103 protein-coding genes, 4 pseudogenes, 5 riboswitches and 1 other annotated feature (2 of these 113 cut by a window edge) are annotated in these 115,343 nt (G+C 35.4%); of the genes and pseudogenes, 73 read left to right on the top strand and 34 right to left on the bottom strand.

Annotated elements, in window-relative coordinates:
- Together gabD and ACTT1L_RS16000 are read left to right on the top strand one after the other, a co-directional pair.
- Nucleotides 1-301, top strand: partial view of an NADP-dependent succinate-semialdehyde dehydrogenase gene (gene gabD, locus ACTT1L_RS16005; RefSeq protein ID WP_061130637.1) — the 3' portion only. 1,151 nt of this gene lie to the left of the window's left edge; only the last 301 of its 1,452 coding nucleotides appear in the window; the start codon falls outside the window, past its left edge; the stop codon is at nt 299-301.
- A 47-nt stretch (nt 302-348) separates the two neighbouring features.
- A complete protein-coding gene (locus ACTT1L_RS16000; RefSeq protein WP_000263254.1) occupies nt 349-672 on the top strand; it encodes a DMT family transporter in 324 nt (107 codons plus the stop codon).
- A 40-nt stretch (nt 673-712) separates the two neighbouring features.
- Here ACTT1L_RS16000 and ACTT1L_RS15995 read toward each other — a convergent pair whose 3' ends face one another.
- Entirely contained in the window at nt 713-1,942 is a 1,230-nt protein-coding gene (locus tag ACTT1L_RS15995) for an aminopeptidase (protein WP_000007360.1), read from the bottom strand.
- A 116-nt stretch (nt 1,943-2,058) separates the two neighbouring features.
- Complete coding sequence (locus ACTT1L_RS15990) at nt 2,059-3,141, bottom strand: polysaccharide deacetylase family protein (protein WP_086707116.1); 1,083 nt, start codon at nt 3,139-3,141, stop codon at nt 2,059-2,061.
- A gap of 536 nt (nt 3,142-3,677) precedes the next feature.
- Here ACTT1L_RS15990 and ACTT1L_RS15985 point away from each other — a divergent pair.
- Nucleotides 3,678-4,385: a hypothetical protein gene (locus ACTT1L_RS15985; RefSeq protein WP_000875618.1), complete on the top strand. Its 708-nt coding sequence runs from the start codon at nt 3,678-3,680 to the stop codon at nt 4,383-4,385.
- A 52-nt stretch (nt 4,386-4,437) separates the two neighbouring features.
- Here the strand turns inward: ACTT1L_RS15985 and ACTT1L_RS15980 are convergent, their stop codons facing one another.
- The gene (locus ACTT1L_RS15980) at nt 4,438-5,634 is read right to left on the bottom strand and encodes a NupC/NupG family nucleoside CNT transporter (RefSeq protein WP_001200498.1); all 1,197 of its coding nucleotides are present in this window, start codon (nt 5,632-5,634) and stop codon (nt 4,438-4,440) included.
- A 200-nt stretch (nt 5,635-5,834) separates the two neighbouring features.
- A riboswitch (purine riboswitch) is annotated at nt 5,835-5,936 on the bottom strand.
- 121 nt (nt 5,937-6,057) lie between these two features.
- On the opposite strand from ACTT1L_RS15980, the gene rlmD reads away from it, so the two are divergent.
- The 5 genes and pseudogenes from rlmD (at nt 6,058) to ACTT1L_RS15955 (ending at nt 12,250) form a co-directional block, all read left to right on the top strand.
- Entirely contained in the window at nt 6,058-7,434 is a 1,377-nt protein-coding gene (gene rlmD, locus ACTT1L_RS15975; RefSeq protein WP_000105042.1) for a 23S rRNA (uracil(1939)-C(5))-methyltransferase RlmD, read from the top strand.
- Nucleotides 7,435-7,530: 96 nt separating this feature from the next.
- Nucleotides 7,531-8,519 (top strand): annotated as a pseudogene (locus ACTT1L_RS15970) (tRNA dihydrouridine synthase).
- Nucleotides 8,520-8,832: 313 nt separating this feature from the next.
- Entirely contained in the window at nt 8,833-10,851 is a 2,019-nt protein-coding gene (locus ACTT1L_RS15965; protein ID WP_000947567.1) for a GAF domain-containing sensor histidine kinase, read from the top strand.
- Between the two features lie 77 nt (nt 10,852-10,928).
- On the top strand, nt 10,929-11,447 hold the full coding sequence (locus tag ACTT1L_RS15960; RefSeq protein WP_001251709.1) for a DUF1456 family protein: 519 nt from the start codon (nt 10,929-10,931) through the stop codon (nt 11,445-11,447).
- A 95-nt stretch (nt 11,448-11,542) separates the two neighbouring features.
- Entirely contained in the window at nt 11,543-12,250 is a 708-nt protein-coding gene (locus ACTT1L_RS15955) for a M48 family metallopeptidase (RefSeq protein WP_061130632.1), read from the top strand.
- Between the two features lie 304 nt (nt 12,251-12,554).
- On the opposite strand, the gene ACTT1L_RS15950 is transcribed toward ACTT1L_RS15955, so the two are convergent.
- Nucleotides 12,555-13,250: a hypothetical protein gene (locus tag ACTT1L_RS15950; RefSeq protein WP_061130631.1), complete on the bottom strand. Its 696-nt coding sequence runs from the start codon at nt 13,248-13,250 to the stop codon at nt 12,555-12,557.
- Nucleotides 13,251-13,264: 14 nt separating this feature from the next.
- Entirely contained in the window at nt 13,265-14,374 is a 1,110-nt protein-coding gene (locus ACTT1L_RS15945; protein ID WP_061130630.1) for a mandelate racemase/muconate lactonizing enzyme family protein, read from the bottom strand.
- Nucleotides 14,375-14,466: 92 nt separating this feature from the next.
- Between ACTT1L_RS15945 and ACTT1L_RS15940 the strand changes: the two genes are divergently transcribed.
- Nucleotides 14,467-15,738 (top strand): transcriptional regulator, encoded by a 1,272-nt coding sequence (locus tag ACTT1L_RS15940; protein ID WP_076873983.1) that lies wholly within the window; start codon nt 14,467-14,469, stop codon nt 15,736-15,738.
- Here ACTT1L_RS15940 and nhaC read toward each other — a convergent pair.
- Complete coding sequence (gene nhaC, locus ACTT1L_RS15935; protein ID WP_000711545.1) at nt 15,727-17,148, bottom strand: Na+/H+ antiporter NhaC; 1,422 nt, start codon at nt 17,146-17,148, stop codon at nt 15,727-15,729. The two genes, ACTT1L_RS15940 and nhaC, sit on opposite strands and share 12 nt — an antisense overlap.
- Nucleotides 17,149-17,441: 293 nt before the next feature.
- On the opposite strand from nhaC, the gene ACTT1L_RS15930 reads away from it, so the two are divergent.
- The 3 genes from ACTT1L_RS15930 to ACTT1L_RS15920 all read left to right on the top strand — a co-directional run bounded on the left by ACTT1L_RS15930 (nt 17,442) and on the right by ACTT1L_RS15920 (nt 20,129).
- Nucleotides 17,442-18,557, top strand: coding sequence for a M20 peptidase aminoacylase family protein (locus ACTT1L_RS15930; RefSeq protein WP_000853529.1), 1,116 nt, complete (start codon nt 17,442-17,444; stop codon nt 18,555-18,557).
- A gap of 213 nt (nt 18,558-18,770) precedes the next feature.
- Nucleotides 18,771-19,379, top strand: a complete 609-nt coding sequence (locus ACTT1L_RS15925) for an SAM-dependent methyltransferase (protein ID WP_061130627.1) — start codon at nt 18,771-18,773, stop codon at nt 19,377-19,379.
- A gap of 3 nt (nt 19,380-19,382) precedes the next feature.
- Complete coding sequence (locus ACTT1L_RS15920; protein ID WP_014893355.1) at nt 19,383-20,129, top strand: hypothetical protein; 747 nt, start codon at nt 19,383-19,385, stop codon at nt 20,127-20,129.
- Between the two features lie 51 nt (nt 20,130-20,180).
- Here ACTT1L_RS15920 and ahpF read toward each other — a convergent pair whose 3' ends face one another.
- Together ahpF and ahpC are read right to left on the bottom strand one after the other, a co-directional pair.
- Nucleotides 20,181-21,707 carry an alkyl hydroperoxide reductase subunit F gene (ahpF, locus tag ACTT1L_RS15915; RefSeq protein ID WP_000599492.1) on the bottom strand — a complete coding sequence of 509 codons (1,527 nt, stop codon included), beginning with the start codon at nt 21,705-21,707 and terminating at the stop codon, nt 20,181-20,183.
- A 14-nt stretch (nt 21,708-21,721) separates the two neighbouring features.
- On the bottom strand, nt 21,722-22,285 hold the full coding sequence (gene ahpC, locus ACTT1L_RS15910; RefSeq protein WP_000924422.1) for an alkyl hydroperoxide reductase subunit C: 564 nt from the start codon (nt 22,283-22,285) through the stop codon (nt 21,722-21,724).
- A 588-nt stretch (nt 22,286-22,873) separates the two neighbouring features.
- Between ahpC and mtnK the strand changes: the two genes are divergently transcribed.
- From mtnK to ACTT1L_RS15895, 3 genes are read left to right on the top strand one after another with little or no spacing between them, the layout of a single operon-like run.
- Nucleotides 22,874-24,103, top strand: coding sequence for an S-methyl-5-thioribose kinase (gene mtnK / locus ACTT1L_RS15905; protein WP_061130625.1), 1,230 nt, complete (start codon nt 22,874-22,876; stop codon nt 24,101-24,103).
- Between the two features lie 12 nt (nt 24,104-24,115).
- On the top strand, nt 24,116-25,159 hold the full coding sequence (gene mtnA / locus ACTT1L_RS15900; RefSeq protein WP_000392482.1) for an S-methyl-5-thioribose-1-phosphate isomerase: 1,044 nt from the start codon (nt 24,116-24,118) through the stop codon (nt 25,157-25,159).
- A gap of 52 nt (nt 25,160-25,211) precedes the next feature.
- The gene (locus ACTT1L_RS15895) at nt 25,212-25,853 is read left to right on the top strand and encodes an L-fuculose-phosphate aldolase (RefSeq protein ID WP_000926545.1); all 642 of its coding nucleotides are present in this window, start codon (nt 25,212-25,214) and stop codon (nt 25,851-25,853) included.
- 39 nt (nt 25,854-25,892) lie between these two features.
- Here the strand turns inward: ACTT1L_RS15895 and ACTT1L_RS15890 are convergent, their stop codons facing one another.
- Genes ACTT1L_RS15890 through ACTT1L_RS15880 form a run of 3 tightly spaced genes read right to left on the bottom strand, consistent with a single transcriptional unit; the run spans nt 25,893 to nt 28,903 of the window.
- Nucleotides 25,893-26,900, bottom strand: coding sequence for a FecCD family ABC transporter permease (locus tag ACTT1L_RS15890; protein ID WP_000613088.1), 1,008 nt, complete (start codon nt 26,898-26,900; stop codon nt 25,893-25,895).
- Nucleotides 26,897-27,937 (bottom strand): FecCD family ABC transporter permease, encoded by a 1,041-nt coding sequence (locus tag ACTT1L_RS15885; RefSeq protein ID WP_000823048.1) that lies wholly within the window; start codon nt 27,935-27,937, stop codon nt 26,897-26,899. The genes ACTT1L_RS15890 and ACTT1L_RS15885 overlap by 4 nt, the downstream gene beginning before the upstream one ends.
- A gap of 48 nt (nt 27,938-27,985) precedes the next feature.
- A complete protein-coding gene (locus ACTT1L_RS15880) occupies nt 27,986-28,903 on the bottom strand; it encodes an iron-hydroxamate ABC transporter substrate-binding protein (protein ID WP_000732578.1) in 918 nt (305 codons plus the stop codon).
- A gap of 331 nt (nt 28,904-29,234) precedes the next feature.
- Between ACTT1L_RS15880 and ACTT1L_RS15875 the strand changes: the two genes are divergently transcribed.
- Nucleotides 29,235-30,284, top strand: coding sequence for an NAD(P)/FAD-dependent oxidoreductase (locus ACTT1L_RS15875; protein ID WP_442821995.1), 1,050 nt, complete (start codon nt 29,235-29,237; stop codon nt 30,282-30,284).
- Nucleotides 30,285-30,479: 195 nt separating this feature from the next.
- On the opposite strand, the gene ACTT1L_RS15870 is transcribed toward ACTT1L_RS15875, so the two are convergent.
- Nucleotides 30,480-30,848: a hypothetical protein gene (locus ACTT1L_RS15870; RefSeq protein WP_000235473.1), complete on the bottom strand. Its 369-nt coding sequence runs from the start codon at nt 30,846-30,848 to the stop codon at nt 30,480-30,482.
- 181 nt (nt 30,849-31,029) lie between these two features.
- On the opposite strand from ACTT1L_RS15870, the gene ACTT1L_RS15865 reads away from it, so the two are divergent.
- The 6 genes from ACTT1L_RS15865 (at nt 31,030) to ACTT1L_RS15840 (ending at nt 35,631) form a co-directional block, all read left to right on the top strand.
- Nucleotides 31,030-31,269 carry a helix-turn-helix domain-containing protein gene (locus tag ACTT1L_RS15865; RefSeq protein ID WP_442821994.1) on the top strand — a complete coding sequence of 80 codons (240 nt, stop codon included), beginning with the start codon at nt 31,030-31,032 and terminating at the stop codon, nt 31,267-31,269.
- Nucleotides 31,270-31,505: 236 nt separating this feature from the next.
- Nucleotides 31,506-32,021, top strand: coding sequence for a hypothetical protein (locus ACTT1L_RS15860; RefSeq protein WP_000051521.1), 516 nt, complete (start codon nt 31,506-31,508; stop codon nt 32,019-32,021).
- Nucleotides 32,022-32,041: 20 nt separating this feature from the next.
- Entirely contained in the window at nt 32,042-32,491 is a 450-nt protein-coding gene (locus ACTT1L_RS15855; RefSeq protein ID WP_000432501.1) for a spore coat protein, read from the top strand.
- 162 nt (nt 32,492-32,653) lie between these two features.
- Nucleotides 32,654-33,322 (top strand): hypothetical protein, encoded by a 669-nt coding sequence (locus ACTT1L_RS15850; protein ID WP_001004282.1) that lies wholly within the window; start codon nt 32,654-32,656, stop codon nt 33,320-33,322.
- 237 nt (nt 33,323-33,559) lie between these two features.
- The gene (locus ACTT1L_RS15845; protein WP_000434741.1) at nt 33,560-34,825 is read left to right on the top strand and encodes a hypothetical protein; all 1,266 of its coding nucleotides are present in this window, start codon (nt 33,560-33,562) and stop codon (nt 34,823-34,825) included.
- A 425-nt stretch (nt 34,826-35,250) separates the two neighbouring features.
- Entirely contained in the window at nt 35,251-35,631 is a 381-nt protein-coding gene (locus ACTT1L_RS15840; protein WP_000424100.1) for a hypothetical protein, read from the top strand.
- 27 nt (nt 35,632-35,658) lie between these two features.
- Here the strand turns inward: ACTT1L_RS15840 and ACTT1L_RS15835 are convergent, their stop codons facing one another.
- A complete protein-coding gene (locus ACTT1L_RS15835) occupies nt 35,659-36,291 on the bottom strand; it encodes a cyclase family protein (RefSeq protein WP_000862960.1) in 633 nt (210 codons plus the stop codon).
- Nucleotides 36,292-36,377: 86 nt separating this feature from the next.
- Nucleotides 36,378-36,490, bottom strand: a riboswitch (SAM riboswitch).
- 149 nt (nt 36,491-36,639) lie between these two features.
- Here ACTT1L_RS15835 and ACTT1L_RS15830 point away from each other — a divergent pair.
- Nucleotides 36,640-37,749 carry a PRK06851 family protein gene (locus ACTT1L_RS15830; RefSeq protein WP_000147495.1) on the top strand — a complete coding sequence of 370 codons (1,110 nt, stop codon included), beginning with the start codon at nt 36,640-36,642 and terminating at the stop codon, nt 37,747-37,749.
- A gap of 121 nt (nt 37,750-37,870) precedes the next feature.
- Nucleotides 37,871-38,653: a nucleotidyltransferase domain-containing protein gene (locus tag ACTT1L_RS15825; protein WP_001208934.1), complete on the top strand. Its 783-nt coding sequence runs from the start codon at nt 37,871-37,873 to the stop codon at nt 38,651-38,653.
- Between the two features lie 13 nt (nt 38,654-38,666).
- Here the strand turns inward: ACTT1L_RS15825 and ACTT1L_RS15820 are convergent, their stop codons facing one another.
- Complete coding sequence (locus ACTT1L_RS15820; protein WP_001183074.1) at nt 38,667-39,968, bottom strand: MFS transporter; 1,302 nt, start codon at nt 39,966-39,968, stop codon at nt 38,667-38,669.
- A gap of 143 nt (nt 39,969-40,111) precedes the next feature.
- Nucleotides 40,112-41,638, bottom strand: coding sequence for an FAD-dependent oxidoreductase (locus tag ACTT1L_RS15815; protein ID WP_048557310.1), 1,527 nt, complete (start codon nt 41,636-41,638; stop codon nt 40,112-40,114).
- Between the two features lie 581 nt (nt 41,639-42,219).
- On the opposite strand from ACTT1L_RS15815, the gene ACTT1L_RS15810 reads away from it, so the two are divergent.
- On the top strand, nt 42,220-43,305 hold the full coding sequence (locus tag ACTT1L_RS15810; protein ID WP_000661225.1) for a fatty acid desaturase family protein: 1,086 nt from the start codon (nt 42,220-42,222) through the stop codon (nt 43,303-43,305).
- 51 nt (nt 43,306-43,356) lie between these two features.
- Here ACTT1L_RS15810 and ACTT1L_RS15805 read toward each other — a convergent pair whose 3' ends face one another.
- The 3 genes from ACTT1L_RS15805 to ACTT1L_RS15795 form a co-directional block, all read right to left on the bottom strand.
- Nucleotides 43,357-44,049, bottom strand: a complete 693-nt coding sequence (locus ACTT1L_RS15805) for an amino acid ABC transporter permease (RefSeq protein ID WP_319609011.1) — start codon at nt 44,047-44,049, stop codon at nt 43,357-43,359.
- Nucleotides 44,050-44,140: 91 nt separating this feature from the next.
- Nucleotides 44,141-44,935: an ABC transporter substrate-binding protein gene (locus tag ACTT1L_RS15800; RefSeq protein WP_000823738.1), complete on the bottom strand. Its 795-nt coding sequence runs from the start codon at nt 44,933-44,935 to the stop codon at nt 44,141-44,143.
- A 121-nt stretch (nt 44,936-45,056) separates the two neighbouring features.
- Nucleotides 45,057-45,779 carry an amino acid ABC transporter ATP-binding protein gene (locus tag ACTT1L_RS15795; RefSeq protein WP_000616944.1) on the bottom strand — a complete coding sequence of 241 codons (723 nt, stop codon included), beginning with the start codon at nt 45,777-45,779 and terminating at the stop codon, nt 45,057-45,059.
- Nucleotides 45,780-45,989: 210 nt separating this feature from the next.
- Between ACTT1L_RS15795 and ACTT1L_RS15790 the strand changes: the two are divergent.
- From ACTT1L_RS15790 to ACTT1L_RS15750, 9 genes and pseudogenes are all read left to right on the top strand, one after another.
- Nucleotides 45,990-46,340, top strand: a pseudogene (locus tag ACTT1L_RS15790) (HAMP domain-containing protein); the annotation flags it as partial.
- Nucleotides 46,332-47,282 (top strand): methyl-accepting chemotaxis protein, encoded by a 951-nt coding sequence (locus ACTT1L_RS15785; RefSeq protein ID WP_404978333.1) that lies wholly within the window; start codon nt 46,332-46,334, stop codon nt 47,280-47,282. The pseudogene ACTT1L_RS15790 and the gene ACTT1L_RS15785, both read left to right, overlap by 9 nt.
- 153 nt (nt 47,283-47,435) lie before the next feature.
- Nucleotides 47,436-47,885 carry an arginine repressor gene (gene argR / locus ACTT1L_RS15780; RefSeq protein WP_000711840.1) on the top strand — a complete coding sequence of 150 codons (450 nt, stop codon included), beginning with the start codon at nt 47,436-47,438 and terminating at the stop codon, nt 47,883-47,885.
- Between the two features lie 268 nt (nt 47,886-48,153).
- On the top strand, nt 48,154-49,386 hold the full coding sequence (gene arcA, locus ACTT1L_RS15775; protein WP_000682336.1) for an arginine deiminase: 1,233 nt from the start codon (nt 48,154-48,156) through the stop codon (nt 49,384-49,386).
- Between the two features lie 30 nt (nt 49,387-49,416).
- Nucleotides 49,417-50,415, top strand: a complete 999-nt coding sequence (gene argF / locus ACTT1L_RS15770; RefSeq protein WP_002163765.1) for an ornithine carbamoyltransferase — start codon at nt 49,417-49,419, stop codon at nt 50,413-50,415.
- 99 nt (nt 50,416-50,514) lie between these two features.
- Nucleotides 50,515-51,930, top strand: a complete 1,416-nt coding sequence (gene arcD, locus ACTT1L_RS15765) for an arginine-ornithine antiporter (RefSeq protein WP_000503407.1) — start codon at nt 50,515-50,517, stop codon at nt 51,928-51,930.
- 37 nt (nt 51,931-51,967) lie between these two features.
- A complete protein-coding gene (gene arcC, locus ACTT1L_RS15760) occupies nt 51,968-52,930 on the top strand; it encodes a carbamate kinase (protein WP_086707098.1) in 963 nt (320 codons plus the stop codon).
- A gap of 202 nt (nt 52,931-53,132) precedes the next feature.
- Complete coding sequence (locus tag ACTT1L_RS15755; RefSeq protein ID WP_001081912.1) at nt 53,133-53,822, top strand: Crp/Fnr family transcriptional regulator; 690 nt, start codon at nt 53,133-53,135, stop codon at nt 53,820-53,822.
- A 155-nt stretch (nt 53,823-53,977) separates the two neighbouring features.
- Entirely contained in the window at nt 53,978-54,661 is a 684-nt protein-coding gene (locus tag ACTT1L_RS15750) for an ABC transporter permease (protein WP_071743002.1), read from the top strand.
- A gap of 122 nt (nt 54,662-54,783) precedes the next feature.
- On the opposite strand, the gene ACTT1L_RS15745 is transcribed toward ACTT1L_RS15750, so the two are convergent.
- Nucleotides 54,784-56,118 (bottom strand): FAD-binding oxidoreductase, encoded by a 1,335-nt coding sequence (locus ACTT1L_RS15745; protein ID WP_076874491.1) that lies wholly within the window; start codon nt 56,116-56,118, stop codon nt 54,784-54,786.
- A gap of 243 nt (nt 56,119-56,361) precedes the next feature.
- On the opposite strand from ACTT1L_RS15745, the gene ACTT1L_RS15740 reads away from it, so the two are divergent.
- The 4 genes from ACTT1L_RS15740 (at nt 56,362) to ACTT1L_RS15725 (ending at nt 63,797) form a co-directional block, all read left to right on the top strand.
- Complete coding sequence (locus ACTT1L_RS15740) at nt 56,362-58,026, top strand: glycoside hydrolase family 13 protein (RefSeq protein WP_074542705.1); 1,665 nt, start codon at nt 56,362-56,364, stop codon at nt 58,024-58,026.
- 205 nt (nt 58,027-58,231) lie between these two features.
- Nucleotides 58,232-59,869 (top strand): PTS transporter subunit IIBC, encoded by a 1,638-nt coding sequence (locus ACTT1L_RS15735; protein WP_000705536.1) that lies wholly within the window; start codon nt 58,232-58,234, stop codon nt 59,867-59,869.
- 4 nt (nt 59,870-59,873) lie between these two features.
- Nucleotides 59,874-60,665: an endonuclease/exonuclease/phosphatase family protein gene (locus ACTT1L_RS15730; RefSeq protein ID WP_098671902.1), complete on the top strand. Its 792-nt coding sequence runs from the start codon at nt 59,874-59,876 to the stop codon at nt 60,663-60,665.
- A 306-nt stretch (nt 60,666-60,971) separates the two neighbouring features.
- Nucleotides 60,972-63,797 (top strand): YhgE/Pip domain-containing protein, encoded by a 2,826-nt coding sequence (locus ACTT1L_RS15725; protein WP_074542704.1) that lies wholly within the window; start codon nt 60,972-60,974, stop codon nt 63,795-63,797.
- 40 nt (nt 63,798-63,837) lie between these two features.
- Here the strand turns inward: ACTT1L_RS15725 and topB are convergent, their stop codons facing one another.
- Nucleotides 63,838-66,027, bottom strand: a complete 2,190-nt coding sequence (topB, locus tag ACTT1L_RS15720; protein ID WP_074542703.1) for a DNA topoisomerase III — start codon at nt 66,025-66,027, stop codon at nt 63,838-63,840.
- A 268-nt stretch (nt 66,028-66,295) separates the two neighbouring features.
- A riboswitch (TPP riboswitch) is annotated at nt 66,296-66,405 on the top strand.
- A 72-nt stretch (nt 66,406-66,477) separates the two neighbouring features.
- Here topB and thiM point away from each other — a divergent pair.
- Together thiM and thiE are read left to right on the top strand one after the other, a co-directional pair.
- Nucleotides 66,478-67,284, top strand: coding sequence for a hydroxyethylthiazole kinase (thiM, locus tag ACTT1L_RS15715; RefSeq protein ID WP_074542702.1), 807 nt, complete (start codon nt 66,478-66,480; stop codon nt 67,282-67,284).
- 16 nt (nt 67,285-67,300) lie between these two features.
- Nucleotides 67,301-67,960 (top strand): thiamine phosphate synthase, encoded by a 660-nt coding sequence (thiE, locus tag ACTT1L_RS15710; RefSeq protein ID WP_000086993.1) that lies wholly within the window; start codon nt 67,301-67,303, stop codon nt 67,958-67,960.
- 115 nt (nt 67,961-68,075) lie between these two features.
- Here the strand turns inward: thiE and ACTT1L_RS15705 are convergent, their stop codons facing one another.
- Nucleotides 68,076-69,389 (bottom strand): anaerobic C4-dicarboxylate transporter family protein, encoded by a 1,314-nt coding sequence (locus ACTT1L_RS15705; protein ID WP_442821993.1) that lies wholly within the window; start codon nt 69,387-69,389, stop codon nt 68,076-68,078.
- Nucleotides 69,390-69,672: 283 nt separating this feature from the next.
- Nucleotides 69,673-69,757: riboswitch (cyclic di-GMP riboswitch) on the top strand.
- 141 nt (nt 69,758-69,898) lie between these two features.
- On the opposite strand from ACTT1L_RS15705, the gene ACTT1L_RS15700 reads away from it, so the two are divergent.
- The 7 genes and pseudogenes from ACTT1L_RS15700 (at nt 69,899) to ACTT1L_RS15670 (ending at nt 77,398) form a co-directional block, all read left to right on the top strand.
- Nucleotides 69,899-71,638: a methyl-accepting chemotaxis protein gene (locus ACTT1L_RS15700; RefSeq protein ID WP_442821992.1), complete on the top strand. Its 1,740-nt coding sequence runs from the start codon at nt 69,899-69,901 to the stop codon at nt 71,636-71,638.
- A 61-nt stretch (nt 71,639-71,699) separates the two neighbouring features.
- Nucleotides 71,700-71,801: riboswitch (TPP riboswitch) on the top strand.
- Nucleotides 71,802-71,901: 100 nt separating this feature from the next.
- On the top strand, nt 71,902-72,222 hold the full coding sequence (locus tag ACTT1L_RS15695; RefSeq protein ID WP_000082897.1) for an MTH1187 family thiamine-binding protein: 321 nt from the start codon (nt 71,902-71,904) through the stop codon (nt 72,220-72,222).
- Complete coding sequence (locus ACTT1L_RS15690) at nt 72,194-72,967, top strand: ABC transporter permease (RefSeq protein WP_001057151.1); 774 nt, start codon at nt 72,194-72,196, stop codon at nt 72,965-72,967. The genes ACTT1L_RS15695 and ACTT1L_RS15690 overlap by 29 nt, the downstream gene beginning before the upstream one ends.
- Complete coding sequence (locus ACTT1L_RS15685) at nt 72,964-73,962, top strand: ABC transporter substrate-binding protein (RefSeq protein WP_000715551.1); 999 nt, start codon at nt 72,964-72,966, stop codon at nt 73,960-73,962. The genes ACTT1L_RS15690 and ACTT1L_RS15685 overlap by 4 nt, the downstream gene beginning before the upstream one ends.
- Complete coding sequence (locus ACTT1L_RS15680) at nt 73,959-74,708, top strand: ABC transporter ATP-binding protein (RefSeq protein WP_000016058.1); 750 nt, start codon at nt 73,959-73,961, stop codon at nt 74,706-74,708. Before ACTT1L_RS15685 ends, ACTT1L_RS15680 begins: the two co-directional genes overlap by 4 nt.
- A 66-nt stretch (nt 74,709-74,774) precedes the next feature.
- A pseudogene (locus tag ACTT1L_RS15675) lies at nt 74,775-75,548 on the top strand (hypothetical protein).
- A 305-nt stretch (nt 75,549-75,853) separates the two neighbouring features.
- Nucleotides 75,854-77,398, top strand: a complete 1,545-nt coding sequence (locus ACTT1L_RS15670; protein WP_220779475.1) for an ABC-F family ATP-binding cassette domain-containing protein — start codon at nt 75,854-75,856, stop codon at nt 77,396-77,398.
- A gap of 459 nt (nt 77,399-77,857) precedes the next feature.
- Here the strand turns inward: ACTT1L_RS15670 and ACTT1L_RS15665 are convergent, their stop codons facing one another.
- Nucleotides 77,858-79,882 carry a glycosyl hydrolase family 18 protein gene (locus ACTT1L_RS15665; RefSeq protein ID WP_069297353.1) on the bottom strand — a complete coding sequence of 675 codons (2,025 nt, stop codon included), beginning with the start codon at nt 79,880-79,882 and terminating at the stop codon, nt 77,858-77,860.
- A 354-nt stretch (nt 79,883-80,236) separates the two neighbouring features.
- On the opposite strand from ACTT1L_RS15665, the gene ACTT1L_RS15660 reads away from it, so the two are divergent.
- The 8 genes from ACTT1L_RS15660 to ACTT1L_RS15625 all read left to right on the top strand — a co-directional run bounded on the left by ACTT1L_RS15660 (nt 80,237) and on the right by ACTT1L_RS15625 (nt 84,141).
- Complete coding sequence (locus ACTT1L_RS15660) at nt 80,237-80,608, top strand: J-domain-containing protein (RefSeq protein WP_000382354.1); 372 nt, start codon at nt 80,237-80,239, stop codon at nt 80,606-80,608.
- A 10-nt stretch (nt 80,609-80,618) separates the two neighbouring features.
- Complete coding sequence (locus tag ACTT1L_RS15655; protein ID WP_000787596.1) at nt 80,619-80,933, top strand: thioredoxin family protein; 315 nt, start codon at nt 80,619-80,621, stop codon at nt 80,931-80,933.
- Nucleotides 80,934-80,946: 13 nt separating this feature from the next.
- On the top strand, nt 80,947-81,198 hold the full coding sequence (locus ACTT1L_RS15650) for a hypothetical protein (protein ID WP_000394355.1): 252 nt from the start codon (nt 80,947-80,949) through the stop codon (nt 81,196-81,198).
- Between the two features lie 126 nt (nt 81,199-81,324).
- Entirely contained in the window at nt 81,325-81,468 is a 144-nt protein-coding gene (locus ACTT1L_RS15645; protein ID WP_000817978.1) for a hypothetical protein, read from the top strand.
- A gap of 80 nt (nt 81,469-81,548) precedes the next feature.
- Complete coding sequence (locus ACTT1L_RS15640) at nt 81,549-82,130, top strand: TetR/AcrR family transcriptional regulator (protein WP_001254445.1); 582 nt, start codon at nt 81,549-81,551, stop codon at nt 82,128-82,130.
- Between the two features lie 65 nt (nt 82,131-82,195).
- On the top strand, nt 82,196-83,428 hold the full coding sequence (locus ACTT1L_RS15635; RefSeq protein ID WP_046199038.1) for an MFS transporter: 1,233 nt from the start codon (nt 82,196-82,198) through the stop codon (nt 83,426-83,428).
- 56 nt (nt 83,429-83,484) lie between these two features.
- Complete coding sequence (locus tag ACTT1L_RS15630) at nt 83,485-83,736, top strand: helix-turn-helix transcriptional regulator (protein ID WP_001996603.1); 252 nt, start codon at nt 83,485-83,487, stop codon at nt 83,734-83,736.
- Nucleotides 83,737-83,748: 12 nt separating this feature from the next.
- Nucleotides 83,749-84,141 (top strand): hypothetical protein, encoded by a 393-nt coding sequence (locus ACTT1L_RS15625; RefSeq protein WP_220779476.1) that lies wholly within the window; start codon nt 83,749-83,751, stop codon nt 84,139-84,141.
- Between the two features lie 36 nt (nt 84,142-84,177).
- Here the strand turns inward: ACTT1L_RS15625 and ACTT1L_RS15620 are convergent.
- Nucleotides 84,178-85,460, bottom strand: a pseudogene (locus ACTT1L_RS15620) (MFS transporter).
- 108 nt (nt 85,461-85,568) lie between these two features.
- Nucleotides 85,569-86,882, bottom strand: coding sequence for an alkaline phosphatase family protein (locus tag ACTT1L_RS15615; protein ID WP_000356448.1), 1,314 nt, complete (start codon nt 86,880-86,882; stop codon nt 85,569-85,571).
- Between the two features lie 153 nt (nt 86,883-87,035).
- Between ACTT1L_RS15615 and ACTT1L_RS15610 the strand changes: the two genes are divergently transcribed.
- Both ACTT1L_RS15610 and proS read left to right on the top strand, forming a co-directional pair.
- Nucleotides 87,036-87,329, top strand: coding sequence for a YesK-like family protein (locus ACTT1L_RS15610; RefSeq protein WP_000383851.1), 294 nt, complete (start codon nt 87,036-87,038; stop codon nt 87,327-87,329).
- A gap of 93 nt (nt 87,330-87,422) precedes the next feature.
- Nucleotides 87,423-87,628: a binding site (T-box leader), on the top strand.
- A gap of 47 nt (nt 87,629-87,675) precedes the next feature.
- Nucleotides 87,676-89,106: a proline--tRNA ligase gene (gene proS / locus ACTT1L_RS15605; RefSeq protein WP_001040964.1), complete on the top strand. Its 1,431-nt coding sequence runs from the start codon at nt 87,676-87,678 to the stop codon at nt 89,104-89,106.
- A gap of 117 nt (nt 89,107-89,223) precedes the next feature.
- Here proS and ACTT1L_RS15600 read toward each other — a convergent pair whose 3' ends face one another.
- The gene (locus ACTT1L_RS15600) at nt 89,224-90,291 is read right to left on the bottom strand and encodes an LPXTG cell wall anchor domain-containing protein (protein WP_442821991.1); all 1,068 of its coding nucleotides are present in this window, start codon (nt 90,289-90,291) and stop codon (nt 89,224-89,226) included.
- Nucleotides 90,292-90,493: 202 nt separating this feature from the next.
- Here ACTT1L_RS15600 and ACTT1L_RS15595 point away from each other — a divergent pair, with 202 nt between their 5' ends.
- The 7 genes from ACTT1L_RS15595 (at nt 90,494) to ACTT1L_RS15565 (ending at nt 97,067) form a co-directional block, all read left to right on the top strand.
- Nucleotides 90,494-91,372, top strand: coding sequence for an ROK family protein (locus tag ACTT1L_RS15595; protein ID WP_000666104.1), 879 nt, complete (start codon nt 90,494-90,496; stop codon nt 91,370-91,372).
- 128 nt (nt 91,373-91,500) lie between these two features.
- Nucleotides 91,501-92,097: a TerD family protein gene (locus ACTT1L_RS15590; RefSeq protein ID WP_001121580.1), complete on the top strand. Its 597-nt coding sequence runs from the start codon at nt 91,501-91,503 to the stop codon at nt 92,095-92,097.
- Between the two features lie 23 nt (nt 92,098-92,120).
- On the top strand, nt 92,121-92,705 hold the full coding sequence (locus ACTT1L_RS15585; protein ID WP_000146722.1) for a TerD family protein: 585 nt from the start codon (nt 92,121-92,123) through the stop codon (nt 92,703-92,705).
- A 79-nt stretch (nt 92,706-92,784) separates the two neighbouring features.
- The gene (locus ACTT1L_RS15580; RefSeq protein ID WP_001007531.1) at nt 92,785-93,363 is read left to right on the top strand and encodes a TerD family protein; all 579 of its coding nucleotides are present in this window, start codon (nt 92,785-92,787) and stop codon (nt 93,361-93,363) included.
- Between the two features lie 72 nt (nt 93,364-93,435).
- Nucleotides 93,436-94,227, top strand: a complete 792-nt coding sequence (locus ACTT1L_RS15575; RefSeq protein WP_000025699.1) for a TerC family protein — start codon at nt 93,436-93,438, stop codon at nt 94,225-94,227.
- A 107-nt stretch (nt 94,228-94,334) separates the two neighbouring features.
- On the top strand, nt 94,335-95,966 hold the full coding sequence (locus ACTT1L_RS15570; RefSeq protein ID WP_000492873.1) for a YceG family protein: 1,632 nt from the start codon (nt 94,335-94,337) through the stop codon (nt 95,964-95,966).
- An 18-nt stretch (nt 95,967-95,984) separates the two neighbouring features.
- Nucleotides 95,985-97,067: a toxic anion resistance protein gene (locus ACTT1L_RS15565; RefSeq protein ID WP_001064413.1), complete on the top strand. Its 1,083-nt coding sequence runs from the start codon at nt 95,985-95,987 to the stop codon at nt 97,065-97,067.
- 60 nt (nt 97,068-97,127) lie between these two features.
- Here ACTT1L_RS15565 and ACTT1L_RS15560 read toward each other — a convergent pair whose 3' ends face one another.
- Together ACTT1L_RS15560 and ACTT1L_RS15555 are read right to left on the bottom strand one after the other, a co-directional pair.
- Nucleotides 97,128-99,794: a cation-translocating P-type ATPase gene (locus ACTT1L_RS15560; RefSeq protein WP_071742186.1), complete on the bottom strand. Its 2,667-nt coding sequence runs from the start codon at nt 99,792-99,794 to the stop codon at nt 97,128-97,130.
- A 190-nt stretch (nt 99,795-99,984) separates the two neighbouring features.
- A complete protein-coding gene (locus tag ACTT1L_RS15555) occupies nt 99,985-100,209 on the bottom strand; it encodes a DUF1128 domain-containing protein (RefSeq protein WP_000366197.1) in 225 nt (74 codons plus the stop codon).
- A gap of 174 nt (nt 100,210-100,383) precedes the next feature.
- Between ACTT1L_RS15555 and ACTT1L_RS15550 the strand changes: the two genes are divergently transcribed.
- The 3 genes from ACTT1L_RS15550 to ACTT1L_RS15540 are packed head-to-tail and all read left to right on the top strand — an operon-like array spanning nt 100,384 to nt 102,293.
- Entirely contained in the window at nt 100,384-100,848 is a 465-nt protein-coding gene (locus ACTT1L_RS15550) for a low molecular weight protein-tyrosine-phosphatase (protein WP_442821990.1), read from the top strand.
- Nucleotides 100,849-100,901: 53 nt separating this feature from the next.
- A complete protein-coding gene (locus tag ACTT1L_RS15545; protein ID WP_001085393.1) occupies nt 100,902-101,417 on the top strand; it encodes a DUF4075 domain-containing protein in 516 nt (171 codons plus the stop codon).
- A gap of 6 nt (nt 101,418-101,423) precedes the next feature.
- Entirely contained in the window at nt 101,424-102,293 is an 870-nt protein-coding gene (locus ACTT1L_RS15540) for a YihY/virulence factor BrkB family protein (RefSeq protein ID WP_001226530.1), read from the top strand.
- Nucleotides 102,294-102,477: 184 nt separating this feature from the next.
- Here ACTT1L_RS15540 and ACTT1L_RS15535 read toward each other — a convergent pair whose 3' ends face one another.
- Nucleotides 102,478-104,403 carry a heavy metal translocating P-type ATPase gene (locus ACTT1L_RS15535; protein ID WP_048557769.1) on the bottom strand — a complete coding sequence of 642 codons (1,926 nt, stop codon included), beginning with the start codon at nt 104,401-104,403 and terminating at the stop codon, nt 102,478-102,480.
- 270 nt (nt 104,404-104,673) lie between these two features.
- On the opposite strand from ACTT1L_RS15535, the gene ACTT1L_RS15530 reads away from it, so the two are divergent.
- Together ACTT1L_RS15530 and ACTT1L_RS15525 are read left to right on the top strand one after the other, a co-directional pair.
- Nucleotides 104,674-105,624: a DMT family transporter gene (locus ACTT1L_RS15530; RefSeq protein WP_061131246.1), complete on the top strand. Its 951-nt coding sequence runs from the start codon at nt 104,674-104,676 to the stop codon at nt 105,622-105,624.
- A 119-nt stretch (nt 105,625-105,743) separates the two neighbouring features.
- Nucleotides 105,744-106,424, top strand: coding sequence for a lysoplasmalogenase (locus ACTT1L_RS15525; RefSeq protein WP_071742187.1), 681 nt, complete (start codon nt 105,744-105,746; stop codon nt 106,422-106,424).
- A 53-nt stretch (nt 106,425-106,477) separates the two neighbouring features.
- Here the strand turns inward: ACTT1L_RS15525 and ACTT1L_RS15520 are convergent, their stop codons facing one another.
- Entirely contained in the window at nt 106,478-106,762 is a 285-nt protein-coding gene (locus ACTT1L_RS15520) for a hypothetical protein (RefSeq protein WP_071742188.1), read from the bottom strand.
- Between the two features lie 182 nt (nt 106,763-106,944).
- Here ACTT1L_RS15520 and lepB point away from each other — a divergent pair, with 182 nt between their 5' ends.
- Nucleotides 106,945-107,481, top strand: a complete 537-nt coding sequence (gene lepB / locus ACTT1L_RS15515) for a signal peptidase I (RefSeq protein ID WP_071742189.1) — start codon at nt 106,945-106,947, stop codon at nt 107,479-107,481.
- Between the two features lie 143 nt (nt 107,482-107,624).
- Here lepB and ACTT1L_RS15510 read toward each other — a convergent pair whose 3' ends face one another.
- Complete coding sequence (locus ACTT1L_RS15510) at nt 107,625-110,387, bottom strand: tetratricopeptide repeat protein (RefSeq protein ID WP_071742190.1); 2,763 nt, start codon at nt 110,385-110,387, stop codon at nt 107,625-107,627.
- Between the two features lie 462 nt (nt 110,388-110,849).
- Here ACTT1L_RS15510 and ACTT1L_RS15505 point away from each other — a divergent pair, with 462 nt between their 5' ends.
- On the top strand, nt 110,850-111,446 hold the full coding sequence (locus tag ACTT1L_RS15505; RefSeq protein WP_000434860.1) for a DedA family protein: 597 nt from the start codon (nt 110,850-110,852) through the stop codon (nt 111,444-111,446).
- Between the two features lie 8 nt (nt 111,447-111,454).
- Here ACTT1L_RS15505 and ACTT1L_RS15500 read toward each other — a convergent pair whose 3' ends face one another.
- The 3 genes from ACTT1L_RS15500 to ACTT1L_RS15490 form a co-directional block, all read right to left on the bottom strand.
- Nucleotides 111,455-111,883, bottom strand: coding sequence for an EamA family transporter (locus ACTT1L_RS15500; RefSeq protein WP_076856227.1), 429 nt, complete (start codon nt 111,881-111,883; stop codon nt 111,455-111,457).
- 145 nt (nt 111,884-112,028) lie between these two features.
- Nucleotides 112,029-112,175: a BH0509 family protein gene (locus tag ACTT1L_RS15495; protein WP_000817786.1), complete on the bottom strand. Its 147-nt coding sequence runs from the start codon at nt 112,173-112,175 to the stop codon at nt 112,029-112,031.
- 154 nt (nt 112,176-112,329) lie between these two features.
- Nucleotides 112,330-112,746 (bottom strand): pyridoxamine 5'-phosphate oxidase family protein, encoded by a 417-nt coding sequence (locus ACTT1L_RS15490; RefSeq protein WP_000550219.1) that lies wholly within the window; start codon nt 112,744-112,746, stop codon nt 112,330-112,332.
- 178 nt (nt 112,747-112,924) lie between these two features.
- On the opposite strand from ACTT1L_RS15490, the gene cax reads away from it, so the two are divergent.
- Both cax and ACTT1L_RS15480 read left to right on the top strand, forming a co-directional pair.
- Nucleotides 112,925-113,980: a calcium/proton exchanger gene (gene cax / locus ACTT1L_RS15485; protein ID WP_000482144.1), complete on the top strand. Its 1,056-nt coding sequence runs from the start codon at nt 112,925-112,927 to the stop codon at nt 113,978-113,980.
- A gap of 81 nt (nt 113,981-114,061) precedes the next feature.
- Nucleotides 114,062-114,859 (top strand): YfkD famly protein, encoded by a 798-nt coding sequence (locus ACTT1L_RS15480; protein WP_001992424.1) that lies wholly within the window; start codon nt 114,062-114,064, stop codon nt 114,857-114,859.
- 34 nt (nt 114,860-114,893) lie between these two features.
- Here the strand turns inward: ACTT1L_RS15480 and yfkAB are convergent, their stop codons facing one another.
- A protein-coding gene (gene yfkAB, locus ACTT1L_RS15475) for a radical SAM/CxCxxxxC motif protein YfkAB (protein ID WP_071742192.1) crosses the window boundary here: on the bottom strand, nt 114,894-115,343 show its final stretch. It continues 678 nt past the right edge of the window; the window shows 450 of its 1,128 coding nt (coding positions 679-1,128); its start codon lies beyond the right edge, outside the window; it ends in the stop codon at nt 114,894-114,896.

The raw sequence follows: 115,343 nt of genomic DNA, 5'->3' as shown, positions 1-115,343 counted from the left end.
GAATGAAGAAACATTTGGGCCAGTTGCACCTGTTGCGAAATTTAAAACGGTTGAAGAAGTAATTGAACGTGCAAACAATACGCCATACGGTTTAGCAGCGTACATTTTCACGAAAGACATTAGCCAAGCATTCCAAATTAGTGAAGCACTAGAGTATGGTATTATCGGTTTAAATGATGGCCTCCCATCAGTTGCACAAGCGCCGTTCGGTGGCTTTAAAGAGAGTGGCATTGGTCGTGAAGGAGGTCATTTCGGTATCGAGGAATATTTAGAAATTAAATATATTTCATTAGGACTATAAGTAGTATACTAGAATCTCTATAAGGTAACAGAGAAGGAGATTCTAGTATGGTATATTGGTTATTATTACTTGTAACAATTATTTTTGAAGTAGCTGGAACAATTGCGATGAAGTTATCAAACGGTTTAACAAAGCTCATTCCAAGTGTACTTATTTTTGTATTTTACGGAATTTGTTTCAGCGTGTTCGCCATCGTTGTAAAAAAGATTCATTTAAGTATTGCTTATGCAATTTGGTCTGGTGTTGGGACGTTACTTATTACGATTATTAGTGTGTACTTTTTTAAAGAGCACATTAGCCTATTCCAAGCATTTTGTATTCTTTTCATCGTGTTAGGAGTAATTGGGCTTAAGGTTTCATCTGCATCATAAAAGGCTATCTTCCAGTGTGGAAGATAGCCTTTTGCTTTTATTAAAACGCCCAATTACCTTTACGGAAGATTGGTTCATGTCTGCCATCAGCTGTAATGCCGTCGATATCAAGCTCAGCTGATCCAATCATGAAATCTTCGTGTGTAATACTAGCGTTTGCGCCATTTTCAGCAAGTTCTTCTTTAGACATCGTTTTTCCGCCAACTAAGTTAAATGCATAAGCATTTCCGATTGCAAGGTGGCAAGATGCGTTTTCATCAAATAGCGTGTTGTAGAATAAAATATTTGTGTTTGAAATTGGTGAATCATGAGGTACTAAAGCTACTTCTCCTAAGAAGTGAGAACCTTCATCTGTTTCTACTAAATGTTTTAAAGCTTCTTCTCCAACTTCAGCTTTATAATCTACGATACGTCCGTTTTCAAATGTTAACGTGAAGTTATCGATAATGTTACCTGCAAATGCTAACGGTTTTGTACTAGATACTTGGCCATTTACACCTGTTTTAAGTGGCATTGTAAACACTTCTTCAGTTGGAATGTTCGCCATAAATGGTACGTTCTTTTCATTTAAGCTACCAGCACCAGCCCATACATGTTTTTCTGGAAGTTCGATCGTTAAATCTGTTCCAGGACCTGTATAGTGAAGAGCTTTATAATGCTTTTCGTTTAAGTAATCAACTTTTGTATGTAATGTTTTATCGTGTTCTTTCCATGCTTCCACAGGATTTTCTAAATCAGCACGAGTAGCTTTGAAAATAGCATCCCATAGTTTTGCTTCTTGTTCTTCTGGTGCAACGTCAGGGAATACTTTCGCAGCCCATTCTTTCGTAGGAACAGAAATGACACACCAGCTTACTTTATCAGCTTGTACGTAATCACGGTATACTTTCATTGCTTCACCAGCTACTTTATGAGCTGTTGCGATACGCGTTGGTTCTACACCTTTTAATAAATCAGGGTTTTCTGCATAAATAGACATAAATGCAGCGCCTTCTTTTGCTAATTCTTCACGAGCGTGTGCTTTCCAAGATGGGAACTCAGCGAATGCTTCTTCAGGAGCTAGATCGAACTTTAAGCGTGTTAACGTCTCATCATTCCAATCCACATATACGTGTTTTGCACCAGATTTATATGCTTTTTCTGTAACGAGGCGTACAAATTGTACAGCTTCAAGAGGTGCGCTAATTGATAATGTTTGTCCTGGTTGAATATTAACACCAACATTGACTGCAAGGGCAGCATATTTCTCTAACGTTTGTTCAAATGACATATGTATAATCTCCTTTAATTTGAAAGATTTCTTACTATATATAATACAAGAAAATTCAAAAAATATATATAAATATAGCGTAAAAAGAGAGCTCAAAATATATTGAGCCCTCATCGTTATTTAATCGAAGAAGCAAACTGTTCTACGGTCGTCGTATGGTGTATGCGAACACGCTTCATTTTTAACAATTCATCGGGTTCACCTTTTGTAATGAATTTTCCGGGTTTTGTTGTCGTCGCAAATTGATAATATTTCTTCGTTTCTGCAACGACTTTATCATCTACATGACCGAATGGATAAGCCACTGCGATAACGGGCTTACCTGTTATTTTTTCTAACTTTTCTTTTGATCCTTTTAATTCCTCTTCATAGTTTGTAATTTTCGGTAAGTCTGCATGCGTCGCTGTATGAGATTGCACTGAGAAAATGCCGGAATCGACCATTTCTTTTATTTCAGAAGTAGACAGTGATCCTTTTACATCAACGTTATCAACAATCATATATTCTGTTGCCGCCGGTTTAAATGTATCGTCTTTTAGCTTTTGTAAAACATGGAATGCATTCATATTATTTTTCATACCGTCATCAAATGTAACAAAGATAGGTTTATTTACTTTATTAATATCACCCCAACGTTCAAAAGTTAGTAATGTATAGCCGTTGTCTTTTAAATATTTCATTTGGGCTTCAAAGTTAGCAGGTGAGACGAATAAATCTTTAATGCCTTGTCCGTGATAATCATCGATTGCATGATACATAAGAACGGGAACCTTTTGTTCGAAAGTAATAGCAGCTTTTGTGAGTGGGATGCTTTTCCCATCTTCTTTTATGCCTATTGCTTCAATTTGGAACTCACCACGTTTTCCTTCAAATTCTTTTATATCAAAAGGAAGTGTAAACTGTTTCTCTTTTTCTTTAGAAGAAAAAGATTTAGCAATTTCCTTCCCATCAGCTGTTCGCCAAATTTTATATTGTACTTCAGTTAAAGTATCTTTTATATCTGTCATATGAATAGTAGTATTTGTAGATTCGTGTGTAATGGGCTGATAAGAAATTTTACCTTGTTCTTGCACAGTTTCTGTTTGTTTCTTAACTTCTTGAACCCTTTTCTCTTTTTTAGGTTCCTGGTTTACATTGCTAGTATTACAACCTGCTAGAATGGCAGATGTGCATAAAGCGATTGCTGCATATTTTCTCATAAAATCACCTTCTATTGTGTATTATGTTACATATTTATATTTAAAACCCCCACCACTGTAAGAGAGGTGGGGACATACCCTTGTTCATCATATCATTTGAAGAAAATGAGGGGAATATGAATTTTAGGAGGCTATTAAGGTAATAGATTAGTGACTTTGAATAGAGGTATTTTTTTGTTTCTTATTAGAATTAATAATAATATAACCTACTACAAAGATAAGAGGAATAATGAAGACATAGATAGGCATTCCCCATACATAATAGCTTTTTAGGGTTAAGACTAGTAAATGTAATAAATCGGCAAGTGCGTGAATTTTCATAAGGTCCTCCAATTAGTTTTTTTACAAATTATAACATTCGAAGTTTATTATTTGTATAATTTGGAAAGTAATTTAAGCTAATTTTAAAGTAATAAGACTTATGAATATGCAATTTTGTATATTGTTAATGAATTTTATTGAAATATAAGAATTTTAGACTATAATAAGAACGCTATAAAATTAAGTAAGAATGATGTACGGAGTGGAGAACAGAAATGAAATATAAAAAAATAGTATATATCCTTTTCATATCGCTATTTATAGTCGGTTGTCAAAGTGAAGTAAGTAAAGCAAACAGTGTGGAAGAGTATATTCCAGCGCATCTTATGAACGCGGAAGTTACGGCGGATATTATGACGCTAGAGATGGATCCAGATACTTTTAAAAAGGTAGGGAATATTGGTCAAAGAATGAGAGAGCATCTAGTGAATAATATGGAATGGTATTTAAAATACGTAGAAGAGCATGCAGAGAAAAAAAGTTTTCCATATCATCCTAATTTCGGTGTTACAAAAGAAGAGTATGAGTTTGTACTGAATGCAATTGATCAAAGTAAATTGGTTAATACAAAGGATGGAAAGCTGAAATTCAAGAAAAAAAGTGATCATGAAGTAGAGATTTTCTCAAATGAAAGTATAAAGCTTCTTAAATATATAGTTATTGATATGGAGAAGAATACAGTAAAAACATCTCTAGGCGAATGTGAATATTTTGGAGAAATATTGGCATCGCCAGAACAGAAGTTAACTGGTCCTTGGCACGGAAAACAATGGATGTTAAAAAAAGATGACTTAATATATATTTTTTCTTTAGGGAAAATGGAGACAAGAAATAAATCCATTATTGATATTTCGGTGAAAGGTAAATATAAGGGAGAAATTATTAATAAGGAAGAGGCATTAGAGTTTTCTTCAGTTTCTTAAATGATGATAATAAAAAATCACCTTGCTGTCTAAGCGAAGGTGATTTTTTTTATTAAATAAACAATCCAGCGATTGTCGCAGATAAAATAGAAGCAAGTGTTGATGCAAATAGCATTTTCCAACCAAATTTAGAAACAACGCTTCCTTGTTTTTCAGAAAGGGCACGGATTGTACCAACGATTGCACCAATTTGGCTAATACTTGCGAAGCTAATTAAGAATACTGTAACGATTCCAACTGTACGTGGAGATAATGTTGCTGCAACACCTTTTAAATCAAGTATTGCTACAAACTCGTTTAATACAATCTTCGTACCCATAATACCACCAGCTGGGATAATATCTTGAGTTGGAATACCCATTAAGAACGCGAATGGAGCAAGTATATAACCGAAGATTTGTTGTAACGTAACAGCATATCCCATTGCACCTGAAGCGGCACTAATTACGTAGTTTACAACTTCCATCACACCGATGAAGGCGATCATTAATGCGGCAACGATACCAGCTACTTTTAAACCGTCAAGTGCACCGTTAATCATTGCACCGATAAAGCTGTCTCCGAATAAAGTACGATCAAATTTCTGAACTACTTCGTCTTCTTTTTTCGTATCAACAGGTGTTAATAACGAACAAACGATTAAGCTTGAGAATAAGTTTAACGGAAGAGCTGCTAGTACATATTTCGCATCTAACATCATTACGTATGATGCTGTAACAGAGGCAGAAACTGAACTCATTGCAGAACAACAAATGATAAACATACGGTTTTTATTGAAATGTTGTAAATCATTTTTAATAACGATTAACGCTTCACTTGAACCAAAGAATACAGAGTTTACTGCGTGGAATGATTCAACGCGTGGTAAACCAGTGATTTTTGAAATGGCACCGCCGACAACGCGAACGATGAATGGTAAAACCCCTAAGTAACTAAAGATAGAAAGTAGTGCTGAGAAAAATACGATAATTAATAGTACGTTTAAGAAAAAGACAAAATCTCTTTGAATCCCATTAAAGAGAAAATCGACACCTGTCGTACCAAGTTTAATTAGTTTGTTGAAAACTTTACCAATGAAAATAATGATTTGTTGACCAATCTTTGTGCCAAACATAAACCAACCGATTAAAATTTGAAAACCAATCATAATAGCAATTGCACGGAAGTTGATTTTACTTTTGTTGTTGGACAAAGCAAAACATAAACCTAAAACGACAAGAATACCGATAATGCTCATTACATATTGCATGTAGTTGCCCCTTTCAGAAGTTCGTATAAAGTTTGTACATAAAACGCTCGTTATATTACTAAAAATAAAACAAGGAGGTTTTATGTCATACGTAAGATGTCTGACCTTTTAGAAAAATAAAAATAAAAAAGACCCATATGGATTCACTTTCATCTATGAGAGAAAGCTAATCAATATGAGTCCTTTTTGCACATGGGCTAATATTCATTAGTTTTCCCCATAGTCCAGCAATTTAAGGTTGCCGGGTAGAAACTCTCGATCCATATTATCGAGTATATATGAGGTAACATCGTCCGTATTAAATTAGTAGTAGCGTAACATTAACGGAGAACTATCGTCAATAGCTTTTTTTCTTCCAATAGAAATAGACCATATAAGTATGATAAAATGTAACGCAGTGTTATGAAAAAGAGAGGTCGGAAAATGAGTACAAAAATGACGCCACCAGTTGAAAAAAACGAGTTTATAGATGTAGTATTTGAAGATTTAACACATGATGGTGCCGGTGTTGCGAAAGTAAAAGGCTATCCTATTTTCGTTAAAAACGGATTACCAGGTGAAGAAGCACAAATTAAAATTATTAAAGTAAAGAAAAACTTCGCATTCGGTCGTTTAATGAAGCTTCATACAGAGAGCCCATATCGTAAAGATGCAGAATGCCCAGTGTACAATCAGTGCGGCGGTTGTCAGCTTCAGCATTTAACATATGAAGGACAATTACAAGCGAAAGAAAAACAAGTACGCGACGTTATGCAGCGCATCGGCGGATTAGGTGATGTTCCTGTTCATCCTGTACTTGGCATGAAAACCCCGTGGGTATACCGTAATAAAGCACAAGTGCCAATTGGAGAACGTGAAGGCGGACTTGTAGCTGGTTTCTATCGTCAAGGAACGCATGACATCATTAATATGGAATCATGTTTAATTCAGGCGGAAGAAAACGATACATTAATCCAAGAAGTAAAACGTATTTGTGAAAAGCACGGTATTTCAGCGTACAACGAAGAGCGTAACAAAGGAACACTTCGCCACGTAATGGCTCGTTACGGACAAGTAACAGGGGAAATTATGCTTGTCTTCATTACTCGTACAGCAGAATTGCCAAACAAGAAAGCAATCATTGAAGAAATTGCTGCGAAATTCCCTGAAGTAAAATCGATTGTTCAAAACGTAAACACGAAACGTACAAACGTAATCTTCGGAGACAAAACGACTGTACTGTACGGATCAGAATATATTTATGACTTTATTGGCGATATTAAATTTGCGATTTCAGCACGTTCATTCTATCAAGTAAACCCAGAACAAACGAAAGTGCTGTACGATAAAACGTTAGAATACGCAAAATTAGATGGTAACGAAACAGTAATTGATGCCTATTGCGGAATTGGATCAATCTCCTTATTCCTAGCACAAAAAGCGAAAAAAGTGTACGGCGTTGAAATCGTCCCGGAAGCGATCGAAGACGCAAAGCGTAACGCAGCACTAAACAACATGACAAACGCTGAATTTGGTGTAGGAGAAGCAGAAGTAGTTATTCCAAAATGGTATAAAGAAGGCGTAATCGCTGACACAATGGTCGTAGATCCACCGCGTAAAGGTTGTGATGAGGCACTACTTAACACAATCATCGACATGAAACCAAAACGCGTTGTATACGTATCATGTAACCCAGCAACATTAGCACGTGACTTAAAAGTACTAGAAGAAGGCGGATATAAAACGCAGGAAGTACAACCTGTTGATATGTTCCCGCATACGACTCATGTAGAGTGTGTAGCTTGGCTTAAGTTGGTATAATAGGAAAGCAGTTGATATAGGAAAATCTATACCATCTGCTTTTTGGTTTATTGAGAGTTTGAAATTGTATTCATAGTGAGAGGATTTGAATTTGAAATGATAGATAATTTTTGGCGTGATTTACCACGACCATTTTTCGTACTTGCACCAATGGAAGATGTGACAGACGTTGTTTTCCGTCACGTAGTAAGTGAAGCTGGTCGTCCAGATGTATTCTTCACAGAGTTCACAAACTCAGATAGCTATTGTCATCCAGAAGGTATGAAAAGCGTACGTGGTCGTTTAATTTTTACAGAAGATGAACAGCCAATGGTGGCACATATTTGGGGAGATAATCCTGAATATTTCCGTCAAATGAGTATTGGTATGGCAGAGTTAGGATTTAAAGGTATTGATATTAATATGGGTTGCCCTGTGCCAAACGTAGCATCAAGAGGAAAAGGTAGTGGCCTTATCTTGCGTCCAGACGTTGCGGCAGAACTTATTCAAGCTGCAAAAGCGGGCGGATTACCTGTCAGCGTAAAAACAAGACTTGGCTTTAAAGAGTTAAGCGAGTGGGAAGATTGGTTAACGCACATTTTCAAACAAGATATTGCAAACCTTTCTATTCACTTACGTACAAGAGAAGAGATGAGCCAAGTAGATGCACACTGGGAGCTAATTCCGGAGATTAAAAAATTACGTGATCGTATTGCACCAAATACGCTCCTAACGATAAACGGAGACATTCCTGACCGTAAAACTGGGCTGAACTTGCTGAAAAATACGGCATTGATGGCGTAATGATTGGACGAGGAATCTTTAAAAATCCATTTGCTTTCGAAAAAGAACCAAGAGAGCATAGCAGTAAAGAACATCTAGATCTTTTAAGACTACAACTTGATCTTCAAGATCAATATGCAGAAGTATTACCAAGATCCATAACAGGATTACATCGCTTCTTCAAAATTTATGTAAAAGGCTTCCCTGGGGCTGCTGAACTACGAAATCAATTGATGAGCACGAAGTCAACGGATGAAGTACGTGCATTGCTTGATAAGTTTGAGGAGAGTGTTAGTGAGACACAGGGTAGTGAAACGGTGTAACCTTTGAAAGTTAGAGGGATGGAGTGTAGTAATTTTATTAGTGTAAGGTGAACCGTATCAGAAGTAAGTGAGGTATTCTATATAAACAAGGGTAAGAAAAGAATAAAGGAGAAAATGGTAGGTTGATTTTGATTTTCACTGATATTAGCATGTTTATTTTATCCCGCTATTTGCGGGCAGTAAAACTCCCACCTCAAAATTCTGCTAGTGCAAAGGGGTTAGGTTGGATTCAGGCTGATAATAAGTGGGGGATGAATCACCCCTCACTTATTAAAGTTGCACTTTATTACGCCTATAATTGGAGGCTATGCAAATGTTAAGTGATCAAACGAGATATTCTAGGCTCGCGAATATAACCAAAATAATAAATACAAAATTAGAACTACGTGAAGTATTGCAGCGTGTAACAATGGCGATATCAGAGGAGATTGTTAGGTGTGACGCTGTTGGAATTTATTTACCTGAAGAAGATGGAACATTTAGAGGGTTTGCAGGAAAACCAGAGACCATAAATGGCGTAATGCTCGATACTCAAGTAATTGACCCTGAAGTAGACTTACTGGCAAAAGAAGTTATTGAAACTAAAAAAACCATCTATATTCCTGATACCTCAAAGGATCATCGACCGGATCCGAGACCAGTCGATGCGTTCAAAATTAAGTCTTTATTAGCTCTGCCTATCTCATTTGGGCAAGAGTTATTTGGTCTTGTTTTTTTATTTGATTATGGAGTTCCAATGAACTTAACAGATTCAGAAATTCAAAGTGTTGAAGCTTATGTAAACATGGCGGCGGTCGCCATTCAAAACGCAAAAAATTTAACCCAAAAAGAAAATCTTATTGCCGAGAAGCAGCTGTTACTAAATGTTACCCGTGATTTATCAATGTGTTCCTCAATACAGGAGAGTTTTGATAAATGCTTTTTTTACTTAGGACAGATTTTAGAGAGTAAAAACATGGCTGCCCACCTTTTAGATCCGCTAGACAAAACAACGATTAAGACAACGAAGTTAAGCTCGGGCTGTGATTGGATAGAAGCAGATTGGATGGAGAAAAGCTATGAAGCCAAGATTCAAGAGGTTATTCGAACAAAACATATAGATAGTAAGGGTTTACTGATGATGCCATTGGTTTCAATGGGAGAAGTATTAGGGGTAATCGTCGTTGGCAAAGAGGAAAAAACTCATAATTACGATGATTCCCGAATTCAACTGGCAAAATCTATCGTTGATGCTACAGCCCCTACGTTTTCAAACTTGTTATATATGGATCAACTTGAAAGCATGGTGGAAGAACGAACGAGAGAACTGGCTGCTGCTAATGAAAAAGTCACAAGTGTGATTGAAAGTATTACGGATGGATTCTTGACTTTGAATAATAAATGGGAATTTACTTATGTAAATAAACATCAACATTTCCCACAAAGAAAAACAGCAAAAGACGTATTAGGTAAGAATATATGGGAGGTCTTCCCAAGTAGCGTAGATACAGTTATATATAAGGAGCTTCATCGTGTAATGTCAGAGCGAACTACAGTTCATTTTGAATTTTTTTCTACCTCTGATGAATATTGGCATGAAGTTATTGCATATCCGTATGATGATGGTATTTGTTGTATTTGTAAAAACATAACAGAAAAAAAACAATATGAGCAGGAATTGAAAAGGTTATCCAACATAGAGTTAATAGGGCAAATGGCAGCAGGTATCAGCCACGAGATTAGAAATCCAATGACAACAATACGAGGATTTTTGCAGTTATTAAAAGAAGAGAATAACTATGAGAAACATAATAACTACTTTAATTTAATGGTTGAAGAACTTGACCGTGCCAATTCTATTATTACTGAATTTCTCTCAATAGGTAATACAAAGAAATCAGATTTGCAGATGTTAGATTTAAACTCAATTATCCACGATATTATTCCTTTAATAAAGATAGATACGCATAATCAAAATAAATATATTCAAGTCGATACAAATGACGTTCCAGCATTACTTTTAAATCGTAATGAGATACGGCAATTATTAATGAACCTATACCGTAATGGCTTAGAAGCGATGAGTACAGGGAAAACTCTAACCATTAGCACCTATAAGGAAGGGCAAAATTGTGTGGTGCTTGCAGTGCGGGATGAAGGGAAAGGTATCAGCCCTGAAGTATTAGAGAAACTGGGGACTCCATTTTACACAACCAAAGATAATGGAACTGGATTGGGATTAGGCGTATGTTATGCCATTGCTACCCGTCATAATGCAAAAATAGAAATTCAAACAGGATCGGAAGGCACTACCTTTTTTGTTAAATTTAATTATGAAAATAATAAAAAATAATCTTATTTAGATTAGTTACGGTAAACTGTATTACAAATAAAAAGTTAAAAATAATCAACATTTCAGGAGGAAACCCAATGGCAATGAGCAATAACGATATATTAAAAAGAGTAAGATATGCTTTAGATATAAAAGATATAGATATGGTAGAAATTTTTAAACTTGGCGGAATGGAAGTAACGAAAGAAGACGTAGTTGATATGCTTACAAAAATAAAGAGAGCGCCTCAGCACGAACCTGAAAACCCTGATGTGGAAGAAGATGAGTACGTAAAAACATGCGATATGATGATGTTAGAGGCATTTTTAAATGGATTTATTACTTTAAAAAGAGGTAAGCAAGATCCGAAACCAGGGCAACCGGCACCTGTACAAAGCAAAGAAAGTGCGAATAACCTTCTTCTAAAGAAAATGAAAATAGCACTATCTTTAACGAGTGAGGATGTACTTGATATATTAGATAGCGTAGGCGTTACGGTGACTAAGGGAGAACTAGGCGCTCTATTAAGAAAAAAAGGCCATAAAAATTACAAAGAGTGCGGCGATAGATACGCAAGGAATTTCATTAAAGGATTAGCTGTAAAGTATAGAGGATAATGATTCCGTTAAAGCGGTAAATGATATAATAGGTAGAGTAGGACGTTTGTATCCTACTCCTTTTTATTTGTAAAAATAATATGCTAGGTGATGAAATGGTACATACATATTTAGGCGAAACAATTAATTTTCATATAACTTATAAAAAGAAAAAATCGGTGCGTTTTTTGGTGGATTCTTACGGGAATGTTGAGGTGCAAGCTCCAAAAGGGACACCTTTTGAATATTTAATCCAGTTGCTAGAAGAGAAGTGGGATTGGATTCAGACAACACGTAAGGAAATGGCGGAGCGAGCGCGTGGACCACAGGAAAAGGATTATGATCAAGGAGAAGGCTTTTTGTATTTAGGAAGTACGTATCCGATACAAATTTCTCAAGATACAAATATTACGCAAGACAATGCAGTGTTTGAAGGAGATAAGCTACATATTTATGTGAAAGATCTTAAAGATGAGAAAATACAGCAAGCTTTAAAACGATTTTACTATAAGCAGTGTAAGTCATTAGTAGAGAAGAGTATTAAAGCACATCAAAGTAACTTTAAAACAAAACCGCGTTCTATTCGTATTACAGATAGTAGTCGTACGTGGGGCACTTGCGATTCAAATTTACAGCTAACATTCAATTGGAAGCTAGCGATGGCACCACAGCGAGTAATTGATTATGTAGTTGTTCATGAAATGTGCCATATGGTTCATTTAAATCATGATCGCTCTTTTTGGCGCCTTGTCGGGAAGATCATGCCTGATTATAAGGAAATGGAGAATTGGTTAGCGTTATCTAGTTGGAAGATGACGGTTTAGTGGTGCACTTATTGTCAATCTTTGTCGGTAAGTCGATATATTTTGGAAATCGCTGATATATTTGGAGTTGCGCCGATATATTTTGGAAATCGCTGATATATTTGGAGTTGCGCCGATATATTTTGGAAATCGCTGATATATTTGGAGTTGCGCCGATATATTTTGGAAATCGCTGATATATTTGGAGTTGCGCCGATATATTTTGGAAATCGCTGATATATTTGAAGTTGCAATCGATATGTTCAAGGAAGAGAAAGCAAAAGGAGATGTCACAGCAGACATCTCCTTTTTTCTAGCGTAGCAATTATCGCCCAAACTTCACAACAAAATCTCCATCCACCTTCTCCATCTCATACCCGCGATACCCCTCCGAAAGCAACGCCTGTTGTCCACCAGCATTGTTCATTGGAATGCTCTTAATATCCGTCCAATCTCGTTCTTTAACTCCGCGCAATTCCTTCACAAAAACATACCGCATACTACCACCATACTTCTCCTTCAGCGCAGCAATCTCCATCCCTTGCGCAAACTTATCCTTCAAACTTGGAATGTTAAAAGGGGCAACGGTGCAGCAAACGTAGTCGTATTTGCTATCTTCTTTTTGTAATTCATCCATGATGACTGTCGCTAATATTTTTTGCATACCATTTCCACGCCAGTTCGGATGAACGTTTGAGATTTCTTGATAGATGACGCGGTGCAGTTCCCTTTCTGGTATGCCAATATCGAGTCCTAAATGTTCATCGTCGATAGGAGGGACGAGTAGGGCGCGAAATGCGATGAGTTCGTTTTCGATAAAAGCACCGATCATCATGCCGTTTCCTTCTAGAATGTATTGAAATTCTTCTTGGGAGAGTGGTTGTAGACGACTTTTATCTTCTAGTGCTTCAACTACAACGTTTTGTAGTAATAAAATTTGTTCGATGTGCTCTAGTGATAGTAATGTAACGTGAAATAGCTCGTTATTTTGTTTTAATCTGCCCTCGTATAGAACTGTCATGCGTTAGCCCTCCTTTAGCGTACACTGTCTTGAAAGACGGTGAGTTCTCGTAGTGTATCTTCATTTATTTCGATACCTAGTCCTGGCTGTTCGTTTAAGCGAATAAATGGTACGTCGTAATGTAAGTTTCCGATGTCCTTCGTGAATTTTAATGGACCTGTAAGTTCAACGCTCGTAATAATTTTTTTCGAGAAAGCGACATGGAATCCCGCGGAAGAGGCAACGGATGATTCGACCATGGATCCAACTTGGCATTCAATACCTGCCATTTCAGCTTGATGAGCAAGTTTTACAGCTGGATATATGCCGCCGCATTTCATTAGTTTTATGTTTACTTTATCAGCAGCGTCTAATTTAATAATTTGGCGCATTTCACGAGAGCTCTTTAATCCTTCATCAATCATAAGTGGAAGATCTGTTTTCGAACGAATGTGAGCCATTGCGTCAATATCGTCTGCGATGACAGGCTGTTCAATCCAGTCGATGTTTACATGACTTAATGAACGAAGTGCTGTTAATGTGTTTGCACTATTTTTCCACCCCTGGTTTACATCAACACGAATTGCGATGTTATTTCCTACACGCTCACGTACTGCTTCAATTCGTTTTACATCTTCTTTTACATTTGTACCGACTTTCATTTTGAAAGATTGGTAACCTTTTTGAATCATGGAAGCAGCTTCTTCAGCCATTTCTTCTGGATCTGCGATACTTAATACGTGAGTGATAGGAAATTCTTCATGGTATCGTCCACCAATTAATTGATATACAGGTTGATTTAATTTTTTACCCATTATATCAAAACAAGCAATATCAATCGCAGCTTTTGCAGTAGGAACACCGTAAATTGTATTGTCCATCATATCGTGTATTTTCTCGATATTCATTGGATTTTTCCCGATAAGAGCAGGTGCTAGTGTATGCTTTAAAGTATGGAAAGTACTTTCCCAAGATTCGCCTGTAACGTGATCATCAGCGACGCCTTCACCGTAACCGATAATGCCTTCGTCTGTTTCCATTTTGACAATAATAGAAGGCATATCAGAATAAGAACCGTAACTAATAACAAACGGATCGCGAAGCGGTAAACGAATTGCATAAAGATGAATAGCTGTAATTTTCATTAGGTAGAGACCCCTTCCTGTTTACAATGGTTTTGTACATTTGATATAGTTGACGTTAAATAGTCGTTAATTAATGATAAGGAGTTAGAGAAATGATGATAAAAATTGCAGTTGTCGGTTCAAAAGAGTTTATGGAGACACTTTTACCTATTGCTCATAAACTAGAAGAAATAGAAATTGATCCATATGTTTACCTTTATCCGGCAGAATCTTCTGAACTATTAAAGCGTTTAAAGCCTTGTGATTTCATCTTTTTCTCAGGTGCTTTACCTTATTATATGGCAAAAGAAATAAGAGAACAATTACGAATTCCAAGTACGTACTTACAGCAAGACGAGACGACTGTCGCATCTTCCATTCTTTCTGTCATGTATCACCAAGGGGTTCAACCACATAACATTTCAATTGATTTAGTAGACCGTTCATTCATTATAAATGTGTTCCATGATATTGGCATAAAAGAAAGTCCACAAGTGTTTGATTATGAAAATATGCTGTGGAGTAAAGATGAAATAAATAGAGTTATTGATTTTCATGTAGCTAAATATCAATCTGGAGAGGCTCATTTAGCTTTAACTAGCATTCATGCTGTCTATGATGAACTTCAAAAAATAGGTATTCCTTCAGAACGTATGATAGATCCGAAGCAATCTATTATACATGGGCTAAAAGATGCAAAAATAAAAGCTGAGTTAGCAAGAAGCCATTCAGCTACTGTTGGTGCTTGTATTATTTCTTCTTTAGAATTACGAGATGGTTTGCTTGAGCAATTAGATGTTATTTCAAAAGAACTACGTGGTTCATTTAAAACAATTGATGAAATGACGTTCATTTTATATACGACTCGTGGTGATATTGAATCCATTATAAAAACAAATACGATGAATAATTTATTTGCGAGTATAGAAGGAACGATAGCTATTGGATTTGGTTACGGAAAAACTGTGAAAGAAGCGGAGCAAAATGCTAAAATCGCCCAAGGTTTCGCGAAGAATAATCCAATAGACCACTGTTTTTATATACTAACAAGTGATAAAGAACTATTTGGTCCGTTCCCGAAAGAACAGAGAGTACAAAGTTTGAAAAATGATAATCCGGAACTAATGAAAATAGCGAAGGAAACGAAACTTAGCCCAGCAAATTTATCAAAAATTATTCAATTTAGTCAATCACATCCGTCATTAAAGTTTACAGCAGCAGATCTTTCTGAATACTTACAAGTGACTCGGCGATCAACAGAAAGGTTATTAAAGAAACTAGTTGATTATGGGTATGTTCATATTTGCGGCGAGGAAATGCCTTATCAACAAGGGCGTCCTCGCGCAATATATGAACTGAATTTACCGTTATCTTTAAGCTTCTAATTGAGTGTTTTGTTTTTTTAGTAGTTCTGCTTTTTCAATGTCAGATAGTTTCGTAATTGTGAGACCAGTTATACCGTAAATGATCGAGATAATAGGTACGATGAAATTCAATATAGCATAAGGAGCATATTCAAATGCACCTACGCCAAGTGTTGCGAGTATAAATACGCCGCATGTATTCCAAGGTACGAAAACAGAAGTTAATGTTCCGCCATCTTCTAATGCTCTGGATAAATTTTTAGAATGTAGTCCTTTTTCTGTGTATGCATTCGCGTACATTCTTGAAGGAACAACAATCGAAATATATTGTTCAGAGCAAGTAAGATTTGTTGCAAAGCAAGATGCGATAGTTGAAGCGATAAGTCCTTTTGCTGATGTCGCTAATTTTAAAATTTGATTTACAATGGAGCGAAGAATACCTGTATGTTCTAATACTCCTCCGAAAGTCATAGCGACAATTGTCATAGAGACGGTATTCATCATAGAGCTTAAACCACCACGATTAAATAGCTCGTCTACTAGCTTGTTGCCAGTGTCTATGACAAATCCACTTTGGAGTGCAGCGACAGCTGATGAGACAGAACCACCTTGAATAAAGACTTGTGATAAAAATCCTAAAATAATACCTACGAGAATAGCTGGTATAGCAGGAACTTTTTTAGCGACCAATACCATAACAACTACAGGTATGATTAATAGGAAAGGTGAGATAACAAAGTTTTGTTGCAATACTTGTAATGTTTGCTCGATGCTTTTTGCATCGATATTGTTAGCACCGAAGCTTCTTCCTAAGAAAGCGTAAACGATAAGAGTAATAATTAAACCTGGAATTGTAGTAAATAACATATGACGAATATGTGTGAATAAATCTGTATTTGTTAATCCTGCGGCTAAGTTTGTTGTGTCTGAAAGCGGTGACATTTTATCGCCGAAATAAGAACCGGAAATGATAGCACCGGCAACCATCGGAGCTGGGATTCCCATACTTAGGCCAATGCCCATTCCTGCAACACCAATTGTTCCCATTGTAGACCAAGAGCTACCAATAGCTAATGCAACAATAGAACAAATAATTGTAATTGAAACTAAAAATAGTGATGGTGTTAATAGATTTAAACCGTAATAAATCATTGTTGCGACGATTCCACCACCAATCCAAGCACCGATCGTTAAACCTACTAGAATAATGATAACGATAGCGGGTAATGCGAGGCGAATTCCTTTATACATTGCTTCTTCAATGTCGTTCCATTTGTAACCGTAACGCCAAGCGACGATGGAAGCAACGGTTGTACCGATAATAAGTGGGACGTGAGGGCTTTGTTTTAATACAACAATTGTAACCATCATAACTGCAACTGTAATGATAATAGGGATCATGGCTACACCAAAAGGTATTTCTTTTTTCATAAATGTCCTCCTTGTTATGTATGTTTGTTTGTATTTTTAGAATTGTCGTAAAATAGACGTTTATTAGGTTATGATAACTAAAAATATATGTAAGCGTCAACATAAAAGACAGAAAATAAGTAATATTCTAGTTGTTTGTTTAGTTTGTAATATAGATGTAGAGTAAGCTTTTTTAGTGTTTAAAAATAAACAATTGACTTTTTTCTCAAAATTCAATATGTTCATAAAAACATCTGTTTTTCATAAGTATAATTAACCTGAATGGTTTGGAATTTGGGAAGGAGAATGTAGCTTTGAAAACATTAGAACTACAAGAGCGTTTAACTGAAATTTTTCAGCATTTACATGAAAACCCTGAAGTGAGTTGGAAAGAGTATGAAACGACAGCGTATATTACTAACTTTTTAAAAGAAGAAGGAATTTCATATAAAATATTTGATGATTGCCCAGGGGTGATTGCTGAAATTGGAAGCGGAAATCCTGTTATTGCGATTCGCGCTGATATGGATGCACTTTGGCAAGAAGTGAATGGAGAATTTAAAGCGAATCATTCGTGTGGTCACGATGCTCATATGACGATTGTAATGGGACTTATTTTACAATTAAAGAATATGAGATGGAAAAGTGGTACAGTTAGATTTATTTTTCAGCCAGCAGAAGAGAAAGGGAATGGCGCTTTAAAAATGGTAGAGAAAGGTGCTGTGGATGATGCGGATTTCCTATTCGGTGTTCATTTGCGCCCGATTGAAGAACTATCTTTGAAACAAGCTGCCCCATCAATTCGTCACGGAGCAGCAGGATTTTTAGAGGGTACGATTCATGGAGAAGATGCACATGGAGCACGCCCACATCAAGGGATAAATGCGATTGATGTTATTTCCATGATTAATATCGGTTTGAAAAACATATGGCTACCACCGCAAAGTTCCTATTCAGTAAAGATGACGAGGTGCCAAGCTGGTGGTGATAATTTAAATATTATTCCGGGTAACGGGCATTTTAGCTTAGATGTCAGAGCGGAGAGTAATACATTATTAGAAGAATTGAAGAAAAAAATAGAGCATGTCATAGAATCAGCTGCATCGATGGGATCGAAAACTTCATATGAGTGGATTGATCTCGCGCCAGGAGCTGAAGTTTCAGAAGAAGCTGAGCGATTTATGCGTAAAGGCATTCTTGAAGTGTATGGGGAAGATAAATGTACGGGACCACTTTATACGACAGGAAGCGATGATTTCCATTACTACACAGTGAAGAGACCACATTTAAAAGCTGTCATGCTTGGATTAGGAGCAGACCTACAACCTGGATTACACCATCCGTATATGAAGTTCGATCATAGTTGCATTATGGATGGGGTAGAAATATTAAAACAAACTGTATTGAAAGTGTTAGAAGACAGGGGCTAGGGAGCTCCTGTTTTTTGTAGAAATTTGTCGTTAAGTCGATATCCTTTGTCGAAACGTCGATATATTGAAAAAATCGTTGATATATTTGAAATTACGATAGATATATTGAGAAAATCGTCGATATAATTTCACGTACCTATTAATTTGATGAAAAATGAGCATCCAGTACATGGTGTATAATAATAAGTACCATTTCTTAATAGGAGAAAACGAATGAACGAACAATATTACGATGCAGTTTTACATATAAAAACAGTCGGTGAGCAAAAAGGATTTAACAAGTCTATGCATTATCATCGTTATGAACCGACGCCGTATAGCGGATTAGATGAGTTATTGAATCAATATGAAATACGAAGTAGCGACCGAATTGTAGACTTTGGATGCGGAAAAGGACGATTAAACTTTTATATGCATCATAAATGTGGTGCTTCAGCAGTTGGAATTGAAATGAATGAAGAGTTTTATAAAGAAGCGATGGATAATCGAGATCGTTATGCACGAAAGGTAAGAAACAGTAAAGATAAAATTGGGTTTGAATGCTGTTTAGCGCAGGAATATGAGATTGATCCACGTGATAACCGATTTTATTTCTTCAACCCATTTTCTGTACAAGTATTTATGAACGTAGTAAATAACATTTTACTTTCTGTAGAAGAAACGGGGAGAGAAGTGGATATTATTTTATATTATCCTTCTGAGGACTATATTTTCTTCTTAGAAAATCAGACTGCGTTTGAGTTGAAGAGGGAAGTAAGATTGCCTGGGGCTTATGAGAAGAATGGGAATGAGAGGTTTTTAGTGTATAGATTGGAGTGTTAATGTATGGGTGCTTGGGGAGTAGCAATATTATCAGACGATATTGCTGAAGATATTAAGTTACTATATAAGGATTTGTTAGCAAATGAATATTCAAATGAGGAAGCAAGTAGGATTGTAATTGAGGAGTACAAGAATGAATTAGATGATGAAGAAACTATTGCCTTTTGGTTAGTATTTGCTTCCATACAATGGAGGTTAGGGAGACTTCAAGAGAATGTTAAGCAGGAGGCATTGCAAATAATAGAGAGTGGTACAGATTTAGCTCGCTGGGAAGAAGAACCTAAATTACAGAAGAAACGTGAAGTAGTTTTAAATAAATTAAGAGAACAGTTAAATTCTCCGCAGCCAGAAGCGAAAAAAGTACCGAAGAGATTTATAGCTAATACTTCTTTAAAAGCAGGTGATGCTGTTAGTTATGAATTAGTATCGGGGAATTATATTATCCTTAAAGTCATTGAGATTGTTGAGGAATGGCATGGAGATCGATATCCTCTGTTCGAAATGTGTGATTGGGAAGGAAAAGAGGTTCCTTCAAAAGAAGAAATAGACCAATTAGAATTGAAAATAAAGATTTATGAGGGTGGAAAACAGGAAGTTGTAAAAATTGCTATTTATCCGGCCGGAAAAAGAGACAGCACATTAAAAAGAATCAAAGTAGTGGCAGAGGATGTAAAAGTAGTATTGGATATAGGGTCGCCGTATACAATACTATGTTGGAAGGATTTTGACGACTACGTAGATACATTGTAATAAAAAAGACGCATTACCTAATTGGTAATGCGTCTTTTACTCACGTCTATATTAGTTACGGATTAAGTAATCAAATGCACCTAAAGCTGCGTTTGCACCTGAACCCATAGAGATGATGATTTGTTTGTACGGATTATTTGTACAGTCACCTGCAGCAAACACTCCTGGTACGTTTGTAGCGCCGTGCTTGTCTGTTACGATTTCACCGCGAACGCGTTCAACTGTTTCGCCTAACCAGTCTGTGTTTGGAACAAGACCGATTTGTACGAATACACCTTGTAATTCAACGTGATGAACTTCTTCAGTTTCACGATCGATGTAAGAAATACCGTTTACTTTATCAGTACCAGTAATTTCTTTTGTTTGAACGTTTTTCAGAACAGTTACGTTTGGTAAGCTGTTAAGACGTTCTTGTAATACAGCATCAGCTTTTAATTCTGGCATGAATTCAAGAACAGTTACGTGCTTAACAATACCTGCTAAGTCGATAGCTGCTTCAATACCAGAGTTACCTCCACCGATAACTGCTACGTCTTTTCCAGTGAATAATGGACCGTCACAGTGTGGGCAGTATGCTACACCTTTATTTTTGAACTCAGCTTCACCTGGTACGCCAACATTACGCCAGCGAGCACCTGTTGAAACGATTACGCTCTTACTTTTCAGAATAGCGCCGTTTTCAAGTTCCACTTCAATAAGTTCTTTTTTCTCTAAACGTTTCGCACGTTGTAGATTCATTACATCGATGTCGTATTCTTTAACGTGCTCTTCAAGACTTGCTACTAGCTTAGGACCTTCAGTGCGTTTTACGCTGATGAAGTTCTCAATACCCATAGTATCCATTACTTGACCGCCGAAGCGCTCAGCAACGATACCAGTGCGGATGCCTTTACGTGCTGCATAAATTGCTGCACTTGCACCAGCAGGGCCGCCACCAACAACAAGAACATCGTATGGATCTTTATCAGAAAGCTCTGATGCATCTGGACCGTTACCCATTTTAGCTAAAATTTCTTCAAGTGTCATACGACCGCTGCCGAAAGATTCGCCGTTTAGGAAAACTGTTGGTACTGCCATGATGTCTTTGCTTTCTACTTCCTCTTTGAATGCAGCGCCATCAATCATAGTATGTGTAATACCAGAGTTAAGAACGCTCATTACGTTAAGAGCTTGTACAACATCAGGACAGTTATGACAACTTAGGCTGATATAAGATTCAAAATGATATTCGCCTTGAATGTTTTTAATTTGATCGATTAATTTTTGTTCAACTTTTGGAGCGCGTCCACTTACTTGTAGTAAAGCTAACACTAATGAAGTAAATTCGTGTCCTAATGGAATACCAGCGAATACGACACCAGTGTCTTCACCAGGGCGGTTTACGCTAAAGCTTGGTGTTCTCTCTAATTCAACTTTTTCTACTGTAATCTTAGATGACATAGTAGCTAATTCGTCTACTAGAGCTAACATATCTTTAGATACGTCATCGTCTCCTGCGCTTACTTTAAGTAAAATATCGTTCTCCATTAATTGAAGATATTGGGATAGTTGTGTTTTTATATCTGCATCTAGTATCATTTTGATCGAACTCCTTAGATTTTGCCTACAAGGTCAAGGCTTGGTTTAAGTGTAGCAGAACCCTCTTGCCATTTAGCTGGGCAAACTTCACCTGGGTTGTTACGTACGTATTGAGCTGCTTTAATTTTGTTAACAAGAATGCTTGCGTCACGGCCGATACCGTCAGCATTGATTTCCATAGATTGGATAACGCCGTCTGGATCGATGATGAATGTACCGCGAGCAGCAAGACCTTCTTCTTCCATTAAAACGTTGAAGTTTGTAGTGATTGTGCGAGTTGGGTCACCAATCATGATGTACTCGATTTTACCGATAGTTTCTGAGCTATCATGCCATGCTTTGTGAGTGAAGTGAGTGTCTGTAGATACAGAGTATACTTCAACGCCTAACTCTTTAAGAGTTGCATATTGGTTTTGTAAGTCTTCAAGTTCAGTTGGGCAAACGAATGTGAAGTCAGCTGGGTAGAAACAAACTACACTCCATTTTCCTTTTAAACTTTCGTCAGTAACTTGGATAAATTCTCCATTATGGTAAGCATTAGCTTTAAACGGTTTTACTTCTGTGCCGATTAATAACATATTAAAATTCCTCCTAAATGTTGGTTTTGAGCATCAAAAAATAGTGTGCTCATAAAATATATTTTTTAATTAACTATAATAATTCTAATTCGATATTAATTATCATATAGAAGTGGTTATTTTGTCAAGCGAATAAACGAACTTTATATCAATTTAATTAATATTTATTCTCAATTAAGGATAACAGGGAATGGAAAGGTAATTTTAAGTTTATAAATTTTCAATGAGTGCTTGAATGAGTAGTGTGTATGTTAGAGATATGATGTAAGTATAAATTCTTAGGAAGGAAATATTTCTTAGAAGTTGTCTTTTTGAAAAGGAACTGCGTATTTCTATTTTACAAAGAATTGTGTGATAAATAAAATAAAATGAACTAGAATCTTTTTGAACAATTTTTGTCCTCTCAAATATATAATTAGGAAGCATATTGCAATGATATAGAAACATTGACTCAAGATATTAACAAGATATAATAAAACCTAGATATACATTTCAAAAAGAAGAACATATATTATAGGATGAAAGATTTAATCCTATTATTTTTTATAGCTTTTAGAAAACGCTTACAATTAGTGTGGAGGGGAAACCATGTCTAAGTTCACGAAGTATTTTTTAATGGAAGCTAGCGATGTGATTGTATATGTGAAAGAGAAATTATGTAAGTTTGAACATGCAAAGGGGTTACAGTGTAAAGAAATAGGCGATGGTAATTTAAATTATGTATTCCGCGTTTGGGATGAACAGAAGAACATTTCTGTCATTGTAAAGCAAGCTGGGGATACAGCACGTATTTCAGATGAGTTTAAGTTGTCGACGAATCGTATTCGTATAGAATCGGATGTTTTGCAGTTAGAGGAAGAGTTAGCACCTGGACTTGTTCCGAAGGTGTATTTGTTTGATAGTGTGATGAATTGTTGCGTAATGGAAGACTTATCGGATCACACAATATTACGTACAGCACTTATACATCATGAAATATTTCCGAGGCTTGCGGATGATTTAACTACCTTTATGGTAAATACACTCTTATTAACATCGGATGTTGTAATGAATCATAAAGAGAAGAAGGAGCTTGTGAAGAATTATATAAATCCTGAGTTATGTGAGATTACAGAAGAACTCGTATACGCTGAGCCATTTACAAATCATAATAAGCGTAATGAGTTATTTCCGTTAAATGATGGATGGATTAGAGAACATATTTATAGTGATAAAGAGCTCCGTATAGAAGTAGCTAAACTTAAGTTTTCTTTTATGACGAATGCACAGGCGCTTATTCACGGTGATTTGCATACTGGTTCTGTTTTTGTAAAAAATGATTCCACAAAGGTAATCGATCCTGAGTTTGCCTTTTATGGACCAATGGGATATGACGTTGGGAATGTAATGGCGAATTTAATGTTTGCTTGGGTAAATGCAGATGCAACGATGTCAGCTGGAGCTGAGAAAGATACGTATATGGATTGGTTACAATCGACAATAATAGAGGTAATTGATTTATTTAAGAAGAAGTTTTTAGACGCTTGGGATATTCATGTGACAGAGATTATGGCGAAGGAAGAAGGCTTTAACGAAATCTATTTACAATCTGTATTAGAGGATACGGCTGCGGTGACGGGACTTGAGTTAATTCGTCGTATTGTTGGGCTAGCGAAAGTAAAAGACATTACTTGTATTGAGAATGAGGAAGCACGTGCTAGAGCAGAACGCATTTGTCTTCAAGTAGCAAAGAAATTTATTTTACGAGCGAATCAATATAAAACAGGTACAAGCTTTGTAGAAACGTTAAAAGAACAGTCAATGCACTACGCGAAGTAAGGGGAGAAGATGATGGAAGAGCAATTAATACCAATCCAGTGGAAAGATGATGCTTTAGTTTTATTAGATCAAACATTATTACCGAATGAGGTTGTCTATGAATCTTTTAAAACAGCTGAAGGTGTGTGGGATGCCATTCAAGTAATGAAAGTAAGAGGTGCGCCAGCGATTGGTGTTTCAGCAGCTTACGGGGTGTATTTAGGAGCCAAGGAAGTTACTCAAAATACGGTGGAAGAATTGATAGAGGAAGTAAAAAAGGTATGTGCATACTTAGCAACATCAAGACCGACAGCAGTAAACTTATTTTGGGCACTTGAAAGAATGGAGGCAGTCGCGACAGAGAACGCACACTTATCAATCGCCCAGTTGAAAGATAGATTACTAGAAGAGGCAAAAGAGATTCATAGAGAAGATGAAGAAATTAACCGTCACATTGGAGAACATGCACTAACATTATTCCATGATGGAATGGGAGTATTAACACATTGTAATGCAGGTGCGTTAGCGACGACTAAGTATGGTACTGCGACAGCTCCAATGTACTTAGCGAAAGAAAAAGGATGGGACTTGAAAATCTATTCAGATGAGACACGTCCTAGATTACAAGGTTCAACGTTAACAGCATTAGAATTGCAGCGAGCGGGAATTGACGTCACTGTCATTACAGATAATATGGCAGCTATGGTTATGTCACAAGGGAAGATTGATGCGGTAATCGTTGGATGCGACCGTGTGGCAGCAAATGGTGATATAGCAAATAAAATTGGGACATTAGGCGTATCTATTTTAGCGAAATACTACAACATTCCGTTTTATGTAGCAGCACCAACACCGACAATCGACTTAAAAACACCGACAGGAAAAGAAATTCCGATCGAGGAAAGGGATGCTTCTGAAGTGATTAATCGCTTTGGGCAATATTCTGCTCCGAAAGAAAGTAAAGTATATAATCCAGCATTTGACGTCACGCCACATGAAAATGTAACAGCGATTATTACGGAAAAAGGGATTGTAAAAGCACCGTTTACGGAAAACTTAAAAAAGCTATTTCAATAAGTAGATAGATACAAAGTCAGTCATCATAAGCTTCATACTTAGGGGGATGTATATGTTATTACAAAAAGAGAGAGAAGAAATTGTAGCGTATGGAAAGAAAATGATTTCTAGCGGTTTAACAAAGGGGACAGGCGGTAATATTAGTATTTTCAATCGGGAGCAAGGTCTTGTTGCCATTAGCCCAAGTGGTTTAGATTATTATGAAACGAAGCCTGAAGATGTAGTTATATTAAACTTAGATGGCGATGTAGTAGAGGGAGAAAGAAAACCATCAAGCGAACTTGATATGCATCTTATTTATTATAGAAAGCGTGAAGATATAAATGCGCTTGTGCATACACATTCTCCTTATGCAAAGACGATTGCATCATTAGGATGGGAACTGCCCGCAGTATCGTATTTAATTGCTTTCGCAGGCCCAAATGTTCGTTGTGCACCGTATGAAACATTTGGTACGAAGCAATTAGCAGAGGCTGCTTTTGAAGGGATGATTGATCGCCGTGCCGTTTTACTTGCGAACCACGGTTTAATTGCAGGTGCAAATCATATAAAAATGGCATTTACCGTTGCGGAAGAAATTGAGTTTTGTGCGCAAATTTATTATCAAACGAAAAGCATTGGGGAACCGAAGCTATTGCCAGAAGACGAGATGGAGAATTTGGCGAAGAAGTTTGAAGGGTATGGACAGCAGTAGAATAAAAACACCCTCAAGAAAAGATCTTGAGGGTGTTTTTTACGCCTTCTTAAGCAACAAATACATAAAGTAAGGAGCACCAATTAAAGCGACAACAATACCTGCTGGGATACCGTTAGGTTCAACGATATTTCGTCCGATTGTGTCTGCTAATAGTAATAGCCATCCGCCGATTAAAAGGGCGATAGGCATGAAGATTTGATGCCTTGGACCTACTAAAGATTTTGCAATGTGAGGAGCCATTAGTCCAATAAAGCTAATTCCTCCTGTTACGGAAACAGCTGCAGCTGCAAGCGCAACGGCCGCCACTAATAAGTATCTGCGTTCTTTTTCAATTTCAATTCCAACGCCAATTGCGACTGGTTCGTTTAATGCTAGAATGTTTAATCGGTTTGCTTTATAGAAAACGAACGGAATGAATACGATTAACCATGGGAGCATTGCTAAAACGAAGATCCAGTCATCTCCCCAAATATTTCCGGCAATCCATTTGGCGATAAAGTCCACTTTCATACGATCTGCGGATGAAATAAGGACGATCATCATTCCAGATAGTGCAAATGCAAAACCGATACCGGTTAATGTTAATCGCACCGGCTGAAGTCCAGTTGATTTACTATATGAAAATACGTAGATTAGAACAGCTGTCAGAAACGCTCCGATAAATCCAACGATAGGTAGTAAGTAAAGAAATGAACCTACATCTATTGGAAAGTATAAAAAGAAAATAGCAACAGCAACACCGGCCCCAGAGTTGATTCCGAGAATACCAGGTTCAGCTAAATCATTTCGGGTAATTCCTTGCAGAATAGCTCCTGATAAAGCGAGAGCCATACCAGCTAATAATGTAATGATAATTCTAGGTAGCCTTAAAGAGTATAAAACGAACTCCTCTTTAAAAGTTCCTTGTCCCATTAACGTTGGGAGTAGTCGATCATAAGATAAAGATGCTGAACCGAGCCCCATTCCAATTACAATAGTTGTAATGGTTAGTATAAGTAAAGCGAGTATGATAAGACGTTGTTTTCTTAGAATAGATGGTATCATGAGAACATTTTTCCTCCTTTACGTACAATGAATAGGAAGAATGGTAATCCTACAATTGCGACAATAGCAGCAACTGGTGTTTCGTACGGAGCGTTAATGGTACGTCCGATTGTATCTGCAAGTAGCATAAAGGAAGCCCCAGCAATTGCTGACATCGGTATAACAAATCGGTAATCTGGACCGACAATTGGGCGTACCATGTGAGGTACCATTAAACCGATAAATGCCATATTTCCGACAAGTGCTACAGACGCACCTGCAAGTAAGATAATAATGATAAATAGAATGGTTTTAATAACAATAATTTTTTGACCGAGTCCAATAGCCACTTCTTCACTGAAACTAAGAACTGTCAATTTTTTTGCTAGTAAGATAGCGATAAAGATACTAATTGAAATGACTGGAATAATAACTTTCAATTGGCTCCAAGTAGTTCCAATTACGCCTCCAGCAGTCCAAAGTGATACATCTTGTGAAATTTTGAAGTAAATGCCGACTCCTTCTGAAATTGCGAGTAGAAATGCTGAAACGGCAGCACCAGCTAATACAATTCGAAGAGGGGAGAGACCGCCTTTTTTCACCATACCAATTCCAAATACCATAATTGCACCAACTGCAGCACCGATAAAGCAAGCTAATGTTAAGTAAAGATAGCTGATGGAAGGATTGAAAGCAAGTGTTAGTGCAAGCGCAGCATTTGCTCCACCAGATAGCCCGAGTAATCCAGGATCTGCAAGTGGATTTCTTGTTAATCCTTGCATAATTGCTCCAGAAACAGCAAGTCCAGCTCCTACAAAAATAGCGGCAACTTCACGGGGCAAACGTATTTCGCGAATGATAGATATTTTATCCCCTTTAGCGGAGGAAGTGAGTGCTGACCATACGTCTTTTATTGAAGTATCTGCAGCACCTAATACCATTGCTACCATAAAAATAAGAAAGAATGCAATTATGCTTAAAATTAATTTGTATGTAAAAGCTATAGAACGTGTATTGTCATGTTCTTTTGTCATTCGTTTCACATCTTTTCTTTTCATAGAATAAAGGAAGAGGAATTCTTAAAATAAGAATTCCTCATGTTTGTATTATTTACCAAGAAAGCTCTTCTTGAAGAAGTCTAGTTGGAAATCTAATGTAAGTGGATCGTTGAAATAGAATTCCATCATGTTTGCTTCGTATACACGATTATTTTTTACTGCTGGGATGTTTTTATATGATTCTGTCTCTTGGAATGAGTTATCAGTATCTTTGTTTTTACTTACGATTAAGTAATCACCAGCAAACTCAGGTAATACCTCAGTAGATAATGCGTAGTAACCTTCTTTTAATGCTTTTTCTTTTACTTTTTCAGGCATTTTTAATTTCATTTCTTGGTACAGAATTTCTGTTCCGCGGCCCCAGTTCTCGCCGTATACATAAAGCTGTTTGTTGAAGTTTTCTACAACAGAAACTGTAGCATCTTCACCGATTTTTGCTTTAATTTCTTTACCAGCTTCTTGTGCACGTTTCTTGAAGTCATCAACCCAAGTTTTTGCTTCTTTTTCTTTGTTTAATAACTTACCAATTTCTAAATGCTGTGTTAAGTAATCAACTTTTCCGTAAGTGTATGTTACAGTAGGAGCGATTTTCTTTAACTTATCAACATTTTTAATATTTGATAAACCGATGATTAAATCTGGATTTAGTTCAGCGATTTTTTCAACATTTTCATCTGATACTTCAGCAACGTCTTTAAGTTTGCTATCAAAACGTGGGTTTTGTTTAGACCATGAATCTACCCCAACAAGATTTACACCTAATGACATTACGTTACCAGCGAATGATGATAAAACAACAACGCGTTTTGGATTTGCAGGAACTTCTACTTTACCATTTTCAGATTGGTATGTAATGGTTTCTGATTTACTACCTTTTGCATCGTTCTTTTTGTCTGTAGAGCCATTGCTACAAGCGCTCATAACAAGGACGAAAAGAACTGTTAGTGAAATAAATAACTTTTTCATCGTCTGTCTCCTTTAAATAGATGATATGTGTATACAATAATTTGTTTAACTGCAATCTTTTTGAAAGAGTAGTGGTAATACAAAATGTTTATTAAAAATTTTGAATGTGAGATGTCACAATATAGTATTAACCATACTAATAAAAGAAGATGTAATCTCAAATTTTCTAATTATTAACAAATTGATAATGATTATCACTATTGATTCATTAAATAATATAATTTTATCTAGTTGTATTGTCAATAGTAATTTTAATTGTAAATTTTGCGGAAACAGGTTATATTTTATTGAGAATGATAATCAATGATTAGTAGCTGAGGAGTGAGCACGAATGAATCGAGAAGAATTGTTTGATATAACTGTGATAGGCGGAGGACCTGCAGGGCTTTATTCAGCTTTTTATAGTGGACTCAGAGAAATGAAAACGAAAATAATAGAATTTCAACCACAGCTAGGTGGAAAAATACATGTTTATCCAGAGAAGATGATTTGGGATGTAGGAGGACTATTACCAGTTACAGGTGATAAATTAATTGAGCAACTTGTACAACAAGGGTTAACATTTCAGCCGGAAGTTGTATTAAATACAAAAGTAGAATCGATTATTCGTAATAAAGATGGCACTTTTACGTTAAAAGCAAACGATGGAAAAGAACACTTTTCAAAAACAGTTATTGTGGCAACTGGAAGTGGTATATTGAAACCACAAAAGTTATCAATTGAAGGTGCTGAGCGATTTGAAGTATCGAATTTAAATTATACAGTGAAGTCTTTAAAGCGTTTCAAAGATAAAACGATCATTATTTCCGGCGGAGGAAATTCTGCCGTTGATTGGGCAAATGAATTAGAACCAATCGCGAAAAAAGTATATGTAACATATAGAAAAGAAGAATTATCTGGTCATGAAGCACAAGTGAAGCAACTGCTGAACAGCTCAGCTGAGTGTTTCTTTCATACATCGATTACAAAATTAATTGCTGGTGATAGTCATGAAGCGATTGAATATGTAGAATTAACGAATCATGAGACAGGTGAAGTTTCTCATTTACCTATTGATGAAGTTATTATTAATCATGGATATGAACGTGACATTACATTATTAGAAAATAGTGAGTTAGACGTTGCGATTATAGATAATTTTTATATTGCAGGGAATGCAAATAGTGAGTCTTCAGTAGACGGATTATATGCTGCTGGGGATATTTTAAAGCATGAAGGAAAATTACACTTAATTGCGGGAGCATTCCAAGATGCTGGAAATGCTGTGAATAAAGCGAAACAATTTATTCAGCCAGATGCAAGTGAGTATGGAATGGTTTCTTCGCATAATGAGGTATTTAAGAAGAGAAATCGAGAATTGATTAAGCAGATGATGAAATAGTAAAGGAACAAGTATACCCCCATTTACTTCTCTATTCGAATGACGAGAGAAGTAAATGGGGGTTTTCCTGTTTACTATATTTTCAATCATTATAATGACACCGGTTTCATCAGTTCATGTGACATGAACGTTTTATTTATAAATCTCCCTAGAAAATAGTGAATCTATGTTTTGCTGACGCAGAACTGTATTACATTATGCTGTTCCTTTAGCTCGTTCGTTAGGAAATGGCATGTTTAATATAGAAGCAATGTACTGTTTTCCATGCATTCGAGCTAATGATTCTAATATTTGGCGAACACGTTTTGTAAGATGACCTTGTTTTTTTATTTCCTCACAATATGCGTCATAGAAAACGTATTTAGCCCAAAGGAAATCATCTTGTTGGAATAAGAAATGATTTTTGTACCATTCTCCAATTGTATGGTAACAATTGTTTTCCTGTATTGCTACGCTTTGAGAAAGAATACGATCAGATAAAGATGCAGTTAAATGAGAAATTGTGTTTTCTGTTTCAATTTGTAATGTTTTTTCTAACATTGTAATGATGTGACGAGTAGCCATATGTTAACTCTCCTTTGTGTAAATGGGTAATACCATTCTATATTTAAAAAATTCTTACTATACACTATTATACAATATATGGAATGCATCTACCTGCTTTTTAGGTTGCATTTACAAAATCTTTTTTATTTGTTTACAAAAATAAAGTAAGATACAGTATATAGGAAAAAATAATAAAGGAATGAACGAGTTGTATATAACAGTAGAAGAAGCTGCGGAGTATTTGAATTTACCAAAGTCGTATATTGAAGAGTTAATTCAGCAAAAGAAAATTCGTGCACTATTTGATGGAGAGCAATATTTATTAAATAAAGAACAATTCAATACACATTTAGAACAAATGGAGAAATATAAGCAATTAATGGAAGAAATATTGAACGAACCAATTCCAGAAGATATGGATGTTAAAGACGAAGATTAAACTATGGGAAATCCCTTATGAAGATATGCAGAAATGTATCTTCATAAGGGATTTTTTTGTTTAAAGATATTAAAAGCATAAGGAGTTCTTAGCCTTTCCTCAAATTTTGATAGGTAGTAGTCTACCATGTTAAAAGCATATTTTTTTCTAGCTAGGACAAACATAGAGAACGTAACCTGTACAGATACATATACTATCAGTGCAAAAGCTTATAAATTAATGGAAGGGGTTTTCTCGTGAGTTTATTTCATTGTGATTTTTTGAAAGACTTAATTGGATCTTTTGTGAGAGTAAACAGGGGTGGTCCAGAATCTCAAAAAGGAACAATAATATCAGTATGTCCGGACTACTTCGTATTGCAGAATGAAAAAGGTGAACTTTATTACTATCAACTTAAACATCTAAAGAGTATCACAAAAAATGCGAAAGAATGTGGATCAAGTGATTGCGAGTGGGAAGATTGCGCCTGTGCAGAAGACTTTGAAGAACTGCTTGAAAGTTTCAAATATTGCTGGGTGAAAATTAATCGCGGTGGTCCAGAGAAAGTGGAAGGCATTTTACAAGATGTTTCTTGTGACTTCGTAACATTAATCGTAAAAGAAGAAATTATCTTAATTGCAATAAAGCATATTAAAAGTGTTAACTATAATGCTTTAGCTTGTGGAGAGAGCGATGAGAGCGACGATAGTAAGGAAAGTAGCAATAATTCAGGTCGTGCTCGTGCACAAAGACAATCAAGTAGAGGAAGATAATAAGAAAGGGGGATACGAAATTGGAGAATGTATTATGTTGTGACCAAATTAAATGTTTAGTTGGTGAGACTGTCAAAGTAAACCTTCGCGGACCAGAAAGTCGAGTTGGTGAGCTTGTATCGTTAGGCAAAGATTATCTAACGTTACAATTACCACATGGTGAATTAGTATATTATCACTTGAAGCATGTGAAGAGTCTAGTTAAGAAAGTAAAAGAAAGTAAATGTGGTGATTGCTATAGTTCATGTTTCTGCTCTGATGAGGATACTTTTCTAGATATATTAAAAGACTTGAAGTATAAGTGGGTAAAAATTAATCGTGGTGGTCCAGAATGTGTGGAAGGTTTGTTAAGTGAGGTACACCATGGCTGCATTACACTAGTAAACTGCGATGAAGTGATTTATGTAGTTAAGTCTCATATTAAGAGTGTGAGTCAAGTAGTTAAATGTAAAAAGAATGAAGATGAATAATGTTTAATAAATAAGAGGGGCATTATGAGGGAAAGAGAAGAACAATTTCTTATTTCAATAGTATGAAAAGGAATTACTTACTATTAAAACAGAACTTTGCCCTGATTATTTTTTTAGAAATGAAAGACAGGAAAGAAGAAATTCATAGGAAGGAGGATATAGATGAATGAGTTAAACAAAAGTATTGGAGAAAATATATATGTTAAATTAATTGGTGAAAAAAGGTTTAAAGGTGTATTAATAGACGTAGGAAATGATATCGTTGTTCTTTACAATGGACAAGACTACGTATATATATCTTTATACCATGTACAATATTATAAATTTTTACGATCACATGATGAAGAAATCTTAAAACCAGATGTGGATTCTGTAATTAAGAGAGAGTCACCTTCAATTTCTTTGAGGAAAGTATTAAGTACTTCCAAAGGGATTTTTACGGAAATTTATGTAGCAGGAAATGCTCCAATACATGGGTATGTTACAAGTGTAATGAACGATTATATTGTTTTTTATAGTCCAGTTTATAAAACTGTATATATATCTTTAAAACACTTGAAATGGTTAATTCCGTATAAAGAAAATCAAGTGCCTTACGCCCTCAATAAAAATGAACTCCCCGTGAATCCCTTAAATATTACGTTAGCTCGAACGTTTGAAGAACAACTTATTAAAATGTCTGGAAAAATTATGGTGTTCGATTTAGGTGAGGAATATAATAAAATCGGAAAGATGGCGAAGATTGATGAAGGGCATATTGAAATATTAAAAGCGCGTGATGCGAAAATGTATGTAAATATTCAACATGTAAAATCTGTCCATTGTCCGTAAGTTAATTGAAAGGGCTGGCTTTTTCTTTTATATGCAGAAGAAAAGGTCGAGCCTATTTGTTTAGCTTGATCTGAATATGAGGGGAAAAATGAATTGAATATAAATATGTTAGTATGACTGTTGAAGAGGAAATTTTGTACTAAATTATAAAGAATATGTACGAGCTATCTTTTGATGTATTCAATTTATTTTTTTGAGGGAGAACTGCTTAACTAATATATTAAAGGGGTTTTGTTGGTGGAGCAGTTTCCAAATTCGTTATCGATTACATTACTTGGTAGTGCTGGTGGAGCAGCAAAAGCAGTTTTAGCGATTTTAAATCAAGCGATAGTAAATGAAAAAGACCCGATTTATGAAGTGATAAAGAATGTTACATTTTATTTGGTTGATATAAAACAAAAAGATAGGACGTATTATGACGAGTTGTTTCCAAATTTGGAAGATCAATTGTTTTTATCCGAAATAGATCTCCAAGATGTAGTGACATTTAAAAAACATTTAAAAGAAAGTAGTACGAGCGTTGTGATTGATGTTTCAGGGGCAGATACGATCAGAGTATTAAGCTGTTGTAATGAACTTGGAATTTGTTATATTAATTCAGCTTTGGAAAACGAGGCAGTAGATCAGGACGATAGTTTAATCGGCTTTCAGCTTACGGAAAGATATACGAGATTTGAGAAGGAAAAAGATAAATTTAAAAATACAAAAGCAATTATAGGCTCAGGTATGAATCCAGGTGTCGTTCAATGGATGGTTGTTGAACTTATGAAGGAACGCCCGAATGAAAAGCCAAGAGCATGCTATATAGTAGAACATGATACGTCATTTTTGAATGATACAGCACTTATAAAGCCTCATACACTGTATGCTTCATGGGCAGTAGAGCGATTTCTAGATGAAGCGATATGGAGTTATCCGATGTATATGAGTCATCATCGTCCTCTTTACTTTTATGAAGATGTATATGCTTCAGAGTATAAAGTAAAGTTGGGAGAGAAAGAATTTTATGGTTGTTTGATGCCGCATGAGGAAGTTTTAATTTTAGGGAAAAACTTTAACATGGAAGTAGGGTTTCTTTACCGAATTAACGAGTATACAACAAATATAATTAGACAGAACTTAGATAAGGTAGAAGATCTATGGAATTGGAATCGTAAAGTATTTAATCCAGCCGAAGAAGAGATTGCGGGCGAGGATCTAGTCGGTGTATTACTCGTTTATGAAAATAGCGAGACCTATATGTATAACGTGATGAATAGCAGTCAAGTTTTTCATAAATATAAAACGAATGCGACATACTTCCAAGTAGGATGTGGCATTTATGCTGGCTTGTGTAGTTTACTGTTCGATAACTTTAAACAAGGTGCCTATTATGTAGAGGAATTATTATTAAATACAGAAAGTAAGTACGGAGAATATTTGAATTTATATATGAATGATTTTGTAGTTGGTGGAAATGACTTTACGGATGGATTGCTACATGATCGAGTAAGGTGGATATAAATTGTGATGAAAAGGAAGGGGAAATCTCCTTCCTTTTCTCGTTATAAGGTTACAGATTGCTCTGAAAGTAATTTCCTTATCATTTAATGAGATAATATGTAGAGTTTTTGTATTGATCATGAGGAGTAGCAAGGAAGTATTGCGATTCAAAGTAGCGGAGAGCTAGGAATGAAGGTGGAGATTTTTTTACCGATAGCATAATGCGCTAGAAGAAAATATTTTTCAGAAAAGTGTTCTTGTTGCGTAAATATAAACATTTTATAAAATGTTTCGAGAAGGGTTTTTTTTATAAAATACTTCGTTTATAATGGAGGAAAATATCGACATGAGATTTGTTATTCATGTAACGGTTCGGTAGTGTTAGAAAAAGAAGGGGTGCACGCGCATCCTTTTTTCTATGCAGATATTATGAAAGAGGTGGTATGATGGAATTAACATTAAATTCGACTGTATGCTTACACGCGATTCAATTTCGAAAAGAGCAAAAGAATTATATTGTAAAAGATACAATTACAGGAGAAAAATATGAAATGCCGCCACTTTGGATTGATGCATTGGCAATGATGCGTGACGGTTTTTTATTAGGGGAAATTGAGGAGAAATTAAAAGAAGAGTATCCGGAAGAAGAAATAAATATGTTAGCATTTACGAGGCAACTGTTAGAGCTAGAACTTGTCGGAATGGTCGATGGGGAAGAAATAGCTTGTACAAAGAAGAAAGAGAAAGATTATTTAGCTTGGTTACGTCCTCGCGTTGAGCAATTCTTTCTTAGTTTAAATAAAAGAAATAGAAGCAAAGGTCAATGATGATCTTTGCTTTTTTGTATAGTTTGTTTAAAAAATTACAGCGAATGCTCTTGCGAAAGCACCGTCGCTATTTTTAATTTTTAAAGGTGCCGCTGAGAAAAAGAAACGTTTCGCATTAATGGCATCTAAGTTTGTTAAGTTTTCGATTAAATAAATATTATTCCCAAGTAGTATGTGATGGATTGGCGATGTTTCTGTCGTTACCTCGTCAGGAGAAATGAAATCTAAACCGACAGATTTTACTTTTAATTGAACTAATTCTTCAGCTAATTCTTCGGAAAGATAAAAGGCTTCTTGTTCATACGCTTCTGTATTCCATTTATTAGATAGGTTGGAATGGAAAATGACAATATCACCTTCTTTTATGTCAGCATTGTGTAATACTTCTTTAGGTAGTTTTCGTTCTTGTACATGAGTTACGTCGATAAGAACAGCTTCACCTACAAATTGGTCTAGGGGCAATTGATCAATAGTCGTTGCGCCTGAAATGAAATGAGCAGGAGCATCACAATGTGTACCAACATGAACGACAGAATGAAAATCTGTAACTTGATAACCTGTTTCTTCAACGCTTGTAATGGCTTCTAAATTGATTTTTGGTGTTCCAGGAAATTGAGACATATTGTTTTCAAATGTTTGGGATAGGTCAATTACTTTCACTTTAAATACCTCCAAGTATATATTTTGAAATATAAAAAACTCACCTTTCATAATCAAGAAAGATGAGTTTTGCACACAATAGTTACGTTTTATCTTTCAAAATGCAATGCATTTTGCAGGAATTAGCACCTATTCAGTTTGTATAAACTGAGGTTGCTGGGCTTCAAAGGGCCGGTCCCTCTGCCTCTCTTGATAAAGGTATATTCAATTCAAAGTTCGGAATTTTCGTGATAATAAAATTGTAATTCATTTCCTTTTTCTGTGCAACACAAAATAGGTATTCACCCAAATAAAGTTGCTCGCATATTGTAGCTTATGTAAATAGAATGCTGCGAAGGAGTGAGTGCAGTGACAGGGAATGTATTGAATTATTATGCTGGTGGAAATACAGCTAGAGGATTTCATAATTTATATGAAGAGAATTTAAAAGGACTAAACAGATTATTTATTTTAAAGGGTGGACCTGGAACGGGAAAATCTTCTTTAATTAAGGTAATAGGTCGTGAATGGGTTGAAAAGGGATATGATATTGAATTTTTACACTGTTCTTCTGATAATAAATCGGTTGATGGTGTCATTATCCCGAAGTTAAAAGTAGGAATTGTTGATGGAACATCACCGCATGTTATTGAGCCAAAAATGCCAGGAGTTGTCGAGGAGTATATTAATTTAGGAATTGCTTGGGATTCAGATAAGTTAAGAAAGCAGAAAGTGGAAATTGAACGATTTGTTTCAGAAGCAAGCAAAGCTTTTCAAGCTGCTTACGCTCGTTTTAACGAGGCATTAGTTATACATGATGAGTGGGAGAAAATATATATTAGTAATATTGATTTTAATAAAGCGAACGAACTAACCGAGCAGCTCATTCAGAAATTATTTACAGATAAAGTTGGGAAACAATCGCTTGTGAAACATCGGTTTTTAGGAGCAGCTACACCGAAAGGAGCAGTTGATTTTGTTCCTAATTTAACAGAAGGATTACCACATCGTTATTTTATAAAAGGACGCCCAGGTTCTGGGAAATCAACAATGCTCAAAAAATTAGCTAAGGCAGCAGAAGAAAAAGGATTTGAAGTTGAAGTATATCATTGTGGGTTTGATCCAAATAGTCTTGATATGGTGATCGTAAGAGAATTAGGGTTTGCGATTTTCGATAGCACCGCACCACATGAATATTTTCCGAGCCGCGAAGGTGATGAAATTATAGATATGTATGCCCTTATTGTAACACCAGGGACGGATGAGAAGTATGCGGAGGAAATTCGTGACGTCTCTATTCAATATAAAGCAAAAATGAATGAGGCGATGTCTTTTTTAGCGAAAGCGAAATCAGTTCGTGATAAATTAGAACGAATTTATATTGCTGCTATGGACTTTTCAAAAGTAGATGCATACAAAGAGGAGATCCAAAAAGAGTTTGAACGAATTGCGGTTAGTGTAACTGAAAAGAACAAGTAAAAAATAACGAATTTTGACAGGCTGTCGGGAATTTTCTGACAGCTATTTTAGTATGTAGTAAACTTAGTAATATATTTGTCGAATTTCCAAGGAAATAATCAAAAAATGGAGAGGGTATGAAATGAGAGAGAATATTAAGTTGGAGTTAGAACGAATTGAGAAAGAAAATGATGTGAAAATTTTATTCGCTGTGGAGTCAGGGAGTCGTGCATGGGGATTTCCATCAAAAGATAGTGATTATGATGTTAGATTCGTTTATATGCACCCGGTAGAATGGTATTTATCCATTCATGATAAACGAGATGTAATTGAGTATCCGATTAGTGATGATTTAGATATAAGCGGATGGGATATTAAAAAAGCGTTACAACTATTTGCAAAGTCAAACCCAGCTTTACTCGAATGGATTCGATCACCCATTTTTTATTCGAAAAACTCTAATTTTCCAGAACAGCTTCAGCAAATGAGTGAAAAAAACTTCGATCCGAAAGCAACGATATATCATTACTTACATATGGCTTCAAAAAATTATCGTGAATTTTTGCAAGGTGAGAATGTAAAATTAAAAAAGTACTTTTATGTATTGCGTCCTATTTTGGCTTGTAAGTGGCTAGAGGAGAAAACAACTTTGCCTCCTGTAGAATTCGATCGATTAATTACAGAATTATCATTGGAGCGTAGCGTATTAGATGAAATTGAACAGTTGTTAATAAAGAAAAAGGCAGGTACTGAATTAGATGTTGGATTAAAAATTGATGTGTTGAATCAATTTTTAGAAGAACAAATTCATTACTATCAGCAATATGTAAAAGGAATTGAAAAGGGATCAGGGATCGATATTGAGAGTTTAAATACATTGTTTCGAGATATGTTGTTTGCGGTATACGAAAAAGAGCACAAGTAAGTTTGTGCTCTTTTTATTTTGTAGGAATAAAGAAAACAGATATAGCTGCAAGAAGACCTGCAAATGAGAATAAGTAAAAATTCCATACTAAGTCATATTGCATTGTCATAATAATACCGACAAGAATAGGACCAGTAATTGCGCCAACTCGGCCAAGTCCAAGTCCCCAGCCTAAGGAAGTAGCTCGGATATGGGATGGGAAGTATTGTGTCACATATGCATTTAATATTTGAGTAATACCGACCGATCCAATTCCAGCAAGACCAATTAAAAGATAAATGATTGTAACAGATGGTTTAATTGTTAATAGTCCAATACATACAGCTGCCATAAGATAGGAAATGCTAATAACAATTTTGGCTCCTATACGATCTGCGATTGCTCCAGCAAATAATGCACCGATAGCGGCGGTAATATTTAGCATAAGTAGAAATGATAAACTAGATCCAAGAGGATATCCTGCCTGTCGCATCATCTGAGGTAACCAAGTATTTAAACCGTATATTAAAAACATCCCCATTATATAAGTGATCCAAAAAAGCAGCGTTGCTTTTATGTATTCTTTTGAGAATAAAGTAAGAAATCCATTTTTCTTTCGTATATTAGATGGGGGTTGATGAGTTTTCTCTTTTGCATGGAATTCAATTTGAAAACGATTAAGAATTTTATCCACTTCTTCTTGGCGGTTACGTGATAACAAAAATTGAATGGATTCAGGTAAATAACGAATAATGAAAGGAATGAGGAGTAGTGGAATCATTCCGATGCCAAACATAATTCTCCATCCGAAGTCTTCTAACATAAACATGGACAAAATAGCGCCTAACACGATACCTAAAGGATAGCCAGTAAACATAAGAGCATAAATAAAAGATTGTCGCTTTTTGGGTGAATATTCAACAGTAAGTGCGGAAGCTGTTGGAATGACACCGCCTAGTCCAATTCCTCCGATAAATCGCCATAGTCCAAATAATTCAGGAGAAGGAGCAAGTGCAGCTAGGCCCATTGTAGTAGAAAAAAGTGCTAAACAGCATATAAGTGTCCATTTTCGTCCAATTAGATCTGTAATAGTTCCAACTAGAATAGCGCCAATAAACATTCCAAACAAAGCATAGCTGGCAATTGTACCAGCATGAGCTGGTGATAGTGCCCAGCTGTTGTCTTCCAGTAGCTTAGGCAGAACGGCCCCGTAAATACCTAAATCATAGCCGTCAGCTAGAATGGCTAGCCAACAAATAAAAACAACAAGCTTTGTAATAGAGTTCGAAAAAATAGTTTTTGTAGGTTCTAGATGAGGTGGAGCTGAAGGTTGCATAATGTTCACCCCTTTTGATTTGTAGATGAATATATTATTTCATTTGATGTTAATATTTCCCTTCTTATGTCGGAATTTATATGAAAAAGTTTTATAGCAAATAAAGAAGTTCAACAGTCATTCTGTTGAACTTCTTTCTTTATTTACTCATTATCAACTCGTTTTAACGGTTGATCTGCCGGACCTTCAATAACATCTCCTTCAATTGAAAAACGGGAACCGTGGCAAGGGCAGTCCCAAGTACAATCACCATTATTCCATTCCACTTCGCAGCCGAGATGTGTACAAGTTGTATCGACAATATGTAATTTTCCATCTTTGTCCTTATAAGCACCTGCTCGTTTCCCGTTAACATGTACGACAGATCCTTCACCAACTTCGAGATCTTCTGGCTTACGTAATGCAGTTTCAATCTTTCCTTCAATTAAATGTTTCGCAACATCAATGTTTTGGGAGAAGAACGTTTTTATATCTGGATTTGCATGAAAGCGTGAAGGTGCATATAGTTCTTTATATGGACTGTCTACTTTTAGAATGGAATCCTTCAGTAAATGAGCAGCAGCAGTTCCAGTTGTCATCCCCCATTTACGATATCCAGTTGCAACAAATATATTTGGATTGCTCTCGTTAATATGTCCGATATAAGGGACCTTATCTAGCGTGATTAAATCTTGTGCTGACCATCTATAAGGAACCTCATCTACCCCAAACGTTGCTTCTGCAAAAGAATACAGTGCTTCATAATGAAGCATCGTGTTTATTCCTTGGCCTGTTTTATGACTTTCTCCGCCAATTAAAATTAATTTTTCCCCATTGCTTGTTGTGTAGCGTAAGGAGCGTTTTGGATCATCAATACTTAAATACATGCCACCTGGATAATCTGTTTTTGTTTTAATAGCAAGAGCATAAGAGCGTTCTGCGTACATTCGCGTAAAGAAAAAGCTATTCGCATCATAAAAAGGAAAGTGTGAACAAGAGACAACATATTCACAAGTAATGCGATGTCCGTTCTTTGTAATGACTTGTGGAGAATCTCCTTTTTCTACATCCATGGCAGTCGTTTGTTCATAAACTTTTCCACCCATCTCCACAAACTTTTCTAAAAGCGTTTTCAAATAAAGAAGGGGATGAAACTGGGCTTGATTTTTCATGACAAGTGCAGATTGTACTGGAATTGGAATCGATAGAGATTGAACATAGTCACAAGGTATATTTAATTTTTGATAAGCTTCATATTCTTTCGATAAATTTCTTAATCCCTTATCAGTAGTTGTATATAAATATGAATCTTCATTTGAGAAATTACAGTCGATTTTATATGTTTGCAAAGTTTCATTAATAAATTGTAGGGCATGATTATTTGATTCATAGTAAAGCCCGGCCTTTTCCATACCGAAATGGTTTATTAATTCATCATAAATAAGATCATGTTGCGCTGTTATCTTCGCTGTTGTATGTCCAGTCGTCCCGTTTAAAATAAGGCCAGAATCAATTAATACAACATCGATGCCTTCTTTTGCAAGTAAATAGGCAGTAGTAATACCTGTAATACCAGCACCTATAATAGCGACTTTTGTCTTTATATTTTCAGATAAAGGGGGAAAAGCAGGGAGTTGAGTAGATTCAATCCAATAAGATGATGGGAATTGTGGAAATGTATCGCTTGTCATTAAGGAAACCTCCTGATTTAGAACAATTTTCCTTTTAATATTTCCATATGAGATGAAATTCATGTGTGCTGTTTTAGAGGAAGGCTATTTTTATTTAAAAGAAAGATAAAATTATTTCAGTATAATTATTAGGTCTTGTTGGTATGAAGAGGTAGAAGTTGTGTAAAGCTTAAATTTAAGTGAGTGTATTTGTTGTTTACACAGAGAGTTCTTGAATAAGATAGAGTCTATAGCATGTCAAGGTACGTATATGTATAATAGATGAAACCTTATAAAATATGTGTTTTTTCTTTATTGAAATAAAGTATAATTATAAAAATATAATCAACTTTTATTACTAGGTCATAAAAGTTATTGACAATGTAGAAATTCTATTGATATGATTCATCATGTGGAAAGGTTGATAGAGAGTAAAAAGATAAATGTTTTTCATTGATAATAAAAGCGAAAAATAAGTGACGATAGAGTGAGTATATTTTCCTTATACTAGATGCTTTTTAATCACCTAGTAAAATCAATCTGGAAGCAAGAATTGATATATGTAAGTTGCGCAAGGCGCGGCATAAGAAAGGGGCAAAAGGATGAAGGAGCTTCATACGTTTGGGTGGTATGCAGCACGTGTATCACCACATTTGCCGAAAAAAGCATTTAAACCAGTTCCTACTCGTTTATTTGGCGGACTGGCTTATTTACTTGTGGCATTGGCGGGGTTAATATCGATTGGTGTATTTGAATTGAATGTGTGGGCTAATCTAGGAATTGCGATCGTTCTTGGATTATGTTTTGCTTCACTTGGGTTTTTAGGGCATGAAATTTTACATGGAACCGTTGTAAGAAAGGCATGGCTTCGTGATTTCTTAGGAGCGATTGCATTTATGCCATTATCAACAGGTCCTAAACTTTGGCGAAAGTGGCATAATGCAACGCATCACGTTCATACACAACATGAAGAGAATGATCCAGATGCATGGCCTACACTTGAGAAGCTTAAAAAGAGTAAGTTTTTGAGCTGGGTATATCGCATGCCTCTTCATGTACGTTCATTCTTTAGTTTTCTGTCACTAACAATTCAATTTACATTGCATTCGACTCGAATGTTCTTTCATTTTATAAAAGAGTTTAAGTCATCCAATCAAAAATCTGTATGGCTTCAACTTCTTTTGCCTTGGACTGTTTGGATTAGTTTATTGTTTATTATGGGACCTGGAAAATGGTTATTTGCATATGTGATTCCATTGTTAATTGCTAACTTTATTGTAATGGCATATATCGCAACAAATCACCGCTTAAATCCAATTGTTCCAGTAAATGATCCGTTAGCAAACTGTTTATCAGTAACAGTGCCGCGTTGGGTAGACGTTTTACATTTCAATTTCTCATATCATACAGAACATCATTTGTTCCCTGCTATGAGCTCTAAATACTACCCGTTAGTAAAAGAGAAAATTAAAGAAATGTGGCCGGAACGCTATCATGAGATGCCGATGACAAAAGCTTTGGCAGCGCTATGGAATACACCACGTGTGTATTATCAAGGAAGTGAATTAGTGGATCCGCATAGAGAGCATTTCTATGGTTCTTTAGGAAATGGGCTAGATCCTCATAATATTTCATATCGTGAGGAACATATAGAGGAAGAAGAGAGTATTAAAAAAGTAAATCAATAAAAATAGATATATGTTGCAGTGAAAAAGCAAGCCATCTCAGGCTTGCTTTTTTTATAAAGAAACTTCCTTTTTGTTCTTTGTATGGAATTGGACGGAGTTAGTTTCTTTTCGCTGTAATCGTTTTTCTAAAAGATTAACAAGGTAAGTGAATAGGAGAACGAGCACGAGATAATATAAACCAACGATTATATATGTATCTAATTGTTGGAAGTTCCCTGCAGCGATTGATAAACCTGACCCCCATAATTCGGACAATCCTACGTAAGCAACAAGTGAAGAATCTTTTAATCCAATAATAAATTGATTTCCTAAAGGAGGAATAGATTGACGAAATGCTTGCGGTAATACAATACGGCGCATTGCTAAAGGATACGGCATACCTAGAGAGCGAGCAGCTTCCATTTGCCCACGATCGACAGATTGGATAGAGCCTCGGAAAATTTCAGTAATATATGCACCGTTGTGGATTGCTAAAGCAATGGCTCCTGCCCAAAAAGGAGTAAAAACAACAACGGATGTAATCCCAAAATAGAGAATGGCGATTTGAACAATTAAAGGTGTACCACGAATAATGGCGATATATACGTGAGCAATACTATTTAAAACTTTATTGTTAGAGGTTCGAAAGAAAGCGAATAGTAATCCAATTAGTGAACCGAGTAATAGGGATGTTAGTGTTAATTGTAATGTGACAATAGTAGCTTTTAAGAGTGTGGGATAGGTAGAGATAAAAATTTCAAACATGCGTTTCACCTCATATTGTATAGATTTTAGTAGAGAATGAAATGCCCCACACAAAGTGGGGCATGATTTATGGAAACTTTGAAGGGCTAAATTACTTCGTTTTTTCCTCTTCACCAAGAATATTACGCCCAAACCATTTTTTACTGATCTTTTCATACGTACCATCTTTAATAATTTCATCTAAAGCTTTATTTACTTTCTCGACCATTTCTTTATCATCTTTACGAATAGCAATTCCCATTTCATCAAGGTTTAGTGGTTTTCCAGCTTCTTTTATATTTGATTTACCTTCTTTAATCATGCGTAAACCAACCATTTGATCTGTAATTACTGCGTCGATACGTCCAGGCTCTAAGTCCATAAGTGCAGTAATATCGCTATCGTATTCTGTAATTTGATCTGTATATTTTGCAACGAGGTCTTTAAAGGTACTAGCTTTTACAACACCAATTTTCTTACCCTTTAAATCTTCTGGAGAAGAGATAGATGTATTCTTTTTAGCTACAAAAATTTGGGCACCAGAACGATAATAAGGATTTGAGAAATTAACAGCTTTTAAGCGTTCTTCTGTAATTGCCATACTGCCCAGTATTACATCATACTTTTTCGCTTTGAGACCTTGGATTAGCGTTTCCCATGGATTTGTAATAGGGGTTGGTTTCATATTCATTTTTTTCGCAAGTGCTTCACCTAGTTCTACATCAAAACCGACAAGTTTTCCGTCATTTTCTTTATAGTTAAAAGGTTTATATAAGCCACTCATCGCATAACGAAATTCTTTTTCACCATTTGAAGAAGTAGTAGCACTTTCCTTACTACAGGCTCCTAGTATAAAGGATGTGCATAATGTAATACTCGCAACAATGGTTAATAGTTTTCTTTTCATAAAACCCCTCCTATATATTGATCATACGGATGGTTTTAAGTATGTTATTGAAATATTTTATTTAGATGATTAGTTGTGCACCGTATGAATGTATTTCTTTTCGTTTGAAACAGAAGTTATATTATAAAACGTTACGTAAAAATTGTTTCGCTCGTTCATGTGATGGAGCTGAAAAGAATTGTGCTGGCGGAGCATCTTCTACAATTTTTCCATCATCCATAAAAATGACGCGATCAGCTACATCTCTTGCGAAATTCATTTCATGAGTAACAATAACCATGGTCATTCCTTCTTCAGCAAGTTCTTTCATAACTTGCAATACTTCTCCAACAAGTTCAGGGTCTAAAGCTGAGGTAGGTTCATCAAATAGCATAATTTTAGGATTCATAGCAAGAGCTCGTGCAATAGCAATACGCTGTTTTTGACCACCTGATAGGAGATGGGGCGTTACATCTGCTTTATCTTGTAGGCCGACTTTTTGCAGAAGCTGATTTCCGATTTCTTTTGCATTTGCTGCTTCTAATTTTTTTACATGAATAGGTGCTTCTATGATGTTTTCTAGTGAGGTCATATGAGGAAAGAGGTTAAAGTGCTGAAAAACCATACCGACATTTTCGCGGACTTTGTTTAAATTTGAATGCTTTGGATCAATTCGTTCACCTTGTAAGTGAATTTCACCTTCATCGTACATTTCTAAAAAGTTAAGACAGCGAAGTAATGTACTTTTACCGGAACCACTGGCACCAATTAAAACGACAACTTCTTTTTCTTGTACTTCTAAATCAATTCCTTTTAAAACGTCAAGTGAGCCAAATGATTTTACTAGATTTCGAACCTGAATCATACAAAACCCCCAGTCAAAAATATATTTTACAAATGTTGCCCCTTATTTCTGTTATTAGTCACAAATTGTCAGAATCCTTTATTTTTTTCGTGAATTTGATATTAAAGGAAATAATAATTTTTTGAAATCTCTATATCCTTCTATAATGAAAATATGGATAATAATATATAGGTAGTACTTATATTACTTATACAAAGGGGGAAAGAAGAGATGGAAAAAGAAAGGAAGACATTTTCCTTTGGCTTACGTACACAACTTATGCTATTCACTACAGTTTTAGCTTTAATTACATATTCAACAAGTATATTTTTTATTTATGTGATATATGATTATTTTCAAAGTTATGTAAGTCAAACTGCATATAATATTATCGTTATGTTATTAGGGGTAGTATGGTCTGGAATTTTAGCATATGGAGCAGCCATATTTTTAATTAAACCGCTTCGAAAGTTAGAGGAGGCGGCGAGAAAAGCGGCTGAAGGAGACATTCGTGAAGATGTTCCGTTACCGAAGACTGATGATGAAATTAAATCTTTAAGTGTTGCATTTAATATGATGCTAGGGAACTTAAGGGGCATGGTAAAAAATATTGATACAACATTTTCGTATACAAACAATCAAGTACAGCAAATTAGAAAACAAACAGGCGAAGCAACGAAACAAGCACAAGGTGTTTCTGAAACACTTGCAGAGATTTCTTCTGGCGCTGAGCAATCAGCGGCATCCATTCAGGCAATTGTTTCTGCTGTTGATACAACAACTTCTATTGCAAGTGAAGTAGAAGAGAAAGCGAAACAGTCTGATGAGTTGTCTTCAGAAATGGTTCAAGCTTTAGGGCATAGTACGCGTGTCTTTACGTCTTTAATTCAAGGTATTCAAACATTGGCGAAAGAAAATGAAGATTCAATGCAAAATGTACAGAAGTTAGAGGAAAGAATGAAACAAGTAGAACATATTGTATCTGTTGTGAGTGAGATTGCTAGCCAAACTAATTTATTAGCACTAAACGCTTCTATTGAGGCTGCTCGTGCAGGAGAGCATGGAAGAGGCTTTGCGGTTGTTGCGGAAGAAGTACGAAAACTTGCTGATGAAAGTGATCATTCTGCAAGAAACATATCGCAGTTATTACGAAATATGCAAGAGGAAGTACAACAAGTTGCAATGAAAATGACAGAACAAGTGAAAATAGCTAAAGAAGAGGCGAAACGTGGGGAGGCTACGGAATTAATTTTAAAAGAAATGTCATCAAGTGTTATGGAAGTAGCGGATGCAACGAAGCAAATTAGTGGTTATATGAATGAACAAGTGAACCACATTCATCAAACAGGAGCACAAACAAAGGCCGTAGCAGCAATTGCTGAAGAAACGTCAGCTGGTTCACAAGAAGTAGCACGTGTGACGTTGCAACAATCTAAAAATATGATAGCAATCGATCAATTATTAAAGGATCTAGAGAAACAAGCAACAGAATTGAAACAAACAATTAAACGATTTTCAATGTAAAAGAGAAGAACAGAATACTGTTCTTCTCTTTTTTTAGCTAGATTTAATATCTATAGTTAAAAGATAGAAACTATGAACGTTTCCGCAACATTCTTTTCTGTCCCTTTCGGATGAAATTTATAGCGAGCTATAATATTAAAAGGGGTGTCTTTTATGAAAAAAGAAAAAAGACAACGATTAATTAAACAATTTGTAAAAGAGTATGAAATAGAGAAGCAAGAAAGATTAGTAGAATTGTTAGCAAAAAAAGATGTATTAGTAACACAAGCTACGGTTTCTCGAGATATTCGTGAGTTAAACTTAACGAAGGTACCTTCTCAAGAAGGATTGATGATATATAAAATTTTCTCAGAAGAGCATTTACAAACTGATATAAAATTAAAGAAAAAATTACGAGAGGTTGTTGTGAAAATTGATTGTGTAGATCAATTAATGGTTATTAAAACATTACCTGGAAATGCACATGTTATTGGTGTTTTGTTTGATGAGTTAGATTGGAAAGAAAAAATAGGATGTATATGTGGAAATGATACATGCCTTATAATTTCTCAGTCGAAATCAGATAGGGAGATTTTAGAAGAAAGATTAAATTTAATTCTTTAGATGCAAAATCCTGTTTTTAATTTTTATTAAAAACAGGATTTTTGTGTAAATACGGAAGTTAAATATTCAACATATATGCGTAATATATGTATTTTTTATTAAAAAATCGGGATGGATTATTATAAAAATACAAATTAATATGACTTTAAAAAAATAACTTGTTTAATATTTCACAATGATAATGTGGATGATTTCACAAAGGTGAAAGCGTGTAGCATTTATTATGTACTTGTAAGACATCAAACATATTTAAAAGGAGGTACAACAAATGAAGCATCCGATACATGTTACTTCAGAAATTGGGGAATTACAAACGGTTTTATTAAAACGACCGGGTAAAGAAGTGGAAAACTTAACACCAGATTATTTACAGCAATTATTATTTGACGATATTCCATACTTACCAATTATTCAAAAAGAGCATGATTATTTTGCACAAACGTTACGCAATCGGGGTGTTGAAGTTCTTTATTTAGAAAAACTAGCCGCTGAGGCGTTAGTAGATAAAAAACTTCGAGAAGAATTTGTTGATCGTATTTTAAAAGAAGGACAGGCCGACGTAAATGTTGCACATCAAACTTTAAAAGAATATTTACTTTCCTTTTCAAATGAAGAATTAATTCAAAAAATTATGGGCGGTGTACGGAAAAACGAAATTGAAACAAGTAAGAAGACACATTTATATGAATTAATGGAAGATCACTATCCGTTTTACTTAGATCCAATGCCTAATTTATATTTTACTCGTGATCCAGCAGCTAGCGTGGGCGATGGCTTAACGATAAATAAGATGAGAGAACCAGCGCGTAGACGTGAATCATTATTCATGGAGTACATCATTAAATATCATCCAAGATTTGAAAAACATAATGTACCAATCTGGTTAGATCGTGATTATAAATTTCCAATTGAAGGTGGCGACGAGCTAATTTTAAATGAAGAAACAATTGCGATTGGAGTATCTGCTCGTACTTCAGCTAAAGCAATTGAACGTTTAGCAAAAAATCTCTTTAGCCGACAAAATAAAATTAAGAAAGTGTTAGCAATAGAAATTCCAAAATGCCGAGCATTTATGCATTTAGATACAGTATTTACAATGGTTGATTATGACAAGTTTACAATTCACCCAGCTATTCAAGGGCCAAAAGGGAATATGAATATTTATATTTTAGAAAAAGGATTAGATGAGGAAACTCTTAAAATTACACATCGTACTTCTTTAATGGAAGCATTAAAAGAGGTATTAGGCTTAAGTGAATTAGTTCTTATTCCATGTGGAGGAGGAGATGTAATTGCTTCTGCTCGTGAACAATGGAATGATGGCTCGAACACATTAGCAATCGCGCCAGGTGTAGTTGTTACATATGATCGCAACTATGTATCCAATACGTTATTACGGGAACACGGTATAGAAGTGATTGAGGTGCTAAGTTCAGAATTATCTCGTGGTCGTGGGGGTCCACGTTGCATGAGTATGCCAATTGTTCGTAAAGATATTTAGTATAAATAACGGAGAGAGTAGGGATGAAGTATGTTAATGACTAGACCAAATTTAAAAGGAAGAAGCTTTCTAGCAGAAAAAGATTTTACACAAGAAGAATTGTTATATTTTCTAGATTTGGCAGCAGAATTAAAAGAGAAAAAGAAAAATGGTATCCCGCATCATTATTTAGAAGGTAAAAATGTAGCGCTCTTATTTGAAAAAACTTCTACTCGTACGCGTTGTGCATTTACAGTAGCATGTACAGATTTAGGGGCAAATCCTGAATATTTAGGGAAAGGTGATATTCAGCTTGGGAAAAAAGAATCTGTAGAGGATACAGCAAAAGTGTTAGGGCGTATGTTTGACGGAATTGAGTTTCGTGGATTTAATCATGAAACTGTAGAATCTTTAGCACAAAATTCTGGTGTGCCGGTTTGGAATGGATTAACAGATATGTGGCATCCAACACAAACACTAGCAGATTTATTAACAATTAGAGAACATGTAGGGAAACTGAAAAATGTGAAGCTCGTTTACGTTGGAGATGGACGAAATAATGTTGCTAATAGCTTACTAGTTGGTGGCGCAATCGTTGGAATGGATGTACGTATTTGTACACCGGAAACTTTATGGCCTGCACAAGAAGTAATAGATTTGGCAAAAAAATATAATGAACAGGTAATGATAACAAGTAATGTGGAAGAAGCAGTTGCGAATGCAGATGTAATTTATACAGATGTATGGGTGTCTATGGGGGAAGAAGAAAAATTTGCTGAACGTGTCAAGTTATTGAAACCTTATCAAGTAAATATGAAAATGATTAAAGAAACAGGGAATGAAAACGTGATTTTCTTACATTGTTTACCTGCATTTCATGATGTCGAAACGATGTATGGCGAAGAAGTTTATGAGAAATATGGGTTGAAAGAAATGGAGGTAACTGACGAAGTATTCCGCAGTAAACATTCAAAAGTATTTGATCAAGCTGAAAATAGAATGCATACAATTAAAGCGGTTATGGCAGCTACTTTAGGAAACATGGAGTAAAGAAGAAAGGGAGTCTTCCTTTCTTCTTTCTCCTCCTTTAGACACTATCATTCACTATTGCTTTTGTATTGTTATTGCAATTAAAGAGAGGTGAGTGGAATGGGTGAAGATAAGAAACTAGGGTTGTTTACATTAACGGCTCTTGTAGTGGGGTCTATGATTGGCGGTGGAGCCTTTAATTTAGCGAGTGATATGGCAAAAGGTGCTGGTGCTGGAGCCATTATTATTGGCTGGGTTATAACAGGAATTGGGATGATTGCACTTGGATTATCTTTTCAAAATCTAACTGTAAAACGGCCAGATTTAGATGGTGGTATTTTTAGCTATGCAAAAGCAGGGTTTGGTAATTTTATGGGGTTTAATAGTGCGTGGGGATACTGGCTATCTGCTTGGCTTGGGAATGTAGCTTACGGCACATTATTGTTTTCTTCATTAGGATATTTCTTCCCGATCTTTGAAGGCGGGCAAAACGTAGCGTCCATTGTTGGTGCAAGCGTATTATTATGGTGTGTTCACATGTTAATTTTACGTGGAGTTCAATCAGCAGCACTTGTGAATTTAGTAACTACAATCGCAAAATTAGTACCTGTATTTGTATTTATTGTCATAGGAATCTTCGCGTTTCATATTGATATGTTTTTAGATGGATTTTGGGGGCAAACTGGTTCTTTTTCATGGGGAGCAGTTGGCAGCCAAGTTAAAAGTACAATGCTTGTAACTTTATGGGTATTTATTGGGGTAGAAGGTGCTGTTGTTTTATCCAGTCGAGCAAAAAATAGAAGTGATGTAGGGAAAGCAACGGTTATTGGCTTAATTGGTACACTCATCATTTACATTTTAATCACATTATTGTCTCTTGGACTTATGCAACAAGCAGATATTGCTGGTTTGAAAAATCCGGCTATGGCTTATTTATTTGAAAGTGTTGTTGGAAAATGGGGTGCTATCTTTATTAATTTAGGTTTAGTCATCTCTGTATTAGGTGCTTGGTTAGGGTGGACTTTGCTCGCTTCTGAAATTCCATATTTAGCGGCTAAAGATGGAGTATTTCCAAAATGGTTCGCAAAAGAAAATAAAAATAAGGCTCCAGTAAATTCATTATGGATAACAAATGGTTTAATTCAAATGTTCTTGTTAACATTCGTCGTTTCTGATCAGGCGTATAACTTTGCATTCTCTTTAGCATCTTCAGCTATTTTAATTCCATATGCGTTTTCAGCATTTTATCAACTGAAGCATAGCTTAAATTCTGAGGAAGTAGATCGAAATAAAAATATAGTAATTGGCTTGATAGCAAGTATTTATGGCGTTTGGTTAGTTTATGCAGCTGGTTTAGAGTATCTATTATTAACAATGACTTTATATGCGCCAGGTATTTTTATTTTTTACAATGTTCAAAAGCAAAAGAGTTCGAAGCAAATATTTACTCGAGTGGAATTAGCATCATCCGTAGCAATTGGTGCTTTAGCATTTTTTGCGATTTATGGATTAATTACAGGCAGCATTACTTTATAGAGCTCTGTGAAAACGAAATGAACTGGAGGGCTGAAATATGGCACGAAGAAAAATTGTAGTTGCACTAGGGGGAAATGCGATACAGTCTGGAAAAGCTACTGCGGGGGCGCAGCAAGAAGCGTTGGAAAAAACGGCGGAACAACTTGTGAAAATAATGGAAAATGATGTAGATATAGTAATTGCACATGGAAATGGCCCACAAGTGGGGAATATTTTATTGCAGCAAAAAGCTGCAGAAACGGAAAAGACACCTGCAATGCCATTAGATACTTGTGGGGCAATGAGCCAAGGAATGATTGGATATTGGATGGAAAATGCGATTGAAAAGGCATTGAAAAAACGGAATATAAAAAAAGATGTAGCAACGGTTATAACACGCGTTGTTGTGGATAAAAAAGATGAGGCATTTAAAAATCCAACTAAACCAATTGGTCCTTTTTATACAGAAGAAGAGGCCAGAAGATTAATGGACGAAACAAAAGCAGTGTTTAAAGAAGATGCGGGTAGAGGGTGGAGACGTGTTGTTCCATCACCGAAGCCTGTAAGTATTCATGAACATAAAGTGATTAATTCTTTGGTCGAAGATGGAAATATAGTGATAGCTGTTGGCGGTGGTGGAATTCCAGTAATTGATTCTGAAGAAGGGCTAAAAGGAACTGAAGCGGTTATCGATAAAGATTTCGCTGCGCAAAAATTAGCAGAATTAGTAGATGCCGATACGCTTGTTATTTTAACTGCAGTTGATCATGTGTATGTAAATTATGATCAACCGAATCAAAAAAAATTAGCGAATGTCACAGTGAATCAATTAGAAGAATACATTGAGGAACAGCAATTTGCTGCGGGAAGCATGCTTCCAAAAATTGAAGCTGCTATTAATTTTGTTAATACAAATCCAAAAAGAAAAACAATTATTACGTCTTTAGAAAAAGTATATGAAGCACTAGAAGAAAAAGCCGGTACTATTATTTCAAAACAAAATGTATGCATGTATGTTTAAATCATTATGTACGCTACTTATTATTGAAAAAAGAATGAAGTTAGTAACTTCATTCTTTTTTATTGATTCATATTTTTTATACGTATTGTTCATAAAGTTTTCATGATGAAATCTGAATATATAAGTTAGTTATGATAAAATTCAAATTGAATACGCTTTCTTGATTTTTCGCTCCAACATACAGCAAGAGAGAGGGAATTTTATGAATAGACGGAACGTAGTTAAGGATTTAAAGCAGTTCGAATTATTTGCTCATTTAACAGAAAAGAAATTGAAAGGTTTGACGGAGTTTGTCTATTGGCGAACTTATAAAAAGGGTCAATTTTTATTTTTAGAAGGGGATTCAAGAGAAAGAATTTACTTCATGTTAGATGGATTTGTAAAGTTAGAGCGGGTAAATCAAAGTGGGAATTTATTATATGATGACTATGTAAAGAGGTATTCTATTTTTCCTTATGGCGGTATGTTTACAGACAGAGGATATAACTATACGGCAGAAGCGATGACAGATGTAGAGGTCTATTATATTCCGACAGTAATTTTCGAAGATATGGTGAAATCTAGTAGGACACAATTAATGTATGTTGTTCAGCAATTATCATCGATATTAAAGCTAAACGAAAATCGAGTACAAAATATTACAATTCCTAATGCACAAGATCGGGTCATTCAAACATTAAATTATTTAATGCAGGATTTAGGAGAACAGAGTGGCGAAACGATTGTAATTTCCTGCCCACTTACAACCATTGAAATATCGAAAATATCTGGTACGTCTCGAGAGACGGTTAGTAGCGTATTAAAACAATTAAAAAATGATAGTATTGTTACAATTTTAGATAAAAAAATTACAATACATAATCCAACATATTTTGAGGAAATCTCTATGTGAAAATTGCATATTGATTTTTAATTCATACTGTATATTAATAAGGTTATTTATATATTTATAAGTAACTTTTTTACGTTTTCCTCTATGAAAAGATAGTATAGTATGGTAATAATAGCTAAAATCGATAATAAAAAACAAAGTGAAGGGGAGAAAGAATGCTTCGTATTGAGTATGATCGATTAGTAGCTATTTGTTACAGTATAGGGGTTTTGTTATTATTAAAAATTCCAAATGATAATGAATTAATTGGGGAAAAACTATTCAATGTCTATAAGGTTCCGATACATACGTATGTTTATATGGATTATAAAGTCTCAAATATATTGATTGTTTCTTTCATACTACATGTAATTGCATTTATATTATTTTTAAAATGGCTAGGAAAAAAGGAGTCTAGTACATTTAGAAAAATGAATAAGATAAAAGTAGTAGGCATTAGTATTTTGATTGTAATGATGCCGTTTATTTTAAATAACATCCTCCAGACATTAAATAAAACATGGTACTACGCAGGAAAAACAGGGGTAGAAGCAATAGAATATAAAAAAGAAGATAGCCAGTGTAGAATGGAGAAAAATGGAGAGGATATCGAACGAAAGTGTATTGTTACTTTAAAAAATTATCGTAATCATTCACAAGCATTAAAAGTTGTTTTATATGATAATGTAAACGAGAATTCAAAAAGTTATCTAGTACCGAAACCAGTCTATTTACAAAAACATGAGACAAAGCAATTCGAATTTCAAATTCCTGTTGCTTATAATAGCGGTGTTGAAAAAGATAAAGTACCAAATATTAAATTACATTTATTGCATGAAAATGATGCGAAATACAATTAATCTGTAATTGAAAGTTTATGAGTAGGGGCAATAATTTGAAACGATATAGAAAATCAACTTGAATCATCCAACATGCTGCAGGGTAACGGCATATTGGATGATTTTTTATTTTCTACCTTTTTTTACGTATGAAAGGGTGGAATACTTTGTTGAAAACGAAAAACATTGCAAGGATCATATATGGTTTTCACTTTACGTAATCTTTGAAAGTTAGGGCCATAATAACTAGTTTGCCAATTTTTAATGTCGATATCGGGCCAATTGACATAGTCACCTAGTGTATAAGGATCTAAGCTTTCTCGTAAATCTTTAACCCAGCGTATATTTCGATTTTCTTCATCATCACATTTCCAAGAGGTAATGTATTCTTGCGCAATAATTGCTTTGCGATGGAAATAAGCTGTTTCAGTAGGCGGAATATTTTTAACAGCACCTACGAGCGATTGGTGCCAAATACTCGCATCTTTATTTGGTGCATTTGAAAGAAAATACTGCATGATTTGAATTCCTTTAAGAGGAATAGGTTTATATACGTAGGAACCGGAGCGCTTGAAGTTTTCAGGGATGTTACCACTGTTAAAAAATTCAACAGCCTTTATATAAGGAACTTCATCTATAAAGAGAGAGGGGGTACCAGTTTCAAGAAGAGGAGATAATAAGGAATGGAGTTCAGAGGGAGAGCCAACAAACTCACCTTGTGCTTCAATTTTGTTTTGTTGTTTTGTGAATAATTCAATTGATGAAGTAAGACGTTCGTCTACATAAGGCGCCCAGTTTTGCCAAGCTTGAAAGGCAGCAATAAAATCTTCCCATTCCCATGTAATGGAGAAGATTAATACATTTTTTATAGGGTGTACGCGAAAAGTCAAAGAAGTAATAATTCCGAAGTTTCCACCACCGCCACCGCGGCATGCCCAAAACAAGTTATGGTTTTCATGTTCGCTTGCACGAATGATTTTTGCTCCAAATTTACCACATGCTTGTACCATTTCAACTTCTATTAATTGATCACATGTTAATCCAAATAAGCGTGAAAGCATACCGATGCCACCGCCAAGTGCTAATCCAACAATTCCAACGCTTGCGCTTGTACCAGCCGGTATTGTCACACCATAATTCCAAAGCTCTTTATAAACAGTGCCAAGGTTTGCACCAGCTTCAATTGTTGCTGTTAATTTATCTGTATGAACAGTAATACGATGCATTTCACTCACGTCAATAATAAGTCCTCTATTTAAAAGAGAAAAATTTTCATAGCTATGACGTCCGCTTCTTAAGCGAAATGGTACATGACGCTCGCGTGCCCATTTTAAGGCGTTACACACATCATTTTTATTTTGACAAAACACAATAATACAAGGGAGTTTTGGAATACTTAAATTTAAGTTCATTCGGGCTACGTCATAGTCAGGGTCTGAAGGAACAACGATACGACCTGTTAATTTTGTTTGTTTCAATTTATCACTCCTTTCTAAAATAAGCGGGGCTTTTTATTAATATATGAAAAGTATATGTAACGTGCGTGGACAAGGAGATGAGAAGAATGAGATTTGCCTTTGTGAGAAATAAATAAAGCATAAGAATCAAGAAACTACATAGAGTTCAATGAAAACAGTTGCAAACTATTCATATTTTGTTATGATAGTGTTACGAAAACGTTTGCATAAAATTCCGATGGGATGCAAAAGGAGAGAATGACTATGAATAAGACATGGTGGAAAGAAGCGGTTGCTTATCAAATTTATCCACGTAGCTTTATGGATTCAAATGGCGATGGTATTGGAGATTTACAAGGTATTATTGCGAAACTGGATTATTTAAAAGATTTAGGAATAGATGTAATTTGGATTTGTCCAATGTATAAGTCACCTAATGATGATAATGGTTATGACATTAGTGATTATCAAGATATTATGGATGAGTTTGGGACGATGGAAGACTTTGATGCTTTACTAGATGAAGTTCATAAACGTGATATGAAGCTTATTATTGATTTAGTTATTAATCATACAAGTGATGAACATCCATGGTTTATTGAGTCTCGTTCATCTAAAGACAATCCGAAGCGTGATTGGTATATTTGGCATGATGGTAAAGATGGTGCAGAACCAAACAACTGGGAAAGTATTTTTAATGGTTCGGCATGGGAGTATGATGAAGTAACAGGACAATATTATTTACACTTATTCTCGCGTAAACAACCAGATTTAAACTGGGAGAATAAAGAAGTTCGAGAAGTGCTATACGATACAGTTAATTGGTGGCTTGATAAAGGAATTGATGGTTTCCGAGTAGATGCAATCAGCCATATTAAAAAAGAAGACGGCTTTAAAGATATGCCAAATCCAAAAGGACTAAAGTATGTTCCATCTTTTGATAAACATATGAATGTGGATGGTATTCAACCTTTATTAGAAGAATTAAAAGAAAATACGTTTTCTAAGTACGATATTATGACTGTTGGTGAAGCGAATGGCGTTAAGATTGAAGATGCTGAGCTTTGGGTTGGAGAAGAGCAAGGTAAGTTCAATATGGTATTCCAATTCGAACATTTAAGTTTATGGGATGCAGAAAAGAAGAAAGATCTTGATGTTGTAGGGCTGAAAAAGGTATTAACGAAATGGCAAAAAGGGTTAGAAAATAAAGGATGGAATGCTTTATATATTGAGAATCACGATAAGCCGCGTATCGTTTCAACTTGGGGAGATGATAAACAATATTGGCGTGAAAGTGCAACGGCTCTAGGAGCAATGTATTTCTTTATGCACGGTACACCGTTTATTTATCAGGGACAAGAAATTGGGATGACAAATGTCCAATTACCAAATGTTGAAGATTACGATGATGTTGCAACTAAAAATTTATATCGTGAGAAAATTGCAGAGGGCGTATCCCATCAAGATATGATGGAAATTATATGGGCTTCTTGCCGCGATAATTCACGTACACCTATGCAGTGGAACGATGAGATGAATGCTGGCTTCACAACAGGTGCACCTTGGTTTAGTATGAATCAAAACTACAAAGAGATTAATGTTGAAAAGCAGAAAAATGAAGAAAACTCTATTTTCAATTTCTATAAGAAAATGATTGCCTTGAAAAAAGAGCACGATGTACTGAATTACGGTACGTACGATTTACTTTTAGAAGATGATCCGCAAATTTATGCATATACTCGTACATTAAACGATGAAAAAATCATTGTAATTAGTAATATCTCAAAAGAGGAAGCTGTGTATAATGAGGATTTATTCGCACTAGAACGCAAACGTTTGCTTTTAAATAACTATGAAGTTGCGGAACATGAACAAGTAACTTCAATCACGTTAAAGCCTTATGAAACAAGGGTTTATCGCATTTCATAATAAAAAAGGATGCTCTTAGAGCATCTTTTTTTATGAAAAATAATAAATTTCTATTGCAAAGTGAAAACGCTTTTATTAAAATAGATTTATGAAAACGGTTGCGTAAAGATAAAAATGAAGTAACATAAGGAATCGTTTTCATAAAGGAAACAGAAATTATAATTTAAATCATTATGTTGTTATAAATAAAGGGGAGGAAGAACAGATGAAAATTACGTCTTTTGATTTTTGGCAAAAGTTCGGGAAAGCGTTATTAGTTGTTGTAGCTGTAATGCCAGCAGCTGGTTTAATGATTTCTATCGGTAAGTTAATTGGAATGTCTGCTGGGGATATTAACGCAGTTCATACAATCGCTCGCGTAATGGAAGACATCGGTTGGGCAATTATTACTAATCTACACATCTTATTCGCAGTAGCAATTGGGGGATCTTGGGCGAAAGATCGTGCAGGTGGTGCATTTGCAGCGCTATTAGCATTCGTCTTAACGAATAGAATTACAGGAGCTATATTTGGCGTAAACGCTGAAATGTTAGCGGATTCAAAAGCCAAAGTTTCTTCAGTATTAGCGGGAGATTTAATTGTAAAAGATTACTTTACTTCTGTACTTGGTGCACCAGCATTAAACATGGGAGTTTTCGTAGGGATTATCACAGGTTTCTTAGGAGCTACTTTATATAACAAATATTATAACTATAACAAACTGCCACAAGCATTAGCATTCTTTAACGGAAAACGATTCGTACCATTCGTTGTAATTGTTTGGTCTACAGTAACTGCAATTGTATTATCACTTTTATGGCCATTCATCCAAAGTGGATTAAATGAATTTGGTCGCTGGATTGCAGCTTCAAAAGATAGTGCACCAATTGTTGCACCATTTGTATATGGAACGTTAGAGCGTTTACTATTACCATTCGGTTTACATCATATGTTAACAATTCCGATGAACTATACAGAGCTGGGCGGAACATATACGATGTTAACTGGCTCAAAAATTGGACAAGTTGTAGCAGGACAAGATCCATTATGGCTTGCATGGATTACAGATTTAAATAACTTATTAGCAAATGGAGATACAAAAGCATATAACGATCTATTAAATAATGTTGTACCGGCTCGTTTCAAAGCTGGACAAGTTATCGGTTCAACAGCAGCATTAATGGGTATTGCTTTCGCGATGTTTCGTAATGTTGATAAAGAAAAACGTTCAAAATATAAACCAATGTTCTTATCAGCAGCATTAGCAGTATTTTTAACAGGTGTAACAGAACCAATTGAATTCATGTTCATGTTTATTGCTCCAGTATTATATGTTGTATATGCAATTACAACAGGACTTGCATTCGCATTAGCAGATTTAATTAACTTACGTGTTCATGCATTCGGATTTATTGAGTTAATTACTCGTACACCGATGATGGTTAATGCAGGACTAACTAGAGATTTAATCAATTTCGTTATCGTTTCATTAGTATTCTTCGGTCTGAACTTTACATTATTCAATTTCTTAATTAAAAAGTTCAACTTACCAACACCAGGACGTGCAGGTAACTATATTGATAACGAAGATGAGGCATCAGAAGGAACAGGAAATGTACAAGATGGTTCATTAGCAACAAAAGTTATTGATCTATTAGGTGGAAAAGAAAATATTGCTGACGTAGATGCTTGTATGACACGTTTACGTGTAACAGTAAAAGATTTAGATGTTGTTGCACCAGAAGCGCAGTGGAAACAAAATGGTGCTTTAGGACTAATCGTAAAAGATAAAGGTGTACAAGCGGTATATGGCCCGAAAGCTGACGTATTAAAGTCAGACATTCAAGATATGTTAGGTGCGTAATAATATGAAATTGCTAACTTTAAACTGTCACTCTTGGCAAGAAGAAAATCAAATAGAAAAGATAAAATATCTTGCTAAAGTCATTCAAGAAGAAGAGTACGATGTTATCGCATTGCAAGAAGTAAGTCAGTCGATAGGAGCTAAAAATGTATGCGGTAACAAGAAAGAAGATAATTTTGGACTTTTACTATTAGAAGAGTTAAAAGCGTTACATGTAAAAGATTACAATATTACTTGGGATTTCTCTCATATTGGTTATGATGTGTATGAAGAAGGATTAGCGATTATAACGAAGCATAATGTTGTAAAAGAAGATACGTTCTTTATTTCAGAAAATAAGGATACAACGTATTGGAAAACACGCAAAATTGTAAGTGCAACAATTGCTTATAATGGTAAGAACATCACGTTTTACTCTTGCCACCTCGGTTGGTGGAATGATGAAGAAGAATCATTTAAAGATCAAGTGAATCGTTTGATGGAGCATGTAGATAGTAATGAACTTTCCTTCTTAATGGGTGATTTTAATAATAACGCTCGTTTGCAAGGGGAGGGTTATGAATATATGATGCAAAAAGGTTTGCATGACACATATGAACTAGCAATAGAGAAGGATGAAGGAACAACTGTCCAAGGTGAGATTGCTGGTTGGGATGAAAATAAACATAATCTACGAATCGATCTAATATTGTGTAACCGAAGTGAAAAAGTTCGTTCTTCAAAAGTTATTTTTAATGGTACAAACCGAAATATAATTTCAGATCATTTCGGTGTAGAAGTGCAAGTAGATATATAATAGAAGAAATCCTCACAGATAATAAAAAGCTGTGAGGATTTTTTTGAGGAATACAAGTATTTCCAAGAGAAAATACTTGTATTTTTTATGACATTTCCTATATATTTGTTATTATTGAATGTAAAACCGATTTGGTCATTTTGTATTCATACTTTGACTTACTTCGTTATATAATGTAGTAAGTTAAAGTTAATGGGAAAAAATAGTTCGTTTTCGGTTAATCCACGATGTAGAAAGTGATATAATTGCAAAATGTATGTATCATTTTCTAAAGAAGGAAAAATATATAATTAGGTGATAACTTCTATGAAACAAATTTGGCGTATTTATAAGACAGATTTACGGAATGTAGCAAAACATTGGGCTGCAATTGTTATTGTTGTAGGGTTAATGATTTTACCATCGTTATATGCATGGTTTAACATTAAAGCTTCTTGGGATCCATATGGAAATACAAAAGAAGTTCCCATTGCAGTTTCTAACGAAGATGCAGGCTCTAATTTAAGAGGAAAAGATATCAATATCGGGAACGAGATTGTAGATTCTCTGAAGAAAAACAAAAATCTTGGCTGGAAATTTGTAGATGAAAAACAAGCAATTTACGGAGTGGAACGCGGGGATTACTATGCAAGCATTACAATCCCAAAAGACTTCTCTGAAAAGATTGCAACTGTTCTGGATGAAAATCCACAGAAACCAGAACTTGATTACTATGTAAATGAAAAGGTAAATGCGATTGCACCGAAAATTACAGCAAAAGGTGCATCAGGTATTACAGAAGAAATTAGTAAAAACTTTGTTAAAACAGCGAATGGTGAGATTTTTAAAATCTTCAATGACCTTGGAATCGATTTAGAAACAAACTTACCAAGTATCGAGAAAGTAAAAGATCTTGTATTTAAGTTAGAAGCGCAGTTCCCAGAAATGAATACACTTATGGATAAGGCGTTAGATGATGCGACTCGAGCAGAAGATGTTGTGAAAGTAGCGCAGAAAGAATTGCCGGTTGTAGAGAGTGTTATTAATGATGGGCAAGAAGCATTAGGGAACTTAGATAAGTTCTTTGCAAACAATGATCAAACATTGCAAAATGCACCTGGGACGATACGAAATCATTTAACAGCGGCTAAAAATGTAATGGATAAAGCTAATGCTTTTACGGATTTTTTAATGCATCCAGGAATAGATTTTTCTGGTATGAAAGGATTGCCTGAGTTTCCAGCGCGTCCGGATCTTTCAAAGTTGAACGATGAAGGTTATAAAAATATTGCAAGAAATATTAATCAAACAGTGAATAATGTTTTAAACTCGGCACGTGCAGGAACAACATACGGTAAAAGTGTTGTAAACGGATTGCAAAATGGTCAATTCGATCCAGAAAAGGCAAAACAAGATCTTAATGCGGTTTCTGAAAATCTTCAAGGTCGTACAGATAGTATTGCATATCTTATTAATGTATTTACTGAGCTACAAAAATCAGCGACGACTGATTTTGGTCAAAGCTTTTTCCAAGGCCGTGTGGATCGCTTAACTAAGCTGAAAAGCGGTATGGAAAATGCAAACAACGGTATTAAAGATATTGTAAATGTTATCGGTACAGGACAAGAAGTAAAGAAAGATGTAACAGATGTAGCGAATCAAAAATTAGATGCAGCAAATGGATTAATTGATCAAGCAGAAAAAGATTACAATGAAACATTTGTAGCAGATTATAAAAAAGCAGTTAGCACAGTCGATCAAGTTAGAGCTGATGCAAATGAAGCATATGATAGCGTGAAAAATGAATATGATAAGTTCAAAAATGGTGTTGAAGATGCTAAAGCAAACATATCAAATAAAGGTGTAACTGATTTAGAATGGGCAAAAGTATCTTTAAACGATTTAAATGGTCAATTACAAGCTACTAATAATCTGATTGGTGATGCGATTCCGGTTCTAGAAAGCACAAATAAGGTATTAGCAGATGTAAATAGCGGAAAAAACCTTAATGGTGGAATTGCAAAATTGAACAAAATACAAAATTCTGTTCAAAAAGGTATAGATGCAACGAATAAAGCAACTACACTAATTAACAATGGACAGAAGCCTACAAAAGAGGTTGTAGAAAGTATTAATGAAGCGACTAAAAATGCTTCAGCTCAATTAGGCGATTTCTTAGCAACGTATGATTCAGAAATCGTTCCAAACTTTAACACAGCAATTGAACGTACGAAACGTATGTCTAAAAATACATCTCAAATTTTAAAAGAAGCAGACAAAAAGCTTCCAGATGTAAAAAAACTACTAGAAGATTCATCAAAAGGCTTAGTAGATGGTAAAAAGAAATTAGCAGACATTAAAGCTGAAATGCCAGAAACGGAGAAAAAGATTAAAGAATTAGCAAATAAAATTCGTGATTTTGAATCTGAAGAGGATTTAAAAGACATCATACGCTTATTGAAAAATGATGTTGAAAAGCAAAGTGACTACTTTGCGAATCCAGTAAATTTAAAAGAGAATAAATTATTTGCGATGCCGAACTACGGTTCAGCAATGTCACCGTTCTATACAGTGCTTGCATTATGGGTAGGCGCATTATTAATGGTTTCATTATTAACAGTAGAAGTACATGAAGAGGGCGCGAATTATAAGAGCCATGAAATTTACTTCGGACGTTTATTAACATTCTTAACGATAGGTCTTTCACAAGCGTTTATCGTATCGATGGGAGATATATTCTTACTCGGTACGTACGTAGTCGATAAGTTCTGGTTTGTATTATTTAGTTTATTTATTGGTGGAGTATTTGTTTGTATCGTGTACTCACTCGTTTCTATTTTCGGAAACGTTGGGAAATCGATGGCGATTATTTTACTTGTACTACAAGTAGCAGGGTCGGGCGGAACATTCCCAATTCAAATGACACCGAAATTCTTCCAAGCAATTTATCCGTTCTTACCGTTCACATATGCAATTAGTGCAATTCGTGAAACAGTAGGCGGAATGCTATGGGATATTGTAACGCGAGATTTACTTGTGTTAAGTGCTTTCGTAGTAGTTATGATTGTTGCTGCGTTATTACTGAAAACACCAATTAACAAATCAAGTGAAAAATTTGTTGAGAATGCAAAAGGAAGTAAAATCATTCACTAACAAAAAAGGTTCCTACCGATAGAGGTAGGAACCTTTTTGTTTAATCGAATTTTAATTTCTTTAATGCTTCTGCAAATGGGTTATTTAATGGTTCTTCTTCTTTTTTCTGTTGTTTCATATATTTTTGAACGTCACGTTTATCAGCTTTGTTTCCAGATTCTTTTTTACGTCTTTCTTGGAATGTGGATAATTTTTCGCGATAGCCACATTTACATGCAAAGATTTGCCCTGCACCTTCACCACGTAATTCTAACTTCTTCTTACACTGAGGGCAACGAGCGTTTGTTGTACGAGATACATTTTTACGATGACCACATTCACGGTCTTGGCAAACGAGCATTTTTCCTTTTTTGCCGTTTACCTCTAGCATTGGTTTACCGCAATCTGGACAAGACTTCGTTGAAATGTTGTCATGTTTATATTTTTTATCACTCGATTTAATTTCAGAAACAATTTCTTTCGTATAGTTCTTCATTTCGGAAATGAATACTTCTTTTTTCAGTTTCCCCTTTGCAATTGCCTCTAGCTTTTGTTCCCACTCACCAGTTAGTGTAGGTGATTTTAATTCTTCTGGTACTAAATCAAGTAACTGACGGCCTTTTGAAGTAATGTGAATATCTTTACCGCGTTTTTCAATTAAGAATGAATTGAATAGCTTGTCAATAATATCAGCACGCGTTGCTACAGTACCTAATCCACCAGTTGATTTTAACGTATCAGCAAGTTGTTTATTTTGCGTATCCATATATTTTGTAGGATTTTCCATTGCTGAAAGTAAAGTTGCTTCGTTAAAACGTGCAGGTGCTTTTGTTTGACCTGATGTTTGCATAATCAACTTTATAGTTAATGTATCGCCTTTTTCGATGCGAGGTAAAAGTTGTTCTTTTACGTCATCAGTTACATCATCATCTTCAAAGCGATTTTCATATACTTCCTTCCAACCGGCATGTAAAATTGTTTTTCCGCGTGCAATGAACGTTTCATTGCCGACTTTTGTGCGTAACGTTAGTTGTTCGTATTCGAATGCCGGGAATAAAACAGCTAAGAAACGTTTTACAACTAAATCATAAATTTTACGTTCTTTATCTGTGAAGGCGGAGAAGTTAACGTATCCTTCTGTCGGAATAATTGCGTGATGATCACTTACTTTACTATCATCAACAAATGATTTATTAGCCTTGATAGGCTTTTGTAATACTTTATGTGCTAAAGGACGATATTCCCCAACGCCGCACGCCTTTAGACGTTCTGGAAGTGTTCCAACGATATCAGATGAAATGTAACGCGAATCTGTACGAGGATATGTTAGCACTTTATGCTGCTCATACAATTTCTGCATAATATTCAATGTTTCTTTCGCAGAGTAACCGAACTTTTTATTGGCATCACGTTGCAATTCAGTTAAATCGTAAAGACCAGGAGAGAATGACTTCTTCTGTTTTTTATCAATTTCTAAAACAGTAGCATTATGCTTATCTAAACCTTTTACAATACCATCAATTTTTTCTTTATTGAAGCTGCGGCTATTGCCGTTTGCATCTTGCCAAGTTAGTTTTAACTGATTGGTCGTTTGAGCCTCGATGCCGTAGTAAGTTTGAGCTTTGAAGTTCTTTATTTCATCTTCACGATTAGCAATCATTGCGACAGTAGGTGTTTGCACACGGCCGCAATTCAGTTGGGCATTAAAGCGAGTCGTTAAAGCTCGAGTTGCGTTAAGACCGATATACCAGTCAGCTTCTGAACGTGCAACTGCTGAAGCGTATAAATTGTCATATGCTTTACCTGGTTTTAAATTTGCAAAACCATCTTTAATTGCTTTATCAGTAACAGATGAAATCCATAGACGTTTAATTGGTTTGTTAATTCGAACTTTATCAATAATCCAACGAGCGACTAATTCTCCTTCACGCCCAGCGTCTGTCGCTACAATAATTTCATTTACATCTTTTCTAAGAAGCTGACTTTTTACAGCATTAAATTGTTTCCCTGTTTGTTTAATAACAGTTAATTTCAAACGCTCAGGTAGCATAGGTAAATCTTCTAAATTCCACTTTTTATATTTCACATCGTAGCTTTCTGGATCTGCTAATGTAACGAGATGACCTAAAGCCCAAGTTACAATATATTTACTACCTTCAAGGTAGCCGTTTCCCTTTTTATCGCACTTCAGTACACGTGCAATATCTCGTGCAACGGAAGGCTTTTCAGCGATTACAACGCTTTTTGACATATTTAAAACATCCTTTCAAATTTCCATACGTTAACTATAGCATACATCTTCTTGAGATTCAGTTTCGCTCCAGATTTGAACGTTTTTTAATGGGATAACATCTGTTTGAAAGTGAATGATCGTGACAGAACATAATATGCACCATGATGAGACTGTGAGAAATAGATAGTTATTATGCGTATTGTTTTATTAGTTGCTTCTATATTAAATAGAAAAGTAAAGAACTTGTTATTTTACTAGAATAAGAGTAGACTTTGAAGTAGAAGAATACTAAACACATGGGAGTTTGTGGATACAAACTGAGAGTATGACTAGTCCGTCATTGACCATTTGAACCTGTTGGATAATGCCAGCGTAGGGAGAGTGTAAAAGCACATGTTCAGGCACTTTGCGTACGCGCAAAGTGCCTTTTTGTGTATCTCCCATCACTATAGTTAGGAGATGAGAAGGATGAATAGGAAAGAAATTAGTAAAGTAGTGGATTTGGTGAGAGAATCTAATCCGCTCGTTCATAATATTACAAATGTTGTTGTAACAAATTTTACCGCTAACGGTTTGTTAGCGGTAGGGGCATCGCCTGTAATGGCGTATGCAAAAGAAGAAGTGGCAGAAATGGCTAGCATTGCTGGAGCGTTAGTATTAAATATGGGAACACTTCGTCCGGAAGAAGTAGAAGCGATGTTACTTGCCGGTAAATCAGCAAATGTGAACAATGTACCAGTACTGTTTGATCCAGTTGGTGCAGGAGCAACATCGTATCGAACAGAAGTTGCGAGACATATTCCGGCTGAAATTGAATTAGCGATTATTCGCGGAAATGCAGCTGAAATAGCGAACGTTATTAATGAGAGATGGGAAATTAAAGGGGTAGACGCTGGTGCTGGAAATGGTAATGTCGTAAGTATTGCAAAGCAGGCAGCGGATGAATTGAATACAGTTACGGTAATTACTGGGAAAGAAGATGTTGTTACAGATGGGCAGCGAACGATTGTTATTCGAAATGGCCATCCTATTTTAACGAAAGTTACGGGAACTGGTTGTTTACTAACTTCTGTAATAGGAGCATTTGTAGCGATAGAAAAGGATTATGTAAAGGCAGCGGTAGCGGCATTAACGTTTTATGGGGTAGCGGCAGAACTGGCAGCCGCTAAGACAGTGGAAAAAGGACCTGGTAGTTTTCAAATTGAATTTTTGAATCAGTTAGCGAATACGACTTCAGGTGATATAGAGAAGTATGGGAAAATTGAGGTTATATAGTAAGGAGGGAAAATAAATGTCACGTATTTCAAAGTCAGAAATGTCTAGGTTGTTATCCGTATATTTTATTATGGGAAGTAACAATTGTACGAAGGATCCACTACAAATATTGAAAGATGCACTTGAAGGCGGTATAACAATTTTTCAATTTCGTGAAAAGGGAGAAGGGGCTTTAACAGGAGAAGAACGTATTTGTTTCGCAAAAGAATTACAAGCAATTTGTAAGGAGTATGGTGTACCATTCATCGTAAATGATGATGTGGAACTAGCTCTCGAGTTAGATGCGGATGGTGTGCATGTAGGGCAAGATGATGAAGGAATTACCTCTGTACGTGAAAAAATGGGTGATAAAATTATCGGTGTATCTACACATACAATTGAAGAAGCACGCTGGGCAATTGAAAATGGGGCTGACTATTTAGGTGTAGGACCTATTTTTCCAACGAGTACGAAAAAAGATACGAAAGCAGTGCAAGGAACGAAAGGTTTAGCTCATTTTAGAGAACAAGGAATTACAATACCGATTGTCGGAATTGGAGGCATTTCAATTGAAAATACCGCTTCGGTTATAGAAGCAGGTGCGGACGGTGTTTCAGTTATTTCAGCGATTAGTTTAGCTGAATCTGCGTATGAAAGTACGAAGAAATTAGTAGAGGAAGTAAGTAGGAGTTTGTAGGAAAAGGGAACTTCACAAAAATAGTAAAGAACAGAATGGACAGTTAAAAATATTTAAACAAACGTTTGATTAAAAAAGCACAAACCCTGTAAATTTGTAGGTTTGTGCTTTTTCTTTAAAACATAATTGATATTAAGAGCATTCCAATTCCGATAGAAGTGAATGTTGCGATTAGGCCTGGAATCATAAAGCTATGATTTAAAACATATTTACCAATGCCAGTTGTACCAGTACGATCAAAGTTAATGGCAGCAACAATTGTTCCGTAGTTTGGAATGAAGAAATATCCATTTACTGCAGGGAACATCGCGATCAGTAGTGCTGGTGGAATACCGAGTGATAATCCAAGAGGCATTAAAGCACGTACTGTTGCGGCTTGGCTATATAGTAAAATAGATAGAATGAATAATGCGATGGCAAATAGCCATGGCGCACTTGTTACTAGATGCTGAATTGATCCTTGAATCATATTTAAGTTTCCGTTAAAGAAAGTATCTCCCATCCAAGCGATACCGAAAATAGCAACAACTGCTGTTGCCCCCGCTTTAAAGACGTTACCAGACACGATGCTTTCTACATTTGGTTTACAGAGAATAATAATAAGAGCTGCGATCGTTAACATAACCATTTCAATTGTGTTTGGCATGGAAAGACGGGCTAACTTCCCATCAACTATCCATCCTGGACGAAGTGCTTCAAATGAACCGAGAAGTACGACAAGGAAAGTTCCTACTAAGAAAAGGATAACTGATAATTTAGCGCCTTTTACATCAACAAATTCTTTTTTCTCTTCAATCTTAGGAATCATTCCTTCTTTTAATCGTTTTAAGTATTCAGGGTCTTCATTTAATTCTTTCCCCATTTTGCTAGCAACAAATGCAGCTATCATACAAGCGATAAAAGTAGAAGGGATACTTACTTTTAAAATATCTAATAAGGTGATTTTATAGTCAGCTAACATTGCTAAAAGTGCAACTGTTGCAGCTGATATAGGACTAGCTGTAATTGCTTGTTGGGAAGCAATTACGGCAATTGACATTGGTCGTTCCGGTCTAATTCCAGATTCGCGAGAGACTTCTGCGATAACAGGAAGTACAGAATAAGCAACGTGACCAGTTCCTGCACAAAGTGTAAATAGATAAGTAACAATTGGAGCAAAGAATGTAATGCGTTTTGGATTTTTTCGTAATGCTTTCTCGGCCAGATGAACAAGGTAGTCCATTCCTCCAGCGGCTTGGAGTGCACCAGCAGCTGTAATTACTGCTAAAATCATAAGCATGACATCAATAGGAGGAGCTGTAGGTTGTAAGTGGAAGACGAAAACAAGTATTGCCATACCAACGCCACCCATTACTCCTAGACCAACTCCGCCTAGACGTGCGCCAATAAAAATGCAGAGTAGTAACGTAAGAAATTGTAGCCAAAACATGATAAACTACCTCCGAAATTCATTAGTTAAGATATATTCGAATAATTTAATTTAAAAGAAAATTAAAATAAATATTCAAAACAATCCTTGTGTTATATACATTTTTTATTATATAACACAAGAAATGTAACATTCACGTACTTTGTTAAATTATTTTGAAAAAATAATACAGCCAAATTTTACATTTGTATCTCTAAATAGGTGGACATTTTAATTTTTATGTTGTAATCTTTGATAGAGAATAATGTAATTCTCATAGAACTCCCATATCGTTCAACTCGTTCAGCGAGAAAGGCAAACTGATGGAAACATTAGGACGCAAAACTACAGGAGCTAAGGCCGAAAGGCTACGCTAGCCAGTTACCGGACGGATAGGGTTGGTCTTGACCAATGCTTTTTCATTGGTCTTTTTTTATTTGCAAACAAATGAGAAACCTTATCAGTTGTTGATAAGGTTTCTATTTTAATAGTTTTCCTTTATATTAAGTTAATTAAGAAAGGTGATGTGAATGAAAAAATATTGGCACAAGCTATCATTTCTTCAAAAGAATGTATTGTTAACTGTGTTAGTTATTTTGACGCTTGTTGGTACTATGGGTGCGTTAAGTTTTAACATGTTTCAAAATAGCATGATGTCTATATTTGAAAGGCATTCTTTTGAAACAGGAGATACGGTATTACATAAATTAGACGAAGAAATAGTGAGAGATGTTACAAAAGACCCAGTGGCACAAAGAGAAAAGAGAGAGAAGTTAACAGAGAAATTAGATGAAGCAACGGAAGAATTGAATAGTGTTGGACAAACGTATATTGTTGGAGCAAAAAAAAATGAAAAAGGTGAGTTACTAATCGTCGACTTGTCTACAGACTTAGCAAATGTTGTTGAAGTAAGGCCGGGAGAATATTATAAACAACCAGATCTTTGGATGAAAGCATACGATAAGGTAATGAGCACGAAAAAAGCAAACATGACAGTAGTATATGAAGATCTATTAGGATCATGGGTAACGATATTAGAGCCAATTAAAGATGGAGACGGAAATATTGTGGCAATTGTTGCAGCCGATGTAGATGCTTCTATTGTTCCTATTACAAAGGAAAAATTCATTATACAAGGTTTAATGTTTATTTGTATTTCTGTTTTAATTGCAACTGTTATTCAATTCTTAATCGTACGTAACGCACTTGCTCCATTGCGGGATTTACGTGAAGGATTACGCAGAGTTGGTGAAGGTGATTTAAGTATTAAATTAGAGGAAAGACCAGATGATATTGGTATTATTAATGCGTATTTTAATAATACCATCGAGAAGTTTAAAGGAATTATAGATAAAGTGAAGCAGACAGCAGAACAGGTTTCCTCATCTTCACAAGAATTGTCAGTGAGTACGAAAGAAAATAGCATGGCAGTCCAAGGAATCGTAAGTTCTATAGTTGAGTTAAGGGTTGGCGTTCAATTGCAAGAAACGTCAGTACCAAAGTATTTAGATATTGTATATGAAATGGAAGATAGGATGGAAGAGATAACTAATATTGCAAAACAAATGACGAAAGAGTCTGAAGGTACAAAGCATCATTCAGAAAAAGGAAATGGTATTATTGAACAGACGATGAATCAAATGAACATAATACAAAATGCAGTACAAGATTTATCTTCTATCATTTATTCTTTGGAAGTAAGATCAAAAGAAATTAGTGATATTGTAACTGTAATTACAAGTATTTCAAATCAAGCGAATTCGCTAGCTTTACATGCTACTATTGAAGCTTCACGTGCTGAGGAAACTGGAGAGGGATTTGCCGTTGTTGCTGATGAAGTGCGTAAATTAGCAGAGCAGACGGAAGCATCAGCAAAAGATATAGCAAAATTAATAGGAGAAACACAAGCAGGAACGGAAGAAGCTGTTGTTTTAATGCAAAAAACCTCAAAAGAAGTAGAGTCTGGAATGAAACTTGTTGAAAGTAGTGGTGCTTTCTTTGAAAAAATTTCGAAATCAGCACAAACTGTTACCAATCAAGTTGGAGTTGTTTCTAGCAATTCAAATAATATATTGCAAAATAGCCAAAATATTGTTCGTGTTGTAAATGAACTATCACTTATTGCAAATAAGTATGCGAATAGTAGTAGTAATGTTGAAGAAATCATGAAAGAACAGGAAATGTCTGTACAGGATATTGCTGAATTAGCCAGTTCTTTAAGCTGGCTCTCACAGGAGTTACAAGAGTTAATTGGGGAATTCAAAAGTTAAATGAAATGATTATACATGCTTTTGTTTGTTCAATAAAATAAATCATGCTACAATGAAAACGAATTAAGGACCGGGGAGCCAATTGGCTGAGAGGATGTGAGCAAACATCGACCCTCAACCTGATCTGGATAATGCCAGCGTAGGGAGTTACTTAAAGTGATGTAGCATATGTTATTCTATAATAACTTGCATACAAGGCTTTCCTACGCAGTAGGAAAGCCTTTTCTTGTTTTAAAATTTAATTTCATAAGGGGGATTTTATTATGTCACAACAAGTTACAATTTCGTTTTCAGTAGTACCACAAGCAAAGAACAAAGATGTGTATTCTGTTGTTGATAAAGCGATTGAGGTTGTACAACAATCGGGAGTTCGTTATGAAGTAGGGGCAATGGAAACGACGCTGGAAGGAGAATTAGATGTACTTCTTGATATCATTAAACGTGCACAACAAGCTTGTGTGGACGCTGGAGCAGAAGAAGTGATTACTTCTATTAAAATCCATTATCGTCCAAGCACTGGTGTAACGATAGATGAAAAAGTTTGGAAGTACCGTGATGAATATGCAAAACCAGAAGCAATCTAAAATAATTACAGCAATTTGGCTTATCCTTCTCATTGCGATATGGGAAGGATCTGTTTCATTATTTAAAATTGAACCGTGGATTTTACCGAAGCCTTCTGCCATTGTTCAAGAATTAATTGGAATGAAAGATTTACTATTACCGAATACGATGCAGACGCTGCAAGAGGTTATAATGGGACTGTTCTTTGCGATTTTAATTGGGACAAGCATTGCAATTCTTATGGACGTTATCCCTTTATTTCGTATTTTAATAAATCCGTTGCTTGTTATTTCGCAAACGATTCCAATCGTTGTACTTGCACCGTTATTTATTATTTGGTTTGGATATGGAATGCTACCGAAAGTAATGGTAGTCATACTCGTTTGTTTCTTCCCGATTGCGCTTAGCATTTTAGAAGGTTTTCAAACGGTAGATAAAAATATGTTGAAGTTGTTGCAAACGATGAAGGCAACGAAATGGCAAGTTTACCAGAAAGTAAAGTTTCCAGCAGTGCTTCCATACTTTTTCTCCGGTTTAAAAATTGCAGTTACATATAGCGTAATGGGAGCGATTATTGGAGAATGGCTCGGTGCCAGTGAAGGATTAGGAGTTATGCTTACAAGGGCTACGAAATCCTTTTTAACAGCCCGAGTATTTGGTGTTGCAGCAATTATTGTTATGGTGACATTATGTCTGTATTTTATCGTGGAGTTTATGGCAAGAATAACAGCACCATGGATATATAGAAAGGACGGCAGAAAATGAAAAAAGGTTTAAAAGTTATGTTGGCTGCCTTATTAGCAGTAGGTGTAGCTGGATGTAATCCGGCGAAGAAAGAAGAAAGTGCAAGTAAAGATCAAAAAGTAAAAGTCGTATTAGATTGGTTTCCGAATACGAATCATACTGGCTTATATGTAGCACAAGCGAAAGATTATTATAAAAAACAAGGCTTAGATGTAGAAATCATTCAGCCTGGTGATAATGTGACGGCGGAGCAAATGATAGCTTCAGGAAAAGCTGACTTCGCAATAAGCGCACAAGAAAATGTAACGTTGGCTCGTGTGGAAGGTATTCCTGTTGTATCTGTAGGTGCGATTATTCAGCATAACACTTCAGCTTTTGCATCGCTTAAGAAAGATAATATGACGTCACCGAAAGATTTTGAAGGGAAACGTTACGGTGGCTGGGGAGGACCAGCGGAAGAAGCGACATTAAAGACAATTATGGATAAGCACCAAGCCGATTTTAATAAAGTTGAAAAAATTATTTTAGGACAAACAGATTTCTTTAAATCAATTGGTCGTGATGCAGATTTTGAATGGATTTATTACGGATGGGATGGAATTGAAGCGAAGCGCCAAGGAAAAGAGTTAAATACGATTATGGTGAAAGACTTAGATCCAGCACTTGATTTCTATAGTCCTGTTATGATTACGAGTGAAAAACATACGAAGCAAGATAAAGACTTTGTGAAAAAGTTTATGAGTGCAACGACAGAGGGTTATAATTTTGCAATTAAAGAACCGAAAGAAGCTGCCGATATTTTAATTAAAGCTGTTCCAGATGTAAATAAAGATTTAGTACAAGAAAGTCAAAAATGGCTAAGTACGAAGTATCAAGATGATGCAAAAGCGTGGGGAGTACAGAAGGAAGAAGTTTGGACGAATTACATGAATTTCTTATATGATAACAAAGTTATTAAGAAGAAAATTGATGTGAAAGATGCCTTTACAAATGAGTTCCTTCCAAGTGAAAAATGAGTGGATTACAAATAAAAGATATTGTGAAATCTTTCGATGGCAAGAATGTATTAGCAAATATTAGTGCTTCTATACGAGAGGGAGAATTTGTTTCTTTTGTAGGACCGAGTGGTTGTGGGAAGAGCACACTATTAAATATGATCGCAAATATTGAAAATCCAACAAGTGGAAGTGTAACGTATAACGATAAGCAAATGCAAGAGCAAGATGTTGTAAGTTATATGCCGCAACAGGATTTATTACTACCGTGGCGGTCAGCTTTGCAAAATATCGTTCTTCCGTTAGAAATTGAAGGAAAGCCGAAAAAACAAAGGCTGACAGAAGGAATGGAAGCATTAAAGCAGTTTGAACTAGATGAATATGCAGACCATTATCCAGATGAATTGTCTGGTGGTATGCGTCAAAGAATTAGTTTTCTGCGCACATATTTATGTGAAAAGCCAATTATGTTACTTGATGAGCCTTTTGGTAAATTAGATGCTTTTACAAAAATGGAAGTACATAGCTGGCTTTTAAACTCTTGGCACCAAGAGAAGCAAACAATCGTTATGGTTACACACGACTTAGATGAGGCAATCTTGCTTTCGGATCGCGTATTTATTTTATCTCAAAGACCAGCATCAATAGTTGGTGAGGTACAAGTGAAATTACCTAGGCCGAGAACGATGGATATGTTAACATCACTTGAGTTAAAGAAAGATAAGGAAGAAATTTTGAGAGTATTAGCTCCTTATATGAAAAAATAGAAAAAGCCTTTTAACAGTTTTTGGTATGATTACTGTTAAGAGGCTTTTTTATATAGGGGGAGAAAGATGAAAACTATAGAGAAAATAGTAGATGAATTAACGGCAGATAATCTTGAAGAAAGAAAAGCTTTATTAAAAAATCATATTTTATTAATGAAGTATGGTATGGAACATCATGAATTAAAAGAAGAAGAAATGACAGAAATTTTAAAGTGGGTTCAAGGTCGAGATCAATTGAAAAAAGATGTTCCGGAGTTACGTGATTTACATTTAATTAAAAAGTTTCAAGCGGTATTAGATGAATTTATTCATTCCATAATTTCAAATGGTTATGTAGAAGACGCGGTAGAAATTCTAGAGAGTGTATTAAAAAGTATGGGGGCAGTCGCTCATATTGTAAAAATTATGTTTGTCGGCAAAATGAAAGTTAATAGAAATTCCTTGGAAATGGTAGAGGTGTTAAAACGAGAGTGTTACACCTTAATGGAACAGCGTGCTGTTGTCGGTTTACATGCTCAAATTTTTCACGTTTTAGGTTTTGTTCATTCAATTCAGTTTGATTTAGAAGAAAGATCACAGGAACACGGACGAGTTGTGATAGGTCTTTTAACAGATTTTAAAACGGGTGAATTGAAGTCTGTACAACAATTTCAAGCTGAAGACCATATTTCAGAAGTGAAAAGTATGGTGAGTAAAGGATAGGGAATAGAATTACAGAGAAGAATTTATATGTGGAAATCGTTAACGCTCATCTTTACAAGTCCATATGCATTAGAAAAGATGTATAAAGAAATTTATGTAGAAAACGATAACATGGGGAAGGAACAAAAAGAAAAGTAGAGAATAGAATATAACAGAGTAGTTTATACTCTTAATATAACAAATGTTAAAGGAGTGAAAGGATAAAATGACTTTATCAACTGTTCTTCAAATGGTTTTAGCTTGATATGGGAGAAGTCTGCCCATTTTTATCGATTAAGCTAAATTGAAGACAGCAGGTAAAGAACCTTAATCCTTTCTTACGATAATATGTAATGGGTAAGGTGTATTCACCTTACCCATTTTTTATATGCACAATTAAATAAGGCTTTATACTGTTGCTCTCTCTATTTAGCTTATGAATCATAAGTAAAGGAGAGAAAATAATGAGTATATTAACGGTAGAAAATTTAAGTCATTCGTATGGTGAGAAAACCATTTTATATAATGCATGTTTTCGAATCTTGAAGGGTGAGCATGTTGGGGTAGTAGGGCAAAATGGAATTGGAAAATCAACATTGCTAAGGATTTTAACAGGAGAACTTATACATGATGATGGGAACATTGAATGGTTTCCACATGTGAAGGTAGGTTTCTTGCAGCAGCATATGGATTTACAAGAAGGGATGACAATTGAGGGATACTTGCAAAGTGCATTTGCTGATTTGTATGCGATTGAATACGAAATGTTAAAAATTGCTGAAGAAATGAATGGAGCAGGAGAAGTAGAAAAACTGTTAGTAAAGTATGGAGAATTACAAACTATATTGGAAAGCTCTAATTTCTATCACATTCATACAGAAGTTGAAGAAGTAGCAATCGGTTTAGGTTTATTTGAAATAGGTTTGAAAAAGGATGTATCGAAGTTAAGTGGGGGACAGCGAACAAAGTTATTACTTGGGAAGCTTCTTTTAGAAAAAGCTGATGTTTTATTACTAGATGAGCCAACAAATTATTTAGATACAGCTCATATAGAATGGTTGCAATCATATTTGAGACTATATGAAAAAGCTTATGTAATCATTTCGCATGATGAATTATTTTTGAACAGTATTACAAATGTTATTTTTCATCTAGAAGGAGGAAAAGTGAAGCGATACGTAGGAAACTATGAAAAGTTTGTGCAAAGTTACCAAGTGCAAAAGAAACAATTACAATCGGCGTATGCGAAACAACAAAAAGAAATCTCTCAGTTAGAAATATTTATTCAAAAAAATAAAATTCGAAAAGCGAAACAGGCTAAAAGTCGAGAGAAAGTATTAGAGAAAATGCAAAGGATTGAAAAGATTCATTCTGTAACTCGATCCCGTTTTGATTTCAGTGTTTATGAGGAGCCGGTGAGTCGTATATTGCAAGCTGAGAAACTAAGGATAGGTTATAGTGATCCTTTATGTCCAGAGTTGAATTTACAAGTGAAAAAAGGAGAAAAGATAGCGATTATTGGTCATAATGGAATTGGAAAAACGACGATGTTAAAAACATTATTAGGTCAAATTAAGCCGCTAAGCGGTTCAATTTCTGTTGGAGAACGAGTAAATCCTGCGTACTTTGCCCAGGAAGAGTTTGCTTCAGAAACAACACCCTTAGAGAAAGTTTGGGCAGAGCGACCAGATATGACAAAGAAAGAAGTGCGCCAAGCATTAGCAAAGTGTGGATTGCGAGAAGAACATGTATTAAAGCCTATTCGTTTATTAAGCGGCGGAGAACAAACGAAAGTACGTTTATGTGAACTGATCGTAACGAAAAGTAATGTTTTAATTTTAGATGAACCAACTAATCATTTGGATATAGAAACAAAGAAGGCGTTGCAGGAAGCGCTACAACGATATAAAGGAACCGTTTTACTTGTATCACATGAGCTTTCTTTCTATGAAGCATGGATAACAAAAGTGTGGAATATAGAAGAATGGAACGCTGAACAATATGAATAAAGAAAAGGCATTAGCTTGTATAAGCTAATGCCTTTTCTTTGTGATTAACATGATTTTCGAGAACTCTTACATGAGAATTGTATGAAGAAGCACTCTTATGGTGCGCTTATAAGCGTGCTTTTTCTTTTGTTATGTTTATATTTATAATAATACTAGATGCCTTTCCCTAATAGGCGACTATCCTTCTTTATGTATATATAGATAGTTTGAAATGGAATGAAAATAATTCCTATATGTAAAGGATAATGTGATTAGTATAGGAAGACAATAGAGCTTAAAGGAAATTCATGTAAAATTCAGGTGAACTTCACACGAACTTCATATTGTAAACTAAATATAGTTATAATAGGTTATTATAATGTTAATTTGTGATTTTTCATAAAATTAAAAGTTTGAATTTAGGAGAGAGGAATCAAACCTAAATTCAAACTTTAGTGAAATAATTATTGGAAGTTACGTTTAGTTTTCGCTAATGGATGGATTTACAAGTTCAGCAGGAGTGCCTGTTCCTGCTCCTCCGATTGTAATCGATCCACCAGGAGGAATTTCACCATTCCATCCTGCATTCGTAATTACGTAATGATTATTTATTTTACTACTAATTTTAGAATCCCAAACTTGTGTTAAATTGCCGTTATAATCAAATTCTAATTTCCAGTTTTTAATAGAGGTCGTTCCACTATTTTTAATTACAATCGAGAAGTTGTAACCACTTCCCCAATTTGAAGTGACTGAAAAGGTAGCATTGCTATTTCCACCAGGAGGTGTTGTGTTAGCATCATCTGTTTTAACTGTAATAGCGGTAGGCTGTGACTTATTTCCGGCAGCATCTTTGGCAATTACTGAAAATGTGTATTCTGTATTAGATTTTAAGTTTTTAATTGTAATGCTATTTGTTGTTGTACTCCACTTCTCTTCTCCAGCAGTAATTTCATATTCCGTAACTCCTACGTTATCAGTAGATGCCGTCCAGTTTAATTGAACTGAGTTTGAATTTTTATTTGTTACAGCAATATTTTTTACGTTTGTTGGTGGCTCAATATCTTTTTGAGTAATAGGTCCACCTAGTAATTCTTTTACTAACGTATCAAGTAATTTTGGTCCACTACAACTATATTTTGGACTGGTGCGACAGTCACCACTAAGCTCCCAAAACATTGCACCACTTAAACCTTTTGTCTTTATATAGTCTGTTTTATATTTCATAGATTCGTTGTCATCATAGCTAATAAATGTACCTGTAGTTGCATTATATAAATAAGGTACTTTCGCCACATCGTTCCATCCGCGAACAAAGCCATTTTTATTAACATAATTAGCTGCTAAATCACCATAATCGTACACACCTGTATCGCCGGTAGAATAGTCATCCCAAGTACCTTTAGAAGCGAGCTTTCCATCACTACCTGGTTTACAAGGTTGGTATTGTCCGTTATTTTCTTTTCCACAACTTTTCCACCCGCGTCCGTAAAATGGTACACCTAATACGAGTTTATCTGCTGGAACCCCTTCATTTGTATAAATGTTTATCGCACCATCTACGTAAAAATTCGTATCCGCTGCTGGGTCATTTGGATCTTTGTATAGAGCTGCATTATGGTTAGAAGTAGCTTCCCATCCACCGTGGAAATCATATGTCATAATATTAATCCAATCCAGTATTTGAGAGATTTTCTTTAGCTCTGTATGATCAGCGTAACGTTGGCTTGCACCTGATGCAATTGTTAGTAAATATTGTTTACCATCTTCTGCACCAGCTTTCGTTAATGCATTTCGAACTTCTTGAAGGAGTAGGGTGAAGTTTTGCTTATCTTCAGGACGATAACTACCACCAGGAATCGTTTCTACGCCCGGATATTCCCAATCTAAATCAACGCCGTCAAATCCATATTCGCGTAGGAAATCGACTGTAGATTCAGCGAATACTTTTCTTGTTTTTTCATCAGCGGCCATATCAGAAAAGCGGTTAGACCAAGTCCAGCCACCAACGGAAATAATTGTTTTTAAGTGAGGATACTTAGCTTTTAATCGTTTCAGTTCGCCGAAATTTCCGCAGCGTGCGTATTTATCACAATCTTCCCAAGTTGTACCTGAGCCAGGATAAGATTTTGTGACATCGGCCCATGGTTCACCGAGTACGAGAGTACCATTAGGGACTTCTTTATTTTGCAGTGGTACACCAGATTCTTTACAGTTCCACGTTTGTTTATTTGGATTATCGGGGTGAGTAGAAGGGTTTCCATGTTTTCCATTCCAGCAAATATCAGCGAAAGCATAGTTTAAATGAGTTAGCTTTGATGCATCAATATCTGCAACTTGATAATTACGTCCGTAAATGCCCCATGAAGGAAAATACCCAACAATTTTTTGACCTTGCTTTTGTGAATCTGCTAATGCGACATTGGGAGTAATAAAGTTTGTGAGAAAAAGAGGTAAGAAGAGTAGTAGGGATAGTAATAGCAGTGTGAATTTTTTTGATTTCATAGCCATTTCTCCTTTCAAAATAAAAGATATATTTAAAGGCATGCGCCAATAAATCAAAATGAATCTAGATAAAAATGATCAGACATCACGAAGTCTATACAAGGAGCTGAAGCTGATTAAATCGTAGCAAATGTAAGATTTGGTGTAAACGCTTTATTGAATTCGAAAAGACTTTCTCAATATGAAATGGCTCTAATACAGATTACACATGAAAATAAAATATCGATTAGAGAGGAAAGGGCTTCTTGGAGTTAAATTTGAGAAAAAATTGTATGAGGTCAATTTGTAATAGCGTAGCAAGATAATGAAATTTCATGTAAAATAATAGTAAAAATATGTAAGGGAGGGAGTAATGTGGATGTGTTTTTGAATATTGCCGAAGAAAAAATTCGACAAGCAATACGGAATGGAGACCTTGATCATATTCCGGGAAAAGGAAAACCACTACAATTAGAAGACCTTTCAATGGTACCTCCAGAACTTAGAATGAGTTATAAAATTTTAAAAAACGCGGGCATGATTCCACCAGAAATGGAACTGCAAAAAGATATATTAAAAATAGAGGATTTAATTGCTTGCTGTTATGATGAAGAAGAGAGAAAAAAATTAAAAGAAGAGTTAACGGCAAAAACGCTACGTTTTCAGCAAGTAATGGAAAAAAGAAAGATTAAAGATAGTTCAGCATTTCGTATGTATCAAGATAAAGTATTTCATAAACTACGTTAAGAGGGATAAGATGAAAAACTTTGAAACAATAGAAGAATTAGTAACATATATTGAAGAACAACAATTAGTACTTCTGTTTATTAAAACGGAAAATTGTGGTGTTTGTGATGTCATGTTAAGGAAAGTAAATTACGTATTAGAGAATTATGATTACGTAGAGAAAATAGAGATATTACTGCAAGACATGCAAGAGGTTGCAGGGCGATATGCAGTATTTACTGGACCGACAATTTTATTATTTCATAATGGAAAAGAGATTCTTCGTGAATCGCGCTTCATTTCGCTTGAAAATCTAGAGAGAACCATTCAATTATTCGAGGAATAAGGGAGGCTTTTATATGGAATTTATTATTTTCATACTATTATTTGTTGTAGTTGTAACAATCTTAACAGCAGTTCGATCAAACAAAAAGAAGGTAAATCTTACAAAACAAAATAACATTCATAACTCATCTAACAACTCATCACCATTATTTTTCTTTGCGGGATCTGATAATGATAGCTCGCATGGAGGTTCACATGATTGTGGAGGGTCTTCTGGTGGAGATAGTGGAGGCAGCTGCGATGGTGGCGGAGGTGGCGGTGATTGATGAAAATGCGCCTTATATAGGCGTATTTCTTTTTAAACAAACGTTTAATTAGTTGGCTTACATATGCATAAAAACAGTTAAACAAACGTTTGTTTAAATATTTTTAATATACTAAGGGGAATGGAAATGAAAAGGGAGCCGAAAGTGAAAAACAAGGGGAAAGTAATGTTATTTTTATTAGCTGCGGGAGGCGTATTTCTTGTTAAATTAGGAGTTAAAATTGGAATTATACACATGATTCGAACGTGGTTTGAGAGTATGTTTTCTTAAATAAGGAATATAGCCTCTTGTAATAGAGGTTTTTAATTTGTTATTATTAGACTGAACGGTCGGTTTAAAGAGGTGTGAATATGAGAAGAAGTGCAGAAGAGATAAAGAAAGAAATTGCATATAAAGCAGAAAGTCTGTTTTCACAGAAGGGCTATGCAGCTACATCTATGGAAGAGATTTGTGAAATTACAGAACGAAGTAAAGGAAGTATTTATTATCACTTTAAAAGTAAAGAAGAATTATTTTTATTTGTGGTAAAACAGCATACGTATGATTGGCTTGAAAAATGGAATGAAAAAGAGAAGTCGTATAGTACGAATACTGAAAAATTATATGGTCTCGCGGAATATCATGTAGAGGACATACAGCAACCAATTTCAAATGCAATAGAGGAATTCTCTATGAGCCAAGTTGTAAGTAAAGAGATTTTGGATGAACTATTAGCTTTAACTAGAGAATCATATGTTATGTTTGAGAAACTAATTGAAGCAGGCATACAGTCTGGAGAGTTTCGTGAAGATAATACGCGCGATCTTATGTATATTGTGAATGGATTATTATCAGGGCTTGGAGTACTTTACTACGAGTTAGATTATAAAGAGTTGAAACGTATTTATAAAAAGGCAATAGATGTATTGTTAAAAGGAATGGCAGCTGAATAATAAGTCAGTTGCTTTTCTATAAAATAAATTAGACCGAACGGTCGGTTTATGAAAGGGGAATGAAAATGAACGCTTTATTTAAAAACCGAGCATTTATGCTCGTTATGGCGTCTGATATTTTACAACAATTTGCAATTTGGATCAGAAATATGGCCCTTCTATATTTCATAATGGAGCGAACGAATAATGATCCAGTTTCCGTTTCATTGTTATCGGTTATGGAATATGCACCTATTTTTATTTTCTCGTTTATCGGTGGTGCGCTAGCTGATCGCTGGAATCCGAAAAGAACAATGGTCGCTGGAGATGTATTAAGTGTAATGTCTATTATAGGAATTGTCCTGTTGTTAAAACTGGATTATTGGCAGGCTATATTTTTTGCAACACTCATTTCAGCGATTGTAGGCCAGTTCTCTCAGCCATCATCTTCGCGTATATTTAAGCGCTACGTAAAGGAAGAACAGGTAGCGAATGCGATTGCATTTAACCAAACATTACAGTCATTATTTATGATTTTTGGACCAGTGGTAGGATCACTTGTGTATACACAACTTGGTTTATTTACGTCACTATATAGCTTAATCATTTTATTTTTGTTATCTGCTATCGCTCTTTCATTTTTACCGAAATGGGTTGAACAAGAGCAAGTGGCGAGAGATTCATTAAAAAATGATATAAAAGAAGGGTGGAAATACGTTCTTCATACGAAAAATTTACGTATGATTACAATTACTTTCACCATTATAGGCTTAGCTGTTGGATTAACAACGCCATTAGAAGTGTTTCTTGTAATAGAACGCCTTGGAATGGAAAAGGAAGCAGTTCAATATTTAGCTGCAGCTGATGGAATAGGTATGTTAATTGGTGGTATTGTTGCTGCGATTTTCGCTTCAAAAGTGAACCCGAAAAAAATGTTCGTATTCGGTATGGGCATATTAGCGATGTCATTTTTAGTAGAAGGGCTATCTACATCATTTTGGATTACTAGTTTCATGAGATTTGGAACAGGTATTTGTTTAGCCTGTGTTAATATCGTTGTCGGTACGCTTATGATTCAACTTGTATCAGAAAATATGGTTGGAAGAGTAAATGGGACGATTTTACCGCTGTTTATGGGAGCTATGCTAATTGGTACTGCTTTAGCTGGAGGATTAAAGGAAATGACATCACTAGTTATTGTGTTTTGTATAGCAATGGCACTTATTTTATTAGCAATAGGGCCAGTTCTACGCATGCAAATAAAGAAAGAAGATGTCACTAATAAAGAGGAACTAACAAATTCGTTAGCGTCGAAATAACTATTGTAAGGGAGCAGAAGTGCTCACTTTTTCTTTGGCGAACTTTTGACAACTATATGAGCCAATTATATACTGATGATGTAAAAACGATTTTACAGGTTAGGAGAAATGGTGTGAAAAATCAAATCTATGAATTACGCACTGAAAATAATATTTCACAAGGCGCATTAGCTGATAAATGTAAGGTTTCTAGACAAACGATAAATGCAATTGAGAATAATAAATATGATCCAAGCTTAGCGTTAGCTTTTCGTTTAGCGGAAGTATTAGGAACAACTGTTGATAAACTATTTTTGTACAAGCAGTAGGGGGAGTAGTTGTTGGGGAAAGAAAAGATAAGCCTTTTCGTTACTATATTAGTTGCTATAGGTACGTTAGTGTATGCACTTTACTATTGGTTAACTGAACTTCAAGTAAACTGGTATGCACTATTTATTTGTAGCATCGCGTTACATTATCTATTTAAAAGTTTGGCATCACATAGCGTCGAAGGGGATACTGAGGAGAAAGATGATTTAGAAAAACATGTATTAAAAACAAGTGCCAATGTTACATATTATGTACTCGTTGTATTAATTTTTGGCTTGTTTTTCGCATCGGTAGGGTTTAATAGATGGATTGATTTTCATAACATACCGTTATTGTTTGCGTTATGTGCTGCGATAGTTGTAAAGCCGGCTGTTGAGTTTTTAATTGTAAGATGTTATAGATAAAAAAGATCCTCTTCTTGCATGAAGAGGATCTTTTTCTTATAGCGTTTTAGTTTTCGGATTAGGTGGTGTAACAGATGTATTATTTTCAGGGACCTTAGTTAATAAAAATCCACCGATAATAAACAACACAATAATACTAAGAACACCAGCATTTGTTTTTCCTGTTAATTGCGTTGTAACACCGACTAATACTGGACCCATAATCGCGGCAAATTTGCCAAATATATTATAAAATCCAAAAAATTCATTTGCAGATTCTTTAGGTACTAGTTTTGCAAAATAGGAACGACTAAGTGCTTGAATCCCGCCCTGAGAAGTAGCAACTAACATTGCTAAAATCCAGAAATCGAGTGTCGTTTTTAAGAAATAAGCATATATGCAGATAATGATGTAAATAATAATACCGACATATAGCATTTTTTTACCGGTAAATGTCTCCGATAGTTTTCCGTACAATAAAGCGAATGGACAAGCTACAATTTGTGTGACGAATAATATGATTAATAGATTTGTTGCACTAATACCGAGGTCTGTTCCGTAAGCGGTGGACATAGTAATAATTGTATCGACCCCATCAATATAGAAAAAGTAAGCAATTAAGAACATAAAGACCGTTTTATATTCTTTAATATTTTTAAAAGTATCAGCAAGGCGTTTGAAGCTCATTGTAATTGGTCTTGGGTGACGTTCAATATAGTGCGTTTGTTCTACGTTTTTTAGCATTGGAATTGTAAATAATCCCCACCAAAGAGCTGTGATCGCAAATGAAATTTGACTAGCAATGCCGACTGATAAAGGGATAGTTCCTTTTTGAGCAAGAATGATAAGAGCGATACAACCGATAAATGGAATAGTACTCCCAATATAGCCTAAAGCGAAACCTCTTGTAGAAATTCGATCCATTCTATCTTCAGAAGTGACATCTACTAAAAATGCATCATAAAAAATGTTTGCTCCAGCAAAACCGACTAATGCGAGCATATAGCATCCTAGTAATAAGTACCACTGAGATGTTGGAACGACTGCTAGCATACTTGTAAATACGATACCGAGTCCAAAGAAGAATGTGAAAAATCGTTTTTTAAATCCTTTATAATCAGCAACTGTGCCGAGAATAGGAGCAAGTATAGAAATTAAAAGTGTTGCGAACGAGTTTGCATATCCCCAATATGCTGTTGAAGTTGCACCAGATAACCCAGCTTCTTTTGCAGCTGCTTTAAAGTAAATTGGGAATAATGCGGTTGTAATGACGAGCGAATATACGGAGTTCGCCCAATCGTATAATATCCAGCTTTTTCTTGTCTGGACATTTTTTTCATATAATGTTCCCCCTCAAATTTGTTCTACTAACAGTGTACAAAAATAAAAATTATAAAAAGAGAAACAATGATGAATTTTACATAACTTTTACATATATACACAGTTCTTTACAATTGGAGTAAATCCTCTACAATTGATCCGTCTGTTTCACCTAAGTGTAAACCGAGTAGTCTAGCGATAGTTGGGCCTTCATCAATAAGTCTCATATACGGTATGGTAATGCCGCTTTTTATTCCTTTCCCAGCAGCTATAAAAATTGTTTCATAGTTAGGTTTTGTTGGAGAGTATCCATGCGTACCAAATGTATATTTTTTACTAGGCGTAACATCTTTTTCAGTAATTTCTTTTATAAAATCTCCTGTATAGTTTTCAGTGAAATAATACCCTTCTCGTGCTTCCAACATAAATAAACAATTGCCATCTGCACCGCATTCCTTCGCATCCTCATCATGAAGTATAAATTCAATACCGTTTTGTTTATTTTGAAGCAGTTCTTCAAGGAGTAGTTGTACTTCTCGAATTGTATCGGTATCGTTTTTGTCTTTCACATATACATAGGCGGACCCATCGCAACTTTGGCAATAAGCATTCCAGTCTACTAATTTTCCTTTTGAATTTATAGAGATAAGCCCTTTTTGATGAAATAGTACATTTAATTGAATGGCTTTGTTTTCACTTAAAGCGCTATGATCACCAAGAGCGATAATAGTGCTCTCTTCGTATAGTCCACTGTCTTTTAAAGCTTGAATAATTTTCCCTAGTCGCTCATCATGTCTATGAATTGCGGCTATTGTTTCTTTTGATTCAAAGCCGTGATAGTGTCTTTGGGTGTCTAAATCGGTGAAATGTACAAACATGACATTAGGCTTTTTCGTCTGGATTGTATGCACAGCAGAAGCAAGTACGAAATCATCGAGTTCAGGTTGTGACACTCCATTTCGTATATGGCCGAAACGACGATTTAAATCTAATTGATATAGCGGGCTACCGCTAAATAATGAAACTAAAACTTGATTTTGCCACGGTCTATTTGGAAAGATTTCTGGTAAATTGTAATCAATATTTGCTCTGCCGGTAACAGGCCATAGAAGGGCAGCTGTCGTTAAATTTGCTTTATGTGCTTCATCATATAACGTTGTTCCTTGTATTGATTTTCGGTACCAATGCCAATCGGGTGATTCACGTCCAGGTTGAAGTAACGTATTGCTAACAACACCATGTTTATTAGGGTAATTACCAGTTACGATTGTTGAGTGACTTGGGTATGTTACAGAAGGATAAATTGGTTCTACTTTTTCGACAACCGTACCCTTTTTGATTAGAGATTGGAAGTGAGGTAATTTTTGTAGTATAGGAAAATCTAAAGCTGATAAACAGTCGAATGATAAAATGATGACACGATTCGTTAATGCTTTATCCATAAAGTAATCCTCCTAATTATATAAAACCTATTACTATATACTACTATTAATACCTAGTAATAAAAATATGTTTTTAAATAAAATTTATTATTTATTTTCAGAAAAGTTGAACATATAATAAGTATAAGGGAATCTATGGAAGGAGGGAATGGTATGGACTGGTTAGATGGATTTGGTATATTTTACATCATTGGCGGAATCACGATTATCCTTGTATTTGCTATTTCGTATTTACTAAAGAAACGGTTTCCAGACAAGCAGTTCGATATTATATTTGCACTTAGTCTAATACTTCTTTGTTTAGCATCCTTTCCTGTTACAATGATGGTTATTGGTGGATGGGAAGGAATGGGGTATGGGTTTATTGGTTTCTTCGTCCTACTTGGTACACTTATTGGTATGATTGCACATCAACTTTTAAAAATATCACGAAAAAGCTACGTATAAAACTGTAAAAAATGAAAAGAATATATAAAAATAAGAAAATTCACTCTTGTTTTGAAGTGAAATTTATATTATGATATTCAACAAATTTATTTTGTTATAACGATGAAAAAGGACTAGTATATGTTCAACCTTTTTAGCAGAGAGAGAATCCGTCAGGCTGAAAGATTCTTAAAAAGACAACATGGAACCTACCTTTGCGTTCTGCATATGCAGCGGGAATTTCCCGTTATCAAAAAGAGAGCATGCACAATTTTGTGCATGAATCAGGGTGGTAACGCCGGCAAAGCTCGGTCCCTATTTAGGGACGCGGGCTTTTTTGTATTTTCTAGAAGGAGGAAGACTGACTATGGCAAAAGAACAAGTACAAGCGATTACGAAGATGGAAGAGGACTTTGCACAGTGGTACACAGATATTGTAAAAAAAGCAGAACTTGTTGATTATTCAAGTGTAAAAGGATGTATGATTCTACGCCCGTACGGCTATGCCTTATGGGAAAATATGCAGAAAGTTATGGATGAGAAGTTAAAAGCAACCGGTCATGAAAATGTGTATATGCCAATGTTTATCCCAGAGAGCTTATTACAAAAAGAGAAGGATCATGTAGAAGGATTTGCTCCTGAAGTAGCATGGGTGACACATGGCGGGAATGAAAAGTTAGCAGAAAGACTTTGTATACGCCCTACATCTGAAACTTTATTCTGTGAGCACTTTTCAAAAATTGTGCAATCCTATAATGATTTGCCAAAGTTATATAATCAGTGGTGTTCAGTAGTTCGTTGGGAAAAGACAACGAGGCCATTTCTTCGCACAACGGAATTCTTATGGCAAGAGGGTCATACAATTCATGAAACAGCAGAAGAATCTCAAGCTGAAACATTAAATATTTTAAATCTATATGCTTCTTTCTGTGAAGACTATTTAGCGATACCGGTAATTAAAGGACAAAAAACAGAAAAAGAAAAATTTGCGGGAGCAAAGGCAACTTATACGATTGAAAGCTTAATGCATGATGGGAAAGCACTTCAAACAGGAACATCCCATAACTTTGGAACGAATTTCTCTGAAGCATTTGATATTAAATTTTTAGATCGTACCGGTAAGTGGCAATATGTACACCAAACATCTTGGGGCGTATCAACGAGAATGATAGGTGGACTGATTATGGTTCATAGTGATAATAATGGGCTTGTAATGCCTCCTAAAGTTGCACCAGTGCAAGTTGTTATTGTACCGATTGCTCAGCATAAAGAAGGAGTTTTGGCGAAAGCGCTAGAGTTACAAGGACATATTCAAAAGGTTGCACGAGTAAAAATAGATGCTAGTAATAAAACACCAGGTTGGAAATTTAATGAGTATGAAATGAAAGGTATTCCAATTCGATTAGAAGTTGGTCCTAAAGATATTGAAAAGAATCAAGTTGTACTCGTAAGAAGAGATACGAAAGAAAAAGAGTTTATATCAATGGATCAATTAGAAGAACGCATTCCAGCACTACTTGAGGAAATTCATAACTCTTTATTTAATAAAGCAAAAGTATTTCGTGATGAAAATACGTATAGTGTGACGAAGTTTGAAGAGATGAAAAAATTAGCTGATGAAAAGCAAGGATTTATTAAGGCGATGTGGTGCGGGGAACTAGCTTGTGAAGAGAAATTAAAAGAAGAAGTCGGAGTATCTTCTCGCTGTATGCCTTTTGAGCAAGAGCATTTAGCTGACGAATGTATTTGTTGTGGTAAAGAAGCGAAACAAATGGTGTATTGGGGAAAAGCGTATTAATGCTCTTTTGGATAGGAAGGATGAAAAGGACTTTAGGCTGCATAATAAAATGCAATCCAAAGTCCTTTTTAGTTTTACAATTTGTTTCATGTATTTTTAAGATGGAAGGATATGTTTTTATTTTGCGTTTTTACGGCGAATGAATAGTAACATACCAATTAGGAATGTTGAAAGTCCCATTAAAATAGATGCAGGATAATGTGTTGCAGTATTCGGTAACTTATCGCCTTGTTTTTTCGCGTTATCTTTTACGTTACCACCTTTGGAACTATTGCCACCTTGAGGGCCATTTCCTCCTTGAGAACTGCTATCGCCTTTACCACGGTTACCTCCATGAGAGTCATTTCCCCCTTGAGAACTGCTATCGCCTTTACCACGATTGCCGCTAGAGCCATTGCCACCAGAGCCATTGCCGCCAGAACCGTTGCCGCCAGAGCCGTTGTCGCCAGAGCCATTGCCGCCAGAGCCATTGCCGCCAGAGCTGTTGTCGCCAGAGCCACTGCCGCCAGAGCCGTTGCCACCAGAACCATTACCGCCGGAACCACTGCCATCAGAACCGCTACCGCCGGAACCATTGCCACCAGAACCACTGCCATCAGAACCGCTACCGCTAGAGCCATTGCCACCAGAACCGTTACCGCCGGAACCATTGCCACCAGAACCATTGCCATCAGAACCGTTACCGCTAGAGCCATTGTCACCAGAACCGTTACCGCCGGAACCATTGCCACCAGAGCCGTTGCCACCAGAACCACTGCCATCAGAACCGCTACCGCCGGAACCATTGCCACCAGAACCACTGCCATCAGAACCGCTACCGCTAGAGCCATTGCCACCAGAGCCGTTGCCACCAGAACCACTGCCATCAGAACCACTGCCATCAGAACCGCTACCGCTAGAGCCATTGCCACCAGAGCCGTTGCCATCAGAACCATTGCCACCAGAACCATTGCCATCAGGGCCGTTGCCGCCAGAACCATTGCCACCAGAACCACTATCGTCCTGAGAACCACCGTTTCCTGGTGGTTTATTATTATCTTTTGAGTTACCTTCTGCGAAATGATCGTTATTTTGTACAATCGCATTTGTTACTGGAGAGAAGTTTTCTGTTGCTGCATTACCAATATTTAAACCACTAAAAAAAGATAAAGAAAGAGTTGATGCTAAAATAAAAATTTTCGTCATTGATTTCCTCCTGAAAAATTAATATTCCATCTAAAATACATCCCTTTGTAATATTTCATAGGAAAAAGAGTTTTATACAAAAAAATCTATATATAGAAAAAGGTGGTGTATTTCTAAAGAGAGAAAAGAGTTAGTGTAAATTCTTTATAATAGTAGAGTAGTGGGAATTTCACACACATTACAGTAGAGGAAGTGACAGCAGATGAAAGAGTATATTGCATTTGATATTGGTGGTACACACATTAAATATGGAATTGTTTCAGAAACAGGAACAGTACTAAAGCATAAAACAGTTCTAACAGAAATTCATTTGGGCGGAGAACAAATCATTCAAAAACTCATTCTTTTATCAAAAAAATTAATGGGGGAACATAAGGTTTGGGGAATTGGTATTAGTACGGCGGGAATTGTTGACGTTAATAAAGGGGTGGTGACGGGAGGTGTGGATCATATTCCGGGCTATAGTATGATTCCTATTATGAATAGATTGCAAGAGGTATTAAAAGTTCCTGTATCCATTGATAATGATGTGAATTGTGCAGCGTTTGGAGAAAAGTGGAATGGTAGTGGAAGAGAGAAAGGAAATTTTATTATGTTCACCCTTGGAACTGGTATTGGAGGAGCAATTTTTATAGATGGAGAGTTATATAGAGGGCATTCGTTTAGTGCTGGTGAATGGGGAAATATGTTAATAGAAGGAAAGCCGTTTGAAGAGGTCGCTTCCATTTCAGGGTTAATTCATCTTGTCCGAAAATATAAAGGAGAAGGTGATTGGAATGGGAAAACGATTTTCGAACTGTATGATAAAGGAGATAGGGAAGTTACGCAAGCAGTTGAGGTATTCTTTAAACATTTAGCGATTGGAATTAGTAACCTTGCTTATATTTTCAATCCAGAAATGATTGTTATAGGTGGCGGAATTACTGATAGAGGAAATCAGTTCTTAAAAGAAGTAAAAGAAGAGGTAGAAAAATATTTACAAAAAGAGATTTATAATAATTGTGAGATTGAACTTGCACAAAACGGTAATTGTGCAGGAATGATTGGTGCTATTTACCACTTCTTACATCATCATAAGTAAATTATATGAATGTTTTCATATAACTGAGAATTTATCCTTTTTATCACTAGGTAAATAATGCTACAATATAAGAGGAGAATACAATATTTTCCGTATTGGAAAATGCTTTGTAGAAAGGAAGAAACTGCATGCCTATTATTTTAGAAAAAGGTCAAAAGATCGATTTAACGAAAGGACAACCCAAAGTAGCAAAACTACAGGTTGGCTTAGGCTGGGATCCAATTGGGCAATCAGGTGGGTTTCTGTCTTCATTATTTGGAAGTAAACCAAATGTAGATTGTGATGCATCAGTTGTTATGTTAGAAGAAGATCGTTTTTTAAACAAAAACGATTTAGTTTACTTCGGAAACAAGCTTTCTACTTGTGGTAGTATTATTCATTCAGGAGATAATTTAACAGGCGAAGGCGCTGGTGATGACGAAACAATTTTCGTAGAATTACATAAAGTTCCGAGCCGTATTAATCGTTTAGTATTCGTTGTAAATATTTATGACTGTGTAAATCGTCGTCAAGATTTCGGGATGATTCGTAATGCATATATTCGTATTCAAAACCCGCAAACTGGCGAAGAATTCGCACGCTATAATTTATCGGATAATTATGCTGGCAAAACGACTCTAATTGCAGGTGAAATGTATCGCCACGGAAGTGAATGGAAGTTTTCAGCTGTTGGAGAAGGAACACAAGATAAAAACTTAAGTGAGATTGTATCACGTTATCAATAATATAAACCGAGGAGGAATTGTATATGGCATCAATTTCATTGAAAAAAGGACAAAAGGTAGACTTAACAAAAACGAATCCAGGTCTTTCAAAAGTTCTTGTAGGACTTGGTTGGGATACAAATCGTTATGATGGACAAGCTGATTTTGATTTAGATGTTAGTATCTTTTTAGTAGGTGCTAACGGTAAAGTTTCAGGAGCAGAAGATTTTGTTTTCTATAATAACCCAAAAGGTGCGAATGGTGCTGTAGAACATTTAGGAGATAACCGAACTGGCGAAGGTGAAGGCGATGATGAATCTATCAAAGTAGATTTGAAAAATGTACCTGCACATATCGAACGTATTTGTTTCACAATTACAATTTACGATGGAGAAGGTCGTAGCCAAAACTTTGGTCAAGTTTCTAACTCTTTCGTACGTATTTTAGATGAAGAAAAGAATGCAGAGTTAATTCGTTACGATTTAGGAGAAGATTTCTCTATTGAAACAGCTGTTGTAGTAGGTGAACTATACCGCCATGCAGGTGACTGGAAGTTCAATGCAATCGGAAGTGGATTCCAAGGTGGATTAGCGTCTCTATGTAACAATTTCGGTTTAGATGTAGAGTAATAGATTTAGCTATCCATTAGTAAATATATATTTGCTAATGGATATATTTTTAAAGATTAAAATATAGGGGTGAATATACATGGCCATTCAGTTACAAAAAGGACAGAAAATCGATTTAGGTAAAACAAGCCCTGGCTTAACGAAAGCAGTAATTGGTCTTGGTTGGGATATTAAATCTTATGATGGTGGAGCTGATTTCGATTTAGATGCATCTGCCTTTTTATTAGATGTGAACGGAAAATGTACGAAGGAAACTGATTTTATCTTCTATAACAATTTACAGTCTCCTTGTGGATCTGTTCTACATACAGGAGATAATCGTACAGGTGAAGGTGAAGGCGACGATGAGCAACTTGTTGTAGATTTGAAGAAAGTTCCAGCAGATGTGCACAAAATTGCTATTACAGTTACAATTTATGATGCAGAAGGCCGTAGTCAAAACTTTGGACAAGTAGGAAATGCGTTCGTTCGTTTAGCGAATGAAGAAACGAATGAAGAAGTTCTTCGTTTTGATTTAGGGGAAGATTTCTCCATCGAAACAGCAGTTGTCTTTTGTGAATTATACCGTCATAATGGACAGTGGAAGTTTAATGCAGTAGGAAGTGGATTCCAAGGTGGCTTAGGTGCGCTTGTAAGAGCGTATGGCTTGGATGCATAGGAAGGAAACGATATTCGTTTCCTTTTTTTGACCTTTCTATAAATCTAGCAAAGAATAGGGGATATAGGTAAGATGAGTATTTTGCAAGGAATCCTTGATACGTATGCTCAATTTTTCGACTTGGACATGTGGATTAAAGTGTTGCAGGATCCAGTATCTTGGGGATTAATAGGTACACTTGTTGTACTTGAAGGATTGTTATCTGCTGATAACGCACTTGTATTAGCGGTAATGGTAAAACACCTTCCGGAAGAAAAACGTAAAAAAGCATTATTCTATGGACTTATTGGAGCTTATGTATTTCGATTTATCGCAATTGGAATTGGAATGTTCTTAATTAAATTAGCATGGGTAAAAGTGTTAGGTGCACTTTACTTAGCATGGCTTTCAGTTAAATACTTTATTGATAAACGAAAAGGTAATGCAGAAGAAGAGGAAGCTCATGGTATGAACCAAAACAGTGTTCTCTTCAGAATGTTTGGTGTCTTCTGGGGAACAGTTGCGATGGTTGAATTAATGGATATCGCATTCTCTGTAGATAGCGTACTTGCTGCATTTGGTGTATCAAATGAAGTTTGGATTCTATTATTAGGTGGAATGCTCGGTATTTTAATGATGCGCGGTATCGCTGGTGTATTCTTAAAATTGTTAGAGCGTATTCCAGAACTTGAAACGACAGCATATATTTTAATCTTAATTATCGCAGCAAAAATGTTATTGTCTGTCATTCATATTGAAATAAGCCATACAGTGTTCTTCATTATTTTAGTTGTAGCATTTGGAGCAACATTTATACTTCACTACATGAAGAATTCTGGACAAGCTAAAGAAGAAGTTGCAGCTACTAAAGAAGACAATAAATAATTGAAATGGGTTTGCTCGTTTTACGAGCGCCCATTTTTTATAGACAGAAATAGTTTATAATAGAAGAAAGACTTAGAAAAAGTAAATGTTTTTGGAGGTGAACTGTTGTGTTTTCACGTTTTACACTTCAACCATATGCATTAAAAGATGAATCAGATTTAAAGCAATTTGAAACGCTTTTAGAAAAACGTCCACAATATGAGCTGACAGAGAATGAGATGAAATTTAGTTATATAGCATGTCGAATCCTTGGCGTTCCTAATGATGTAGATGAATATTTCAATGAACTATTTGATTATAGTGAAGCGAAAGGAATTGAAGTTTTACATGAACAAAATTTAAATAAAGTAATCGATTCGGAAAAACTTCGTCATATTCAAGAAGTGTTCGGATTACATCAAGAAGCACCAAATGGTCTAACAGTAAATAGGCTAGTGGCACACTTATCTGGGAAACAACTTTTGCCGAAAGTAGATAATCCTGATTTACAACATTATATACATACGACATTTATTTCTGTATTGAAATTATATGAGAAACAACATAATCAATCTTTAAAGACAGAAGGCTTCCGTCGTTTCTTAATCGACATGATTAAATTAAGCGAAAATTACGTAGCGAAGTGGTTCTCTACGATTAACTATAAGAAACAAATGCCGCGTATTGTTTGGTACGGTGATGCACAGGAAAGCCGTATATATTTCTTATACTTTCTTATTATGCTCGGCTGCGATGTACTTTATTATCACCCAGAAGGAAAAGATGGATTTGAGAATGTCGATGAAGAGGGAAGGACATTTATTATGTCTCATCCAGGCCGTATTGCTCTTGAACCATTTCCAGATCGCCGCCGTGAGCGTGTGGCAACAGTAGCGTATCAAGCTTCAAAAGAAATTGAGCAAGTACTTCACCACGATAATTCACTGCTGTACAAGCCATGGCAATTCCGTTCCTATACGCCTGTAGCTCGTACATTAAAAACAACATATGATGAACTCTTTTTAATTACGAAAGAAAAGGCGTTTGTACGCCCGACATTCTTTGTTGAAAATAAACACATTTATATCCCTTCTTTATTTGCGAAAATATCAGGTGTTTCAAAGAATGATAAAGAGTATTTTCAACGATTAAAGGCTGTTACATCATTTGATAACAGTTTATTAATTAATACATTTCCGTTTACGAAAGAACAAAAAGCAAATTTCCAATACCATTATCGAGATGCATTAGACCGTGGGGGGAAATTGCATCCAGATTTAATTATGAACAGTCATTGGTGGCCACACAAACGATTGCCAGAAGGATTACAACATGGTATTGCAGAAGCGATTATCCATACGTGTGAAAGCGAAATGTGTAAACCAATTGCAAAAGAGACGAAACAAGATGTAGCGCTATATGTTTTCGCGCAACTTTCTCAAATACCACCGAATATTTTAGAACAGCTTGAGAAATTTGATTATTCACAAGATGTACCGAAAATTGTTATATTTAATAATGAGAAGAGTGGAGAGTTAACTCGTTCTGATGCTGTTTTATTACTATTTTTAAATCAAATTGGAGTAGATGTATTCCATTTCAATCCAACGGGAAGAAACGATATTGAACCATATATTGAAGCGGGGGCATTTGATTCACATTGGCTTGAAGAAGTTAATTTCGATCTTGAGTTTCATGGTTCATCAGCCTATAAAAATTTATCACAAACAATAAAAGGACTATTTCGTCCATTTTTATAAGGAAAGGGAGAATACCATATGAATAACCCAGTCGTACTAGATTCGAAAACAGAATTAAATGAGCAAACAGCACAAGATGTTCGCTTGCAACTTAGACAAGATGCGGATGTACAACGTATTTATAATGCGGTAGATATTAAAGATCAATTAGAATTAATTGAACTTGGAAAAGAACCTTCTATGGAAATTTCACGTTTTGCTGATCAAATTTTACATACAATGTCATTATCAAAGATAGAAGATTCTGGTGAATTATTAAAACAGCTTGGTAAAATTATGGACCGATTCGATAGCAAAGACTTTGCGGAAGAGAAAAGCGGTTTCTTCTCACGTATGTTCAAAAAAGCGGATAAAATGATTGAACAAATCTTTAGCAAATATCAAACGATGGGCCGTGAAATTGATAAAGTGTATGTGGAAATTACAAAGTATCAAGATGAAATGAAAAAATCAATTGGTACGTTAGATGGTTTATATGAGCAAAACTTAAAATATTATTTAGACTTAGAAAAATACGTAGTAGCAGGAGAAATGTTATTAGAGCGTTTAAATACAGAGTTAGTTCCGATGTATGAAGAGCGTGTACGTAATAATGATCAATTAGCAGGTATTGAATTAGAGTCGCTTAAAAACTCTGTTGAAATTTTAGAACAGCGTATTGATGATTTAGAAAAAGCACGTATGGTTGCGTTACTTACAGCACCACAAATTCGTATGATTCAACGTGGTAATAATAAATTAATTGGTAAAATCAATACAGCATTTATTACAACGATCCCTATCTTTAAAAATGGTATCATTCAAGCGGTAAATGCGAAGCGTCAAAAGCTTGTTGCAGATTCTATGGCTGAACTGGATCGCCGTACAAATGAATTACTTAAGAAAAATGCACAAAATATCGCGACGCAAAGTGTGGAAGTAGCGAGGTTATCAGGTTCTTCTAGTATTAAGATGGAAACACTTGAGGAAACTTGGAACATTATTTCAAGAGGTATGCAAGAAACACAACAAATTGAAGAACAAAATAAACGTGAGCGTGAAGAAAGCCGCAAACGTATGGCTACATTAACAGAGAACATTAAAAAAGAATTACAAGGATAAAGTGAAACTTTAATCAGTGGGGTAAACGAAAAGGCAATGAGGAATAGTCCTCATTGCCTTTTAGTTTTTCTTCACTAATTTAATGATTTCATTCACAACAAGCGGAATGATACTTAATAAGAGAACAAATCCCCAATCTCGCATCGTTAATGCATGCACACCGAATATATTTGCAAGGGGCGGAATGGAGATGATACAAACTTGCATAAGAACACCGATAAGAAGGGAGAAGACTAAATATTTATTTGTAAAAATCCCAATTGAAAAGATCGATTTCGTTCTTGAACGCAAGTTAAATGAATGAACGAGCTGAGAAAAACTAAGAACGACAAATGCCATCGTTTGAGCGTGTAATAGAGCATCCTCATCAATTTGCTCTGGGAAAAGAGGGAATAGATGTGTATCTCCAGTATAGAACTTTGCTCCGGCGATAAAGGCTATTAGCGTCAAAAGGCCAATGACAACCCCATTGAAAATAAGGAAAGGAACGCTACCACTAAATAAGCTTTCTTTCGCATGTCGTGGTTTTTCCTTCATCACATCAGGATCTTCAGGATCAACCCCAAGTGATAATGCAGGCAGCGTATCTGTAATTAAATTCACCCACAAAATGTGAATAGGTCGTAGTGGTGTTGCCCAGCCGAGTAAAATGGCTAAAAATAAAGTGATAATTTCTCCGAAGTTACAAGAGAGTAGGAAGAGAATTGATTTTTTTATGTTACGATAAATGTTTCTACCTTCCTCAACAGCTTTCACGATAGATGAGAAATTATCATCTGTTAATACGACATCCGCTGCCCCTTTTGCAACATCTGTTCCTGTAATGCCCATCGCTACGCCAACATCTGCTTGTTTTAAAGATGGAGCGTCATTGACGCCATCACCAGTCATAGAAACGATATTGCCTTTTGCACGTAATGCTTTTACGATCTTTACTTTATGTTCTGGAGAGACCCTAGCGAATACATGTAAGCAATCAATTTTGTTTGCTAGTTCTGTATCTGAAATGTTGTCTAATTCAGTTCCAATCATAATTTCAGATATTTCTTCAGCGATGCCAAGTTCTTTAGCAATTGCAAAGGCGGTATCTTTATGGTCACCAGTAATCATAACTGTGCGAATACCGGCTTTTTTACATTCTGTAATTGAATCTTTTACTTCAGTTCGCGGTGGATCAATCATACCGACAAGACCAATAAAGATGAGATTTTCTTCGAGATGATCTATATCCACATCGTTTGAATTGTATTGTTTAAATGCGAATGAAAGTACTCTTAAAGCTTCTTGAGACATTGACCCAGCGGCTTCTAATATTTGATCTTTATCAGCATCTGTTAGAACCTCGATTTTACCGTTTTTAAATATGTGGGTACATCGAGGTAAGAGTTTATCGATAGCACCTTTCGTCATGCTATAGTAGCTTTCATCATATGTATGCACGGTTGACATCATTTTACGATCTGAATCAAAAGGTAGCTCATTTACACGTTCATGTATTTTTTCTAAATGATCTTTTTGCATATTAAAGGTGCTCCCGGCAACGAGAAGAGCAATTTCAGTCGGGTCTCCCGTTTGTGAGTCATTATTGTAGGATGCATCATTACATAGCACCATATTTTCTAACAATAGACGTTGCACATCATTATTTACGTTTAAATTTTCTAATTGATCGTATGTGTTATCACTATAAAAGTGAGTAACGGTCATTTTATTTTGTGTTAACGTACCTGTTTTATCTGAACAAATAATTGTGACAGAACCGAGAGCTTCAACAGCTGGTAGTTTCCGAATGATAACATTTTGTTTAATCATACGCTGCACACCAATTGCAAGAACGATGGAAACGATAGCTGGCAAACCTTCTGGAATAGCTGCAACGGCTAAACTAATTGCAGTCATAAACATTTCTAGTGTATCTCGTCCTTGTAAAAAGCCGATGAGAAACATCACGATACAAATAGCTACAGCAACAAAGCCTAAATACTTTCCGACTTGTGCTAAGCTTTTTTGAAGTGGTGTCATATCATCGTCTGCTTCATGTAACAAGGTAGCAATCTTACCAATTTGTGAGTTCATTCCAGTTTCAACAGCAACACCAACGCCTCGTCCATATGTAACAAGAGTAGACATAAAGGCCATATTCTTTTGATCACCGAGTGGTACTTGTTCATCACTTTGCATGGAAGGGTGGTAGATTGCATCTTTATCAACAGGGACAGATTCACCAGTTAGAGCAGATTCTTCAACTTTTAAATTTGCGGTTTCGATCAGGCGTAAATCGCATGGGATATATCGTCCGGCGTCGAGCATAACGATATCACCTGGAACGACGTGCTCAGATGGAATTTCTTTTAGTTCACCATCTCGCTTGACGATAGCTTTAGGTGTCGCCATCTTTTTCAATGCCTCTAAAGCTTGTTCTGCTTTCGATTCTTGGACGACACCGATAACAGCATTTAAAACTACAACGAGCGCAATAATACTTGCATCAGCCCATTCACCTACAAAGGCTGAAATAAGGGCAGCAATAATAAGGACATATACGAGGACGTCATTAATTTGGGCGAAAATACGCTGCCATAAAGTGCGTTTTTGTTTTGTAGCTAATTCATTAGAACCGTATTGCTTTAAACGTCCATTTACAATTTCTTCTGTTAAACCGTGTTGTTCGTTTGTTTCTAGGTCGATTAATGTTTGATCTTTCGTCTTACTGTACCAATTGCTCATAAGTAAGCACCTCCAGTAAAAACAGTTAGCAATGGTAGTGTTGCTATTATTTGTGAGTAGTATGTATGGAGAAAAAATCTAAGGTGAGGTTCTACTTCTATTGTACAATATTTTACAGTTGATTGAGGGAAAGAGAAGAGTTGTCATGAATTTGTTGGAAGTAAAAAAGAGCCTCATAAACGAGGCTCCTTTACTTTTTAATTAATGTACCTAATTCTTCTGTAATAGCTTGCATTTCACTAATGCTGAATGTTTCACGTTTCATAACATGCTCATAAATGTCACGTAAGTCTTCGTACATTTCTTCATTAAAGCTAGCAGCTCTCATCGCTCCAGCATTAACCATACGTAATTTTTCTTTAATAGCTTCAACCATATATTCAACGTTTTCTTCTGACTTTACGGATAAATCCACCGAAGTGTCCCCCTTTAAAATAACATAAGGCTATCTTAACATTTTTTATCATTTTCGTTAATGAATCTTTTCAATCCTATTAAATTAGTAGGGATTTCCTTTATATTCACTAATTGGTTGTTTATACTATAAGTATATATAAAGAAATGCACCAAGAAAGGAAGAAACAAAAATATGGTTCAAGTATTGTTTGTTTGTCTTGGGAACATTTGCCGTTCTCCGATGGCAGAAGCGATTTTTCGAGATCTTGTCGTAAAAGAGGGACTCGAAGAGAAAATTGTCATTGATTCTGCAGGAACTGGAGATTGGCATGTTGGCCATCCGCCACATAAAGGAACACAAAAAATTTTAAAAGAAAATGCAGTCACTTTTGAAGGAATTAAAGCAAGGCAAGTAGAAAAAGAAGACTTAACAAAGTTTGATTATATTATTGCCATGGACAACAAGAATATAGCAGATTTAAAAAGTTTAGGTAAAACTGGAGGCTATATTGGTAGGCTGTCCGATTTTGTTCCAGACGGTGGCTCGACAGACGTTCCCGACCCTTACTATACAGGGAATTTCCAAGAAGTATATGACCTTGTAACAGAAGGGTGTGCAAAGCTATTAGCTTTCATTCGAAAAGAACAAGGAATATGAGGAAGCTTAGAAAGAAATACTTTCTAACATAAGAAATGAAAGGGTGAAGGAATATGGCAAAGAAAAATAATATTGCTCGAAACATTGCGATTGGTGTAGCTGCAGGTGTAGCTGTATCTATGTTGAAGAAAGAAAACCGTGAAAAAGTAAAAAATACTGCAGAAAAAGCAAAAACAAAGATGATTGAAATTGGTGAAAATGCAAAAATCAAAGAAAAAGTGCAAACTGTTACAGATAAAGGACGCGAACTTGCTGATTTAAATGTAGTGAAAGCAAAAGTAGCAGAAATTAAAAAATTGACGCCGTCTGTTGTAGAGACGTTAAAAGAAACGAAAGAAATTTTTAGTAAGAAAAAGGTTGAGCCAGCAGAGAAGCCAGAAACGATTGAAATTCAAGCTGTTTCTCCAAAAGTAGATGAACTGAAAGCAGAAGAAGAGCCGGTAGTTGCTGAAGATGGCGGTATGAAAGAAGCGCGTGAACTATTTATGAAAGACTCCAATGTAGAGGAAAAAAAAACTGAAGCGTACATTGAGTTGAAGCAAGATAAAGAAGAGAAGAAAAGCGTTTAACCATATATGAGAAAAATTTTAGAAAAGGTGAGAAGAAATCGTACTTATTCGTTTGGTAAAGATTTATATGACCGAACGATGCGCGATGATGTAGCGGGCTTGGCAGCACAGCTCGCTTATTTCTTCTTGCTTGCGATTTTTCCTGGGCTTGTTTTCTTAATTACGCTTCTTGGATTCATTGACCTTCAAACAGAAAGTGTGCTCAACTTATTAGAACCGTACGTACCTGAAGATGCAATGTCTTTGATTGAAGTAAACGTGGATAAAGTTGTAAATGAGCAAAATGGTGGTTTATTATCATTTGGTTTATTATCAATGCTATGGTTTGCTTCAAATGGTGTAAATGCGGTGATGAATGCTTTTAACCGTGCGTATGATGTAACAGAAACACGTTCTTTTATTAAAACGAGGGCGTTATCAATTGTATTTACATTAGCGATTATTTTTATGATTGTGTTTGCACTAATTGTTCCAGTGTTTGGACAAGTCATTGGGGCAGCTGTATTTAAAGCAATTGGTTTATCGGATAGTTTTTCTTACGTGTGGAGTATTACGCGTTTAGTAGCGAGTTTCTTCGTGTTATTTGCATTGTTTAGTTTTTTATATACATTTGCACCAGATCGAAAATTAAAAAGAAGAGAAGTCATTTCAGGAGCAACATTTGCTACTGTAGGATGGATTGTGGTATCGTACTCATTTGCTTATTATGTAGATAAGTTTGCGAATTACGCCAATACATATGGTGGTCTCGGTGGTATTATTATTTTAATGTTATGGTTTTACTTAACTGGATGGGTAATTTTACTTGGCGGTGAAATTAATGGTTTACTCCATCATTATAGGACGGGTGACAATAATTCCCGTAATGAAAAGTGAGCTCTTGTTCCATAATAATAGGGAACAGGGGGGATATTTCATGAGTAATAATAAAAAGAATCACAACAATAAAAATAACAATAAACAAAAGAGTAGTTCGCATCCAAAGCATAAAACGAGTGGTAGTGCAAACGGGCATAATAGCTACCATTAGAAAAAACGGGTCCTTTATGAGGGACCCGTTTTAATTGTTTCCTTTTAATAATCGTAAGCCATTTAAAATAACAAGAATCGTACTTCCCTCATGCCCGATAACACCGAATGGAAGAGCTAAAAATTGCATGAAGTTTGAACAAATCAGCATTGCAATTACAGCTAGTGAAAAGATTACGTTTTGCTTTACAATACGGTTCATTCGTTTTGATAAACGAATTGCTTGTGAAAGTCGAGATAACTCGTTCTTCATAAGTACAACGTCTGCCGTTTCTAAAGCTACGTCTGTTCCTTCTCCCATCGCTACACCAATGCTAGCAGTAGCGAGTGCAGGGGCATCATTTATACCATCTCCGACCATTGCTACTGTCCCGTATTTTTCTTTTAGCTTTTTAATCGTTTCCACTTTTGTTTCTGGTAAGCATGATGCGTAATATTCCTTTATATTACTTTCAGAGGCAATTGCTTTTGCTGTTTCTTCATTATCACCAGTAATCATAATTGCTTCGACACCGATGCTTTGTAATTCGCGAATAGCAGCTATCGTTTCTTGGCGAAGTGTATCTTTTAAAGCGATAAGCCCAAGGATGCCATCCTCGTCACTAATATAAACGACAGTTTTACCTTCTTTTTCAAGGGAAGCAGAAATACCATTATGAAATGTCTTTGTTTCTTCACCGATAAAATCAGCTTTACCTATTTTATAAGCTTTGTTTTCGAATGTTCCTTTTAGCCCAAAACCAGTTACATCTTCAACGTTTTCTGGTTTTTTTAATGTAATGTCATACGCATGTTGTGCATACTTCACAATAGATTCAGCTAAAGGATGTGTAGAGTGACTTTCAATTGCTGCTGTAATTGAAAGTACTTCTTTTTCTGTCATATTTTCTCGAACATATACATCTGTTACGGTAGGTTTTCCTTCTGTTAATGTCCCTGTTTTATCAAAAGCAATTGCTTTTACTGAAGCGAGGCGTTCTAAATGTATGCCACCTTTAAAGAGAATTCCATTTCTTGCTCCGTTAGAAATAGCAGATAACGTTGCTGGTGTAATGGCAGCAACGAGTGCACAAGGAGATGCGACTACAAGTAAGATCATAGCGCGATAAAACGTTTCATTCCAGCTCCAATCTAGTAAGAAATGAGGGACGAACATCATAAGCGCAACAACGAGTAGTACACCTTTTACATATGTTCCTTCAAACTTTTCGATGAATAGTTGTGATGGTGATTTTTCACTTTGTGCACTTTGAACGAGACGGATAATCTTTTGGAATAATGTTTGATCGCTCGGCTTCGTAATTTTAACTTCGATAGCACCGCGTAAGTTTACAGTACCAGCAAATACTTCATCACCATGTTTTTTTTCATTTGGAATAGGTTCACCAGTAATCGCTGCCTCATCGATATTTGTTTCACCGCTATGAATCGTACCGTCAGCAGGAACGCGCTCACCTGGCTTAATTAAAATAATGTCGTTAATTTGTAATCGTCCAACAGGAACACGTTCCTCGGTTCCATTTGAAATACGTAATGCTTCTTCAGGTTGTAGATCAAGAAGCGCTGAAATTTCTTTTTGGCTTTTACTTAATGTATAAGATTCCATTGCACCGCTTAGTGCGAAAATAAAGATTAAAATCGCGCCTTCTGCCCAGTAGCCAATAATTGCAGCACCGATAGCAGCAAAGAGCATAAGCATTTCGACATTTAGCTCTTTCTCCTCAATTGTATCTTCAATACCTTCTTTTGCTTTTGCATATCCACCAACTATATAAGCAAGGATATAGCAAGTAATGCCTACATTCATTACATCGTTCTTTGTGAATAACCAACCAGCTAAAATGAAAATACCAGATGCGATTGCAAATATAAGTTCATAATGTTTCTTTAATGTATCCCATAAAGAGGGATGAGAAATAGACTTTTGTACTTGTAATGTTTTTACTTCTGAGTTCATTACTACTCGCTCCTTCCAAATTCTTATTGAGAAAAATAATCAAAATCGAAACCCCTATAAAACGACGAAAGCTGCCATCCATAATGGATAGCAGCATTTCTGTTGAATCTGTTTTTAACAGTTATTATGTTGTAATTATTCTATAGTATAGCATATGTTTTCGTTAGATGATATGTTTTTGTTTGCGTATAAACTGAAAACTTGTGTTTTCACAGTTCCTTTGGTATATATGAATATTGTTCGTAAAAAGATCGGAAAGGAAGACAACAAGTGAAGACAGAGAAATTTTTTACCCATCCGATTGGCGTGTTTATTGCTGCAATAGTAGCGACTTTTTTATGGGGGAGCGCATTCCCTTTTATTAAATTAAGTTATGCTGAACTTGGAATTCAGCCACAAGAAGTTGGGGAGCAAATATTATTTGCTGGTTATCGTTTCTTCTTATCTGGGGTTATGCTTTTATTCTTCTTTAAAGCGTTAGGAAAAGATATGAATTTCAAAAAAGGAACGGGGAAGCAGTTAGTACAAATTGGTTTATTTCAAACATTTCTTCAATATATATGCTTTTATATTGGAATGAGCTATAGTTCTGGTATTGAAGGAGCTATCATTTCAGGAACCTCATCATTCTTTCAAATTTTACTCGCACATTTTTTATATAAAGATGATGCTCTTAATGTGAGAAAAGTAATTGGAGTTTCTATCGGCTTCTGTGGTGTCATTTTAGTAAATGTACCTAGTGATGGTAGTTTGTCATTCCATTTCGGAATTGGTAGTTTATTACTTCTGATTGCAGCAATGTTGTACTCGTATGGGAATATATTGGCGAAAGAAGGTAGTAAAACATTAGATATTGGCTATATGACAGCCTACCAAATGATTTTTGGTTCTATCGGACTATTATGTATAGGGGCTGTGCAAGTTGGAGTTATGCCATTTACATTTAGTATACATGCAATACTAATGCTTATCTATTTATCTTTCTTATCCGCAGCAGGATTTTGCATTTGGAATACAATTATGAAGTACAACAAGGTTGGAAAAGTATCAATGTACATGTTCTTTATACCTGTATTTGGTGTGTTATTATCGAGCATGATTTTAGGCGAAGCAATTCATTCGTTTGTATTATTCGGTTTAGCGTGTGTAGCTGCGGGAATTATTGTGGTGAATCGGGTGCCAGCTAAGCAGAAAATGGAGAAAGAAAAACAAGTAGCATAGATAACGAGAAAACGATTACAATGGAAGAACAGTGCTGTTCTTCTTTTTTTATAGAAAAAGGATAATAGACTAGGTGTCACGAAAAAAGATACAAAAGTATTTATTGAGGAGAACATATTATGAATCTACTTTACATGGTGTTAATTGCACAAATCATTCTTTTTTTTATTGGTGCAATTTATGCAATAGGACAGACAAAAAAGAAAAGAAATAATATGCCGTTACCTTTAGCGGTGCGTCTTATTCTTAGTTTTTCTTTAACAGCAAGTGCAATTTGGATATGGTTACAAGATCCATCAGTAGATTATAGTACGTGGGTTGCACTAGGGATGACTTTATCAACTGTAGGAGATTTATTTATGGCAGGTTTGATTCCAATTGGTCACAGATTAATTGGAGGCATGATTACTTTCGCTCTTGCTCATTGTTTTTATGTAAAAGCATTTTTGCAAACAGGTATTTCATGGAATGGTTTTTGGATTGGTTTACTCGTATACGGACTCTTTCTCATTATAGGATGGTTCTTCTTTATTCGAAATGATAAACAAGATAAATTGTTTACGATAGGAGCGCTAATTTACGGATTGTGGGTTGGAGGAATGGCTTGCTTTGCATTCGCCTTATACTATGAGAATACAGGAATATGGTGGATACCAGCTTTTGGTGGTTTATTATTTGTGATTTCTGATTTTATTATTGGTGTGACAGATATTGGAGGACGCAAATTAAAGTATGAACCACTTTGGATTTGGCTTACATATGTAGCGGCTCAAATGTGTATTGTATATGTGGGAATATAAAAAGATACTCTTCGAATAGTGGATAGACTATTTGAAGAGTATCTTTTTTGTTACTATGCTACAATGTTTTTTTGTTGTAGAGCAGAAAGGCTGTATTCATCTGCTGCTTTATAACCTTGGGATAATAAATCATTGATGTAAAGCTTGTTGTAAATAAAGCAGAAGACTAAGTTAGAGAATCCGAATGTAAACATGCTAGCGATTAAAATAATTAAAAACCATTTCCAGTCTCCACGGAATATAGCAGGGAAGAAACCAAAGAAAAATACAGTCCAACTAAAACCAATTTTTGCTTGCTTAATTTGACCGGTATTTTCATTTTTAAGCATAACTTTCATAGAAAAAATCCTCCTAAGTACATAAAATAGAATAAATGCAAGCTATAGTATATCAGAATAATACATTCTTGAATATTTTTATTTTTAAATTTGTAATATTATGATTATATAATTCAGAATTTTATAGAAATTTATTAGTTGAAGTACTTATAATAAAAGTAAAAAGATGATGAGATGGTGGAATGATGCAAAAGAAAAAACGTTGGCGCGAATTCTTTGGAACAATTGCAATTGCTTGTTTGCTCGTGTTTTTGGCGAAAATTTTCGTATTTTTTCCTACGACTGTAAAAGGGGCATCCATGAAGCCAACGTTACAAGATGGGGATAAGGTGATTGTGAATAAGTTGGCAAAGAAATTTGAAAGTTATGGGAGAGAAGATATTATTGTTGTAAAGACAGATAATTTTTATGTGAAAAGGGTTATTGGTTTGCCTGGCGATGTTATTGAGGTGAGAAATGATCAATTATATGTGAATCATGAAGTGATAGAGGAAGCGTATTTGTATAGTAATAAAAAACAAGCTGAAAAAAAACTTATGAATTTAACGGAGGACTTTGGACCAATTACAGTTCCTAAAAACAAGATTTTTGTTATGGGAGATAATCGCTTAATAAGCAGAGATAGTAGAAATGGTTTAGGACTCATTGATAAAGCTGATGTATTAGGAGAATTAGCGGCAATTTATTATCCATTTGAACATATGAAAATAATGAATTAAAGTAAAAAACCAAGCAAATTTCAGTTTGCTTGGTTTTTTATCCCGCTTTAATGGGCAGTAAGACCCCCACCTCAAAATTCAGCGAAAGCAAGGAAGTTAGGTGGGGGATGAAGACCCACCACTGATTAAAGTTTCACTTTATGTTAAATCGTAGGAGACTCATTAAATTCATAGACGTCTTCATTGTTTTTGTGCGTACTTAAAACGAATTTGTGTTGCAATAGTTGCAGTTTAAAGAATGCTAACGGATCGTGATAAGTTTCTGGGTTGCTTCTTAACGTTGCTAATGTTTGCTCGTCTTCCTGTATTTCAAGTTGAGCGGCTTCTACATTTTGTTTCAGTATGCTAAGTGGATCTTTAAAGAACATCATGATATCTCGTTCTAATGCGCCTTCAAATACTTCAAATTGAAGGAAGAATTGTTTTGAAATCGTTTGAGCAATTTCCGTATAGTCTTCCGTTTCAATATATTGTTTATATTTGTTTGCAAGCATAGATTGATTTTTTTGCATGTTACCAAATAGTTTTCCTGCACTCTTTAAGAAAAATTGTGTCGGTGTAAAACGTAATAAAATATTGATATTCGATACTGTAATTCTATTGGTCATGCGTACAACATCTCGATGCCAATCATCTAGTAATTTGAAATCGCAAGGAAGTTTCATTCGTTCTTCTTTATATAATTTATTAAACGTTTCACTCATTTCATCTAAATAAGATTGAGCTTGAATAAATTCATTATGTGCTGTTTCAATCCACTCTTGAATAAACCCAGTAAATTTAGGGAGAAGCACTTGCTGTACATGTTTTTGAATTCGTTCGTTCATCGCAGTATTTAATTCTTCATGAACTAATTTGAAATCACTATCTTCTTGAACAAGGTCAGAGCAGCTCTGTAATAATTCAGGAATTTGAGAATGGATATCTCTTGTGATTTCTTCTTTCGTTAAAAGATAAGATTCTGTAATAGAACGAATTTTATCTTTTTCAAGAGCAGTAAGATTGTTAATAAATCCGTTTAGTTTTACTGAGATATGTTTATTCCAGCGTACTGATTTGACTAATGTATTTTCTAATTCCACACGTTCATTTACAAGGTATGCGATTGTCTTTTGAGTAAACCATATTAGTTTTTCGATACGTTCTTGTTCTATATCGCGTTCTGCTAGATTAGAAAGAATAGACTCTGTCACGTCCCCAAGTTGTTGGCTCCCCTCTTGTGAAGGAGAGTATGGGAAGAACTGCGCATTTGGGAAATGGACTTTCATTTTACTCATTAGTTTTTCATTCGTATCCGCACTATTTGTATGTAATACGAAATGAATTTGTAAGTTTGGTACTTGTTCACGTAAATAAAGTAATGTATCAAGTTCTTCACCATGTAACGATGAAGCAGAATTTAATACGTAAATAAGGCTATCTGCGGCTTGTAAGTATTCAAAATATGAGCTGTTTTTATCCACTTGTCCTCGAACAGATGGTGTAACAAGAAATGCAAATTTATTCTTTCTCAAAAATCTACTTGGTAATTTAATTTCTATACATTTGTTCTCAAGTTCTGATTGTTCAGGTGTAGCCATTATTTGATGGAATTCATCAAAGTTCGGTATATTGTGCACATCTAACGCAGTGAATTCTGTTATTTCAGTTTGGCTATCATCTTTAAATAGAATAGGAGTTGTTATAGTTTCAGTTAAGATGTTCTCTCCTAATATTGAATTGACGAATGATAATTTATCATAGTCACTAGTTCCCGAAATTAGTAATTTTGTAACATTTAAATCACATAGTTCATGAACGAGTAACGTAAATTGATGACTTAAATCTACATCATTTTTTTCAGCCCATACAGCAATTGTTTCGAATAAATGAGAAACAGTTTCCATATTCACATTTGTTTCAGCTGTTGAATTAGAGAGTAGGGCTCCCGCACTTTTTACGAGTAATGACTCTAAAGTTGTAGGTGAAACTTCATTCCACGCTAACACTGCAGCAGAGACGAATAGGGCGTCTTTTGCTCTCGTTAAACTAAACCAATTTGTTAATAAGTCAGGTACAAGTCCTTGCATTTCATGCATGAAATGTTCACCAGTAATTAATTCAAAGTACGTATCTTGATAGCGTTCAACAATTTCATGCCAATCGTCATTGTTGTCTGTCTCAATATGTAAGAATAAATGATTGATTGTTTGAATCCAAGGTAGATGTGATTTTTCATGTTGATAGCTGTTCCAAAGAGCAATAACAAGTTCCTTAAATTGGACTTGATCAATTGCATATAAAGCTTTTAAAGATTCATAGAAATATTCTGGTTTGATTTGTTTCGTAAATCCTTGATTCACATAATTAATTAAAGTATCGAACCAGTGTAATGATTTTGTTCGAATTCCTTCTTGAACGGCAAGTTCGATGGCGTTATTCCAATCTTCTTGTTTTTCATAGAATGAACGAGCAATTGAAGTAATATTTGGATAGTCAGGTTGAAATGCAACAGCCTCACTAATCGTCTTAAATGCTAGACCTAAACGATCTTGTTCGATATAAAGAGAAAGAAGTTGTAAGGAAACTTCCATTGTAAGAGTTGTATCTTCCGTTTGGATAGATTGATATATTTCTTCTGCCTTTGGTAAGAATCCTAGTTCAAAATAAGCATCTGCAATATTCTTGGTTGCCCAAAGTGCAAGCTCATTATTTACTTTCTCCCATTTAAATATTGCTGCTTCAAAGTCTTTATTTTGGTAATACAATTCACCTTGAGCAAAGCGAATATTAGAAATGTTGGAGAATTCATTTGTAGATTCATTTATATATGCTTCACCGAGTACTTCTGATACTGGAGTAGAAGTTTTTTCTGTTAAAAATGTTTTATAGTAAACCTTTTGGATAAATTGATTTTCAATGGTCATGTTCGTTCCCCCTGTATAATTTAGAAAAATGATGTTGTATGTAAAGGGTGCATGTTCTTTTAATAGGTAGAAGTTGCATTATATCGACCAAACTATGTTTTTGCTAGGTATATCATTTTTCCTGAGAGTTAAACCGTTGCGAAAAGTAACTTTCCTTTATTGTAACAAAAAAACAAGCATATGAATTTTTATTTTTTAATCATGGTATTTGTGGGTAGTAAGATTAGTCCTTCAAGAGGAGATGGATATAAGGAAAGAAGGCGGGAGTCTAGCACGTGATTGATGTGTACTAAGAATGAGCGAGGTCACTGATTAATAGTTCAATTTCTGTCTGCTAAAGGAATGGATAGAAGTAGAGTTCATTATAAAAACAATGTATAGTGAATATGTATACCATGTTTGTCTGAAAGATAGAAAGGGCACAATGTGGAATAACGATCGTGCATAGGATGTGTCTTCCGAATGGAACAACATATTGGCGAGTTAATCGCACATTATGGGTATTTTGGAATTATTATAGCTTTAGCTGGCGGGATTGTTGGATTACCGATACCAGACGAGTTTTTATTGACCTTCGTTGGTTATAACGTTTCAAAAGGAGTTATGTCAGGAACTGCTGCTTTTTTAAGTGGGATGGCTGGTGCGATGTTAGGCATTACATTAAGCTACATATTAGGTTTAAAACTTGGGCTCCCTGTTTTAAAAAAATATGGACCGAAAATTAGAATTAAGGAACATCACATTGAAAAAACACATATTTTATTTGAAAAATATGGCCCATTTCTTTTAATGATTGGTTACTTTATCCCAGGAGTACGTCATTTAACAGCATATTTTGCTGGGATGTCGAATTTAACACTTTGGCGTTTTTGTTTGTACGCTTACGGTGGTGCGTTTATTTGGATCAGTGTTTTTATTGGACTTGGTTGGAAGTTAGGAGAGAAGTGGCGTTTCGTTGAGTATAGTTTGCATCATTATGGAATATGGATTTTATCCATTTCAGTAGTTGTTACAGGTGTCGTATGGTTTTACATAAAGAAAAAGAAAAACCGCGAGTAGCGGTTTTTTTAGCTGAAAGCGATAAATAGTACACCAGTTGTAATAAAGACTACACCAATGCCAGTCATAAAGTTTAACTTTTCACCGAGTATAATCATCGCGAGAATGATAGAAAATACGACGCTTAATTTATCGACAGGAGCCACTTGTGAAACTTTCCCTGTTTTGAGGGCAAGAAAATAAAATAGCCATGACGAAGCACCTGCAATTCCGCTTAATGTGATAAAGAGCAGTGCTTTTTTATTTAGAAGTACGTCGCCAATATTTTGAAATTTACCTTGTATAATAATAACGCCTACCATAAATAATGCCATGATAATAGAACGAACCGTCGTAGCAACATTGGCATCGATTCCATCTAAACCAATCTTACCGAAAATAGATACAAGGGCAGCAGCAATTGCTGATAATAGTGCGAACAAGAGCCATGAACTCATAGTAAAATTCCTCCAATCTTACATTATTATACATGAAAACCATTCTCATGTATAAAGTGAATGAGGTTTTACCGCCTCGCAACGAGCTGGATAGATAACATAATAATCCCCACCTTATATTTTTCATAAGGTGGGGATTATTATACTACTCTGCAATTTCTTCATATAAAAAATACGTTACATTATAAATATGTTCTACTTCATCGTCTGTCATAAATAATAATTCGTCACGCTCAATCCCTTTTTTCTTTTCGATAAACTCAATCATGTTTTTGCGTTCTTCTCTTTTCATCAATTTTATTTCTCCTCTCAATCTGTTTTAATACAGTTTATTTAAGTTACTGCTATTATATAACAGAATCTTTGGAAAGTTCCACCTATTTTATTGTTTTTTTCAGAAGAACTTTTCGACAAAACAAGCCCACCTAAAGAGGGCTTGTTTTATTTTATAGTCGTAAAAACTCGGGCTCCGTCGTACCGGCACCATCGATGTAATAAATTGTATCGGGATTGATTTTAATTAGTACATAATTAGGGTCTTCAGGACCGAGTAACCAACGTTTTAAGCTATTATTCCAAAACTTGTTTTTTAATGTTGAGTCTTCCTCGATGGAGGCTAAGCCTTCCACTTCAATATAATCTTCATCTAATTTTTTTCCTTCACGACCAAGTAGTACATGTACATTTGGATTGTTTTCGATATCTGTTATCTTTTTTGATTGTCGATCTGTTGCAACATACAGTACAAAATCTTCATGGAAAAACATCATAAAGGCGCTATGAGGTTTCTCGTTTCGTACTGTAGATAATACACCAGTACGTTGACCTTGAATAATAGTTGCGATTTTTTCTTTTAAGTGCATATTTTTTACCTCTTTTCTTAACTTACATTTTCTTTATTTAAACAAGATGATTTAAACATCTTTCATACTGTTTTCTTCAATTCAATTTTTTAAACGCAATTGTGATGAAATCGGACAAGTTAGGAGAAGAATAATAATAATATCGAGGAGAAATACATACGATGGAAGGATGAAAAGCATGTTTAATAAAATATTTCTTATAGTGGCTCTTATAGGTGTACCACTGTCTGTACTTGGGAAAACACTTCATTGGCCTCAAACAATTATGTTTGCTGTGTATTGTATTACGATTATCGCATTAGCGGGTTTTATGGGGAGAGCGACAGAAAGTTTGGCAATTGTATCTGGTCCTAGAATAGGTGGATTATTAAATGCTACTTTCGGTAACGCTGTTGAACTAATCATTTCGATTTTTGCACTTCAGGCAGGATTAATTGAAGTTGTGTTAGCTTCTTTAACAGGTTCTGTACTTGGAAATTTATTATTAGTAGGAGGGCTATCCTTCTTTGTGGGAGGGCTTAAATATAAAAGACAAAGTTTTAATGTATATGATGCAAGGCATAATTCGGCTTTATTAATCTTTGCTGTAGTAGTAGCATTTGTTATTCCAGAGATTTTTTCAATGAAGATGGACGCTGGAAAGACGTATCAGTTAAGTATAGGTGTCTCGATTATTATGATTATTATGTACCTTGCTGCATTGCTATTTAAGTTAGTGACGCACCGTGGTGTATATCAGCATAAAAGTGATGAAGTCGCTCATGAGGAAGAACCAGAGTGGTCGAAAGGGAAAGCATTACTCATTTTAGCGATAGCAACAATTGCGGTAGCTTATGTGTCAGAGGCGCTCGTGCATACATTTGAGACAGTTGCAAAATCATTTGGTTGGTCAGAATTGTTTATAGGTGTTATTATCGTTGCGATTGTTGGAAATGCAGCAGAACATGCATCTGCAATTATTATGGCGTATAAAAATAAAGTAAATATTGCAGTTGAGATTGCGATAGGTTCTACATTACAAATTGCCATGTTTGTTGCTCCTGTATTAGTACTGCTTTCTATGTTTTTCACGCAAAGGATGCCTTTAGTATTTACAATACCAGAACTTGTTTCTATGATTACAGCTGTTTTCTTAACGATTGCGATTTCAAATGATGGAGATACAAACTGGTTTGAAGGCGGTACTTTATTAGCTGCGTATGTCATTATGGGAATTGGTTTTTATTTATTATGAAAAATAGGCATAACAATTGTGCTCAGAGAAAACAATAAACGAAGTAGTATATATACCTTTATGTAGGAAGGAGCCAGACAGGTGAAACGAGTATACAGCATATGTCTTTCAACTATGGTCTCGTTTATTTTATTATTTCCTAACAGTGGCTTTGCAAAGACAACAGTAGAAACAAAAATGCCTTCATCTGTTTTAAATATTTCTAAAGACAATACGTTTCCAAATGATGCGCAAGATTTACCGCGTTTACAGCCGAGTAAGTTTGCTCAAGAATTATTAAAAACAGCAAATATTAAAATTGAAAATCCGGACTTAATTCGAATGTTTAATGAAACAACAATTTCGAATGCGCCGCTTGCGGTAGGGTACCGAGCAAAGATTTATTTAGGGCAATGGGCTTTACATTATGAATCGATTGATACATCGGTTAATTGGGAATATAAACAAGTAAATCGCAATGTGTACGATAATCGCGGAGGAGATCGCCTATATCCACTACGCTATAAGCAAGAAACACAAAAGACGGTTGAAGGTGATTTAACAGCAGATATGAAAGATGCTGCAGATGTGAAAAAAATGATGCTTCTCAAAGCACTTGAAAAAGTACAATTGCCACTTTCATTTAAAACGACTATTGGTTATGGTACAGGGCATGAGCGTGTGTATAATATTAGTCCGAGTCAACTTGGATATTTATATGCTTATACACCAGCAGTAAATGAAAAAGGAAAAGTAACATTTGGAGAAGTATATCTCGTATTAAAAGGAAATCAAAAAAGGCTTGTTGTAAAAAATATTACTTCTCAAGGAATTGGAGCCGCTATCCCAATTCATGATCATTTATATTTTAAATTCATTTCTTCTTCTCATTCGCAATAAGATAAAAAACGTCAGCTTATAAGCTGACGTTTTTTTATAATGTAATATTTGCTGTTTTTGATAAGAAATTTTCGGTTGGATAGTAGCTGTTTTTTACAAGAACATTCGGTCCAAGACATTTTACTGCTGGACAGTGACAGCTTAATGATTTTGCTGTTTTTGAAGCGCTCCATTTTTCATACGCTTCTTGTAACGTATTTGTTTGAATGTTACCTAGAAGTGGAACATCACCAAAGTCCGTTACAATAATATTTCCATCAAAAATATTTACATTTAAACGAGAACGGCCATCTGGATCGTTACGAACAGTTACATTTTTGCTCTTTTGTAATTTTTTAAATGTGGCAATGTCTCGCTCATCATCGCTACAAGCATAGAAAGGTAAAGTTCCAAATAACATCCATACATTTTCATCGCGAATTTCTAGTAAATGCTCAATTGCATCACGAATTTCAGCTTTTGTTAAAATCTCTAGATTACTCGC

Source organism: Bacillus sp. FH (assembly GCF_052216825.1).
Classification (GTDB): Bacteria; Bacillota; Bacilli; order Bacillales; family Bacillaceae_G; genus Bacillus_A; species Bacillus_A paranthracis.
Note: the sequence above shows the minus strand (reverse complement) of the source record. Positions and strands in the feature narration are given on the sequence as shown.

Coding starts and splice junctions, on each gene's coding strand:
- ACTT1L_RS15925 (WP_061130627.1), top strand. CDS start 18,771: ATGAACGAACAATATTACGATGCAGTTTTACATATAAAAACAGTCGGT.
- ACTT1L_RS15580 (WP_001007531.1), top strand. CDS start 92,785: ATGGCCATTCAGTTACAAAAAGGACAGAAAATCGATTTAGGTAAAACA.
- ACTT1L_RS15525 (WP_071742187.1), top strand. CDS start 105,744: ATGAATCTACTTTACATGGTGTTAATTGCACAAATCATTCTTTTTTTT.
- arcD (WP_000503407.1), top strand. CDS start 50,515: ATGGGTGAAGATAAGAAACTAGGGTTGTTTACATTAACGGCTCTTGTA.
- ACTT1L_RS15585 (WP_000146722.1), top strand. CDS start 92,121: ATGGCATCAATTTCATTGAAAAAAGGACAAAAGGTAGACTTAACAAAA.
- argF (WP_002163765.1), top strand. CDS start 49,417: ATGTTAATGACTAGACCAAATTTAAAAGGAAGAAGCTTTCTAGCAGAA.
- ACTT1L_RS15490 (WP_000550219.1), bottom strand. CDS start 112,746: ATGCACTTAAAAGAAAAAATCGCAACTATTATTCAAGGTCAACGTACT.
- ACTT1L_RS15940 (WP_076873983.1), top strand. CDS start 14,467: ATGATGATAAAAATTGCAGTTGTCGGTTCAAAAGAGTTTATGGAGACA.
- ACTT1L_RS15695 (WP_000082897.1), top strand. CDS start 71,902: ATGTCACAACAAGTTACAATTTCGTTTTCAGTAGTACCACAAGCAAAG.
- ACTT1L_RS15990 (WP_086707116.1), bottom strand. CDS start 3,141: ATGAGAAAATATGCAGCAATCGCTTTATGCACATCTGCCATTCTAGCA.
- ACTT1L_RS15795 (WP_000616944.1), bottom strand. CDS start 45,779: ATGATTCAGGTTCGAAATCTAGTAAAATCATTTGGCTCACTTGACGTT.
- ACTT1L_RS15880 (WP_000732578.1), bottom strand. CDS start 28,903: ATGAAAAAGTTATTTATTTCACTAACAGTTCTTTTCGTCCTTGTTATG.
- ACTT1L_RS15980 (WP_001200498.1), bottom strand. CDS start 5,634: ATGCAATATGTAATGAGCATTATCGGTATTCTTGTCGTTTTAGGTTTA.
- ACTT1L_RS15505 (WP_000434860.1), top strand. CDS start 110,850: ATGGAACAACATATTGGCGAGTTAATCGCACATTATGGGTATTTTGGA.
- ACTT1L_RS15740 (WP_074542705.1), top strand. CDS start 56,362: ATGAATAAGACATGGTGGAAAGAAGCGGTTGCTTATCAAATTTATCCA.
- ACTT1L_RS15810 (WP_000661225.1), top strand. CDS start 42,220: ATGAAGGAGCTTCATACGTTTGGGTGGTATGCAGCACGTGTATCACCA.
- ACTT1L_RS15920 (WP_014893355.1), top strand. CDS start 19,383: ATGGGTGCTTGGGGAGTAGCAATATTATCAGACGATATTGCTGAAGAT.
- arcC (WP_086707098.1), top strand. CDS start 51,968: ATGGCACGAAGAAAAATTGTAGTTGCACTAGGGGGAAATGCGATACAG.
- ACTT1L_RS15960 (WP_001251709.1), top strand. CDS start 10,929: ATGGCAATGAGCAATAACGATATATTAAAAAGAGTAAGATATGCTTTA.
- nhaC (WP_000711545.1), bottom strand. CDS start 17,148: ATGAAAAAAGAAATACCTTTTGGTGTAGCCATGATCCCTATTATCATT.
- cax (WP_000482144.1), top strand. CDS start 112,925: ATGTTTAATAAAATATTTCTTATAGTGGCTCTTATAGGTGTACCACTG.
- ACTT1L_RS15650 (WP_000394355.1), top strand. CDS start 80,947: ATGGAATTTATTATTTTCATACTATTATTTGTTGTAGTTGTAACAATC.
- ACTT1L_RS15655 (WP_000787596.1), top strand. CDS start 80,619: ATGAAAAACTTTGAAACAATAGAAGAATTAGTAACATATATTGAAGAA.
- proS (WP_001040964.1), top strand. CDS start 87,676: ATGGCAAAAGAACAAGTACAAGCGATTACGAAGATGGAAGAGGACTTT.
- ACTT1L_RS15955 (WP_061130632.1), top strand. CDS start 11,543: ATGGTACATACATATTTAGGCGAAACAATTAATTTTCATATAACTTAT.
- ACTT1L_RS15885 (WP_000823048.1), bottom strand. CDS start 27,937: ATGAAAAGAAAAGATGTGAAACGAATGACAAAAGAACATGACAATACA.
- argR (WP_000711840.1), top strand. CDS start 47,436: ATGAAAAAAGAAAAAAGACAACGATTAATTAAACAATTTGTAAAAGAG.
- ACTT1L_RS15950 (WP_061130631.1), bottom strand. CDS start 13,250: ATGACAGTTCTATACGAGGGCAGATTAAAACAAAATAACGAGCTATTT.
- rlmD (WP_000105042.1), top strand. CDS start 6,058: ATGAGTACAAAAATGACGCCACCAGTTGAAAAAAACGAGTTTATAGAT.
- arcA (WP_000682336.1), top strand. CDS start 48,154: ATGAAGCATCCGATACATGTTACTTCAGAAATTGGGGAATTACAAACG.
- thiE (WP_000086993.1), top strand. CDS start 67,301: ATGTCACGTATTTCAAAGTCAGAAATGTCTAGGTTGTTATCCGTATAT.
- ACTT1L_RS15805 (WP_319609011.1), bottom strand. CDS start 44,049: ATGTTTGAAATTTTTATCTCTACCTATCCCACACTCTTAAAAGCTACT.
- ACTT1L_RS15690 (WP_001057151.1), top strand. CDS start 72,194: ATGAATATGCAAAACCAGAAGCAATCTAAAATAATTACAGCAATTTGG.
- ACTT1L_RS15750 (WP_071743002.1), top strand. CDS start 53,978: ATGCTTCGTATTGAGTATGATCGATTAGTAGCTATTTGTTACAGTATA.
- ACTT1L_RS16000 (WP_000263254.1), top strand. CDS start 349: ATGGTATATTGGTTATTATTACTTGTAACAATTATTTTTGAAGTAGCT.
- ACTT1L_RS15785 (WP_404978333.1), top strand. CDS start 46,332: ATGATGCTAGGGAACTTAAGGGGCATGGTAAAAAATATTGATACAACA.
- ACTT1L_RS15680 (WP_000016058.1), top strand. CDS start 73,959: ATGAGTGGATTACAAATAAAAGATATTGTGAAATCTTTCGATGGCAAG.
- ACTT1L_RS15965 (WP_000947567.1), top strand. CDS start 8,833: ATGTTAAGTGATCAAACGAGATATTCTAGGCTCGCGAATATAACCAAA.
- mtnK (WP_061130625.1), top strand. CDS start 22,874: ATGTCTAAGTTCACGAAGTATTTTTTAATGGAAGCTAGCGATGTGATT.
- ahpC (WP_000924422.1), bottom strand. CDS start 22,285: ATGTTATTAATCGGCACAGAAGTAAAACCGTTTAAAGCTAATGCTTAC.
- ACTT1L_RS15815 (WP_048557310.1), bottom strand. CDS start 41,638: ATGACAAGCGATACATTTCCACAATTCCCATCATCTTATTGGATTGAA.
- ACTT1L_RS15595 (WP_000666104.1), top strand. CDS start 90,494: ATGAAAGAGTATATTGCATTTGATATTGGTGGTACACACATTAAATAT.
- ACTT1L_RS15865 (WP_442821994.1), top strand. CDS start 31,030: ATGAACGAGTTGTATATAACAGTAGAAGAAGCTGCGGAGTATTTGAAT.
- ACTT1L_RS15700 (WP_442821992.1), top strand. CDS start 69,899: ATGAAAAAATATTGGCACAAGCTATCATTTCTTCAAAAGAATGTATTG.
- ACTT1L_RS15875 (WP_442821995.1), top strand. CDS start 29,235: ATGAATCGAGAAGAATTGTTTGATATAACTGTGATAGGCGGAGGACCT.
- ACTT1L_RS15870 (WP_000235473.1), bottom strand. CDS start 30,848: ATGGCTACTCGTCACATCATTACAATGTTAGAAAAAACATTACAAATT.
- ACTT1L_RS15670 (WP_220779475.1), top strand. CDS start 75,854: ATGAGTATATTAACGGTAGAAAATTTAAGTCATTCGTATGGTGAGAAA.
- ACTT1L_RS15890 (WP_000613088.1), bottom strand. CDS start 26,900: ATGATACCATCTATTCTAAGAAAACAACGTCTTATCATACTCGCTTTA.
- ACTT1L_RS15755 (WP_001081912.1), top strand. CDS start 53,133: ATGAATAGACGGAACGTAGTTAAGGATTTAAAGCAGTTCGAATTATTT.
- ACTT1L_RS15995 (WP_000007360.1), bottom strand. CDS start 1,942: ATGTCATTTGAACAAACGTTAGAGAAATATGCTGCCCTTGCAGTCAAT.
- ACTT1L_RS15685 (WP_000715551.1), top strand. CDS start 72,964: ATGAAAAAAGGTTTAAAAGTTATGTTGGCTGCCTTATTAGCAGTAGGT.
- ACTT1L_RS15730 (WP_098671902.1), top strand. CDS start 59,874: ATGAAATTGCTAACTTTAAACTGTCACTCTTGGCAAGAAGAAAATCAA.
- ACTT1L_RS15575 (WP_000025699.1), top strand. CDS start 93,436: ATGAGTATTTTGCAAGGAATCCTTGATACGTATGCTCAATTTTTCGAC.
- ACTT1L_RS15840 (WP_000424100.1), top strand. CDS start 35,251: ATGGAATTAACATTAAATTCGACTGTATGCTTACACGCGATTCAATTT.
- thiM (WP_074542702.1), top strand. CDS start 66,478: ATGAATAGGAAAGAAATTAGTAAAGTAGTGGATTTGGTGAGAGAATCT.
- ACTT1L_RS15535 (WP_048557769.1), bottom strand. CDS start 104,403: ATGAACTCAGAAGTAAAAACATTACAAGTACAAAAGTCTATTTCTCAT.
- ACTT1L_RS15600 (WP_442821991.1), bottom strand. CDS start 90,291: ATGACGAAAATTTTTATTTTAGCATCAACTCTTTCTTTATCTTTTTTT.
- ACTT1L_RS15820 (WP_001183074.1), bottom strand. CDS start 39,968: ATGCAACCTTCAGCTCCACCTCATCTAGAACCTACAAAAACTATTTTT.
- ACTT1L_RS15590 (WP_001121580.1), top strand. CDS start 91,501: ATGCCTATTATTTTAGAAAAAGGTCAAAAGATCGATTTAACGAAAGGA.
- ACTT1L_RS15735 (WP_000705536.1), top strand. CDS start 58,232: ATGAAAATTACGTCTTTTGATTTTTGGCAAAAGTTCGGGAAAGCGTTA.
- lepB (WP_071742189.1), top strand. CDS start 106,945: ATGATGCAAAAGAAAAAACGTTGGCGCGAATTCTTTGGAACAATTGCA.
- ACTT1L_RS15985 (WP_000875618.1), top strand. CDS start 3,678: ATGAAATATAAAAAAATAGTATATATCCTTTTCATATCGCTATTTATA.
- topB (WP_074542703.1), bottom strand. CDS start 66,027: ATGTCAAAAAGCGTTGTAATCGCTGAAAAGCCTTCCGTTGCACGAGAT.
- ACTT1L_RS15705 (WP_442821993.1), bottom strand. CDS start 69,389: ATGTTTTGGCTACAATTTCTTACGTTACTACTCTGCATTTTTATTGGC.
- ACTT1L_RS15615 (WP_000356448.1), bottom strand. CDS start 86,882: ATGGATAAAGCATTAACGAATCGTGTCATCATTTTATCATTCGACTGT.
- ACTT1L_RS15645 (WP_000817978.1), top strand. CDS start 81,325: ATGAAAAGGGAGCCGAAAGTGAAAAACAAGGGGAAAGTAATGTTATTT.
- ahpF (WP_000599492.1), bottom strand. CDS start 21,707: ATGATACTAGATGCAGATATAAAAACACAACTATCCCAATATCTTCAA.
- ACTT1L_RS15550 (WP_442821990.1), top strand. CDS start 100,384: ATGGTTCAAGTATTGTTTGTTTGTCTTGGGAACATTTGCCGTTCTCCG.
- ACTT1L_RS15945 (WP_061130630.1), bottom strand. CDS start 14,374: ATGAAAATTACAGCTATTCATCTTTATGCAATTCGTTTACCGCTTCGC.
- ACTT1L_RS15725 (WP_074542704.1), top strand. CDS start 60,972: ATGAAACAAATTTGGCGTATTTATAAGACAGATTTACGGAATGTAGCA.
- ACTT1L_RS15495 (WP_000817786.1), bottom strand. CDS start 112,175: ATGAAAAGAGAAGAACGCAAAAACATGATTGAGTTTATCGAAAAGAAA.
- ACTT1L_RS15850 (WP_001004282.1), top strand. CDS start 32,654: ATGAATGAGTTAAACAAAAGTATTGGAGAAAATATATATGTTAAATTA.
- ACTT1L_RS15630 (WP_001996603.1), top strand. CDS start 83,485: ATGAGCCAATTATATACTGATGATGTAAAAACGATTTTACAGGTTAGG.
- ACTT1L_RS15635 (WP_046199038.1), top strand. CDS start 82,196: ATGAACGCTTTATTTAAAAACCGAGCATTTATGCTCGTTATGGCGTCT.
- ACTT1L_RS15665 (WP_069297353.1), bottom strand. CDS start 79,882: ATGAAATCAAAAAAATTCACACTGCTATTACTATCCCTACTACTCTTC.
- ACTT1L_RS15540 (WP_001226530.1), top strand. CDS start 101,424: ATGAGAAAAATTTTAGAAAAGGTGAGAAGAAATCGTACTTATTCGTTT.
- ACTT1L_RS15800 (WP_000823738.1), bottom strand. CDS start 44,935: ATGAAAAGAAAACTATTAACCATTGTTGCGAGTATTACATTATGCACA.
- ACTT1L_RS15520 (WP_071742188.1), bottom strand. CDS start 106,762: ATGAAAGTTATGCTTAAAAATGAAAATACCGGTCAAATTAAGCAAGCA.
- ACTT1L_RS15500 (WP_076856227.1), bottom strand. CDS start 111,883: ATGAGTTCATGGCTCTTGTTCGCACTATTATCAGCAATTGCTGCTGCC.
- mtnA (WP_000392482.1), top strand. CDS start 24,116: ATGGAAGAGCAATTAATACCAATCCAGTGGAAAGATGATGCTTTAGTT.
- ACTT1L_RS15565 (WP_001064413.1), top strand. CDS start 95,985: ATGAATAACCCAGTCGTACTAGATTCGAAAACAGAATTAAATGAGCAA.
- ACTT1L_RS15545 (WP_001085393.1), top strand. CDS start 100,902: ATGGCAAAGAAAAATAATATTGCTCGAAACATTGCGATTGGTGTAGCT.
- ACTT1L_RS15560 (WP_071742186.1), bottom strand. CDS start 99,794: ATGAGCAATTGGTACAGTAAGACGAAAGATCAAACATTAATCGACCTA.
- ACTT1L_RS15640 (WP_001254445.1), top strand. CDS start 81,549: ATGAGAAGAAGTGCAGAAGAGATAAAGAAAGAAATTGCATATAAAGCA.
- ACTT1L_RS15895 (WP_000926545.1), top strand. CDS start 25,212: ATGTTATTACAAAAAGAGAGAGAAGAAATTGTAGCGTATGGAAAGAAA.
- ACTT1L_RS15610 (WP_000383851.1), top strand. CDS start 87,036: ATGGACTGGTTAGATGGATTTGGTATATTTTACATCATTGGCGGAATC.
- ACTT1L_RS15825 (WP_001208934.1), top strand. CDS start 37,871: ATGAGAGAGAATATTAAGTTGGAGTTAGAACGAATTGAGAAAGAAAAT.
- ACTT1L_RS15510 (WP_071742190.1), bottom strand. CDS start 110,387: ATGACCATTGAAAATCAATTTATCCAAAAGGTTTACTATAAAACATTT.